Here is a 115,343-nt window from a genome sequence, read left to right as displayed (position 1 = left end):
CAAAAGCCTCGTGTCATTTTAAATTTTTTTAATTTGTTTTTAATGCTAAAATGCAGTCGCTAACGCTCGTGTCATTTTTTTTGTTTTTTAGTTTTAATATTGAAATTGAGGCTTATTTTCCGAAACTCTTTTCCAATTATTCACGATTATTTTGTGTTTGCGAATTTAAGGATTTATTTTAAAAAATAGTTCAAAAATTTATTTTTACCACTTAAGGTTTTGGTCTTTTCACAGAAATCTAATGAATTGTTAATTGTAAATTGTGAATTATGAACTGTATATTGAAATTTTGAAGATAAATCTGAAAAATGAAGTGTTTCCCAAAAAAAAAAGTCCAGGAACTTTGATAGTTCTTAGACTTTGCTCAGCGTAAAATTATTAATAATTGACCATTAACAATTCACCATTAAATTTTGACATGTCCCCAGTTTTCACCGCTGGCAATGCGTCTGATCTGCATTTCGCTTACACCAAATTGTTTGGCAATCATCTTAAGGCGTGTTTTTTGTTCAGGGCGGGCTAATATTTTTTTGATAAGCATTACTTTTGTAGTGGTTAACTTTCTACCGTCTGATTTTATATTGTGTTCGATCAGGTTCTTTTTTGCCTGAATGACATGCGGACTTTTACGGCTGTGTGCAATCATTTCTTCTCTTGTAGCCCAGCGAAGATTGTTAACATCGTCATTGTTTCGGATATAATCTAAATGAAGTACGTAAGTTTGCTCTTCGGATTGTTTCGGAATAAAATACTGGGCAACTAATTTGTAGAGAAAAAGGTATTTATTGACAATTTTATCATCTTGTCTGACTTTAAACCTAAAGGTAGGATATCCGTCACTCAGACCTCCTTTTAGCAGGCGTCCGTTTTGTATATCATCTGTAAAACTTATCAGTCTTCCTTTGTTTGAAATGGCATATCTAAATTGTAGGGATTCATTAATTTCTATTTCTTTAAATTCCTCATTTGGATAAAATCTAATCTGTTGCATGTTTCTTTTTCATTTGAAATTCTAATATCTCAAAGATACAATTTCAAAGAAAATAATACTATCTGCTTGATTATGAAGTGTGAATTTTATGATTATTATAACGCTATTTTAACTTTTGAAACATTTTTCATCACTTTAGATTCGTTGAAAGGCTCAAATTAACATTAATTCACCTCTTTAAAATTTTTTACTCAGACCTTTTTAGGTTAAAAAGGTTCTCAAGCTATTGGTCGAGCCAGTTTTTAAAATTATTTATCTCTTTTTTGCTAAGTATAATGGGATCATTTTCGACTGCCGGAACAGTAAGAATCAATTCGATTTTTTGAGTGGAGTGTTTTACGACCTCTTTTATACTATTTCGGTTTACAATGTATTTTCGGTTAATCTTGAAAAAAATAAACGGATCCAGATTATTTATAATATCGGTTAGTGTATTATTGTACAAATAGCTGCTTCCTGATTTGAGATAGATGAACAAATGTTTTCCGGATGCGGCAAAATAAGTGATTTCGGCTTCGTTTACTGATATTAGTTTATAGCCATAATTGACTAAAAAATGACGTTGTATTTTATTTGTTTCCGGATTTTCAAGCGCAACAAGTGATTGTAAAGTGTTGTCTGAATTAAAGCTATCCTTGATTTTTTTAAATTTGATTAAAGCTTCTAATAATTCTTGTTCTTCAAAAGGCTTTAAAAGATAATCAATCGTAAAATGTTTAAAAACTGATATAGCATAAGAATCATAAGCCGTAATGAATATGACAGGGCAGGAGACGTTTGCTTTTTCGAAAATTTCAAGACTTTTTCCGTCGCCAAGGTGAATGTCCATAAAAGCAAGGTCGACATTGTTTTGGGTAAAAAAGGCAACAGCTTCTTTTACAGATTTTAAAAGCGTAATTTCGGTAATCTGTAAAATATCCTGTTGTTCTAAAATAGATTTCAGATAACTCGAAGCAAGGTATTCGTCTTCAATAATGGCAATTTTCATTTTTCCTTTCAACTATAATAAAAAGTTTCATTTTTAGGAATGAATCTCTAATTTGATTTTGCAAATATAACGGACTCAGATTTTTTTACAATATGTTTTTTTAGGAGTTTAAAGAATTCTTAATTATTTAAATTTTGTTCAGTTTTAAAAATAAAAAAGACCCAGTTGAAAAACTGGGCCCTTTTACAAAAACAATAGGTATTATAGATTGGGATTGTTTAATCTCGCGTTTGCTGGGTAAGCAATGGTATATCGCGGATCGTTTTGGATTAATGTGAAATTTTCTCCATTGAAAGTGTGAACGATTTGTTTTTGGGAGGTTCTTCTCAAGTCAAACCAACGCTGTCCTTCAACAGCAAATTCACGTTGTCTTTCAGCATAGATGAAGTTTGTTAAATCTGCTGCATTCATAGCATTAACATCACTTTCAAGCTGTGTGTAAGCAGTAGCAGTATATCTGTTTTTGATAAAACTTAAAACTGTTGTTTTTGCATCAGCAATGTTGTTTAGTTTTAACGAAGCTTCAGCTTTTGTTACATACAATTCAGAAGTTCTGAATGAACATTTTTGTTCATCATTTCCTGCTTTTTGGATTCTGAAACGACTTCCGCTTGCTAAAAAGTAAAGAGGAAAACGTAAATCAGTTGTTTTATCATAAGCTGCAATTAATTCTGGCGAAGCATATGAAGCTCCTTTTAGTCCATTTATATAAGTAAGTTCAAGAGCTAAAATTGATTCTTTGGAGTCATATTTAGTTGCAAAAACAGGAGTCGCTTTTAAATCAACTAAGTTGCTGTTGATAGCTAAAGCATTATTTGCAGCATCTAAAGATTTTTGCCATTTTTGTTGGTATAAGTAAATACGGCTTTCTAAACTGTATAATGCCACTTTAGAGAAACGGTAGTTTTTACCTGTTACTTGAGAATCTACATTAATAAAACCTTTAGCTTTTTCAGTATCAGAAATAACCTGGTTGTAAATTACTTCAACACTTTGAGGAACGTAGGCTTGTTCTAAGTCTATTTCTAAAGCCAATGGAACTCCTTTGTCTGAACCGGCTGTTGCAACATTATAAGGTTTCCCGAAAAGGTTAACCAAATCAAAGTAAGCCATAGCTCTTAAAGCGTAAGCTTCTCCAATTAATTGATTTTTTTCCGGAGATTCAGCTAGTTTTTTAGACGCTTCGTTAATGATAACGTTTGTGTAAAAAATCACAGTATACAAATCCTGATATGGGAACGTAATTGTTATACGATCCGGATTAGTATCTTTCCAGGTATAAATATCTTTATAAACGTTGATCTCATCATTGAACTCATTCATTGTTAATTCGTCTGTACGAACTGCTGTCAATGATTTATGCTCTGGATAAACAGTATATCCTTGTGTTAAAACTGCACGAAATTGATCTAACGTTTCCGGAATAACTCGTCCAACCGGAGTAATGTCCAGATAATCATCACAGCTGCTTACTGCAATGGCTGCAACGAAAAGTACTATATATTTTGAGAATTTTTTCATCTTTAATGGTATTAGAAAGTTACATTACATCCTAAAGTAAATGACTTAGGAACTGGTTGTGCATAAATGTTTCCGAAAGTTTCCGGGTCAAAGTAGCCTTTGTAATCAGAACTAATTACGAATAAGTTTCTTGCCTCAATATTGAATCTGATACTCGTAATATTGATTTGATCTGTAAATGCTTTAGGGAATGTATAACCTAAGCGGACACTGCTTAATCTCATATAACTCATTTCACTAGCCCATGTATCTAAATAATTAACAATCGGAACTGCAGCTCCTCCTGTTGAAAAATATTGGTAAGCCATCCATGAATCACCAGAACCACTTGTCTCACTTGTAATTCCGGGTAAGTTAGATGATGTATTTGTTGGTGACCATGCATTCAAAATATCTCTACTGTAGTTTTGTCCTCTGTCAACCTGAGTTCCATTGTATGGAGGATTCTTTAAAACTGTTTGTTTAATGTTAAATGATGCAGCAATTGCAAGGTCAAAATTACTTACTTTAAAAGTATTTGTAATACCACCAGTAAACTTAGGGTCTTTGTCTCCTAAATAAACGAATAAATCTCTAAATTCAGCAGGAGTTAATCTTGTGTCTGAAATTACACCTGGAAAGAAATCAGCATAAGGATCGTATAATCCGAAGAAAGTTTGTGCATTAACAGTTTCTCCTTTTTTGTTTACGAATAATGGGTAACCATTTTCATCAATTCCATTTGTTTTAAATCCAAATACAGCGTTTACAGCATAACCTTCCTGATTTGGCAATAAGTTATTATCTCTTACTTCTAAACGGTCTACATTACTTTTGTTGTGAGAAAAGTTAATACTTGTATTCCATTTAAAGTTTGGATGGTCAATGTTTTTTGTAGATAAAGTGATTTCGTAACCTTTATTACTTACTTGTGCCCAGTTCATGTTAGTATATTCAAATCCATTTTCTAATGGAATAGATCTAAAGCCAATTAAGTCAGTACTTTTTCTTTTGTATAAATCAGTAACAATGCTGATACGGTTGTTAAATAATCCAATATCAGTACCAAGGTTGATATTTTCTGTTTTTTCCCAACGTAATTTATCGTTTGGAGGACTTTCAACAACAATTGTTGGTTCTGTCTGACCAGGAAGAATAATCGTTGTACTGTTTTTACCTACTACAAAAGGCGAAGTACCTTTGTCAATATTTCCTTGTAAACCGTAAGAAGCACGAAGTCTTAAGTTAGATAATGTTAAGTTGTCTTTTAAGAAATCTTCTTCAGAAACTGCCCATGAAGCAGATGTTGACCAAAGTGGTAAATATTTATATTTAGGATCTACACCAAATAAGTCAGAACCATCGTATCGAACACTTCCAAATACACTATATTTTCTATCATAAGTATAAGAAGCTGTAGCGAAGAAAGACGCAAAAGCATTTTCGTTCTCAGATTTTGTATATGTTCTGTAATTCGCTTCAGTTGCATCTGCAGGGTTAGGGAAAATAATTTGTTGTGTAGTTAAATTGTTTTTATCATAACCAAAACCTTTTGTTGAAATAATAGTATTGTAGTTTCTTCTTAACTCGTTACCAATCATTGCCTCAATTTCATGTTTCTCTCCTATTTTTTTAGAGTAATTCACCATTGTTTTTAGGTTATACTGGAAAAAGTCAGTGTTTGAGTTTTGGATTATACCACCTTCCGGAAGAAAATATTTATAAGATCCGTTTGAAAAATAACGTGATTTTTCTTTTTGCTTTCTAGTATAATAGGTGTCTTTATCAGCAAATTTTTCGCTTGATGTATTGTCTAACTGCAAACCTAACTGAGAAGTTACTTTTAAGTCTGTTGTAAGTTTATATTCAGCATCCAATAAAGCTTTTACAGCTCTGTTTTTTAATTCGTAAGAGGTGTTTGCTCTTTCTTCTAAAAAGTTGAAAGGAACATAACGATCTGAATAACCTGAAATATCCTGATCATATTTATAGCTTCCATCAGCATTATATGGAGTTAAATATGGATTTACGTTTCTTGAGTAATTTGCAGGATTTGTAAATGCATCTGTATCTGTTAAGTAAGAAATATTTTTACTTTCAGAACCAAAAATACCAACACCAACTTTGAATTTGTCCGTTATTTCAAAGTTATTTTTTAAGGTTAAGTTGTAACGTTTGAAACCAGTTCCAACCGTTGTTCCTTTTTCATCGTAGTATCCTAAAGAGAAATAGTAATCCGATTTTTCTCCACCGCCAGATAAGCTCAAACCATGCTGTGTATTCACCGCATTTTGGTATAATAAGTTACCCCAGTTTGTATTGTTATTTCTTAAATCATTGATAGATTGTTGTGTTGCAGGACTCAAAGAAGAGAATCCACCTGATCTGAAAGCTGCTAATTCATTTGATCCGTTTAAGATACGGGCAATTTCTCCTCCAGAGTTTCTGTATGTCAAATCAGAACGGCTCGCCATGTTAAGCTCTAAATCAACTTTTTCGTTTGCGTTCATTAAGTTTAATTTAGCAAAGTCAGGTCTTTGAGTAATAAATACGTTGGTATTAAAGCTAACCACCATTTTACCAGCTTTACCTTTTTTGGTAGTAACAACGATTACACCATTTGCAGCACGTGCACCATAAATAGCTGTTGCAGCGGCATCTTTTAAAATGGTAATATCTTTAATGTCATCAGGGTTTAAACCAGAAATAGAGTAGTTGCTTAATACATCGATGTTATCTTTGTCAAAATTTTTAGGAACTTCATTTCCTTCTAATGGCAATCCGTCAAGTACCCATAACGGATCTTGTGTACCGCTTAGAGAAGCTGTACCCCTGATTCTGATTCTGGCAGGTGCTCCAGGCGCTCCGGATGGTGTACTTACAGCAACACCGGCAATTTGCCCTACCAATAACTGGTCGATACTGGAAACACCTGTCTGCTGGATAGAAGCCATGTCAATCTTACTAACCGCTGCAGTAAGTTTTCTTTTCTCAATTTTTTGGTAACCGGTTACTACAACCTCCTGAAGTTTTGCTGTTTCAGACTTTAAATTGATAGTATAATCTTTCTGGGCAGAAAGATCTAAAGTGTAAGAAACATATCCCATAAAAGTTACTCTCAGGGAAGTGACATTTTTTGCTATTCTTAATTGAAATTTACCGTCAAAATCAGTAGTAGTTCCGATAGTGGAACTCTCGATAATTCCAGCCATTGAAGTTTTGTTGGAAATCGAATTGTTTTCGACAAAAATAGAAGCTCCCGGAATAGGGGACTTATCACTCTCGTCAAGTATTATTCCCGTAATGGTTCGGGTTTCCTGCGAGTATCCTGCGATGGCCAGGAACAGCAGTAAGGCATGTAAAATTTTTTTCATGTTTTTGAAATTGTGTTATGTATTAAAAGGTTGTGGTATTCAAAGCTTTGTCGATTCGTTGTATCAAATCGAGGTAATGGTTTTGGGTGGATAGATCTCCTGTACTCTTTTTTAGTTTTACTAACTGTAGCACTTTTGTTAATTCTCCTTTTTTATCTGAAGTTACTTCTGTAACTCTTTTTAAGAAAGAATTATTAATGTTTCTCGCCATATGTGCATCATTTAAAGAACATAAATGAGGCATTTGTAATGTTTCTTGTATTTGGATTGTTTTTTTAGCATCCGTTTTTTCAAATAATTTATTTGTCGAAACAATTAAAACATCTACATAATTCTTTTGTGTCATACGCTCCAGAATAGTAAGTGATTTGTTTTGGATAGTTCCTGCAAATACATTCTGATGCATTTTTTTAAACAACTCATTTACGGTAAAAACTTTCTCATTGGTTTTATTTCGCTGATATAATTCGTTTTCTGTCATTCGAAGCAAACGATCATCACTGAATAAACTATAGATAACATCATATTGTAATCCTCTTGACAGTGTGTATGGCGTGTACTCATAAGGCCCAAGAGGAGAATCTTTCAGAGGATTTGTTTTGTCTGTAATGTCATTGAAAAACAACCACTGCGGAATCGTAAGTACATTTTTAGCTAAATAATCGGCTGCTCTTTTTTGCATTGCTGCAGGAACCGGAACATAACTTTGTTTGTTATCGCCGTGAACAGTTGTGTTTAAGTAAATACCGCCAATATTGGTCAATACATGACCATTGTACGTTTGCCATTGTCCGATAGCTTCAATATATAGTTTACCGGTTTCGTAGTAAGACTGATCTTTATCGTAGGTCCAGTTTAAGATATTATCTACAACACGTTTTAAGTTTTTCAAACCGTATTCGCTTGCTTTTACAGCATCGTTTCCTAAATCTTCAGACTGTGAACGAGGGTCAATTGCAGCACCTTGCTGCTCACCATAAAAATAAATCGGGTCGTTTTGATGTTTTGTAATAGCTTCGTTTAGTCTTGCCGTTTCATTTTCGTTCGGACCGTACCATCTGTAACCCCATTCGATTGCGTATTTGTCGTACTCACCAATTTTTGGGGTAATTACAGTGACGTTATCTTCCGGCTGTGCTACATAATTGTATCGGGCATAATCCATGATAGAAGGAGCAGTGCCGCCCATTTTTGCCGTAAATTCTTTAGAACGTAAAGACTCAACATCATAAGCAAAAGAAGCACCCATATTGTGTTTTAAACCAAATGTGTGTCCAACTTCGTGAGACGATACAAAACGAATCGCTTCACCCATGTGTTCATCACTAAATTTGTTTCCTCTTGCTTTTGGGTCGATTGCCCCAGTCTGAATACGCATCCAGCTGTGAAGCGAAGTCATAACATTGTGCCACCAGATAATATCGGCCTCGATAATTTCACCGCTTCTTGGATCAACTACAGATGGTCCCATAGCATTCGCTTTTGGAGATGCAGCATAGGTAATAACTGAGTAACGTACATCATCAATATCAAAATCTAAATCTTCCTCAGTAGGTTCTTTTGCTATAATAGCATTTTTAAATCCTGCTCTTTCAAAGGCCACTTGCCAATCGTGAACACCGTCAATGATATATTTTCTCCATTGCTTGGGGGTCGATGGATCAATATAATACACGATTGGCTTTTTAGGGGCTACTAATTCACCTTTCAAATAACGTTCTTCATCTTCTTTCTTTGGTTCTAAACGCCAGCGGGTAATCAATTCTTTTTCAAGCATTGCCTGCTGTGCATCGGAAAAATACCAATGCTTTTCGGTAAAGAAGCCAATTCGGTTATCAGAAAAACGTGGTTTCATTGGAGTTTTATCCAATAAAATAATATTACTTGTCACACCAAGCGTAATCGGTAATGCCGGTCCGCCATCACTGATTGAAGTTGTAAGCTGCGATTTTACAACAATGTTTTTAGGAAAAGATTTTAATGCTTCGATATAGGAAAGTTCAGATTTAACAGAACTGCTAAGACCAATGTTGTTCAAAACATCGTTGAAACTTTTTTGTTTTCCGTCGAAAATCTTGTTTACTTTAATAACGACTGCGCTCGAATCGTTGTTTTTGGTTTCAATGTCAAAAACTTCGATTATAGATTCAGAGAAATTATCAATTACAGATGCTGTGATGGCATCTTCTTTAGGAGAAGAAACTTTAGGAACATACGATTTAACCCAAACTTTCTTTGCAATAGTATCTTTATAAAAGGAAATGACTTTATTTTCGTAATTCATTCCTTTGTTTAATCCGGATTCGTTGATTTGAAAAGGAACCTGAGATAATTTGTTTACAACCAGGAATTCTCTTTTAAATAAACTATCCTGAATTTCAAAATAGACATCGGTTTTAACCTGAATAATATTGAATAGTCCTTTTTTAATTGTACCCTTTTTTATAAGGTCACTGTATTTTTTTCCTTTTTTTGAGTCAGTAGAATCTTTTTTTATGAGTTCTGTCTCTGCGTCTTTTTTCTTTTTCTTTTGTGAAAGAACCGTCACAGGAATGAACAATAATAAAATTAATAAACAGAATAATTTTACATGATGCAGGAATGCCTTTTCCCTCATTTGTTGTTAATTTTAGGTTAATTTTAGCGCGAAAATATTTCTTTCGTACTCAAATAAAAAAGGAAAGGGAGTGAATGGCTTATTTTTCGGAGTGAATGGATATTAATGGCAGAATACATACGAAATTGCCGTCTTTTTCTGAGGTTTCAAAATTGGTTCTGGAATAAAATGTATAGACACTCGACAGGTATTTTAAGCCAAAATTAGCGCTGGGTTCACTGTGAACCTTTTTTTGAAGATTGTTACTAATAATAACCTGATCTTTCTGAATTAAAATATGTGTAGTCAAAGGATTTTCCTGTGTTGCCATATTATGCTTAATAGCATTTTCGACCACTACCTGAAAAGCCAGATACGGAATAAATTTTTCCAAAGCCGGTTCGTCTTCAATTTTTATAGAAAAAAACAATTCTTCTTTAAATCGGGTTTGCTGTAAAAAGATATATTTTTCGATAAATAATAATTCATCTTTTAACCTTACTATGTTTTTGGCAGGCGGGTCAATTAAGTAGCGGTAAATGCGGGATAAATTCAGGGTGAATTTCTGCGCAGTTTTAACATCGCTTACCATTAGCATATATAATGAATTGAGCGAATTAAACAAAAAATGCGGATTGATCTGCTCCTTTAATTGCTGAAGCTGGATCAGAGCTTTTTCTTTTACAATTTTTTCGTTCTCAACAAGCAGTCTGTTTTTTTCTTTAATGGCGATTCCTTTTTCCCTGTAGGCACGTCTGTTGGCATAAGAGAATAAATAAAATATTAGCAAAAGCATTACAGTTGTAATCGAATAAATCCAAGTAGAATATTTTTTTATCAGCGTCACATTTTCGTCAATAACATTTTTTGGAAAATTAACGCATATAAACCAATTTGAATTTTTAAGATCTAGTTTTTTTGTAAATCGTATAACATGCAGTCCTAAATATTCAGACATCGTAACTCTTTTTACAAAATCCTGCTTTTTATTAAAAATGGTGTCAATTGATCTGGTAGAAGAAATCTCATAAATATTTTTTCCTATAAAGTTAGATTCCGGGTGATAAATACATCTTCCTGATTTATCAAAAATGAAAGCATAATTTGTTGCCGACCTGGACTTGTCTACTTTAGAAAAATAATCGTGAAGTTTTTTTAAATTGATATCACAACCATAACGAACTACTTTGTTCTTGGAAGTGAGTTTAAAATAAATTCTCCAAACCCATTCTTTTCCCTGCAGAAAAACAGTATTAATATGATGAGTGTTTTTGTTGTTAAGGATAAAGTTTTCGACATCTTTTTTTTCAGTATCAGAAATAGAATCAGTTGCGAGCTGAATTTTTTCATTGTTAATCTGAAACCAGTTATTCACTATCAAAGAATTGGTCGTCTGTACCGAGGATAAAACCTTTAAGTTAGAAGATAAATTCTCCGGATTACTAATTTTTAAAACACGCTTTATTCGGTTTTCCTGCTCCAGCAGTTTTGAAAACTCCTGCGAAAAGAATTCCTGTTTTTTAAGGAAGTTACGCTGCGCTGTCTCTTCATTTGCTTTTTCGGTAAGATCAGTAATCAAATTACTCAATATATACACAGAAGAGACCGTAATAAGAATAGAGACGACTAAGTAAATTACGAAAGCACGTCTGGATGTTATTTTTTTTAATTTAAATTTCAAAAGAAGTATATATAGGAGTGTTCTAATTTGCAACCGAAAATTGCGAGTCGTACAGGTTTTTATAATAACCATTAGCTTTAGTTAATAACTCCTGATGTGTGCCTTGTTCTACAATCATCCCTTTGTCCATAACAACAATTTTATCTGCATTAACAATAGTTGCCAGACGGTGGGCAATAACAATAGAAGTCCGGCCTTTGGTAATGGTTTCTGTAGCGCGCTGAATCAATTCTTCAGAATAGGTGTCGATTGAAGAGGTAGCTTCATCCAAAATCAAAATACTCGGGTTACTCACATACGAACGCAAAAACGCAATTAGCTGCCTTTGTCCGGATGAAAGCATTACACCGCGTTCCTTTACATCAAAATCATAATTATCCGGCAGGCTCATAATAAAATCGTGAACGCCAATTTTTTTGGCAGCATCCAGAACCTGCTCACGGGTAATTTCCGGATTATGCAAAGTAATATTATTATAGATAGTATCAGCAAACAAAAATACATCCTGCAAAACCACAGCAATTTGTTTACGTAAAGATGCCAAGGTATAATTTTCAATATTTTCCCCATCAATAAAAATCGTTCCGCTATTAATTTCGTAAAAGCGATTCAACAGATTTATTATAGTTGATTTTCCGGCTCCGGTCGATCCTACAATGGCAACAGTTTGTCCGGAAGCTACAGACAAATCAATACCTTTTATAACTTCTTCTTCCGGAATATAGCTAAAACGAACTTTCTTAAATTCAATACTGCCTTCAAAAATAGGAGCTTCCAAAGTTCCTGTGTCCTGAATATGATCCTGCGTATCGATAATATCAAAAACACGATTGGCAGCAATCATTCCTAATTGCATCTCATTGAATTTATCCGCAATCTGACGTAACGGATTAAAAAGCATACCTATAAACATGGTATAAGAAAATAAATCTCCAAAAGTGGTAAAATGATCTCCGTTTAAAATTTTAAAACCCCCAAAAACCACAACGAGACCTAAAGCAATCGACGAAATAATATCGGCAATCGGAAAGAAGATTGAGTTGTACAAGATTGTTTTAATCCACGCAACTCTGTGTTTGTCATTTATAGCTCTGAAATTTTCCGCTTCAATTTTCTCCCGGTTAAATAGCTGAACGATTTTCATTCCCGTTACACGTTCCTGAACAAATGAATTCATGTTGGCAATCTGCGTTCTTACTTCCTCAAAAGCTACTTGCATTTTACGCTGAAAAATTCGGGTAACATACACCAGAATCGGCATAGCAACCACAACAATCCAAGTAAGTTTCCAGTTCATATAAAACATAAAAATCAGTACAACAAGCATTTTCATCAAATCACTTATAATCATAAATAATCCCTGACTGAAAATACGCGCAATTGATTCAATATCCGAAACAGATCTGGTAACCAGTTGACCCACAGGGACCAAATCAAAATATTTCATTCTAAAGCTTAAAATGTGTTTGAAAAGCTTATTTCGAATATCTTTTACAATATCCTGTCCCAGCCAATTAGCCCAAAAAACAAAATAAAACTGTGAAAAAACCTCCATCAAAAGTACAGCACCCATTAAAATTATGTATAGAAGCAAGCCCTGCTTATCATGCGTTTTGATATAGCCATCTACAGTTTGTTTCAGTAAATAGGGGCGAAGCGCCGCAAAAACCGACAGCGAAACCGCAAAAATAATAACGCCGTAATAACGCCATTTATAAGGTTTGGTATATTTTAAAATCCGTTTGAATAATCCGGTATCAAATGCTTTTGCTTTCATTTATTTTTAAGCTTTAGGCTTTAAGTTTTAGGTTTTAGGCATAAAGTTGAAGCTTATTGCCTAAAGCCTAAAGCTTAAAGCTATAGATAGTCGTAATAAATATCAGTTAAATATAATCCATGTGCCGGAACTGAAAAACCGGCTTTTTCTCTGCTTTTGCTGGCAATGATATTTTCAAAATCTGCCAGTGTAATTTTATGTAAACCTATATTAATTAAAGTTCCGACAATCGCCCGAACCATATTTCGTAAAAACCGATTCGCCGAAATGGTAAAAACCAGTTTGCTTTTTTCCTGCTTCCAGTACGCTTCAAAAACCGTGCAATCAAATGTGTTAACATCGGTATTTACTTTCGAAAAACACTGAAAATCGGTATGTTTCAGTAAAATCTGTGCAGCCTCATTCATTAAATCCACATCCAGTTTCTGATTTACATACCAGCTTAATCCTTCTAAAAATGGATTTTTAACCGTATTGATATGATATTCGTAGGTTCTTTTAGTGGCATCAAATCGGCAATGCGCATCATCATGCAGCAATATAATGTCAAAAATTGCAATATCCTTGGGTAAATACGAATTGAGTTTGTGCACCAAAAGCGGAACTTCAATAGGATTTTCAAAATCAAAATGGCCATACATTTCAGAAGCATGAACTCCCGTATCTGTTCTTCCGGCGCCCATTACATTTATTGTAGAATTCAGTAAAACAGAAAGCCCTTTGTTTAAAGTTTCCTGTACTGAAGGGGCATTGGGCTGAAACTGCCATCCATGATAATGGGTGCCGTTATAAGCAAATTGAATAAAATATCTCATTTTAAGGTAGAGGTTCTGAGGTGCAAAGGTACAAAGGTTTTTTCTTTTTAGAGGACAAAGATGCAAAGGTTCAGAGATGCAAAGGTTTTTCGTCTCGTTTATTTTGTAGAGGAGTACAGTAGTGTGTCTAACCCCAGATTAGAAAATCACACTTATATAGGTATAATATTTTGATATAAATGAAAAAATAGATTAATATCAATCAGAATCAAATCCAAAAACAAAAATGGATAGCCATAGTATTTTAGAATCTCAGAAACTTTGTTAAAATCCTTTAAAACCTAAAATGCAAATCATAGTTTGTTTGGCTAAAAATCGTGTCAGAAATTGACAATTCCAACGATATAATTAAAACCATTTTTTAACATTTTTAAGCATAAAACGCCAAATGTTAATTTTAAAATTTTTTAATTTTAACAGGAAATATTTCTGTTATGTTTGTAGTCTAAATAACTAATAATCATGAATGAAATTACTTCTTACTGGTGGATAATTTTAATTTTATTTGCCATTGTTTTTTACAAATTTATTTTGCGTGTTTTCTTCGGAATGGTTATCGTTCCAGAAGACAGAATTGGTTTAGTGACCAAAAAATTCGTTCTGTTTGGTGCAGACAAATCATTGCCGGATGGCCGTATAATTGCCACAAAAGGCGAAGCGGGTTATCAGGCACAAACATTGGCTCCGGGTTTGTACTGGGGAATGTGGATCTGGCAATATTCAATCGATATGACCGGATTTACACTTATTCCGGAAGGTAAAATCGGATTGGTTTTAAGTAAAGACGGAAAGGAAATTCCAACCGGACGAATCCTGGCCAGAAAAGTAGAAAGTGACAATTTTCAGGATGCTACAGCTTTCCTGAACAATGGAGGTCAAAAAGGGCGTCAGACGGCTTTTATTACCACAGGGTCATATCGTATTAATACTTTCCTGTTCGAAATTGTAATTGCAGATCAAATCAAGATTTACGAAAACATGATTGGTATCGTAACGGCACTTGATGGAGAGCCGATCCCGCAAGGGCAGATTGCGGGTAAATTTGTCGAAGGACATAATAACTTTCAGGATTTTGATAAGTTTCTTGAACATGGCGGAAATCGTGGTTTACAGCCTCAGGTTATGCTGGCAGGTTCTTATTACATCAATACCTGGGGAATTTTAATTGAGCAAAACCCAATGACTGATGTGCCGATTGGTTATGTTGGTGTAGTGATTTCATATATTGGTGAAGATGGTCAGGATGTTACCGGGGACACTTTCAAACACGGAAATATTGTTTCAAAAGGGCAGCGAGGTGTCTGGATGGAACCTTTTGGACCGGGAAAATATGCCTTGAATAAATATACCACAAAGCTGGAGCCGGTTCCGACAACAAATTTGGTTCTAAACTGGGCAAACGCACGAAGCGAATCGCATGATTTAGACAAAAATCTTTCTACAATTACGGTTCGTTCAAAAGACGGTTTCCCTTTTAATCTGGATGTAGCACAGATTATCCACGTTCCTGCAGCTGAAGCACCAAAAGTAATTGCGCGTTTTGGAAGCATGAATAATCTGGTTTCTCAGGTTCTGGAGCCTACTATTGGTAACTATTTTAGAAATTCGGCTCAGGACAGCGATGTGATTTCGTTCCTGACAACCAGAAAAGAGCGTCAGGAATCTGCTAAAAACCATATAAAATTAGTACTTGATGAATATAACGTAAATGCAGTTGATACTTTAATTGGAGACATAGTTCCGCCAGATTCGTTGATGAAGACTTTGACGGATAGAAAACTAGCCGAAGAAGAACAAAAAACGTATCAAACCCAAAAAATGGCACAGGAACAGCGTCAGGGTATGGAAAAAGAAACTGCGATTGCAGATATGCAGAAAGAGATTGTTCGTGCTTCTCAGAGTGTCGAAATCGCACAAAGAACTGCCGATGCAACCGTGAAAAAAGCAGAAGGGGATGCAACCAGTTTGAAACTGAATGTAAACGCTGAAGCCGAAGCTACAAAAATGCGTGCAAATGCTGAAGCCGAGGCTACAAAAGCCAGAGCAGGAGCACAGGCCGAAGCAACTAAACTAAATGCCAGTGCAGAAGCCGAAAGAATCTCAAAAACAGGTTTAGCTGAAGCCGAAAAGATTATGGCAATTGGTAAATCAACAGCTGAAGCGTATCAGCTTCAGGTGAGTGCAATGGGTGGAGATAACTTTACCCGTTATAAAGTGACCGAAGAAATTGGTAAAGGAAACATCAAAGTAATTCCAGACGTATTAATTTCCGGAAGCGGAGGATCTGATGGTTCTATCAGCGGTTTATTGGGTTTGAAACTAATGGAAATGATGGATACTAAAGACACGAAAGATCTGAAAGACGTTAAAAAGCCAAAGTCCTAAAAAGCAATAATTTATTTTAGGATATAATGTAGAGATGTAAAGCAGTAAGCCTAACTGAATCGTCCTAATAAATATAAAAATCCGATTGTAAAAGCAATCGGATTTTTTTGTTGAATAACATAGTATTGAAAATCTCAGTATCTTAGTACCCCAGAATCTTAGTTTCTCAGAATGAAAAAAATCCTCCTTCTTTCCGATACGCACAGTCATATTGATGATACTATTTTAAAATATGTCGCCCAAGCCGATGAAGTATGGCATGCGGGAGATATTGGTGATTTGCATGTTACAGATACCATAAAAAAAATAAAACCGCTGCGCTGCGTTTATGGTAATATCGATGATGCACAGGCACGGTTAGAATTTCCGCTCCACAATCGTTTTCTCTGCGAAGAAGTTTCGGTTTGGATTACGCACATAGGAGGATATCCCGGAAAATATAATCCTGCTATTAAGGAAGAAATGCAAAACAATCCTCCCAAATTATTCATTTGCGGGCATTCGCATATTTTAAAAGTAATGTTTGACAAAAAAAATAATCTGTTACACATGAATCCGGGAGCAGCTGGAAAAAGTGGTTTTCATCAGGTAAGAACGATGCTGCGCTTTGTAATTGAAGGAGACAAAATAAAAGATCTTGAAATTATAGAGATTGATAAGAGAGTTTAACTCAAAACACTAGTTTTTATTACTAATTAATGGGAATCGTTATTTTAATAGAGGTCCCTTCGTTTATTTTTGATTTTACATTAAAATGCCCATTCAGATTGTTTATTCTGGCTTTTATCTGATTAAGGCCAAATCCTTCAACAAAATTAAAATCCTTAATATCAAAACCTTTTCCGTTATCAGTAATTTTAATAACTAATTCATTAGGTTTTTCCGATAACGAAACTTCAGCCCTAGTAGCATCACTATGTTTGATAATATTATTGAGAAGTTCTGAAATGATAAAATAAAGTCTCGTTTCAAAAGTTTCGGTATATCTTTTTTTGTTTGAAATAGTATTCAGGTATTCAAAGTGCAAATTCGAATTTGAGTATTTTTCACATAAATCGTCCAAGGCATATAACAAACCGAAACGAACCAAAAGTGTAGGCAGGAGATCATGGGATAGGTCCCTTACCTTGTCATGTGTTTCGTCCAGGATAAACTTAGTTTTTATGATTTCATCAGGGACAACGCCATTTTGGGATAAAAACACATTTAAGTGCATTCCTGCTGATGATAAGGAGGCACTGATGGTGTCGTGCAAAAACAAGGCAATTTTTTTACGTTCACTTTCCTGTCCGTCTATACTGGCATTAATTATATTTTGGTGTATTTTATTTTGGATATTTTTTATCCTGTTTTTTTGTTTCAGTTTTGTATATTGATAAAAAAAGTAAAAAAGAACCGTTATAATAAGAAATAAAACAACAATTATGGTGAAAATTTTTTTATGACGGGACTGTTCTTCCTGCAATAATTTTTGTTTGTTTTTGTATTCTGTTTCTATTTTATCAACTTCTCGTTTAAATTCGTCTAATTCAAGGTTGACCCCAATCAATTTTGTTTTTTTCTGTTTTGCTAAATCAGTAATTTCATTGGTAAGACGATTAAACTCTAATATGTTTTCATAAGCTTTTTTGTAGTTTTTGTTTTTAAACAAAAAAGCAGCATATTTTTTATGTGTTATGGATAAATCAAATTTTTCATGATTCTTATTGCCTGATTCAATCCCTTTTAAAAAGTATGAATTTGCTTTTACAGTATCATTTATATGATCATTATATACGCCGTTTAGCATGTTTAACGTAACCTCTGTAGATTCATTCCCATATTGTTTAAATTGATTTAGGAATTTTAAATATTGAAATCCCCTGTTAAAATTATTAATCTCAAAGTAGGCCCAGGTAATATTAAGTTTTCTAAAATAAATTACAGATGTGTCAGATGAAATATTGCTGTGCTCAAGAGCTTTTTCATAATGGTATATACCTTTGCTGTATTGTTTTCTGTCGAAAAAATAAATATTCGCCAGATTATTGTTAATCTTAGCTTTATATATATTGTTGTCTGTTTTATTAATATAATATAACGCTTTAACGTAAAATCCTAATGCTTTATCAAGCATGAATAAATCATCAAAATTCGCTCCTATTAAATTGTAACTTCGTCCTATTAAATTATTATCATTGATTTTGATGGCATACTTTAATGCACTTCTCGATTTTGTCAAAGACTTCTCGTAGTTTTTAAGCTTAAAATTTTGGGTAGCATCGTTTAATAAGTTTTCAATACCATCTTTGGATAGCTGTTTATCTTGAGAATAAGTGCTGGTACTGAAACAAATTAGTATAATAATCAATGAAATAATTCGGGTAATATACATTTATGATAGTTTGAAGTGCATTTTTTTAACATTTGTTCAAATGTAATAATAAATTTATTCTTACTAAAAAAAAGTTGTTTTTGTGTAACTATTTAATATTATATTTGTTATAGAAAGTTTTGATTCAAGGTGTTTTTAAACTTTAAAAAAATGATTCAGAAGTATTACCTAAATTTAAACCAAAAATTATGTCAAAGAGATTTTTAGAAGTAGACGAAGTAAGTGATTCCTTCAAGTCAGAAGAAATAATTTTTCTTTTTGCAGATGAAGATGCTGAGGAAAAAAAGAATACAGAAGAAGAAAATGAAGAGGAAACAAAAATTGATAAAGGAGGAAAAGTTGATGTCTAAAATTATATCAGTTAATGTTCCTGCAAGGTCTCAAAAAAGATCTTGCAGGTATCTTATCATCAGTATTCATAACTACAAGGTTCAAAAATCCTTACAGGATATATAATAAATAACAAGTTATTGAATAATCGAACTCAGGTCGAAAAGTATTTTTTTTTTTAGTTTTTAAGAATGTGTAAAAATATGAATTCAGATTTTTGCCATTTCAACAATATATGAACCGGAAAAGAGATTCGTTTAAGCATTTACAGGAACATTAATCATAACAGAAGTTCCTTCATTGATTTTTGATTTTACATCAAATTGGCCATTCAAATTATTTATCCTTGCTTTAATTTGATTAAGACCAAATCCTTCAACAAAATTAAATTTGTTAATATCAAATCCTTTTCCGTTATCAGTAATTTCAATAATCATTTCATTATTATTCTCAATCAATGAAACCTTAGCTTTACTGGCCTCACTGTGTTTTATGATGTTATTTAAAAGTTCTGAAATGATAAAATAGAGTCTTGTTTCGAATTTTTCAGTATATCTTTTCTTTATTGGGATAGTATTGAGGTATTCAAAATGTAAAGTTGAATTTGAGTATTTTTCACATAAATCATCAAGAGCATATAATAATCCAAAACGTGCCAATAATGTAGGGATAAGATCATGTGAAAGGTCTCTGACTTTATCATGTGTTTCGTCTAAAATTAATTTTGTTTTAGTAATTTCAGGAGGAAGGCCGTTGTGTTGGGATAAAAAAACATTTAAGTGCATTCCTGCCGATGATAAAGAAGCACTAATGGTGTCATGTAAAAACAAAGCAATCTTTTTTCGTTCGTTTTCTTGTCCGTCGATACTGGCATTGATTATATTTTGATGTATTTTATTCTGAATATCCTTAATTCTGTTTTTTTGTTTAAGTTTTGTATTTTGATAAAAAAAGTAAAATAATATAAGACTGATTAGAAACAAGGATAAGATGATAGTTGTCATCTTGTTTTTACGGGCGCTTTCAGAATGGAATAATTTTTCTCTTTTTTTGCTTTCAATCCCCATCTTGTCAATTTCACGTTTATATTCATCGATTTCAAGATTAATTCCTGCAATTTTTGCTTTTCTGGCTTTTTCTTCAAGACTGATTTCTTCAGTTATTCGCTGATAAGAACTTAGATTTTTGTAGGCAGTTTCAAAATTTTTATTTTTGAATAAAAATTTTGAATATTCCTGATGTATAAAAGATAAGTCGGTTTTTTCATCATATTTTATGGCATTCTTTATCCCTTTTTTAAAATAGTAATCCGCTTTTAGATTATCTTTTTTATAAGAATAATACATCGCATTAAGCATATCAGTAACGGCAATAGTTGTTTTCATGCCGTATTTATTCTTGTACTTATTGATGTAATTTAGATAAGGATACCCCTGAGCGAAGCGCCCGATGTCAAAATAAGCCCAGGCAATATTAAGTTTGGTAAAAAAAACCTGTGAGGAATCCTTAATTGCCCTGCTGTAGTATAATGATCGTATGTAATAAGAAACTCCTTTTTCATATTTCTTTTTGTCAAAGCAATAAATATTACCAATATTATTGTAAAGCCAGTTTTGAAGTTCTAAATCATTAGATTTTTCTGCATATATTAGGCTTTTTTGATAATAAAACAAGGCTTTTTCAGGTTCGGATATCCCGTCAAAATTAGCGGCAATTATATTATACGCTTTTCCAATTAAATTGTTATCATGTGATAGAAGTGAATGATTTAAAAGTAATCTGGCTTGTATTAACGATTTTTCGTAATTTTCTTTATGAAGGTTGCTAGTAGCTTCGTTATAAAGTTTTAGTAGTTCAATTTTTGTAAAACTCTTTTTTTGGCTTGTAACAGGAATACAAAAAAGTAATATCAGGAAGGCAGTTATAAAATTGCGAAAAACCAACATATTAAAAAATTAGGGGATAAAAATACTGTTTATAAATTTTAAAATCAAGTTACCAAATAATTTAGTGAATTGCTTTCTGAATAATAAACTGATTTTTATTTTAATCTATAAAATTAACTGTGTTCTGATGAATTTTTTTGATTTTGTTATACCTTGAAAAGTGAAGGATTGTATGATTAAGAAATAATTTAAGACTTAATTAAATTATTTTTGATAGCATATTTAACCAGTCCAATAGTATTTTTTGTCTGTAGCTTTTTCATGATGTTTTTCCGATGTGTTTCTACAGTATTAGTGCTTATAAACAATTGTTCACTAATTTCCTTTCCGCTGTATTCAAGTGAAATTAGAGTTACAATTTCTAATTCACGCGATGTTAAAATGGAATTTTGAGTGATAAAAGTTTTGTTTAATTTAGGATTGTTTTCTGTAAAAGTGTTGAAGATTTTTTCTCGTACTGAATTGCAAAAATATTCTTCTCCCTGATTAACCACTTCAATGGCTTCAATTATATTTTCGCCTGCACATTTTTTTGTAAGATACCCGCTGGCACCTAAATTCATTACCTCCCTGATAATTTTTAAATCATCATAGCTGGATAAAATGATAACCTTGCAAGGGTATCCTTTTTGATGAAACTCTTTTAAGACTTCTATACCGTCTTTTTCGGGCATACTCAGATCCAGTACCAGGATGTGCGCATTATTAGCTGTTACTTCATCAAAAATATTCAACCCGTTAGAGGATGAGCCTACAATTTCGAATTCAGAAACAGTACTTAATAAATTTGTCAATCCATCAATAAGTACTAAATGGTCATCAGCTAAGTGTATTTTTATTTTATGTGTCATAAATAAATTGAAATAACAAATGCTAAATTATGAAAATTCTACTTATAATATCGAATTTCTGAAATTTATTTTCTTTGTTTGATAGTAAATGTAGCGAATTTTACACAAAAAAACCCGAATCATACAATTCGGGTTCTCTTCGCGCAATAAACTAAGTTTATAGGTTTATCTCAAACGGTCTACAGATTTTACAAGATCTTCGTCCTTTTTGATGGCCTTATTAGCTAGAACTAATAACACGATAGCAACAATAGGAAGAAACATCCCAATACCTTTCTCAGAAGCAGTAGCTGCTTCTCCAGATAAATTTAGTGAACGGTAAACAAATAATCCTAATAAAATTAAATTTAATATGATGTTCAGTCTGCCCATAACAAACTGATTTTGTCTTTTTTTGTATGATATAATACTGATAATGGTTAACATAGTACTTAGGCCTAATAATACAGTATAAACCTGATCCTGCATAAAATAAAATGGCTTCCCATTTATTGTCCAAAGAGGAACAAAAAAAAGTAAAACTCCGGTTACCAAAAAGGTGAGTAGTAAATATATGGTTTGAATTCGTTGTATCATGACCTAAAATTGTTTTACAAAAATATATTTTCTTTTTTATAAATACTATTGTATGATAAAATTTTATTCGTATTATTGCATCATAATACCGTAAGCACTTCATACTGCGGTCAATTCAAAATAATTATCTACCTATTCTTTATTACAGTATTTTCCTTTAAAATAATTAAATTCATAGAACATTCATGTTTGATATTTCTGCATTAAAAGAAATGAAGCTTTCTGAGCTTCAAGAAATAGCTAAGTTAGCTAAAACTATAAAGTTTAATGGTGTCAAAAAAGATACTTTGATCAGTCAGATTTTAGCGCATCAGGAAACGACTTCAGAGCCGCTTGTGCCAGCTGTTGCACATGCAGAAATAGTTGATGAAAAACCAAAGAGAGCAAGAATTGCCCCTGTTAAAAAGGCAGCATCCAGCAGAAATGCTCCTGTTTTAGAGTTTGATAAAGTGGAAGAACCACGTGAGGAGATACAACCTGAGGCTGTTTCAAAACCAAATACTAAAATTCAACCGAAACCAAAAGTTGAGGAAGTTGCTGAAAACAAAGAAGTAGAGAAAAAGGAACCAAAAATCGTTAAGTTTAATAAATCAGCATACGAGAAAAAGGTTGCTTTGCAGAAAGAGAAAGAAACAGTAAAAGAAGAAAGTACTGAAGAAGCTGGAGAAACAGAAATAACTGTTCAGGCTCCAACTCCCGAAGCTGAAAAAGCTGAAGGAACTGCTCCGATTAAAAAGATTAATCCTAATCAGAATAAAAAACAAAATCCGAACCAGAATCAGAATCCAAATCAAAACGGGAATGGTAATGGAAATAACGGAAACCAAAATCCAAATCATAAAAACAAAAAGAATAATAACTTCAGGGATTCAGACTTTGAATTTGACGGAATTATAGAAAGTGAAGGCGTTCTTGAAATGATGCCCGACGGATACGGATTCTTACGTTCATCAGATTATAATTATCTAGCTTCTCCTGACGATATTTATTTGTCAACTTCACAAATCCGATTATTCGGTCTTAAAACCGGAGATACCGTTAAAGGAGTGGTTCGTCCTCCAAAAGAAGGAGAGAAGTTTTTCCCTTTGGTTCGTGTACTTAAAATTAATGGTCACGATCCGCAGGTAGTTCGCGACAGAGTTTCGTTTGAACACCTGACACCGGTTTTCCCTTCAGAAAAATTTAAATTAGCCGAAAAAGGCAGTTCTATATCAACCCGAATTATCGATTTATTTTCTCCAATTGGAAAAGGGCAGCGTGGTATGATAGTCGCACAGCCAAAAACGGGTAAAACAATGTTGTTAAAAGACATTGCCAATGCGATTGCTGCGAATCATCCTGAAGTTTATCTAATCGTTCTTTTGATTGATGAGCGTCCGGAGGAGGTTACAGATATGCAAAGAAGTGTACGTGGAGAAGTTATCGCTTCTACTTTTGACAGAGAACCACAGGAACACGTAAAAATTGCCAATATCGTACTTGAAAAAGCTAAGCGTCTGGTAGAATGCGGACATGATGTCGTGATTCTTCTTGATTCGATTACACGTTTGGCGAGAGCTTATAATACTGTTCAGCCAGCGTCCGGAAAAGTATTAAGTGGAGGTGTTGATGCCAATGCGCTTCAAAAACCAAAACGTTTCTTCGGAGCAGCAAGAAATGTTGAAAACGGCGGTTCGTTGAGTATCATCGCGACAGCATTGACAGAAACCGGTTCTAAAATGGATGAGGTTATCTTTGAAGAATTTAAAGGTACCGGTAATATGGAACTTCAACTGGATCGTAAAATTGCCAACAAACGTATTTTCCCAGCCATCGATCTTACATCATCAAGTACGCGTCGCGACGATTTATTATTAGACGAGAAAACATTACAGAGAATGTGGATTATGCGTAAATATCTGTCAGATATGAATCCGGTAGAATCTATGGATTTTGTAAACGACCGTTTCAAGAAAACCAGAAATAACGAAGAGTTTTTGATTTCGATGAATGATTGATAAAGTTACTGAGGTTCTGAGATGCTAAGTTTCTAAGTTTTTTTAGCATTTGAGTAATTGGAATAAAAAATATAAAACAAAAAAAGATGAGTTTTACTCATCTTTTTTTGTAATCATTCCTAAGGGAAAAACTTAGAAACCTTAGCATCTCAGTTTCTTAGAATCTTTTTTTAAACTATCTCTTATCCACAACCGGTCTGTTTTCTCTATTGGCCAGTTCCCAGGCAACGACGAAAGCTAATTTTGTTCTTTTAGTTAAAGCATCGTATTCGATTTTTTCTGCTATGTCGTCTTTACCATGGTAATCTTCGTGAACGCCATTAAAGAAGAAAACCGCCGGAATACCATGTTTGGCAAAGTTATAATGGTCAGAACGCTCATAAAAGTGATTTGGGTCTTTTGGATCGTTGAATTTAAAATCTAAATCTATTTTGATGTATTTTTCATTTTGTGACACTACAGCATTATGTAAATCAGATGATAATCTGTTCGCTCCAATAACATACACATAATTGTTTGTTTTGGCGTGTTCAACATCACGACGACCAATCATATCAATATTAATGTCGGCAATTGTGCTGGCAATTGGAAACAAAGGATGTTCAGAATAATAGCGAGAACCGTGCAGGCCGTGCTCTTCGCCAGTTACATGCAGGAATAAAATAGAACGTTTTGGTCCATGTCCTTCTTTTTTGGCTTTTGCAAAAGCTTTCGCCATTTCCAATAAAGCTACCGTTCCGGAACCATCATCATCAGCACCATTATAAACTTCACCGTTTTGAATACCCACATGATCGTAATGAGCTGAGAGTACCAATATCTCATCTGGTTTTTCAGAGCCTTCAATGTATGCCCAGATGTTTTCTGAATCCTGTAAGTTTTCATTGCGTCTGGCATTCAAATAAGATGCCGGAATGTGCTGGTAATAATCTGTAGCACCTTTTGGAAAAGGGATTCCATTTTTTTTGTATTGCTCTATCATGTAAAGCCCTGCTTTCTTTTGTCCCTTCGAACCGGTTTCACGGCCTTCCATTTCATCAGAAGCAACAGTATAAAGCATTGTTTTTAAATCTTTTTCCGAAATTTTTCCAATGTATTTAGAAGGATCTGAATTGTCTTTGGAGGTAATATTCTGGGTGTTTTTACACGAAAATGCAGAAACAATTAATAATAGAAATGCAATTTTTTTCATTATTAGTTTTTAATGTATATTGATGAATGTATAGAGAACATAAACAGTTAGTAAAAATAGAATAAAAAGAGAGTTTATAATGAATAACAATACACTTTTAACAAAAGAAACTATTCTTGATTCGCCATAAAAGCGATGATGAGCTGGATAAAAATAATAACACATCCAGATTGTTCCAACAATGCTGGTAATTGTGGAAATAACATTCAGTGGACTATCTTCACCAAAAAGTCCGACAACACGGTCAATGATAAACATTACAAGGAAAATTAATAATAAAAATGAAAAATAGTGAAGTGTAAAAATGCCGTGATCAAAATAATACCATTTTTTTTTATTGTGAAAAAGCCATAAGAAAAAAGCAAAAAATGGCATGATAATAAATAAAATTTTAGGAAGGTTGTGAAAGAAAGATTCTGTAAATTTTATAAAAATTTCTTTTTTGGTGTATTTCTCACTAATATGTATTGCTTTTTCAGCGAACCAGTAGCTGGTAGCATTAAGTTTGTCTTCTTCTTTTCCATGTTTCTGAATAGAATCAATTTTCTTCATGTTTAAGAAATGGAAGTATTTATTGTCTTCTTTTTTAATATTCAATTCTTGTGTAGTTTTTGCGATTTCCTTATTTATTTCCTTTTCGCTTTTATTATTTTCGTTGACTTTAACTGGAAGCATAGCAATTAATAAGAACGTAATGAAACTTATGAAAATATATAAACGAACCGGAGCCAAATAGGAAAGTCTTTTTCCCGAAAGATATTCTTTGGTTAAAGTTGCCGGCTTAAAAAGCAGATTTCGTATCGTTTTCCAAAAAGCATTTTCATAATGTGTAAGATCTTCAAAAAAGTGGACAAACAAGTGATGAAATGTTTTTCTGCTGTCTGAATTCTCTTGTCCGCAATTGGGACAAAATTTCTGCTCTACTACGTGGCGGCAGTTGAGGCAGGTTTTATCTTCTCTGATTTTATTATGGGACATTGGTTTGGGTTTAGTTTTGGTTAATTAATTTGGTTACTTTTTAAGTACCTCGTTTAGAAAAAGCTTTAAATGTTCAAAAGAACGTTTTGCAGCAACAGCATTGTAGGCAGCTCCTTTTGAGTTGTCGTTTCCGGCTTCCGGGTTTGTGAATGAGTGTACCGAATTTGCATAATAAATCATTTGCCAGTCAGCTTTCGTATCACGCATTTCCTGCTGAAAAGCAGCTATTTCTTCCTTTGAAACAAATGGATCATCAGCACCATGACAGGCTAAGACTTTAGTTGTGATAGTTTCAGAAGGCCTTGCAGCATCTTTGCCTAAACCGCCATGAAAAGAAACGACACCTTTTACATTCAGATGTCCGCGGCCAGCTTCTAAAACCCCGGTTCCGCCAAAACAATACCCAATAGCAACAATATTATCGGCATTTGCACCGGATTTGATTAATTGATCTAACGCTAACTGAATACGTTTTTGATACGCTTCATAATTTTTTTTGTAGTATCCGGCCTGCTTACCTGCTTCTGAAGTGTTTGTTGGATAATTTCCTTCTCCATAAATATCAGCTATGAAAACCGTGTAGCCCAGTTTTGATAAGTTTTCGGCTATTTCTTTTGAGGCATTGTCAATTCCAAGCCAGGCTGGCAAAAGCAAAATACCTGGATTTTGACTGCTTTTTTTGGCAGCTTTTATGGATAATCCATTTAAAACCTGATCTCCGTCGTTGTATTTTACGGCTTTTAATTGGGCGTTCATAATGCTGAAAAATAAGAAAATAACTAAAATAAATAAGGCTGATTTTTTCATGATTTTTTATAATTTATAACAAATATCTGAAATATAATCGTACAAAAAAACCTCAAAAGCTTTTTCTTTTGAGGTTTTAGCAAAGAATTTAAAATATTGAAAATTATAAGTTTATAGATTATTTGTAAAGTTTTAAAGTGTAATATTTCTTTTAAAAGCGCAACCCAATTCTACAATAGAATCGGTTTTGGCAATCCCGGAAATTCGGTCTATTTTTTCGTAAAGAACATTTCGCATGTGTTCGTGGTTTTTGGCTATGATTTTTATGTAAAGGGTAAAGGAACCTGTAACATAATAACACTCCGTAATTTCCGGAATGGCTTTTAAAGCCTCAATAATTCTTTCTGAATCCGAATCTTTATTGAGCGTAATTCCGGTAAAGGAAGCCCAGTCGTAGCCAATTTTTTTTTCGTTAACCGAAGGTTTGATCCCTGAAATGATACCTTGCTCTGTTAAGCGATTCACTCGCTGATGTACCATTGTATTTGAGATTTTCAAATTTGCTGCGATTGTAGAAAAAGCCATTCTCCCATCTTTTTCCAGTTCCTTGATAATTTTGATGTCAAATTGGTCTAATGAGTCCATTTTTATATTGTTTAAAATTAATATTGACTTTTATTTTGGCTTTTTTTTTAATATTGACTTTTAATTGCTTTATTTAAGTCAAAAGTATTGATTTTTATTGTAAAATAAAATAATATAATTAATTTTGAAAAAGATAAAAAACTGAAAATCATGGAACAGACAAAACAAATTCTTTCGTCTAAATCAGAAGTTTTAATAGAGAAAGAAAACAAATACGGAGCTCATAATTATCATCCGCTTCCTGTAGTTTTAGACAGGGGAGAAGGTGTCTATGTCTGGGATGTGGACGGAAAGAAATATTATGATTTCCTTTCGGCTTATTCTGCCGTAAACCAAGGACATTGCCATCCTAAAATTGTTGGAGCAATGGTAGAGCAGGCGCAAAAGCTGACTTTGACTTCCCGTGCTTTTTACAATGATAAATTAGGGAATTACGAAGAATATGTAACCAATTATTTTGGTTTTGATAAGGTTCTTCCAATGAACACGGGTGCAGAAGCAGTAGAGACAGCTTTGAAATTGTGCAGAAAGTGGGCTTATGAAGTAAAAGGAATCCATGAAAATCTTGCCCAGATTATTGTTTGTGAGAATAATTTTCACGGAAGAACCACAACCATCATTTCGTTTTCGAATGATGAAAGTGCCCGTAAGAGTTTCGGTCCTTTTACAGAAGGCTTTATAAAAATTGAATATGACAATCTGGAGGCTTTGGAAAAAGTACTGGAATCATCAAAAAATATAGCCGGTTTTCTGGTGGAACCAATTCAGGGAGAAGCCGGAGTATATGTTCCGTCTGAAGGTTATTTAGCGAAAGCAAAAGCACTTTGCGAAAAACATAATGTATTGTTTATTGCAGATGAAGTTCAAACCGGAATTGCACGTACAGGGAAACTTTTAGCGGTTCATCACGAAGACGTGCAGCCTGATATTTTGATTTTAGGAAAGGCAATTTCAGGAGGTGTTTATCCTGTTTCGGCGGTTTTAGCAAATAACGAAATAATGAATGTAATAAAACCCGGACAACACGGATCTACTTTTGGAGGAAATCCGGTTGCGGCAGCTGTTGCAATTGCGGCTCTTGAAGTGGTAAAAGACGAAAAACTGGCTGAAAATGCAGAACGTTTAGGAATCATTTTAAGAAAAGGATTAAACGAAATTGCTGAACGTAAGGATTTGATTACACTGGTTCGCGGTAAAGGTTTACTTAACGCCATCGTAATTAATTGTGATGAAGAATCAGATTTGGCTTGGGAAATCTGCCTGAAATTCAGAGATAACGGATTATTGGCAAAACCAACTCACGGAAACAAAATTCGTCTGGCTCCGCCTTTGGTTATTACCGAAGATCAAATTAAACAATGCCTTGCTATTATTGAGAAATCATTGAATCATTTCAAAAATTAAAAATTTATTTTCTATCATAATAGGTTAAAAACAGCTGCGATTACTTTATTTTTCGCAGCTTTTTTATTTCATCAAATTGAAATTATATAATGTAACTGTAACAATTATATAAATTTTTAGACCGAGAAGCGGAGTAGTTTTGGAAGACTTTAAAACAAGACCTGAAAATTTGTTTAACCTTATAAAATTACTTCAGAATGGCTTACGCAAATAATGATTTAACACGCTTTTTAGATGCACAGAACAAACTTTATCTAACAGCTTACTCAGAACTAAAAAAAGGGAAGAAGGAAACGCATTGGATGTGGTTTATTTTTCCGCAGCTAAAAGGTTTGGGCAAAAGCACGCTAGCGAAATATTATGCTATTGCTGATCTTAAAGAAGCAGAAGATTTTCTAAATCATCCTATCTTAGCGAAACATTTAATTGAAATTTGCAAAGTTCTTTTAGAATATAAAACCAAATCAATAGAGGCTATTCTTGGGGAATTAGATGCGAGAAAACTTCGTTCTTCCATGACTCTTTTTACTCAGGTAGAAAATACAGATCCTGTATTTCAGGAAATACTGGATGTTTTTTTCTTAGGATATTCAGATCCGATTACTTTGTCAAACATAGCAGTGCCATTAGAAATTGCTATGGCATCCTGAATTTTACCTTTTTACTTTATTTATATAAATCAAAAAGCGATTGTCCGAAAACAATCGCTTTTTTTATTGCTTAAATGTCGTATGCAGTTTTAAACTCTTTTTCAAAAGAAAAAATCCGTAATAAAAGAAAATGATTTTGATTCAAATCGATGTATCTCTGCTATTTTTAGATCGGTTTTATGATTTTTAGATATACCCTTCAAAATCTCTTTTTTGTTCATTTTCTATATCTTTTTTCAACCATATTATTTTTTGCTCTAAATATTTTATGTGGTCTGTATAATCGAGGAGATTAGGTAATACTTTTACCATCGAAGCTATTTCACCACAAAAATCAATTTCTTTCTGAATATAGGGTACTCTGCTTCCAGTTGTAACACTAGATGTTTCTAACCATATATACTTAAAAAGTTCTATGTCTTTATTTAAAAAACCAAACCGATTTTCACAAAAACTTCTGTTGAAAGTGCAGAACGAAACCATTCCGGTAGTTTGAAGAAATTGCCAATTACAAGGCCAATAATCAAACTAAAAATTACGGCTTCTAAATTGAGTCCTTTTATAAAAGTATTTCCTGCTACAATCAAAGCCAAAATAGTTAACAGATAGATGATTGGGAAACCTAATAAAAAGTTTTTTACCGATTTACCAATTAAAAATGCGGCTATAGTTCCTATAACAGTCAAATAAATAAATTGAATTAACAGAATTTGTAAATTCCCGACAGCAAATACATCTGCCATTAAGTCGGAACCATTGGACCATTTGAATACCGGGACATCAGGAAGAAATACAAACAGCGAAATTCCGATGATTAAGAAACCTAAAAGTACGACTGTCCAGTCTTCATGAAGGCTAAGTTGTTTTGTTTTAATTGACATTGGTTTTAATGAATTGAATTGTTTTTTAAGATTTGGTTGAGTTGAGGCTTGTTTGGTTTTTTTTAAACAGGTAAAACGACTTTTTTGCATTTAAAGAGTATGCTTCTATGTATTTAAACTTTACAAATCGACAAAGTATTTTTGAGAGCCAAAATTGAATTCATAGTAAGTTAAATTAGGCCATAACGGTTTTATGAGTCCTTTTTCCCAGTCTTTTAAAGCTGTCTGAAGTTCTTTTACTTTTGCCGGATTTTTTTGTGCCAGATCAGTAGTTTCAGATTTGTCTTTTGATAAGTCATAAAGCCATTTTTCATGTGTTTTTCCACTGATGATCAGTTTCCAGTCTCCGCTTCTGATGGCTTTGGCATCACCGGAACGCCAGTATAAATTTTGGTGCGCAATTTTATTGTTATTGACTATGTTAATTAAATCAACCCCGTCATAAACCCTGTCTTTTGGCAAACCAGAATGCGTTACTGCTGCAATGGTACTGAAAATATCTAGTGAACTCACCGGTGTTTTGTAAACGGTATGTGGTTTTATTTTTCCTTTCCACGAAAGTGCAAACGGGACATTGATTCCGCCTTCAAAATGGGAGAATTTCCCTCCTTTAAGCGGTGCGTTGGTAGTAGCAAACGTATAATCGGCACCTCCATTGTCACTGGCAAAAATAATCAGGGTATTTTCTTCCAGACCTTCTTTTTTTATTTTGGCCCTGATTCTTCCAATGGCATCATCCAAAGCGCTGATCATGGCAAAATACACCCGTTTGTTTTCGTCTTTTACATTCGGAAAACGGTCGTAATATTTCTTGCGGACCTGAAAAGGGGTGTGTGGTGCATTAAACGGAACATACAGTAAAAATGGTTTTGTTTTATTTTTGTCAATGAAAGCTTCGGCTTCATCCGCAAATTTTTCAGTCAAATAGGCTTTTTCCTCAACAATGGTAGTATCCCTGCGAATTTTTCCAATTCCGACACGGCCCTTTCCCCAAATTACTTTATCTGTAAAATCCTTATGATGATGGTTGATAATATCCGGATTATCATCTTCGGGAGCAAAAAGCGAAAACGCCTGATAAAACCCGTAATGATAGTCGAAACCTCTGTCCAGTGGAAAAAAACCTTTGGTATGCCCCAAGTGCCATTTACCAATAATACCAGTATTGTAACCTTGTTTTTTAGCCAGATCGGCAAAGGTAATTTCAGACTGGGGCAAACCCTGGGTAGCGATTGAAGTATCATTTGGATATTCAATTTTTGGGTTTAATCTCCAGCTATCGGTATTAATCAGATATTTGAAGGCATAATATTCCAGATTGTTTTTTGGATATCGGTCTCCGGGTTGATATTCATGTCCAAATCGTTCCTGATAGCGGCCTGTAAGTAAACCTGCTCGCGAAGGAGAACAAATGGATGAGGAAACATAACCGTCTGTAAATGTCACTCCCGATGCAGCCAAAGAATCTATTTGAGGTGTTGGGGTTGATTTTCCTCCGTACAGCGAAATGTCATATTTGCCCAAATCATCAGCAAGGAGAATGATAATGTTTGGTTTTTTTTCTGAAGTTTTGGAAGTGTCTTTTTGATACAGAAATACAGTTTTTCCTTCAGCTAATTTTTCATCAGATTTAATCAGTGTTCCGTCTGTGTTGATGGGCCAAAACAAAAAAACGGAAGCAATAAGGAGTAGAATCAAAATGGTAAAAACGATTTTTTTAGTTTTTTTGGATATTGCCATATTATGGTATTTAAAAAGGGAATATTTTTTGGTATATAGCAGGTTTTAAAGTTTTAAATTGATAAACCTGCAAGGTTGGGACACCCTGCAGGATAGCAAAAAAACAAACAAACAAACTTCATTACCTTATGTTGTTAATGAATTAAAACAATTGTCAGGCTGACCGGAGTTGAATCTCTTTACAACTAAAAGGTTTCGACTCCGCCCAGGGTGATATTCATCTCTGATTTCTTTCTTTGTTAATTATTCTGAGCCAAAATGACATCAACATCTTTTTTCAAATCTGAGAATCCCTCTTTTTTGAAAATAATCTGACCGTTTTGATATAAAATCAGGGTAGGGAATACTTTTACAGTTTTCAGATCGGCAATTACCTGCGGACTTTCTTCCAGTTCGATTTCGACAATTTTTACCTTCTCTCCGTATTCAGCTTTGATGGTTTCCAGAACAGGTTTTACTTTTTTGCACGGAGCACAATATTTAGAACCAATATCTACCAAAACGGTATTATTATCAGCGATGATTTTATTGTATTCATCCAGTGTTAATTTGCTTTTGGAGTTGACATAAAAAGGCTTTCCGTTGCCAATCCAGTTGGCAATTCCACCCTCTAAACTATAGGCTTCCTTAAAACCTTTTTTTAATAAATCATCTGCCAGCCACACACTTCTTCCGGCTCCGATAGAATAGGTAAATACGGGTCTTGTTTTATCTAATTTTGCTATTTGCTTGGCATAATCTTTTGACTCCAGATTGAAATTTACCGCTCCGTTAATGTGGTTAAGGGCAAATTCTTCAGGCCCTCTAGCATCAATTATCTGTGGGTTTTTCTCATTTTGAATTTTACTGTAATAAAGATCCAGCGAGATTGTATTTGAACTTTTATTTTGTGCAAAACCAATAATTGTTACAAAAAGGGTTAGGGCAGAGATGCTGTTTTTAAATATTTTATTTTTCATGATATCAGGATTGAACGGTTTCTAGTACAGGCTGATTTTCAACAACCGGAGTTTGTTTTAAGGGTACAGAAAGAACTCCTTCTGCCAGTGCGCTTCCTTCTTTTTTAGATTTGAATATCGGCCAAAGAAACTGTGCGTACCATTCTTCCTGCTTGTAGGATTTGATTCCATATGATTTTGGAAATTGTCTGGTAATTAAACCTGTTCCGAAGATGACATCCCAGATAAAAAACATGTTTCCGAAGTTGCCTTTAAAATGACCAACACCGTCTCCGCTTGTATCTGCATGATGCGCGTGGTGTGTAGCCGGAGTCGAAATTAAACGTTCTAAAACCCATGCAATCGGATGTAAAACTTTGTATTTGTAAAACGGTTTGTCCCAGGCAATACTGGAGTGTGCCGTTAATGTGATGATGCTTTTTATAACCAATACAAACAAAGCAGGAAGCCCTAAACCTAAGAAGGTTAAAGTGGCTGTTAAGTAAATCTGAGAGAAAAAGATCGTGTAAATAAAGTTTTGTCTCGAAAGCATCGCCATTCCCATGTACGGAGCTGAATGATGCGTTCTGTGAAAACGCCATAAAAAGGGAACCTGATGGTGCAGACGATGGTACCAGTACTGTGTTAAATCATCCGCAACACCGATTAAGAAAAAGCCTCCCCAAAACGGCACCCACGAAAGTGCGTTTTCAAGATTCGGAATCAAAACCGGTAAAACCTTTAAGCTGAAAAAAGAAATAACTGCAGGTAAAATTAATTTTGGAGCCAGGAAACTTACGATGTCAATTTTGCGTTCTTCACCTGTCCATTCATCATCATATAAACCTGCCGTAAATTCGATAATTCCCAACACAATCATAAAAACGGTTAATCCCCAGGTTCTGATGTTTTCGAAAGCAGGTTTTGCAAATTCCAGAAAAGCCGGTAATGCAATGTGCGATTCACTTACAATGTTGTTACTCAATTTAAAATATAGGTAAATTGCCAACACAGGCAGCGTGTAAATAAAAAGACTGATACTTAAATCTCTTATCAGATTTTTGTTTGAATTTTGAACTGTTGCCATGATTTCTTATTTTAAAAATTGATTGATTAATGTTAAACCGCCTGCCAAAATCACAAGCGGAATCAAAAAAAGAATCGCCCCAACGACAATCTTTTTGCCTATAATTTGATAATCTACTAGTTTCATGTGTCTCAATTTTTTTGTTTAATACTTTATTTTGTTTTATAAATTGGGATTAATTTCCTTGAAAATCAGAATGATAAATTTAAAATTAAAACTAATAATTCTACAGATTTAGTAGAATTTTATTTTGTGGAATTTTTTAATGAAAGGCTTCGACTAAGTTTATCCGGAGCTAAGTCGAATGGACTCAGCCAGACAGCAGAATGTTTGTTTTACTTTTCTGTTATATCGAAAGTTTTTCATTGTTTACCTTTTGAAAATTCAGGTCTTTATTTTGTAGTAAAGACCTGAATCCAACTTTTTACTAATGCGAACTTCCGCTTCCACCTTTTGTTGCTTCTTTAATCAACTCCTGAAGGTTTTTGCCTTTGTCAGCTCCGCTATTGTGAATTTTTCTGCCCAGTACATCCTGCCAGTCAATTAACGGATATACATTATTTTCTTTGGCTTGTTCATCAAACAGTTTTTTAAGTTCTTCTAATTTTTCAGGATACTTTTTGGCCAGGTTATTACGTTCATTAAAATCTTCGTTTAAGTTATATAATTCCCAAACATCATTATCAAAACTGTTTGCTGCAGCAGTCTGATTTTTACCTGCAGTTTTCAATAAGGTAAAAGGATCCGGATGTGCTGCGGCTGCTTTCCATCCATCTTTGTATATGGCTCTGTTTCCAAAAATATAATAGTATTGTACTTTGTGTAATGACTCTGCTTTGGCATTATTTAAAGAAGTGTATAAAGAAGAACCTTGGATGATATCCTGCTTAATTCCTTTGATATATTCCGGAGCTTTAATTCCTGCAATATCAAGCGTAGTAGGCAGAATATCGTTTACATGGCTGTATTGATTTCTGATTCCGCCCTTATCTTTAATTCCGTTTGGATAGTGAATAATCAAAGGATTACGGGTTCCACCTTCTGACTGAGCATCCTGTTTCCAGTTTTTAAACGGTGCATTAGTTGCTTGTGCCCAGCCTAAAGGGTAATTGGTATTAAGTCCCTCAGGAGTTCCAATTTCGCCGATGTTGGCTAAATTATCCTGAAGATTTTTTTCGTCAGATGTTCCCTGAGCAAAAAGGCTTTGGTTGATAGTACCTACCAGACTGCCTTCTTTACTGGCTCCGTTATCTCCAATGGCAACAAAAATTACAGTGTTGTCAAATTGATTGGTTTCTTTAAGGTAATTAACCACTCTTCCAATTTCAGCATCGGTATACGTCAGAAATCCTGCGTACACTTCCATGAATCTGGCATATACCTTCTTTTGATCCGGAGTTAATTTTTTCCATTCCCCAATTAGCGGATTACGTTCTGGTAAAACGGCATTGGCAGGAATTACACCCAGTTTCTTTTGGTTTGCCAAAACTCTTTCACGATATACATCCCAGCCTTCATCGAATTTCCCTTTGTATTTATCGCTCCATTCTTTTGCAACCTGATGAGGTGCATGAGCTGCTCCGGGTGCATAATATAAAAAGAACGGTTTTCCTGGAGCCGCTTTTTGTTGTTTCTGAAGATAACTAATTGCCTTATCTGTAATTAATTCGTTCAGATGGCGTCCGTCTCCTTTTATATGCGTCTGATCTTCTACCAAATCAGGGTTGTACTGATCGGTTTGTGATCCTAAGAAGCCATAGAAATGATCGAAACCTTTTCCGGTTGGCCATCTGTGAAATGGACCTGCATCCGTAGCATCTTCATCCGGAGTTACACCATATTTCCCTACTGCAAAAGTGTTGTAACCGTTTTCACGTAAAATCTCAGCAACTGTTCCTTTATCAGATGGAATTCTACCATCCCAACCCGGGAAACCTGCAGATAAAATAGTGTGAGAAAAGCCGCTAACGTGAACTCTTCCTGAATTTCTTCCCGTCAATAAAGCGGCACGGGTAGGTGCGCAAATAGCGGTTGTATGAAAATTGGTATAACGTAATCCGTTATTTGCCAAAGCATCAAAAGTAGGGGTCTCTATTAATCCGCCAAAAGCACTTGAAGCACCAAATCCTACATCATCCAGTAAAATCCAGACTACATTGGGAGCGCCTTTTGGAGCTTTTACAGGCTCAGGCCAATATTCTTTTGAGTCCGCCAATGTTTTACCAACGACTCCTTTAAATTCTGCATTTTGCTGTTCCTGGGCAAAGCCAAACTGAGCAACAAGCAATGCTGTAATCAAAAGCCCTTTTTTAGGACTTTTGATGGTACTGTTATTTTTAAATTTTTTCATTTTTTTATATTTTAAGCGATTAATTGATAATTCATTATTTCTATGTATTTGGTATTGTTTATTGTTGTAGTTTTTTTAATAAAGTATAAAGTCAGGTATTAGGAATAACTGTTATTTATTTTATCGTATTCCAGTCTTTAACGCCAACTTTTGCTGACCATTGTCGATGTAATTCAATCAGATTTTGGAGGATTTTTGATTCTGATTTTGCCAGGTTCTTTGTTTCGGTTCGGTCTGCAGAAAGATTGTACAATTCCCAGGGCTGATTGTTTTCGGCTACTGCTTTCCATTGTCCTTTTCGTACTGCTTTACTGCCTTCATGTTCCCAAAATAAAGCTTCATGTGCATTAGATCGTTGCCCTTCAAATTCCTTTTTTAAACTAATACCTTCTAATGGTGTGAGTTTTTTTTCCTGAAAAGAATCCGGATATTGAAAACCGGCATACTCCAGAAAAGTTGGGAAAACATCAATCAAATGACTTACCCTATTGCTTAATGTGCCAGCCTTAATATGTTTTGGATAATAAGCAATAAAAGGAGAAGTAATACCGCCTTCGTGGGTGTTCTTTTTGAACAATTGAAAAGGCGTGTTGCTCACATTTCCCCACGGACTTTCGTAACTGTCAATGGAAGCAACTGAACCTGGTGTTCCATTTTTTTGTGTAACATAATTCCAGTTTTTTACATCATCGGCACTTCCGCCATTATCAGAAAGAAAAAGAATAAGTGTATTATCTTCTTCACCCAAAGACTTTACTTTCTGAAGGATTTCTCCAATTCCTGCATCCATTCGGTCGATCATGGCGGCGTAAATTGCCATGCGGGTGTCCCATTTGTCTTTTTCTTCAGTACTTAATTTTTCCCAATCCGGCACTTTTTCAAAACGATTGGATAAGTCCCAGTTTTTATCAATAATTCCTTGTTCTTTTAACTTTTTAAAACGGCTTGCTCTCAATTTATCCCAGCCTTCGAGGTATTTTCCTTTGTATTTTGCAATATCTTCCGGTAATGCCTGAATGGGCCAATGTGGCGCATTATAAGCAACATACAGAAAAAAAGGCTTTTGTTCATGGCGATGTTTTTCTAAAGAATTAATGGCAAAATTGGTTATTTCCTGAGTCAGATAAGTCGAAGTATCCGTGCGAATAATTTCTTTGTCTCCTTTCAAAAAAGTCACTGTTCTTCCGTCATTATACAAAGGTTGCGAGTTGAAATAACTGCTTCCATTGTTTTGTAACGTAAATGAATCATCAAATCCTCTATTAACCGCCCTGGCTGACGGAACCAAACCAACGTGCCATTTTCCGGAAACGATAGTGTTGTAACCTGCCTGTTTGAGTGCCTGTCCAATCGTGATGCAATGCTCGTTTAAATACCCCTGATAGGCAGGAAACCCTTTGTCCTGAACCATGTCCCCAACACCTGCCTGATGCGGATATAAACCTGTGAGCAATGAAGCGCGTGAAGGACAGCAACGCCCGGCATTGTAAAATTGCTTTAGAATAAGTCCGTTTTTAGCAAGCTTATCCAGGTTTGGAGTTTTAATTTCTGAGCCAAAAGCACCAATATCTGAGAAACCTAAATCATCCGCCAGAATGACGATGATGTTAGGTTGCTTTTTCTGCGCAGACAGCTGTAATTGTGCAAAAACCAATAGGACGATAATAAACAGTTTTTTAATCATTTTATATACTAATATGTAATCCTTTTATTAATAGCCTGGATTTTGCGGTAGTCCTACTGGGTCAATATTTCTTTCGCTTTGCGGAATTGGATACAGATTATTACGCTCTGAAACTGAGTTTTTTGCAGTTACCTTCTTGATTTCGGTAACCAAAGTTCCCCAACGAACCAAATCGAACCATCTTTGCCCTTCCTGAACAAACTCTTTTTTGCGCTCTTCCTGAATCGCAGCTCTAAAAGAGGTTTGGTTTAATCCAACTAAATCTACAGTTGCGTCTGGCGTTGTGATTGGTTTTCCAAAAGCTCTTCTTCTTACCTGATTAATCAATTCATAAGCTTCAGTAGTTGGCGCTCCCTGTTCATTTATGGCTTCTGCCAGGGACAATAAGATGTCTGCGTAGCGAATAACCGGAAAATTAATGGCTACGTTTGAAGGAGTAGCTAGATTGGTCAGGTCAAGATATTTGCTGAAAATTGGTTTTGGAAAAGTATAAAGTGTTCCGGTTGCCGGATTCAATAATTGTTTTTTATAACTAACATCTCTTCTTACATCTCCTTCTGCATAAATATCATAAAACAAAGCTACATCCGAAATAATATCTGCCGGTTCAGTAGCAGTAAATCCGGTAAATGAAGTTGCTTGAAAAGTACTTCCGCTAGAACCGTTTCCTGCCTGATTTGGCTCAAACTGAACAGAGAAAATATGCTCTTTTCCGTTCTTTTTTTCCTTTGCGAATATATCTCCAAAGTTTTCAAAAAGGGCGTATCCGTAACCACCATTAATAACTTCTTTAGCTTTAAGGATCGTATTTGGATAATCTTTTCTTGTAAGATATACTTTTGCTAAAATTGCTTTTGCAGCTCCTGATGTAGCACGTCCAAGGTTAGTTGAAGTATAAGCAGCAGGTAAACCTTCTGCATCTTTTAAGTCTGAAATAATTTGCGCATAGACTTCATCGACAGTTGCTCTTTTTGATTTTAAGCTTTCTATTTGAATAGAAGTCGGTTCATGTAAAACAATTGGAACACCGCCCCAAAGACGTACTGCCTGAAAGTATAATAATCCTCTGATGAATTTTGCTTCTAAAATCAATCGGTTTTTAATTTCATCTGTTCCAATGACTTTCGGAATATTATCAATGGCAACATTGGCTCTGTTAATTCCGGCATAAATTTGACGCCACGCAACCTGAACACGATCTGACGTCGCATCATGGGTTAAACTGCTCAAAGCTCTTACCTGTGGATTGGTTGCTGAAACTCCTGCTGCGGCATAATCAGTAGCCATATCTGTCAGGAAATAAAGATTTCTTCCAAATAAACTCTGCTCTCCCGGATCAAGACTCAAAGAAGCATAAACCGCAGTTACACTTGCAATAGCATCATCCTGAGTTTGAAAGTAATTTTCTTCGGTTACAAAAGAGGTTGGTGTTACCTCTAATTCTGTGCACGATACAAATAGTCCGGCACTTAATAATAATGTTATAATACTCTTTTTCATTTTATATTTTTTACTTAGAAAGTTATATTCAGACCCGAAATGAATGTTTTAGAGTTTGGATAAGAACCAAAATCAATTCCCGGATATAAGTTGTTTTGTTCGTATGAACTTACCTCAGGATCATATCCGGTGTATTTTGTCCATGTAATTAAGTTTTCGGCAGATACGTAAAATTTAACACTCTTTGTTCCCAATTTTTTAGAAATGCTTTTAGGTAGTGTATATCCTAAAGTGATTAATTTTAGTCTCAGGAAAGAAGCATCTTCTACATAACGTTCAGAAACTATTGCTACTGGAGAACTAGATGCTCTCGGAATTTCATTACTTGGATTTGTTGGTGTCCAACGATCATTAAGAGTTGCATTAGCATTTGTTCCCAGTGTTGAAATTTCTAATTGCTGATTTAAAGCATTGAATATTTTTCCGCCATATGATCCCTGGAAAGAGAAATTCAAATCAAAATCATTATAAGAAATTGTATTGCTGAAACTTCCAACAAATTTTGGCTGTGAAGTTCCAAGATTTCCTTTGTCAAGAGTTGTAATTACACCATCACCGTTGCTATCTACATATTTTCTGTCACCAACTTTTGTATTGGCAAGGCTGTTTATTTTTGGCTGTGTATTCACTTCTTCCTGAGTCTGGAAAATACCATCGGTTCTGTATCCCCAAAAAGTTCCTAAAGGCAAACCTACTTTTACCGTTACAGGCTGTTGCTGCAATAAAGCACCGTTTGGAACGATTGGAAAAAACTGGTCAACACCATTTCCAATTGCAACAACCTTGTTTCTGTTGGCAGAAAAAACGAAGTTAGAATTCCATGAAAAGTTTTCTGTTTTTATATTTTCTGTTATCAGCCCAATCTCAATACCTTTATTTTCAACACCTCCAATGTTTTGAAGTATTGTAGCATATCCTGAAGTAAGCGGCACAGGAACACTTATAAGCAAATCGTTTGTTTTTTTGTAGTAAACATCAAAAACAAAATTGATTTTTCTGTCTAATAATGATAAGTCTAAACCAATGTTATATTGGTTTGTTTTCTCCCATCTCAAATCCGGATTTGCCAATCGGGTAGGGGCAAGTCCTGTATATAATGTACCTCCAAAGGCGTAATTAACAGAACCCATCTGAGCCAGGGAAAGATAATTTCCAATTTCCTGATTCCCGGTAGTTCCGGCTGTTATTCTAAGTTTGGCTTCGGTTAGACCTTTAATGTTGTTGGCAAATTCTTCATCAGTAATATTCCATGAAAATCCAGCCGAAGGAAAGTAACCCCAAAGTGATTCTGAACCAAATCTTGAAGATCCGTCTGCACGTGCAGAGACCGTAAAGTTATATTTTCCTTTATAAGAATAATTTACTCTGGCTAACCACGATTTTAACACACTTTCGAATGCATCACTATAGGGCTTTATGGGAACACCATCTTGTAATGAATTGTAAGTATTTGCATCATTTATAAAAGTATTTGCACCCGCATTTACAGCTTCACCTTTTGTATATTGAAGTGTATATCCTCCTAAGGCCGAAAATTTATGGTCATCACCAAAGTTAGTATTGTAGTTCAGTGTATTTTCATTCAGTATAGAACTTACCAACCTGTTTCCGACTGATCCTAAGCCTTTTGTTCCGGCTCCCGTTGTTGTAGTTGCCGGAGCATAATAATTTTGTTTGGTATCAATAACGTCACCGCTTACGGCCACTTTTGCGGTCAGTTTTTTGGTTATTTTGTATTCACCAAATAAGCTGGTTAGAATTCTGTTGATTTTGGTTTCGTTTGTTGTGCTAACCAAATCATTAATTGGATTTGCAATAACGCCATTAACTGCAGTTGTATAAGGATTATTAGTTAAATTATAACTTCCGTCTGCATTTTTAATAGGAACAACTGGTGGCTGATACAGGGCAACAACCAATGGATTAGGCTGTCTTCCGGCAGAAGAACCTCCATTGGTTCCTATACCATTTGCGACAGAATTGCTATAATTCGCGTTCACACCAAATTTAAAATTTTGTGAATAATTCCTTTCGTAGTTGGCACGAAGCGAAATTCTTTTAAAATCCGATGAAATTACAATACCGTCTTGTTGAAAATAACCTGCTGAGATAGCATATCTTGAACGTTCATCTCCACCTGAAAAAGACAACTGGTGATTCTGAATTGGTGCTGCAGTTCTAAAAACAGCAGATTGCCAGTCGTAACCGCCTGAAGTTTTAAGTGCCTCTATTTGATCCGGTGTAAAAGATGGAGTCTGACCAATACTTGTCTGAATATCATTACGTAGACTTGCCCATTGACTTGCGTTTAACAAATCCAGTTTTTTCGAAACATTCTGGAATCCAAAGTAACCCTGGTATGAGATATTATCTTGTCCTTTGGTTCCTTTTTTAGTTGTAATAATTACAACTCCATTAGCGCCTCGTGATCCGTAAATTGCAGTTGCTGATGCGTCTTTCAAGACTTCTATAGATTCAATATCTCCCGGATTAATAGTAGAGAGAACATTCACAGTTGCACCTGCATAAGCTACTCCTGCAGTACTGTTATTGTTGTCATTATAAATTAAAACTCCGTCAACGACATAAAGAGGTTCATTACCTGCGGTGATAGAATTTCCTCCTCTGATACGAACACTTGAAGAAGCTCCCGGACGTCCTGAACTTTGTGTAACGACTACTCCGGGAATAGCACCTCTTAATAAATTATCTGCTGATGAGGTAACCTGAGAAAGATTTGCTTTTGGAACTGATGATACTGAGCCCGTAATGTCTTTTCTCTTTTGCGAACCATATCCAACAACCACCAATTCATCCAGTTCCTGACGTTCTTCTTTTAAATGGATAGTGACAGGGTTTTTGTCTACAATAATTTCAGTTTTTTTATATCCTATGTATGTTATTATTAAAGTATAAGGTAATTTCTGACCAGTTTGAAAATAAAATTTCCCTTCAGTATCCGTCTGAACTCCGTGTGTTGTTCCTTTAATAATGACTGAGGCTCCAATAATAGGCTGGTTTGTAATATCGTCTATTACTGTTCCGTCAAGTTTAGATTGTATGAGAGGTGTTGTGTTTTGTGCATTTATTCCTGATGTTAAAAACAGGAGAAATAATAATGTATATAAATTTATATTTTTTTTCATTTCTTTGTATTGGTTTTTAGTAATTACAAGGAGCCGTGAAAGTTGATTTTTCAACTCTCTCGTGTTTCCTTTATTTAGCGATAAATTTTCTTTAAGCCTCGCCATTTCTGTTGCCGCAGAAATGGCTTTTTTTTTTATTTACAGCAGCGGTTGTTCATTTTTTTCATTTTATTGTTTTAGTTTTTATTCATTTTCTTAGTTATAGGTATAGTTCAATAGTCTTTTCGATACAAATTTGCTGCATCAAATAGATTATAAAATATTCAGTAAGGTTTATTTATGTTTTTTTACAAGGTTTGTTTAAAGTCAATTTATTATGGAGAGTTGACCGTAAACAGAGAATTATTGCTGTGAGATTTAGCAACAGAAGCACATACAACAGCTAGTGTTATAAGTATATTTTTTTTGAGGATTGTAAAACGATATGCTTTCGGTTGTTTTCAAAATTTAGTGTTTTATGGTTTTAAATACTATTTAAAACTCTACTAATTCTATAGACAAAGTTAATTTTAATATAATAAAAACCAAAAAAATGGTGATTTTTTTTTGGCAATAATTAAATAAATATAATTTTAAGAAAGAATTTTTATTTAATTAATTGATTGTTAGTTGTTTGTTATTCTTGTTAATTTAAATAAATGTTAAAAATATATTTTAGGTGATATTAAAATGTAGTATTTTATACTTAATTTATTCTTTTTTATTTATTAATTTTAATAATACAAGACGTCAAATATGACTGAAAAGTATCTGCTGGTATTCAAAAAACAGAATTTTAAACCAAAAACTAGATTCAATTTAAACCATGATTTTAAATAAATTAGAGTAATTTTATAGGTAGAAAAATAAATTATTTTTTTTTAATCACACTAGTAAAAAATACTTATATTTGTGTTAAGTATTTTTACTTAGTTTTATATTTTATTAAATGATACAAGTAAATGAAGCTTTAACAATCGTAGCTGAAAACAGTTCAAAAATGCCATTTCAAAAAATAGCAGTGAAAAAAGCACTGGGATATGTTTTGGCAGAAACGGTTTATTCGCCAATTCCAATGCCGCCGTTTCGTCAGTCAGCAATGGATGGCTATGCTTTCATTCACAGCAGAAAACATCAATACGATGTAGTAAGCAGTTCACAAGCAGGGGATCATTCTAATATAAAACTGAAAGAAAATGAAGCAGTAAGGATTTTTACCGGAGCTTTTGTTCCGGACGATGCTGATACAGTGGTGATGCAGGAACATGTGATGGCGAATGAAAATTCGATTTTAATCGCCCAAATGCCGGAGCAGTTTGCAAATGTTCGCGCAAAAGGGGAGCAGATCAATAAAGGCGAAATAGTTTTTGAATCTAATATATTAATAACGCCCGCTGCAATTGGTTTTCTGGCTTGTTTGGGAATCACAGAAATTACCGTTTACAAAAAGCCAAAAGTTGCCATTTTGGTAACCGGAAATGAATTGGTAAAACCGGGTAAGAAATTACCCAAAGGTAAAATTTACGAAAGTAATTCAGCAATGCTGGAGGCTGCGCTTCAAACGATTGGTGTAAATAAAACAAAGGTTTTTAACGTAAAAGATAATCTAAAAGCAACGAAGGAAGCCTTAAAAGACATTCTGAAAAAATATGATGTGGTTTTAGTTTCGGGCGGAATTTCAGTTGGGGATTATGATTTTGTTAAAGAAGCATTACTGAAAAATGGAGTAGAAGAACTTTTTTATAAAATCAATCAGAAACCGGGAAAACCAATGTTTTTCGGCTCTAAAAAAGAAACTTTAGTTTTTGCTTTACCCGGAAATCCGGCTTCGTCACTGACTAATTTTTATGTGTATGTGTATCCGGCCATTAGAAACCGAATGGGATTTTCGGATATTCATTTACCAAAATTGGTTAGAAAATTAAATGATGGGATTTCTAATAATTCGGGAAAAACATTGTTCTTAAAAGCTTTGTATGATGAAACCCATGTAACGGTTTTAGACGGCCAGAGTTCAGCAATGCTTAACACTTTTGCAACAGCAAATTGTTTATTAATTGTACCGAATGATGTCGAAAACCTTAAAAAAGAGCAGCTGGTAACATTATTGCCGATTGATTAGAATAAAGAATAAAGAATAAAGAATAAAGAATAAAGAATAAAGAATAAAGAATAAAGAATAAAGAATAAAGAATAAAGAATAAAGAATAAAGAATTTCAGTTTTAAAACGCAGTGTGTAAAAAGAAACATATAGCGTAACGTGAAACAAAGAAAACCTGAAACAAAATGAATTTACTTACTTCCGAAAATATAATTTTATTCAGCTTCGCATTGATTGTGATTGCGTTTTTATACGCAAGTGTAGGACATGGCGGGGCATCGGGTTACTTGGCTTTAATGACCATTTTCGCTTTTCCGGTGGCGATTATGAAACCTTCTGCTTTGTTGCTGAATTTATTTGTTTCGAGTATTTCGTTCTTGTTTTATTACAGAATGAATTATTTCAAACCAAAACTCTTTTATCCGTTTGCGATAGCTTCTGTACCGGCAGCTTTTATTGGCGGATTTATTACGCTGGATAATACAATTTATAAAGTTATTTTAGGAATTGTTCTGGTATTTGCGGCTTTAAGACTGTTCGGAATATTTAATTTTAAGGAAAAAGAAGCCGTTAAGATTCAATTGCCTTTTGCATTAGCAATCGGATTCGTAATTGGATTGCTTTCAGGAATGCTGGGAATTGGCGGTGGTATTATTTTAAGTCCGATTTTATTGTTCCTGGGATGGGCTTCTGTAAAAGAATCGGCGGCTATTTCAAGTCTTTTCATATTTGTCAATTCATTTGCCGGAATGCTGGGATTTCTTTTGGGAGGAAAAATTATTCCGACAGAAAGTTTTTATCTGGTTCCGATTGCAGTGATAGGCGGAATGTTAGGCGGATTTTACGGAAGCGGTTATTTTTCGAACAAGACCTTAAAAATTGTATTAGGTACAGTGATTTTGATGGCAAGTATAAAATTGATTTTTCCGTAAAAAAAAGAATTAAACACTCAGAAACAAGGGTTTTCTATTTTTAGAAAAAAGAAAGATTGGCAAAACATGAAACTTTAAACCTGAAACCTGACTTGAGGCTGAAAGCCGAAAAGACGAAGTAAACAAAATAAATTAAAGATGGAAAAACTAACAGCATTTATTCTTTGCGGAGGGAAAAGTTCCCGAATGAAGTCTGAGAAAGGATTGGTTCTGTTTCAGGGAAAACCATTTATTGAACATATTATTCAGGCTGTTTTGCCTATTTCAGAAAAAATTGAGTTCATAACAAATACTAAGGAATACGATTATTTGCCATACAAGAAGTCTGTTGATATAGTAAAAGATAAAGGCCCTTTGGGTGGAATTTATACAGCACTGGAAAATTCTGAAACCGAATTCAACCTGATTCTAAGTTGTGATATTCCGTTAATTTCTTCGGAATTGTTAGCTGAATTAATTGCAAAACACAATCAGGAAGCCCAGATTACTGTTTTTGCAACAGAAAGCAGGATTCATCCTTTAATCGGAATTTATTCGAAAAAAATAGTTCCGGTTATAAAAGAAGCGATTGAAAATAATGAACTGAAAATGATGGATTTTCTCTCGAAAGTGCCGCATCAGATTATAAAAATAGAAGAAAGCGAAAACTTTCCTTTAACCAATATTAATTCGGCTGACGAGTTAAACGACCTGAATATCAATTTAAGTTAATAGATTATGCAAAACTCCAAAACACCAAAGTTAACAGTAGTAGGCGCAGGCCCGGGAGATGTTGAATTGATTACGCTAAAAGCAATTAAAGCGCTAGAAAATGCCGACGTAGTTTTGTATGATGCGCTTGTCAATGAAGAATTACTGCAATACGCAACGCAGGCAGAGATTGTTTTTGTTGGGAAACGTCTTGGGTGTCATGCTTACACACAAGATCAGATTAACGAATTGATTGTTTCGATGGCAAATCGTTACGGACATGTGGTTCGTTTGAAAGGCGGAGATCCGTTTGTTTTTGGGCGCGGAAGTGAAGAAATTGAATTTGCAGAAAAATTTGGTCTGGAAACTGCTGTAGTTCCCGGAATTTCATCAGCATTGGGTGTTCCTGCTTCAGTGGGAATCAGTCTGACACAACGAAAAGTAGCTGAAAGTTTTTGGGTAATTACTGGTACAACTTCCAGTCATGAATTGTCTAAAGATGTACATTTGGCATCCCAATCGGCTGCAACAGTGGTAATTTTGATGGGAATGCACAAGTTGGATGAAATCATTTCGATTTATCAGGAAAACAGAACTGACGATTTACCAATTGCCATTATCCAAAACGGAACTAAAAATTCAGAACAAAAAGTAGTAGGAAACATTAGTTCAATTGCTAATTTAGTTGCCGAAAAAAACATTTCATCACCGGCAATTATTGTGATTGGAGAAGTGGTAAAAAATACTTCAAAACTGACCTCTTATTTTCAGGAACATTTTGAAGACGAATTTATATTTCAGAATTTAAATTTATAATAATGATTGAAGTTAAATATTTTGGAGCTGTTGCCGAAAGAACACAATGCACTTTTGAAAATGTGTTTTCTTCGAATATTTCACTGCAGGATTTATTGCAGGATTTAGAAGCAAAATACAAATTCGAATCGCTTTCTTTCAGTGTTGCAGTCAATCAGAAAATAGTTTCAAAAACTACAGATTATACTTTAAAAACCAGCGATATTGTTGCTTTATTGCCTCCTTTTGCCGGAGGATAATTTACAAATTTATGAATGCATCTTCCCGTTATAACCGACAAATGATTCTTCCTGAAATAGGAGAAGAAGGCCAGCAGAAATTGTCCGGATCAAAAGTTCTGGTTATTGGTGCCGGAGGTTTGGGCGCTGCGATCCTGCCATACCTTGCAGCAGCAGGAGTTGGTGAAATTGGAATTGTTGATGATGATGTTATTGAGATTTCAAACCTGCACCGTCAGGTGATTTATAAAAGTTCGGCTGTCGGGAAATCCAAAGCAAAAGAAGCCAGAGAAATGCTTTTGGAATTGAATCCGCAGCTAAAAGTAAATGCGTTTTCTTTGAAATTATCAGGGGAAAATGTTCTTACTTTATTTGAAAACTACACTATTGTGGTCGATGCAACAGATAGTATTTCAATTAAATATCTCATAAATGATGCCTGTCTGATTACGAATAAACCAATGGTTTACGGATCAATTTTCAGGTTTCAGGGGCAGGTTTCGGTTTTTAATTATCAAAATGGTCCAACTTACAGATGTTTATATCCTGATGAAAACAGTTCGTCTGTGAATTGTACGGATGCGGGAGTTATCGGAATTTCGGTCGGAATTATTGGAATGCTGCAGGCCAATGAAGTCATAAAAATGATTTTGGAAACAGGAGAAGTTTTGAGCGGAAAAATATTGGTTTATAATGTTCTGAATAATGAACAGCAGAAATATGATTTTGAAAAAAATGATTCTTTTGTAATGGACAGAAATATTTTTGATGAAAAATATTCTCAGAAAGAAAATACTGTCGAAGAAATTTCAGCTGAAGCAGTTTTGAATCAAATAGATAATGAAGAAGTTCTATTTTTAGATGTTCGTAATACAGATGAACTTCCAAAAATAGCTTTTAAAAATAGCCTTCAGATTCCGTTAATGAATCTGGAAAATGAAATAGAAAAACTTGATTTAAATCAAACGATTTATGTTTTCTGCCAATCCGGAATTCGAAGCAAAATGGCTGCTGAATTGCTTCATAAAAAAGAGTTTAAAGATGTGAAAAGTGTTGAAGGCGGTGCGTTGGCAATGAAAGAATTATTAAAAAAAGAAATAAAAATATAGTCAAAGATTAAAAGACACAATTGTCTGCACAGTTTGTCATTCTGAGGAACGAAGAATCTTCACAAGTAACTCGGTATAGAATGGCGTCAATGTTTGTAAAGTTTCTTACGAGGATTTCTCCTCCGTCGAAATGACAATATCGCGATTATTCTTTTTGTAGAATTAAGTAGTGAAAATTCGTATAATTTGTGGCAAATAAAACTTTTAATCTGTGAAATCTTTGATATAAAAATAAAAAAAATGAGTAAAAATGTATTTGTAGAAGGACCAATTTCTCCGGAATTTATTGCGGAGTCGATTGCCAAGCATCAATCCAAACATACAATTGGGGCACACAATATTTTTCTAGGCCAGGTTCGCGCCGATGTGATTCACGATAATACGGTTGTTGCTATTGATTATTCAGCCTACACCGATATGGCAAACGAAGCCCTGCATGCGATTAGAGAAAAAGCATTTGCCAAATTCGATTTGACCTGCATGCATATTTATCACAGTTTAGGTGTAGTAAAAGCAGGCGAGATTTGTCTGTTTGTTTTTGTTTCTGCAACGAGACGTAAGCAGGTTTATGAAGCTACAGAAGCCATCGTAAACTGGATTAAAACGGATGTTCCGATTTTTGGCAAGGAAATGTTTGAAAACGATACATTCACCTGGAAACAAAACACCTAAAATGGTAGATATTACGCATAAAATAAACACCTTAAGAAAAGCAACCGCTACAGCAATTGTCAAAGTAAGCAAACAGGAAACAATTGATGCAGTGGTCAATAATCTGGTTCCAAAAGGGAATGTGCTAGAAATGGCCAAAACGGCCGGATTATTTGCGGTAAAAAACACGCATTTATCGATTCCGGATTGCCATCCGCTGCCAATTGAATATACCTCGGTTGAATATAAAATTGAAGGTTTAGATATTCAGATTATCTTTAAAGTAAAAACCGTTTACAAAACCGGAGTAGAGGTAGAGGCCATGCATGGAGCTTCAATTGTAGCGCTTACGATGTACGATATGCTGAAACCAATCGACAAGGAAATAGAAATTTCGACCATCAAATTAATCAATAAAGAAGGCGGAAAATCATCTTTCAAAAATAAATTTCCGTACGCGATAAAAGCAGCGGTTTTTGTTTGCTCCGACTCTATTTTTGCAGGTGATAAAGAAGACCGATCCGGAAAAATAATTGTAGAAAAGTTAGATTCTTACGGAGTTGAAACGTCTCATTACGAAGTTATTCCGGATGAGTTAGAAATTATTCAGGAAAAAACGAAGGCTTTTGCTAAAGAGAATCAACTGGTTATTTTTACAGGCGGAACCGGATTATCGCCAAGGGATGTGACACCTGAAGCGCTTTCACCGATATTAGAAAGCAGAATTCCGGGAATCGAAGAAACCATTCGCGATTACGGACAACAGCGTATGCCGTATGCGATGTTATCCAGAACAGTTGCAGGAATATTAGGAAAAAGTCTGGTTTTGGCGCTCCCGGGATCAACTAACGGAGCAAGAGAATCCATGGATGCTGTTTTTCCGCATGTGATGCACGTTTTTCATATTTTAAAAGGAAAAAATCATGACACCCTCTAAAACCATTTTAACGGATGATTTTGGGCGAAAACACAATTACTTGCGTATTTCGTTGCTGGAGAAATGTAATTTGCGTTGTACGTATTGCATGCCTGCTGACGGAATTACATTGTCTCCAAAAGCCAGTTTAATGACGGCCGATGAGATTTTTGCAATTGCCCAGACTTTCGTGGAAAATGGTGTCGATAAAATCAGGCTGACGGGAGGCGAACCCTTATTAAGAAAAGATTTTCCTGAAATTATTTCGAAATTATCAACTTTAGAAACTTCACTTTCAATCACTACAAACGGTATTTTAATCGACCGTCATATTGATGTTTTAAAACAGGCTGGTGTTAAAAAAATCAACCTGAGTTTAGATACTTTGGTAGCCTCAAAATTTCATTCGATAACACTTCGAAATCAGTTTGAGAAAGTGATTGATAATCTGCATTTACTGCTGAATAACAATTTTCAGGTGAAAGTAAATGTTGTTTTAATAAAAGGTTTTAATGATAACGAAATTGTAGATTTTATCAACTTAACGGAATCATTACCCATTTCGGTGCGTTTTATTGAATTTATGCCTTTTGCCGGAAATGAGTGGGACAGAATCAAAATGGTGTCACAAAATGAAATTTTATCGCAGGTTGAAACCTGTTTTACTTTGTATAAAATTCAAAAGTTGGAAGATGAAAAAAACTTCACGGCGAGAACCTATAAAATAAAAGGTTTTCAGGGCGATTTCGGAATCATAAGTTCGATTACGAATCCGTTTTGTGACAGCTGTAACCGAATACGCCTGACGGCAAACGGAAAAATCAAAAATTGCCTATTCTCTAATTCTGAAACTGATTTGCTAACGGCTTTCAGAAACGGAGAATCGATTACGGAATTGATTTCTCAATCTGTTCAAAATAAAAAGAAAGTTCGTGCCGGAATGGTGACCATTTCTGAAATGGATGATCCTGCTAAACATCTTGACAATCGAAGTATGATTGCGATTGGGGGGTGAATTTATGAAGATTTTAGTCATTGCGAGGAACGAAGCAATCACATTCAGAAGATCCACAATATATTTCTCAATGCTAATGAGGCTGCTTCGTTCCTCGCAATGACAAGTATGAGAACAAAAAAAAGGTTCAACTTTATTCAAGTCAAACCTTTCTTCTGAAATTATTTTTTCTTTTTAGCTTTTGCTTTCTTTTTAGACTTCGCTTTCTTTTTGGCTATTTTTTTAGCTTTCGCTTTTTCTTTCGCTTTTTTCGCTTTTTCTTTTTTCTTGGCTGCAGCTTTTAGTTTTGCTTTTTTAGCTTTTTCTTTCTTTTTGTCTTTTTTAGCATCCTCTTTTTTCTTCGCTAATTTCTTTTTTGCTTTGTCTTTTTCTTTGTCTTTCACTTTTTTCTTCTTTTTATCGGATTTATTTTTTGAAGGTTCTGCAACAGCAGTTTCATTTGTAATTTCAGTAACAGGAGTTTCAGCAGCAATTTCTGCTGGTTGTATAGTTGTTGGTACTGTATTTTTTGCAGGAGCTTTTTTTACTGCTGTTGGTTTAGCAGTTGCTGCAGGTTTTACCGGTGTTTTTGTTGTAGCCGTTTTTACTGTTGCAGCTGTAGCTGCCTTAACAGGTGCTCTGCGGACAGGCTTTTTTATTTCCGGTTGATTTTCGTTTTCTGCTGCCGGCTGAATATTTTCAGTTTTTGGAGAATCAATATTCTCGGGAGTAGTTTCTTCGGTCTTGTTTTCCATATTATTGATGCATTTATATGATGATTATCTTTGTATGTAACTAAATTGTTAACTCAGAGTTAAGTAAAGATAATTATAAAACAAGCTTTCTAATGTTAAGTTTTTAGTAAAAAAAAAGGGGTAAGTTGTTGGAAAAGAATTGTTTGAATTTTTGCTTAAAAATAAAAATCAAATTTTCTTAACAATTCTACATGAAAAATGAGGTAAATTACTTTGTAAATTACATTTCTAAAAATTTCTAAAATGTATTAGCAACGCAACACTAGCCCAGATGGGAACGGCATCCTTTTATGGTCTCGTTCCAAAACGAGACCATAAAAGATATAGTGTACAGCTGGAATAAGCTCCTGATTGTTAAAAGTAAAACTATTCTAATTCCTTAGGATCTTCATTATCATCCTCAATAAAATCGAGTTCCAGGGCACGAACGGTCTGAACTGCATTTCCGGCAATTCCACGAATTGAACCGTACATTCCTAAGGTATTGTGAACTACTTTTTCTATTTGTTTTTCACGCTGTTTCCAAATTCGCTGCATGGCTCTTTTTTCGGCATCCAGATCGCTTTGCATTTGGGTGAAACCTTCTACGATTCCTTCAATCTGTAAACGGAATTCGTTGCTGGTTAAGAAATCGTACAACATCGACATTTTATCACCTTTGTTTTCCTGCGCCTGAACGGCCTGACTAACCTGAATGATTGACTGACGCAGAACAGCACTCAAACCTTTAAACTCATCATACGTACAAATCCAGATGCCGTCTCGCATGCCCATTCGTTCCATTCCGGCTGGCATTACTTCGGTTACTAAAACACCGATATTGGCTCTTTTGGTTCGGATATCGTTTTTGAATTTTTCAATCCAGGATGGCTGGAAAGCTTTTGTACGTTTGCTTTCGTAATAAATAGAACCGCAGTTTTGCTGTTCTCTGGTGTTTACAATCTGAAGGCAATCTGCTCCGTTGGCGCCTTTTTTAACCTCGTCAATACTGTCCAGAGGAAAATTATTGGCAAGCCATTCCTCTATGGCTAATTCCATTACTTCGCCCTGCAATTGCATGGATCCTTGTTCCTGCTTGCGTTTCATTTCTTCAGTCAGCTTTTTTTGTTCTTCGAGCTGTTTCTGAAGTTCTTTGAATTTCAATTCGTTTTTATCGTCTTCCTGTTTTCTGATTTTTTCGCGCTCTAAGGCTAATTGCACATTCAATTGCTTTTCGGCTTCGGCCTGGATAGCATCTTTCATTTCCAGTTTTTCGCGTTGTAATTTGGCAATTTCACCCTCCATTTTATTCAATTCTCTGATTTTTTCAGACTTTTCAGAAAGTTCTTTTTCCATCAATAATAAACGGTCTTTGTTTTCTTCTTCAAGCTTGGTTTTCAGTTTTTCGCCAATTTCTTTTTCCGCTGCTTTTTTTTCACGCTCCAAACGCTCGGCAAAAAGTTCGTTTTCCTGCTTTTTCTTCGCTTCAAATTCGGCTTTGGCTTTTTCGAATTGTTCGTTTTTAAGCTCTAATTCACGGTTTTGAATATTTGCTTTTTGTTGAAATTCTTTACGGATGCTATCTTCCAATTGATGTTTCAAAATATCATTTACATCGATAGTGGTTCCGCAGTTTGGACACTGAATAGAAGATTGCTCAGCCATTTTTATTTGATTTTATTGAGTAGAATTATAATTTGCTAAGATATTTAAAAGTTATCTCTTAAGCGAGAAGTAAGGTGTGATAAATTGTAACGTTTTTTCGCTACGAATTATACGAATTTTTTCAAGCTTTGTTTTTAATTATCCTATTACGGATATTCAAATCCAAATTCATATTTTTCTAATTTATCTTTCCAAAGTTTATAACTCGCATAATATATCGGCATATTATTTTGTTCTAATAATTTTGTTTTGGTATCTTCTGGAGATTCAATTCTGTAATAAAGTTCAATATAACCATCGGTACTATCAATTGGAGCGTAGCAATTTCCAAGTTTTTGGAGTATTTGTTTTTTATTCATTCCTAACTTTATTCCTTTTTCTGATTTGAAAGAATCGAATTTTAATTGTCTGTATCCTAAAGATTCTTTACTAGACTTTTCTACTTTAAAAATTGAAACTTGGAATTTACCATCACCTGGATGCTGGGTTAAAGTTAAGGTTTCACTTTCAAAATTTGAATAATAGTGATAGTTATTGAATTGATCAATTTTGTCATTATTCCCAATAATTGAAATGGTGCTTTCTGAATTTCTTAATTGAATTCCACAAACTGAAACATCAGGATTTTCTAATATACAATTTGAATTTTTCAACTTTTGAATTTCTTCGTATTTTAATCTTTCATCTTCATCTGGCTCAGGAATCAATTCAATTCGGTTATTTTCTGATTTTTTTTTAGCTGAATTATTGCAACTGATTAAAAGTAAAATAGAGATAATTGGAACTAATATTTTTTTCATTTTATATTTGAATTTTAACTAAGATTTTATTTATTAGTAAGTTAAGTAATAATTTTGTCACGTTTTAAATTTCAATAAAAACTCAACCGCCGATTTTGTAATTTCAGAATCATCTTCTCTTAAAGTAATTAAGGAAACATCCGTGAACAGATTAACTTTTTTCAATTCAATAAAACCAATTTCTGTATTAGAATTATTCTTAGCAATATTGGATGGGACTATTGAAATCCCCAATCCATTTTTAACTAATTGGACAATAGAATTAATGTTGTTTGCTTCATGAATGATTTTCGGTGTAAAGCCATAAAAAGCACAAAGTTCCAGTAAAACTTCATGATAATGCGGTGCGTAATCTTTATTGAAAAACACAAATGTTTCGTCTTTCAGTTTTAAAATCTCGTTTTCTGATTTTATCTGAACGGTATTTTTATTGTAAACCAATGAAAATCCATCTTTAAACCATAAATGCGATTTTATTTTGGGCGAATGAATAGGTGATCGAATGATTCCCATCTCGATTTTTCCCTTTTCTAAAGCAGCGATTTGTTTGGTAGTTGATACTTCAAAAAGTTTGAAATTTACGTATGGAAATTGCGCTTTCAGATGTTTTATCAAATCGGAAATGACAGATGAATAAATCGAACTGATATAAGCGATTCTGAATTCGCCCGAAACGTTCTCTGCTATCTTTTTTGTTTTCATAGCAATTCGTTCCAGATGCTGAAAAAGTGCTGTTACTTCTTCCTTAAAATATTTTCCAGCTTCGGTCATTTCAACTTTTTTGTTGTTTCGAATAAAAAGTTTTGCCTGAAGTTCTTCTTCTAGTTCCGCTATTTGTCGGCTTAAAGGTGGCTGGGAAATAAACAGTTTTTCTGAGGCTTTGGTGAAGTTCAGTTCTTCGGCAACAGCCAGGAAATATTTTAGATGACGTAATTCCATGATACTTTTAAAGTATTGTTAATTGATAAAAATAGTATTTTTAAAGTATTTATGAAAGAGGTAGTTTTGAAAATGAAAAAATAACTCTCTTGTAGATTGGGCAGATATAGCAGATTATGAATTTAGATAAAATCATCTTAATCACAATATCCCGATCAATATTAGCAAAAAGATCCTCTTAATCTGCTTATTCTGCGAGAGATTAAAAAGTAAAAACTATGAAAAAATCAACTACACAAGAAATCAAAGAACGATTTGACAATGATGTCGAACGATTTTCAAATTTAGAAACAGGACAGGTTGCAACTATCGATGCTACGATTTCTTTGGAATTAATTACCGAAACTTCAAAACGTATTGTTCCTGATGCGAAGAATGTTTTGGATATTGGCTGTGGAGCAGGAAATTACACTTTAATGATGTTGTCTAAAGTGCCGAACTTAAACTGTACTTTGGTCGATTTGAGTTTACCGATGTTGGATCGTGCTTTTGAGAGGGTTTCGGCTGTAACAACCGGAAAAGTCGAAATTAAGCAAGGTGATATTCGCGAAGTAGATTTAGAGGAAAATAGTTTTGATATTATTTTGGCCGGTGCTGTTTTGCATCATTTACGCGATGATAATGATTGGGAGACAACTTTTACAAAATTATTTAGATTATTGAAATCAGGTGGATGTTTGATGATTTCTGACTTGATCACACAAGACACGGATTTGTTGAATGAATATACATGGCAGCGCTATGGAGATTATTTAGAAGGAATAGGAGGGGCAGAGTATCGTCAGAAAGTGTTGGATTATATTGAGAAAGAAGATTCTCCTAGATCTATGAATTACCAATTGGATTTGATGAAGAAAGTTGGTTTCTCAAAAGTTGAAATTTTACATAAGAATATGTGTTTTGGAGCTTTTGGTGGGATTAAATAAAAGTTTTCCTCCACGAATTGCTTCGCTTATTCGTGGAGGATAAAATTTATATTTCAACGGGCATCGGATATTTGTTTCTGAGGTCGAAAACTAATTCTGAGGGGCCATTTTTCTGAAGGTAATCTAATTTTTCTACGGCTTCTTCCATAGTTGGAATTTTACCTTTTGGAATCCACCACATGGCGGTGTGGGCTTTTCCGAATTTCTGAAACCATTCTTTTCTGCGTCTTAGAAATTCGCTGTGAAAAGTTTTGTACATATAATGCTCTAATGTCTCGATGCTTTCCCAAACTGATACGTTGATGATAATCTGTTCATCGTTGTACGGATTCAGACTTGTAGCATTGTAACTGTCTGTATCATCTTTTAATCTCCAGATAAAACCTTCGCTCTCTTCGGCTAAAGTGTTTACAGTGTCTAAATTATCTACAAATTCTTTCATTATCGGGTCGTTGATGTCGACTCCTTTCATTTTGGCAATATTAATTTCTGCAAGATGATAGTTACTCATGTTATCAAGTAGATTTTTCTGGTGCTATTTATTCTTTTATAAAATCTGGTTCGTTTTATAAACATGAATCGGATCTGAAACGAGATCTCTGATTTGAGAAATAAAATCGGCTAAATAGGGTTGTGAATTGTGAATATCAAGTCCAGGCTGGTCTTTCCATTCTTCCCAAATGATGAATACATTTTCGGTTTTATGTAAATCGTAGCGAACACAGGCTTCTTCTTTTCTGGTTTCGGTAACGAGATGGTGCAGCATCTTTTGTATTTGCTCGTTATGTTCCGGTTTACCTTTAAAGATGGCAGTAATTGAAATCATGATTATAAAGTTTTAAAAATTTCTTTTAAATGATTGGTGTAATTTTCTTTAAATATAAGAATATTTTCAGGTGTTGCGCCTTTTTCAACATCATGAAAATGAAATCCGTCTACGCGTTCCATTCCTGTGAATTTGTTCATTTTGTGGAAACCAAACATTACGCCATCATCAACAGAAGTTTCGTCGAAGAATTCCCCCGCAAGCGTAAAAGCTGTTGCAGGCGCGTTCCAGCTTGTGGTAAGCATGTATTTGCGTCCGTGTAAAAGTCCGCCGGTTCCGTAATTGATGTCGTGATTTACGCGGCTTCTTCCGTCGCTTTTGTAGATTCCGTTGCTGTGTCCCTGAGTGAAAACATCGTCGATGTATTTTTTGAAAAGGTTGGGAATTTGAAACCACCAAACCGGTGTGTGATAGATAACTAAATCAGCCCAGACGAATTTTTCTACTTCTTCCTGAAGATCGATTTCGTTTTCGATATGGGTTGTTTTGATTTCGTATGTACTGTTTTTTGAAAGAAATTCGACTGTCCAGTCCTGTACGGTCTGGTTGAATTGTCCTCCGGAATGAGCAAATTTTTGCCCGCCATTGATTATGAATATATTTTTCATTTTAAATTGTTACTTCTTTTGAAAATGGATGTGTGAGGGATAGAGGCGGTATCCTTTTGCGAAATGAAATGGAGCAAAAGATATAGCCGAAAGCCCGACCCGTAGGGACACACCCAAATTGTTTTAATTGTTTGTGAATTTGTTTTAACACATAGAGACATAGGTTTTCTTTCTGGAAAAGGAAATTGAAAGAAACTCGTTTCTAACACATAGCTCTGTGTATTTATGTAAGTGAAACGCCTTTATCGACAACGAAAAGCTATGTTTCTATGTGTTTAAATATTATTTGACTTTTGAAATCGCCTGATTAATGAATTCTAATTCGGAAGAAGAAAGGTCAAAATCCATTGCTTTTGCATTTGAAATGGCTTGCTCTGCGTTTCTGGCTCCGGCTAAAACTATTGAGATTCCTTTTTGTAAAGTGGTCCAGCGTAAAACCAACTGCGAAATTGAAATGTGTTTTGAATGTGCTAACGAGCTCAATTCCTCAATTAAGGTTTTTACTTGCTGAAGATCGAATTTTCCGAAATAACCGTTTCTGTGGTCGTTTTCTTTTAATTTGCTGTCTAAGAAATATTTTCCGGTCAATAAACCTCTTTCCATTGGGCTGTAAGCAATGATTCCGATGTTTTCTGAGATAGTGAATGGAATTAGTTCTTCTTCGATTTTACGGTTCAGCATACTGTATGCAACCTGATCAGAAACTACCTGAACTGTTTTTTGTGCTTCCTGAATTTGTGCAACATTATAATTACTTACTCCGAATGCTCTGATTTTTCCCTGCTGGATTAACGTTTCAACGGCTTCCATTGTTTCAGAAATTGGGGTTGTAACATTTGGCCAGTGAATTTGTAGTAAATCGATATAATCCGTCTGAAGACGTTTTAGGCTTTCTTCAACTTCTTTTATTACGCTTGCTTTGGATGAATATTTGTAGATCGGCACTTTTTTACCGTTGTCATCAGCGTCAAAAAAGTAATCGCCTTTTCCGTTGTTGCTGCCGTCCCAAACCAAACCGAATTTAGTCAATAACTGAACTTTTAAACGATCGTGGCTTTTGACAGCTTCTCCGACCATTTCTTCGCTTAAACCAAATCCGTAGAAAGGAGCGGTGTCAATCGTTGTAACACCGTGGTCGATTGAAGCATGAATGGAGTCAATTGAATCTTTTTTATCTGTTCCTGCCCACATGGTTCCGCCAATAGCAAAAGCACCGTAAGTGATGGTTGATAATTCAAGTTCAGAGCTGCCTAATTTTTTATATTCCATGATTGTGATTTTTTCTGTTTAAAATTGATTAGGCAAAATTATACTGTTTTTATGGTTCTTATTTGGTATAATTTTGTCTTTTTTAGGTATATTTGCACCTTCAAATAAATTGAATTATGAAAAAAGAAAATCTATACGAGCCTTTTACAGTTTCTTTTGAAACGCTGAGTGAATATCCGGATGTGGGAGATCGTCATAATTTTTTTGAGCTGGTATATATTTTGGAAGGAACAGGTTCGCAGTGCATCAACAAAAATATTTTTAGGTATGACCCGGGGCATTTGTTTTTATTGACGCCCGAAGACTGTCATAATTTCACAATCGAAACCGAAACGAAATTTTTCTTTTTGAGGTTTAATGATATTTATTTGAAAAATTCGAGTCTGCAAAATGAAAATATTCAGCGACTGGAATATATCCTTCAAAATGCGAATCATCAGCCGGGCTGTATTTTGAAAAATGATCCTGATAAATGTTTGGTAAAGGTTATGATCGAAGCCATTTGCCGGGAAAAGAAAGATAAGGATATTTACAATCAGGAGTTGATTCAGCAATTGGTTAATACGCTGATTATTATTGTAGCGAGAAACATTGCAAAATATCTTCCGGAGCAGGTAAATATTGATACAGAGGCAAAAGCGATGGATATTTTGCAATATATTCAGAACAATATTTACTATCCGGAGAAAATAAAAGCAGAATCTATAAGTGATTATTTCGGAATTTCGAATACCTATTTAGGGCGTTACTTTAAGAAACATGCCAGCGAAACGATGCAGCAATATATCAGTAATTATAAAACCAAATTAATTGAACATCGTCTGCAGTTCAGTGATAAGCGTATTAATGAAATTGCGTATGAATTTGGTTTTACGGATGAAAGCCACTTTAATAAGTTTTTTAGAAAACAAAAGGGGTATAGTCCTTCTGAGTTTAGAAAGACGATTCGATTGAGTGCGTAGTACATTTATAAAAGAAGGAACAAAAGTTAGATGGAAAGATTTGAAGCCAAAAAGATAATTGCAATTAATGAATTGAAACAAATGTCTGAGAAAGATAAATTGGACGTTTTGGAACATAATTATTGGTTTTTTGGAGATAAAGAAGGAATAAGAGAGGCTATAAAAGAGGGCTCTTATCCTGAAATCTCAGAAAATATGATCGGAGTAATTGATAAAACACCAAATCCTTTTCTTAATGATGAATCAGAAGTTTTGTTGGTTGATTATCAGTTGAACAGATTAAAATTTGTTACTAATTTATATATTCAAACTAAGTTAAAAGCTGTAGATCCGAATTTTAAAGATGAGGTTTTTGGAGAAGTAGAAAAAGCCGGTTTGTGCCCGTGTTGTGAATATTTTTCAATTGATTATGGAGAAGATGGTTTGTGGGATATTTGTTCTGTATGTTTTTGGGAAAATGGAGGAGAGGGACCAAATCATATATCTTTGGGAGAAGCTAAATTGAATTTCAAAAAATTTGGCGCGATGAACGAAAGATCGTTAAAATATATAGATATAGAGGGAGTAAAGAAATATTCTAAAAATAAATAAATCTGCTCCCGATAGTTGGCGAGACTGTGACAGAAAAAAAATCTGTATAAATAATATATGAAAAGGAGTATAAACAATAAAACCCGCTAAAATAGCGGGTTTTATTGCGAACGCTGAAACTTTCAGCAGATCCTTTTTATCGTATTTGTGATGTAAATACATTTATCATTTAAGTAAAAGCAAACTCAATATTTAAAAGTAATTTTGAAAAGGCATATTGCTTTTTAGATTCCAATATTCTAAATTATTAGCGTTTTGATTTTAAATTTATTTTACCTTTCTGAAGTCCTTGACCTGTTACTTCCAACTGGATGGCCCCTGCAGTTTCGATTGCTTTAACTAAAACAACCAATTTACCGCTGAAAAGCTTCATGTGATCCTGATGAAATACCTCTAATGATGTCGCATCACCGTTACATGCAGCTCTGTAAGTTGCAGCACCGGTTACTTTAAACTGTAATTCATTATCGGCTAAAGGACATGGAATTCCGTTTTTATCAACTACCGAAACCGTTACAAAAGAGATATCCTCACCATTTGCTTTAATTGTTTTGCGATCTGCATTCAGTACAATTTTATATGGATCTCCGGCTGTTTTAACCTCATTTTTGGAAGCTATTTTTCCATTGGAATCAAATGCTACAACTTTTACCGTTCCAGGCTCATATTTAACATCATTCCACATTAAACGATAGCGGTTTTGCGGAGTTGCATTATTTTTCTTCTGAACTCCCATGCTTTTTCCGTTTATAAAAAGCTCTGCACTTTCGTAATTCGTGTAAACGAAAACCGGAGTAATTTCTCCTTCTCTTCCTTTCCAGTTCCAATGTGGCAATATGTGAAGTGTTTTGTCTTCCTTATTCCATCTGCTTCTGTAAAGATAAAAACGGTCTTTAGGAAGTCCGGCTAAATCTGAAATTCCAAAATAAGAACTTCTTGAAGGCCATTTTTCATCATAAGGGGTAGGCTCTCCTAAATAATCGAAGCCTGTCCAGACAAATTCTCCAATAACCCAGGGTTTGTCGTCCTGCAATACAAAATCTTCGTCAGGAACATTGGACCAGCTACAGGCTTCAAGATCATAAGAAGAACTTTGAAAATCAGGGTATTGCTTATTCTTTTCCTGAACCACAGGGAATTTATAAATTCCTCTTGAACTTACTGTAGAAGCAGTTTCTGAACCTAATATAAATCCTTGCGGAAATGTTTTATACGCTTCTTCATAAAGATGAACTCTGTAATTTAATCCAGGAATATCCAGCAAAGCTCCAAAACCAGATTCCATAGTTGCTTTTACCTGATCCATACCAACAGTCACAGGTCTTGTAGGATCTTCACGATGAAAAATATCCTGCAGCCATTGGGCACGTTTTACCCCTTCAGCTCCCCATTGATCCGGAACTTCGTTTCCTGAACTCCACATTACGATACAAGGATGATTTCGTGTGGCTCTCACAAGATTCACAATGTCTTTTTCTGCATATTCTTTAAAAAAACGATTGTATCCGTTTTCTACTTTTGGCTTTGCCCATTCATCAAAGCTTTCGGCCAGGAACATAAATCCCATTTCGTCAGCCAATTCAAGCTGTTCAAAAGAAGGCATGTTGTGAGAACTACGGATGGCGTTACATCCCATGTCTTTTAGAATCGTAAGCTGTCTTCGAAGTGCTGCTTTGTTTACAGCCGCCCCAAGTGGTCCTAAATCATGGTGAAGACAAATACCTTTGAATTTTGTGACTTTACCATTCAGGCTAAATCCTATTTTAGGCTCGTATTTTATAAACCGGATACCAAACTTAATGTTTTGTTCGTCTTTTAAAGTTCCGTCGGCTGCGTATAATTTGGTTACTGCGGTGTATAAATAAGGTGTCTCAGGACTCCACAAATGAGGTTTTGCAACTTCCACTATCTGATGAAATTTCCCTTCTTTCGTTTCTGTACTTTTTTGTGTAGCAATAACCTTGTTATTAGCATCTTTTATTTGGGTTACCATTGACACATTACTGCCATGAAACTCAGCTTTAATATCAACAACAGCATTATTTGCTTTTATATCAGGAGTTGTGATAAAAGTTCCCCACTGTGCAAAACTTTCTTCCTCCTTTACTACAATACTAACTTTTCTGTAAAGACCTGCTCCGGGATACCATCTCGAAGAAAAAGGCTCATTGGTCAATTTTACAGCTAATGTGTTTTTTGCTCCTTCTATAATATCTTTTGAAATATCGATGAAAAAATAACTGTACCCATAGCCCCATTGTCCCACTTTTTTCCCGTTTAAATAAACCTGAGGTTCACTCATAGCGCCTTCAAAGATAAGAAGTGCTTTTTTTCCTTTTTTAAACTCCGGAATAGTAAATTTATTGCGGTACCAACCCGTTCCAATATGTGGCAATGCTCCGGTACGCCCTGTTTTTTCAGTTGCTTCTTTTTCACCGTTTTGTTCAATGATACCGGTCTGGATGTCCCATTTTTTATCAAAAGGACCGTAAATAGCCCAATCGTGAGGCACACTGACTTTCTCCCATTTCGAAGCGTCAAAATCTACAGCAAAGGCATCTTCTTTTACCTCTTTAGAAAAACTCCAATTGTCTTTTAAAACAAAAGTAGTGGATTGTGACCACATTTTTCCGGATGAAAAAACTAGCAGAAATAAGAATACTATTGATTTAAAAATTAATTTCATTTTCGTTTTGTTCGTTTACCATTAAGAAATTAAGCTTAACCCTAATGGTAAAACTTAATTGTTTATTTAATTTTTGAAAGCATCCAGTGCCGGTGAAGGTTTTCCGTTTTCCAGCCATGCATTTAGTTGATAACCGCTCCAGCTTTTTGCACCCTGAGGTTCCCAGTAAATAACGCCTAAACCTTTATTGTCAGGTACGTTTTTTACAGCTTTTATAGTGGCTTCAAGCATTTCTTTGGTGTTTTGTTCTAATGTGTAATCACCGCCAACTTCGACCACCATGACTTCTTTATTGTAGCGGGAAGCCATGTCTTTTAGATTATTTTCTAAATCGGCAATGTTTTCTTTATAATCCGTTTTTAGCCAAAACGGGTAGTACGAAAGACCAATTACGTCGTATTTTACATTCAGTTGTGTAGCTTTGTCAAAAAACCATCTGAATTTTTCGTTTTTATTGCCTTCGTCTAAGTGTACTATCACCTTAATTTTTGAATCTATTGCTTTTGTAGCCTCATATCCTTTATTAAGCAATTGTGCCAGTTGAGGAAAGTTGTCTGTATGCCCTTCTGGCCAAAGCATACCGCTTGGAATTTCATTTCCAACCTGAACCCATTCTGGTGTAACTCCGGCTTTTTTCAACAATTTTAATACACCATAGGTATGATTGTAAACATCGTTCAGTAATTCAGGAAAAGAATGTTGTGCCCAGGCTGCCGGTTTATTTTGTTTGCCGGGATCAGCCCACGAATCGCTGTAATGAAAATCGATCATGATACGCATTCCAATCTTTTGCGCGCGAACCGCCATGACAACTGTTTCTTGGGGGCTACAGTGCCCACTGGCTTTATCATTATTTGGGTTTACCCAAACGCGCAAACGAATGGAATTGATTCCTCTTTCTTTTAATAATTGTAGGCAGTCTTTTTCAGAACCGTCTGCATCATAAAATTTATAACCTGTGGCTTCCATCTGTGGCAGCCAACCCACATCGGCTCCTTTAGAAAAAGAACCTTCTTTACTTGCCATTTTTGTTTTACATGAAGTAAATACAAGTGCTATGACAAGCAAAAAAGGTACTATTTTAAAATGCTTTTTCATGCTTTATTATCTGGCGAAAGCCTGCATTACTGATAAAGCATTATTGTCAAAACTATATAAAGCCTGATTTTCATAAGTAGAACCGAATGCAGATTGTTTCCCTCTAAAAGCAACCCATTCGCCACCCCAGTAAGCAAATCCCTGTCCGTGTGCTGACGCTTCAACAGAAGCTCTGACAGCAAGAACGAAAGCCTTTTGCCCAGCCGGAGTTGCCGGATATGCCGGTATTAATTGGTCATTTGATCCTAGATTGTTGTTTGTGAAATCATTATACAACAATGTAAAAGCGTAAGATGTTTCTGCAATCACGACTTTTTTACCATATTTTTCTCCAAGGGCATTAATTGTAGAGGTTATTTCAGTCACTTCTTTTCCGTGATGCATAGGGTAGTACGATAATCCGATATAATCATAATCAATACTATTCATTTTGTTGAAAAACCAATCAGTTTTCTCACCATCTATACCTGCATAGTGGATCATGATTTTTGTATTTGATGATTTTGCACGAACTGCCTTGCTTGCAGCTGTCAATAAAGCAATGCATTGTTGTTCATTGTCGATTAAATTTCCTTTTGGAAAAAGTAATCCACTGTTGATTTCGTTTCCTATCTGAATAATATCAGGATTGATTTCTTTGATAATTGTTTCTGTGTAGGTAGTTACAGCTTTTCTCAGGTCCTCAAAAGATAATTTTTCCCATTCTTTAGGAGTTACCTGTTTTCCCGGATCTGCCCAGCTATCAGAATAATGAACCGTTAACCAAACTCTAAGGCCTGCTCTTCTTGACTTTTCTGCCAGTTCTTTTACTTCTGCCATACCTGAACGACCATTTGCGGGATTTTTCCATAAGCGGATTCGAACTGTATTACAACCTGCATTTTTAAGTGTTGTAAGCATGTTTTCTTCCTTGCCATTATTGTAGAACTTAGTTCCAATAGATTCCATTTCAGGAAGATATGAGATATCAGAACCTCTGATAAAAGTATCGTCTGCAGGTGGTTGAGGAACATTTGTTCCTTTGTCATCGTCGCCTGAACAAGCAAATTGAACTGCTGCTATTGCAAGCAATCCAAGAAATTTTATATGTTTTTTCATATATAAGTTTTTTATCGATCTATATGTAAAGTAGTTATTAAAAATTAAACCTTTTAAAGTAACACACCAGTACCTATAGTTTTTTGTTTTTTTAAATATAATTTTAAAAAAGAGGAATAAGAAGCCTCAAATAATAGGATTTGAGGCTTACTTCTTTTATTTATTATTGTACTTTGATAAAAGTATAACGACCATCTAAATCGTTGAACCAAATATCATATTTCCCTGCTTTAACAAATATGTTTCCACCATTATTTCCCCATTCTTTAGCCCATCCTGCAGTATGGAATTTCATATTTCCTTCTTTTAGAGTTTGACCTGAAACTTTCCAGATGTGAGGATCAAATGTTGATTTTGTCAAAGAAATGCTTTCGCTGCCCCAATTATTGTCATCTCCGCTTATAGTGCTACCTGAATAAAAAATTTCGCTATAGGTAGTTGTTGTTGATCCTGTGTACTCAGCAAGTTTATATGTTAAATCCTGAATATTAATTTCGAAAGTATAATAACCGTCAGTTGCAATTGGGAAACTGCTTGGATCAGTTTGATCAAAAGACGTTCTTTTTACCACTGTGGTTCCGTCATGACCATACGCAGGTAACCATGAATCAATATTTCCAAGTACTTTAAACCCGTCTACATGTGCTTTAAAATATCCAGTATAATAATGTTTTGTATTGTCATTAGGATCTGTAAAAAGTGGCATGTTGTTGTTGTTAACATTCCACCCTGCTGTAGTGGCGTCGCCTACTAAATACAAAGTAACAACTGGTACTTCTGTACTTCCGTATGGCGTTACTGAAATGGTAATAACATCGGAGAATTTTGGTTGCGCATTTGCTACTCCGGTAGTTGCTTTAATTCTTACATCAAGAGTACCTTCAACATTTGGTGCTAATCCAAGTTCCAAAGCTCTTGTATTAAGTTCCTTTACATCTATGGTAGAATAAGTCGAAGTTGAAGATGTAACATCAACGGGTGCTGCAAATTCAGTATCAGCAGCTGCAAGTTGAACGGTGTAAGTTACCACAGTTGGAGCTCCGTAACTTACTTTTTCCCAGGTTACAGTAAGGGCAGTATTGGCTGGCGTAGCTTCATTAAGAATAATTTCAGAACCGCCTTCTGGTGTAATGATTGAGAAAGCTGCTTCCTGTGGCTCTAAGATCATTAAATTTTCTTCGTTTTCACAAGACCATAATCCTGTAAGTATCGCTACAGCAATAAAAATTTTATAAATATTTTTCATTTTTTTATCTTTTATATTGTTAAAAAAGGATTGTTTAGTAACCTGTATTTTGAGTTAAGTTTTTATTAGCTCCCAATGTTGCCTGAGGAATTGGAAAGAGTCTTCTGAAAGAAGGAATTGAAATTCCTCTGGCAGCATTTCCTTTCCATGCCCAGTTGTAAGTTCCTCCGCTATATAAACCAAAACGGATTAAATCCTGTCTTCTGTGACCTTCCCAGTGTAGCTCACGTGCTCTTTCATCAATTATTAATTGTAGGTTTAATTCGCCTGCTGTAATATTTGAAGTTGTAGCGTTATTATTAGCTCTTTCTCTCAAATTATTTACATAAACAAGTGATTGGGCAATGGTACCATTTCCTCCTCTTAAGGTAGCTTCTGCGTACATTAGGTAAACATCTGCCAACCTAAACAAAGGAAAATCAGTATCTGCAAATTCACCATGTTTCCCATTAACTCCTGCAGAAGTTTTATTAGAGAATTTAGATAAAATATAGCCTTGTGAATTCACACTAATATCAGCAATATCTATTGTTCTTTGTTGCGTTGAAGTACCTGTTCCGATAGTATTTCTGCTATCCTGACTGAATTTTGCACCGTCAAATTTTTGTACAAATTGTTTTCTGATGCGAATTGCACCTCCCCAACCTTTAATTCCAAAGTCACCTCCATTATTTTCTAATAGTCCAATTTGACCATTAATTAAAAAGGTTGTACCTCCCCAGTTTTGAGTTGTAATTCCATCTGACTGAATAGTGAAAATCATTTCTTCAGAGGTATGGTTATCAGCCATAAAGTTTTCCAGATATTTTGGTTTAAGCGTATATCCTCCTGCAATTATTTCGTTACACATTGTAACACAATCATTAAATCGGTCAGTTTGTGTATATACCTGAGCATTCAAATATATTTTAGCCAGAATCATACGTGCAACAGCCTGATCTACTCTTCCGTATACATTGGTTCTTGCCGGTTTTAAGTCTGGTAAAACCTCTTTTAATTCGGCTTCAATAAATTCAAATAATTGCTTTCTGTCATATTCAGGACCCGAAAAATTTAACGGATCATTTTCTGTGTACATAGCCGCTTTTCCAAACAGATCCATCATGTTGTAATAAGCATATGCTCTTAAAACACGAACTTCTTTTCTGTAAAGTTCAATTTCAGCTACAGTTTCAGCATTTGTAATGTTTCTTCCTTTTAATTTTTCAGGTGTACTTTCGCGCAAAAAATCATTGGCATAGGCAACAGAAGCCATTGTACGGCTGTACATTCCTAAAATAACAGGATTTGCAGCTGTCCAAATATTTCGTTGTAATTCTGCAGTTCCTTCGTCATTTTCATAGCTCCAGATCATTTCGTCTGTTGTTAGCTCCTGTAGGTTTAACAAACATCTTACATACTGACTTGTTCCGGCTGCTAAACCTTCCAATGAAGAAAAAACAGGTCCTTGAGTACCTGTAAGAGTAAGGTTTCCGTATACTCCTGCCAGTGCTTTTTTATACCCTTCCGGAGAAGAAAACAAAGCATCAGCTGAAAGTACGTCATCATCTTCAGAAACTACATTCAGGTCATCTGTACAAGAATGAAAAACGGTGGTTAAAGCTATAACAGCTATTATTATATATTTTTTCATTTTATTAAAATTTAAGGTTGGCACCAAACAAGAAAGTGCGTTGTCTTGGATAAATCGTTTTATCAACACCGTTATTTGTAATTTCAGGATCTAAACCACTGTATTTTGTAATTACAAAAACGTTTTGAACCCCTGTTGATAATCTTAAAGACACTTTTTCATTTATGACTTTATCAAAAGTATATCCTAATGAAATATTGTCCATTTTTAAATAAGAAGCATTTTCTACATAAATATCAGACATTACAACATTAGAAGTTGTCTGAAAGTTAGTTTCTGTTACCTGAGTAGGAATATTACTTAAAATTCCATTATTAATCAAACCGTTATATTGTGCTCTTGAAGCATCCATTCCATTAAATATATTGTTACCAATACTTGCTCTTAAATTGAAAGAGAAATCGAATTTTTTGTAATTCATATTTGATGCAAATCCTAGAGTAACATCCGGATCAGGATTATTATAAATGTATTTGTCAGCATCATTCTTGATATTATCACCGTTCAAATCAGCAAAAGCACCATCAATTGGTTTTCCTGCAGTATCATATAATTGTTTGTAAACGTAGAAAGAATATGGAGTGTATCCTTCTCTGAAAATTTGTGAAGTACTTCCGTTTCCGGTAATATTGTCTCCTAAAAATATATCAGAGTTAAAAGCTAATTCACTAATTCTTCTTTCAAATTTAGCCGCATTGAAGTTAACATTCCAAGAGAAGTTTTCAGTTTTAATGGCACTTGCATTAACTGTAAATTCAACCCCTTTTGTAGTAAAGCTACCAATGTTTTGGTATACTCTGTTAGAAAAATTACTTCCGTCAGAAATCGCTACATTTGCTAATAAATCTTTAGAGTCTTTGTAATATGCATCCAAACTCGCCGTGATACGATTATCTAAAAATCCAAAATCTATACCGGCATTGTAAGTAGTTGTTTCTTCCCATTTCAAACCATTTGTTAGTTTGTATGGAAGTGCGATTGTAACCGGATCAGTTCCAAAATAATATTGTGAGTTTCCTGTTCCCAATTCGTATTTTTTAAGATAACCGTTAGGTTCCGGAATATCCTGCTGACCTGTAATACCATAACTCAATCTTAATTTTAAATCAGATAGCGTTTTGTTATCTTTAAATAAATCTTCTTTAAGTTTCCATGCAAAAGCCACAGAAGGGAAATTACCCCAACGATTTTCTTTATCAAATCTTGAAGAACCATCTCGTCTGTATGATAAAGTCAATAAATATTTATCTCTGAAGTTTAAGTTTGTTCGGGCAAAAAAACCAATTAAGACAGTTTCAGTATCTAAAGTAGTCTCAGGGAATGTTGACGGTAGATTTGGGTCTAAAATATTACCGGTCTCGAATTTTGAACTTTCAAATTTTTGATAAGAGTAACCTCCTGTTAATTCAAATACTAATGAGTCAAAAGTTTTATTATAAACTAAATAAGCGTCTAATAATTTATTTTGTCTTTTGGCATCAGTATATTCATTAGCACCGTAAGGTATGTTGTCGATACTTGGACCCGAACCTGCATTTGGGTTAACCTTTCTTGTTCTTTCTCCATTAGATTCATCAAAACCTACATTCACAACCGCTCTTACGTCTGGGAAAAAGTACAGCTTATAATCTACTTCGATATTTCCGAAAAATCGGTTGCTTTTTGCGATATCCCTGGTGTTAAGCAATTGCGAAACCGGGTTTCTGGCGGCATTTGGATCCAATCGGGGTTTTCCGTTACCGTCAACAGTACCATTAAGATATTCAAAAAAACCATCATATGGTGCGCCTTCTACTCGTATAGGCTGAGTAGGGTCAAAACCAATAGCAGTTCCTTCTACAGCATCTGTAAATCTGTTTCTTTCGTGAGCATAATTAGCAGATAATTTTACTTTTAAGCTGTTTTCAAAGAAGGTAGGATTCATTACCAATCCAACAGTATTTCTTTTAAACTCATTTGTGATACGTAAACCTTCCTGATTTGTATTTCCTAAAGTAAGACTCGTAGGGATAATATCAAACAAACTTCCTCTAACCGCTACACTCTGATCAAAAGATCCTGTGTTTCTGTAAATCGCTTTTTGCCAGTCTGTATTTGCTGTACCTAACTTACCTGAATCCTGAGGTCTTCTGTCTGCGATAAGTTTTCTGAACTCATCTGCACTAAAAACATCAACTGTTTTAGTAAGTTTTCCTGCAGCATATTGTGCATTATAATCAACTGATAATTTACTGCTTCCTTTTTTTGTTGTAATGATGATTACACCATTTGAAGCTCTTGAACCATAAATTGCAGTAGCAGATGCATCTTTTAAGACTGTCATCGATTCAACTGTAGCTGGGTTTAAAGAAGCCAAAAATGAGGCAGAACCAGTATTAGTTGTATTTTCTAATGGTAATCCGTCAACAACGATCAACGGGTTGTTGCTTGCAAAAAGAGAACTACCACCCCTGATTCTTATTTCAGATAAAGAACCCGGAGCTCCAGAAGAATTAATAGACAAACCAGCAACACGTCCGTTAAGAAGGTTTTCAGTGGTAATATTGTTACCTTTATTAAAGTCTTTTGTTGTAAGTGCCACTACAGAACCTGTTGCATCCTTCTTTTTTACAGAACCGTATCCGACCTGTACTACAACTTCCTGAAGCAGGTTAGGATCTTCCTCAAGGGTAACAGTGATATCTCTCTGTGTACCAACAGTAATAGTCTGAGTTGTGAAACCTGTAAATGAAAAAGTAATTTGAGTTTGTTCTTTCAGACCATTAAACTGGAATTTACCGTCAAAATCCGTAGTCATGCTTAAATTACCTTGTGATACTTTTATATTTACCCCTGGTATTGGTTGTCCGGTGATTTTGTCCAGAACAATCCCTTTTACTGTGCTCTGAGCGAAAACACAAAAAGGAAGCAGTAATAATAAAAGTAAAAATTTGTTGTAAATTTTTTTCATACTTTTTTAGTTTTTTTGTTTGAGTTGGGTTTTGTGATTAGTGTGCTTTAAACGAAAAATAAAACATAATTATTCAAACATTCTAGCTTATCAACTCACGGTGCAAAATTAAGGATACTGTATGCTCTAAAGACAGGGAAAAATTCGTTTATAAAGGGGGGCAATTTCGTAAAAACACCAATACAGCACTTCATGAAAAATATGGTTTTTGTTTTTTAGTCCTAAAAAAATGACAAAACAAGTAATTAATTATTTTAATAATATATTAATAATCAATAAGGTTGTGGTTTTTAATTGATAATTTCTAAATATTTGCTTAAAAGAACCTTAAATATTAATCTTTTATAGGAGAAAAACATATAAAACACAACTTATAAATAATCTAAAAAACAGGATGTATTTTATCAATATATAATAAATCCTTATTTTCGCAAAGTAGGCATATTTCGCCATAATCATATAAAAAATGATCCCGTTTTAGATCTCATTTCTTCTATTTTTCGTATATGAAAGAACAGCTTTTAAAAAAATCTATGAATAAACTAAAGTCTTTTCTTCTTCTTATTATTATACTTGTTACTCTAAATATATTTGGACAGAATTCCCCAATAAAGCATCTCAATATTTCATCAGGACTTTCTAATAATTCTGTTGCGTCAATATATCAGGATCAAAATGGCTATATGTGGTTTGGAACTTTTGACGGCCTTAACAGATATGATGGAAATGATTTTAAAATTTACCGCCATATCCATACCGATCCAAATTCTATTCAGGGAAATGCTATTAGCTGTATAGAAGGTGACTTTGAAAATAATTTATGGATAGGAACAACTGCAGGGCCTGTAATTTTTAATGCAGAACGATCTGCTTTTAGTCCGTTGCAATATTATGATACAGACAAAAAAATCAAACCTTTAAACGTTACGACCTACGAAATAATTGCTGTATATCCTCTGCATCTAATTCTTGTGGCTACAAAAGGGGCAATCGTACTTTTTAAGGAAGGAGAGAAAACCGGAACGGCCATACCTTTTAACGGAAAATTAAATTATATCGCAAGATCCATATCTTATAATGCAAAAAAACAAATTTTCTATGTTTTTATAACCGGAACCGGTCTTTGTAAGTACGATATTAAATCCAAAAAACTAACGCTTCTTACTAATTCAATTACAGGAGCAAATTGCATTAAACTGACTCATGAAGGACTCTGGATCGGATCAGACGAAGGTGCGTACTTATATAATGACAGGCTGAATACCTATTCTAAAAACTACTTTCAGAAAAAAACAGTCGTACGCGATTTTTTTCAGCAGGAAGACAGACTCTGGATCGCTACTGACGGAGCTGGTCTTTATACCATTACAAAAAATCAGACTACTCCTGTTTTATACCGTGCCAGCGGTCCTGTTTCATTACTAAACAGTAAATCGCTGTATGATATATTTCAAAGCAAAAACGGAGAAATGTGGTTCGGAACCCTTCGTGGGGGTGTAAGCATGATGGGGAAAAACCCGCTTGATTTTAATCATTTTAAAATCAAGGATCCGCTCACCAATAAAGAAGATGAAGATCCTGCAGCAAACTTCATGCAGTCTTTCTGTGAAGATGAAAATAAAAACATCTGGATTGGTACTGATGGTGCCGGAATGCGATATTGGAACAGAAAACAAAATACTTATGACGTTTACTCGACCACATCAGCTGCCGGCAGAAAAATCCAGAGCGATTTTGTGACCAGTATCGTAAGGGATTCTGATAATGCCATTTGGGTTGCGATGTGGAAAGGCGGTGTTTGTCGTATTGATCCTAAATCAAAAGCAATCCAGCATTTTTCAATTTACAATCAATTCACAAAAAAAACCGAACAGGAATCCTGGCTGTTGTATTTAGATTCGAAAAAAACGTTGTGGCTTGCTGTTACGAATAACGGAGCATTATATCAATTTGACAGAAAACAAAATAAATTTATCTGCTACAGTAATACCCTACGCGATGTTACTTGTCTCTACGAAACCAAAGACGGAAAAATTTGGGGCGGAACTTTTAATTCGTTTTTTGAAATAGAACCAAAAACAAAAAAAATAAAAAGCTATCACTCTGATTATACAATCAGATGCATCACGGAAGATCAAAACAAAAATCTTTGGATTGGGACTGTTGAAGGCGGTTTGCTTTTATACAACCGAAAAAAAGGCACTTTCAAAAACTTTACCACACAAAACGGTCTTTCAAGCAACACCATACTTCGCCTTTTAGAAGACAAAAAAGGAAATTTATGGATGAGTACATACCATGGGATTTCCAGATTGAATACTAAAAATAATACTTTTAGAAACTTTGGGGTCTCTGACGGACTTCAGGGCACTCAGTTTAGTTGGAATTCCGGCTCCAAACTTTCGACAGGAGAGTTTATTTTTGGCGGTATAAACGGATTCAATATTTTTAATCCTGATAATATAAAAGACAAAAAAAATACGGGCAAATTTTTATTAAATGATTTACTGGTAAACAATCAGTCCTTAAAACTCGATAGTCCTTATATCACAGAAAAGAAACTCGAAATGATAAGCGAAGCCGAACTTCCTTATGAAAAATCAGCATTGAGTTTTGATTTTGTTTATCTGGATTATGTTAATTCCGAAAAAATCAATACCGCTTATTTCCTCGAAGGATGGGACAAAGACTGGAACTATAACTCAAAGAACAACAGGGCAAATTATTCCAGACTGACAGAAGGAACCTATGTTTTTAAGGTAAAAACAACCGATGTTTTTGGAAACTGGACCAATGAGGTAAAACTCGCGACGGTAAAAATCCTTCCGCCATGGTACAGAACATGGTGGGCTTATATATTTTATCTAATCGCTGTTGCCGGGGCCATTTATGCCTATATAGAGTATCACAAAAATAAGGAAAGGCTTCGCTACGAAATTAAACTTACGCGTATGGAGCACAAAAAAGACAAGGAACATGCCGAAAAACAGTTTTCTATGTTTACCTATATAGCTCATGAATTGCGCACTCCACTGTCTTTAATTATAAATCCGTTAAAAAGTACCATTGACAGAAAAAATGCTCCTGAAGATGATTTTGACCTAAGGCTAGCCTATAAAAATGCCAAAAGGTTATTGAGTCTTACGGATCAGTTATTGCTATTCAGAAAAGCAGAAACGGATCTTGATGAACTCAAAATTTCCAAGATTAATTTAAACAGTCTGTGCCGTGATATCTATGAAAGTTTTACGCAGATGGCAGCTGTTAAAAGTTTAAATTATCAGTTTATCGAAGAAAAAACACCTGCTGAAATCTATGGTGATTATGAAAAAATAGAGATTACGCTGTTTAATTTAATATCAAATGCTTTCAAGTTTACACCCAATAAAGGAAGTATAAGTATTCAGATAATTGAAAAAACTGATGATGTTTCTATTATTATATCGGATACCGGCAGCGGAATTCATGAGAATGATATTGATACTATTTTTGAAAAGTTCAAGCAAATTCAGTCTAAAAGCAGCAATGGGTTTGGAATAGGTCTTTATGTGGTTAAATATTTTGTGAATAAACATCATGGACAAATAACATGTACAAGTAAAGTAGGGAAGGGTACTTCGTTTACTATTGTGTTGCCAAAAGGAAGAAGTCATTTTTCGGAAATTAGTATCAATGAGAATCATCCTCAAATGTCGCCTCTTGTAGGTGAACTTCTTGAAGGACTGCCGACAGATAACCAAAATACTCCTGAAAGCGACAATCAGCAATCAACCCCTGAAAACATAGAGTCAGCATTAATCAGTACAAAAAAAGTATTGCTAATTGTGGAAGACAATACCGCAATGAATCATTATCTGGTACAGCTTTTCTCTAAAAACTATATTGTTTATTCGGCAACAAATGGACTCGAAGGACTGAAACTTGTTCAAAAACACATGCCTGATATTGTACTGAGCGATATTTCTATGGAAGGTATGAACGGTTTGGATTTATGCAAAGAAATCAAACAAAATGATGGTTCAAGCCATATTCCGGTGATACTTCTCACAGCTACAACCAGCAATGACATTCATTTGCAGAGTATTACTGAAGGCGCAGATGATTATGTTACCAAACCTTTTGATAACAATATACTTTTAGCACGCGTTGATGCTGTTCTTCGAAACAGAGGGCAATTGCGCAGGTATTTCCTGGACAGCATAACACTTCGTGAAAATGTGAATAAGGTTCCACTTGAATACAAAGAATTTCTGGATAAATGTATCGAAATAGTAGAAGCTAATCTTGAAAACAGCGAATTTAATCTAAAGAGTTTCTCTACTGCCATGGGAATGAGTCATTCAAGTCTTTATAAAAAGATTAAAGCAATTTCAGGACAAACCGTAAATGGTTTTATCAGGTCTATCAGAATCCGAAGAGCCGCAGTAATTATGCTTACTGAAAACATTAATATCGCACAGGTTGGACCTCAGGTTGGTATAGAAGATCAGCGCTATTTTCGCCAACAGTTCGTAAAATTGTTTGGGATGAAACCTTCAGAGTATATCAAAAAATACAGAAATTCTTTTAATAAGGAATTGAATATCATTCAGAAGGGGGATATTTAATTAGAACCTTTAAAGAATAGAGATATTCAAAAGATCTAAATAAACATTGCCACAAGAGGTATTGCATTGATTCTAAATAATTAATTGCAAAATCATAGATTGATGCAAATATAAAAGGTGTAATCAAAAATGGTTACACCTTAAGTAAACTTAGAGTTAAGTAGCAATTCTTTTGAATTAATTACAGCGATTTAAAATACTTGTCAATATATCGATTTGAAAATACACAGTGACATCAACTGTAAGACTGTCTGTATTCCAATGGAGTTATATCCATTTTGCTTTTAAATAATTTACTGAAGGATTGAGGATACTCAAACCCTAGTTTAAAAGCGATCTCACTAACCGATAAATTGGTGGTGGCCAGATTTTCTTTTGCTTTCTCAATCAGTTTTTTATGAATATGATGTTGTGTATTTTGGCCTGTCAGGGTACGCAGCATATCACTCAGATAGCTCGATGAAATTCCCATTTCTGATGCCAGGCTGTAAACCGTCGGTAAGCCAGTAATTGCATCATCTTCAAAATGCTTATTTAAAGCCATCTCAAATCTGGTCAGCACATCGTTATTTGCCATTTTTCTGGTAATGAATTGTCGGCTGTAAAAACGGTTACAATAGTTTAAAAGCAATTCCAGATTTGAAACAATCACATCCGCACTGAGGTTGTCGATTCGAGACTCATATTCTGTAACGATATTACTAACCAGACCTTCGATCAGTTGTTCCTCATTATCTGATAAATGAAGCGCTTCATTGACCTCATAGGAAAAAAAACCGTAGTTCTTAATATTTTTTCCCAAAGGATAGTTCCTGATGAGATCCGGATGAAATAGTAAAGACCAGCCTTCATTATCCTTTTCGTCTCCCTGATCGACAGAAATAACCTGTTGAGGTGCAGAAAAGGTCATCGTCCCCTTGTCAAAATCATAATAATTTCGTCCGTATTTGAATTGGCCTTTGAAATTCCTTTTAATACAGATCTGGTAAAAATTCAAAACTAACCGCTCCACCGTTTGGTCTTGTGGTACTTCATCCTTATGATTAATCAGCGATATCAGTGTGTTCTTTGGGGGAGGCAACTTCAGCATTCGGTGCAGTTCTGATACTGAATTGATGATGGTCACCGATTTTTCTTCTTTAGCCATAATACATTATTTTTTTGAAATTACAAACTTACACACGATTTCTTTGTATACGATCAAAATGTTAAGTTAATCATTTATTTGTAACCACCGGAAACTTCCACCATCTGTCCGGTAATTACCGTAGATTCGTCAGATGCAAAAAACACGGCCATCTTACCTATATCTTCAGGCTTTGCCATCCGGCCTCATGCACTTCTGTTTATTGTTCCTTTTATTACTTCGGAATCACTATCTACTCCTAATTTTGCCACCCCTTCTGTTAGAACACCTCCAGGTCTGATAGAATTGACCCTGATGTTTTTAGATCCCAACTCCTGTGACATTGAAATGGTCAGTGCGTCTGCAGCAGCTTTTGACGATCCATACACGATAGAATAAGGATCAGGTCTTGTTCCTGCATAAGAAGTAATGTTTACAATACTTCCTCCCTGGTTACCAAAAGCTCTAACAGCTTCCTGGGAAGTGAGAAGTATCCCTAAAACGTTAATGTCGAACATTCGTCTGTATGATTCTTCAGTAATCGCTTCTAGTGGCGCAAATTCATATACTCCTGCGTTATTGATCACTGCGTCGACCTTGCTGTAAGTATCTTCTGCGGCTTTAAAAAGTTTCTGCACATCCTCTTTTTTAGACATATCACCCTGTACGCTAATAGCCTGACCTCCTTGGTTTGTGATTTCATCAACAACCGCATTAGCATCTTCTCTGCTGGATGCATAATTAACCACAACTTTAGCTCCTGCAGCTCCGGCTGCGCGAGCTATCCCGGCACCAATTCCTTTTGACGCACCTGTTACGATGACAACTTTATCTTTTAATATTTGACCCATTGTTATTATTTTAAATTTTATGATTACAAATTTCCAGGTTTTATAAATACAATACGTATCCAAAGCAAAGCAGGTTGTATCCAAAATGAGTGTGACCGCACCTAATAAATAAAAAAATGGAAAGCCTTGACGGATACAATCTTAAAAATAAGTTCGGGAGTAGGATAATGTTACTGTTGCTGTCTGAAAAATATGAATGTCACAGGGGGAATATCATAACAGTAGGAATAATTAGCCTCAAATAATTTATAAATGATTTATTTGAAGTGCTATTAGGTAAGTTACAAAACAGGTATATCTACTTAAGTATTTTTAATCCGGGAATGATATTTTTGATATAATTTTTGTGATTATGGTTTTCCGTAGTGATTACAAAATGTAAAGTTCAATATTTACACTTTATAAAAAATCTTTAAATCAAAATTATTGTTTATAATTGTAATAAATTACTTAATTATGAAAGATATCGATCAGGAATTATTAAAAGTATATACTGTAAAATCCCAAACAGATAAGGCTATTAGCTCTCTAAAAGGCTTTTTATTAGGTATTAAATTAGATGACGAAATCAATATTCAGGAAATAAATGAACTTCAGAAATGGGTTATTGATCATAGAGAGTTAATGAGTCGTAATCCTTTGAACGAATTCATGACTATTATTGAAGAGGCCATATCGAATAAAATTCCACCAAAAGAAACAATTGAGGATTTATATTGGTTATGTCAGAAATACGAAAACGATAATTATTATTATAATGCAGTAACTTCAGATCTTCAGATTTTGCAAGGTATTTGTCACGGTATTTTAGCAGATGGGATCATTACTGATAAAGAAATTTATGATCTTCAGAAATGGCTGGATGAAAATGAACATTTAAACACCTATTATCCTTACGATGAGATAAGGAGTCTGGTCCTTTCTGTTCTTTCAGATAATAAAATAGATGAAGAAGAAAAAGTTGTCTTAATGGCTTTTTTTAAGCAATTTGTACAAATTCAGGATGATGAAGTAAGACAAAAAATACAGGATACTACGATAGATGTAAATATTTCTGGTCTTTGTACAAGTGAGCCGGAAGTAATTTTTGAAGGAAAAACTTTTTGTATAACAGGTGTTTTACAAAGAGGAAACAGAGAGAAACTTCACAGAGATATTATTAAACTTGGCGGAATACCGACTGACAGCATTACAAAGAAGACTGATTATTTAATTGTTGGCGACAATGGTAATCCCGCCTGGGCTTTTTCATGTTACGGAAGAAAAGTTGAAAAAGCAATTAATTTAAGAAAAGAAGGACATACTATTATGCTAATACATGAATTCGATTTTTCGGATCTTATTGACGATTTATTATAGAAAAGTTTACATTTATAAATGTAATTATAATAGTAAATTTTTCGATTGTTTAATAAAATCAAATTCGCTAAGTATGGATAATTCAATTATTGATATTACAGGAGAATCTTATAGTATTTCAAATATTTCAAAAACTTCAAACGTACCTTTTTGGGGACATCAATATGTATATTCATATTCAGAAATAAATTCGGCGACAAACCAGCAGCGTGTTTTCTATAAGACTTTTAAATTTAACTTTTTAAATGGTATTTATACAGATCTTGATGGGAATGACAATTATGCGTTTGTTTTGCTTTTTGACCTTTTAAAAGAATTTGATACTCATAAAAATATTGCTCGTTTAGAGAAACAATTAAACGAATTAAAAATAAACTATCCTAAAACAAAAACGGACTGTGTTTCTCATTTTATTAAAAAATTAGAGCAACATGATTTAAGAAAAGATTCAGAGAGAATTCGTCGACAGGAAAATTATTATGATGATTATTCGGGATATGATCACTTAAAATTGGGATTTCAATTTAGAATCAAATTAAATCTAACTGATGAAGATGCAGTGCTTCTAAACAATATTTGGAATCCGGCTAATAATTTCTTTAATATTGAGTTTTGTGCTGTCGAAATCATGAAATTTTATCTGTCTGTCATTAAAAGATTAGATGAAAGATGTAAAAAAGACTCCTCTTCTTTACATGAAGAACTTACTACAGTAGCTGATATTATTGCACAAAAACACTATAACTATAAACCAGGAAGTAATAACTATAAGTACTCTATAGAAACGGTTATAAATGAACTTCATTCTAATATTTTCAAATACTGTGAAAATACTGTTCGTGAAATTTTTGGACACAAAAGAAAACTTAATGTAGATCTCTCTTATATATCGAATGCTGTAAAAGAAGAATATAACGAGCGAATAATAATACGATTAAATAAAATATTACAGATTTATGCGCCAACAATTAATGAGCCAGATGAAAAAACGGATTATGAATTGAATATTCAAAATACAACTCGTTGGAAAATTAAATTTGATGAATTAACCAGTAACTTCAATCAAGATTCAGACACATTCATAAATCAGATTATCAATCTTGGAAATTTAAATAGAGATAATCCATCAGTTGAAAATATTTTTTATGATGCATCAAAGTTTATCGCGGTTCATAATAAAGAGGCAGCACTTACCTTGTACGTTTATTATATTCATTATGATTTAAAATCGGTAAAATTTGATCAGAAACCACTAGGTGTAACAGTCCAGAAAACTTTGTTTAAAAATGGCGATCAGTTTGATGATTTTCAAACTATAATCAATGAGTTTATACAAGATAAAGATTTAGAAAAGGCTTTAAAAGCTGTAAAGAATGTTTATACCGCTAAACGAAAAAAAATTCAATTAGATAGAGATGCTATTCAGCAGGTTCATGAAAAACACTCGGGAACGGTTGAACTTCTTAATGAATATCTTAGAGATGAAGATGAACAGGAAGATTTAAAAACAGAGTTGGTAATTAATTCAGAACCAGAGAATCAGACTGTTTCAGAATACAGTACGATCGATACATCTGTTTATAACAGCTTACTCAGTTTTACAAAAATACAGCAAGATGTTCTTGATTCTTTTTCAAAGGCAAATTTTTCTGTTCTTCAGGTTGATTTTGAAATTTTTGCAAAATCAAAAGGAATGTTTAAAAACCAATTGATAGAAAGTATTAATGAAGTTTGCTATGAGACATTAGATGATGTTTTAATTGAAGAAGAAGATGATTTTTATATTATTAACGAAAACTACTATAACCGAATTTTAGCAAAATGACAGAAAACATAAAACCTAAAGAAGCCACAGCAATTATTAATTCATTAATTGGAGGTGTAGTTCCTAAAATTGGTGTTCAGCATATTACAGTTGGGCGCTCCGAAGAAATAGATGCAGTTGTAAGCGCATTAGAAGATGTAAAAAATGGACACAGTATGGTTAAATTTTGGATCGGAGATTTCGGATCCGGAAAATCATTCATGCTGCATTTACTAAATACGGTAGCGCTAAAACAAAAGTTTGTGGTGGCAAATGCAGATTTTACGCCAGATAATAGATTGTATTCAAATGACGGAAAAGGAGTAGCATTATATGCCGCTATTATGGACAATATTGCTATTCAGACTAAACCTGAAGGTGGAGCATTACCAACTTTAATGGAAAAATGGATAGAGCAAGTGGTTATGAAAACGGCAGAATCTAATAATATTCCATTAGAAAATATTAGGGAAGAACAATATTTGAGTCTTATTCAGAATAACATAATGAAAACCATCAACGAAATAACCGAAGTTGGAGGTTTTGATTTTGGAACAGTCGTGATGAAATATTATGAAGGTTATATTAAAGATGATGAGCAATTAAGAAGAAATGCCTTAAAATGGTTAAAAGGAGAATATAATACCAAAACCGAAGCCAAACAAGATTTAGGTGTTAGAGAAATAATCAATGACTTAAATTATTATGATATGCTTAAAAACTTTACCAAATTGTTTGTAAGCATGGGATATAGTGGTTTTATGATCAATCTTGATGAGGCTATAAATCTTTACAAAATATCAGTTTCTGCAACAAGAGAAAAAAATTATGAAAAGATTCTGGCTATATACAATGATTGTTTTCAAGGAAAAGTAAGTAATCTTTTTTTCAATTTTGCAGGAACTAAAGAAGTGCTGGAAAATGAAAGAAGAGGCCTGTTTAGCTATCATGCTTTAAAATCACGTTTAGAAACAAATAAGTTTGAGACTGCAGAAATTAGGGATTTTGCACAGCCTGTAATTAAATTATTGCCACTTGATCATAACGAAATTTTTGTGCTTTTAATAAAGCTTAAAGCAATCTTTGATTATAATTATAAAATAGCAACAAATGTTTCTGATGAGGATATACAAAACTTCATGGAGGAAATGTTTAATAAACCGGGAGCTTCAGAGTTTTTAACGCCACGAGAAGTTATTAGGGATTTTTTAAATATTCTAAATATACTAAGGCAGAATCCTAATTTAGATAAAGCGAAACTCTTTGGGGAGATTGAAATTTCTGATGAAAGGCCAGATACTGTTTTAATGGATAGCATAGAAGAATTGTAATGTCATTTGAATTATTATCAGAACCCATCCGAAAATATATTCGTGATAAACGATGGGAACAATTACGTCCCATACAAAATGCAGCAATTTCAAGAGTTTTAACAACAGATAATCATTATATTTTGGTATCCAGAACTGCTTCGGGAAAAACTGAAGCAGCTTTTCTGCCTATTTTGTCTCAGGTTAATTTTAATGAAAAAGGAGTACAGGTTCTGTATATTTCACCTCTTATTGCATTAATTAATGATCAGTTCTATCGTGTAGAAGAATTGTGTAAAAACTTAGAGGTGAATGTTGTAAAATGGCACGGAGAAGCAAATAGAACTTTAAAAGAGAAATTAATAAAAGATCCATCGGGAGTGGTTTTAATAACGCCCGAATCGCTGGAAGCTATGCTTTCAAACAAACCTTTTAACGTAAAGCATCTTTTCTCAAATCTTAAATTTGTTGTTATTGATGAAATCCATTCTTTTATTGGATCGGGAAGAGGCGTACAATTAAAGTCTATTTTATCAAGATTACAGGATTTAAATAAAAATCAATTCAGACTAATTGGACTTTCAGCAACGTTGGGAGATTATGATGAGGTCAAGAAATTTGCCGGTACCATCGTGCCAACAGTAGTTTTAAGAGATAGTGCATCAAAAGAAATTGAAGCTAAATTTAAATATTTTAAAAAAGACGGTGATGATTTACCCTTAAGTCTTTTTAAAGATTTGTATTTAGAAACTAAGGATAGTAAAGTTTTAATTTTTCCGAATAGCAGAGGACTTGCAGAAGTTGTAGCGGTTAAATTGAAAAAACTTTCTGAAAAGCTAAACGGTCACGTAAATTATTTCTCGCATCATTCATCTGTTGATAAAGAAGTGAGGGAATATGTAGAATATTTCGCAAAAAGCAACAACAGACAGAATTTTTGCATTTCCTGTACTTCAACTTTAGAACTCGGAATTGATATTGGTTCTGTTGATCAAGTGGTACAGATAGATGCAACGCACAGTATTGCATCATTAATACAACGTATAGGAAGAAGCGGCAGAAGAGATGGCGCAAAAAGTTTACTCTATTTGTATGCAACAGATAAATGGAGCTTATTGCAATCACTAGCTTGCTGGGAATTGTATAAAGAAGGTTTTATTGAGTCTAAAGACGCAATGACTTTAGCGTATGATCTTTTACTACATCAGGCATTATCAATAACAAAAGGAAATTCAGGCATTAATTTTAATGAGTTAGTTAAAGTATTAAAGCAAAACTTCGCATTTAATGATATTGAAAGTATAGATATTGAAGAGATTTTAAACCATTTAATTGCTATTGATTTATTCGAAAAATTAAGAGATGAAGTTATTGTAGGAATTGAAGGAGAAAAAATAGTCAATAACAGGGATTTTTACAGTGCATTTACTATTGAAGATAATTTTAAGGTTGTAAATGCAGGAATAAAAATAGGCGAAATTCCTTGGAGTACACAAATTATTGAGGATGAAAATATTTTATTAGCAGCTAAAATCTGGAAAATTATTTTTGTCGATTTTAAAGCAAAAAAAATCGAAGTTAAACCTGCAAATGATGGTAAAAAACCTAAGTTTTCAGGTGGAGGAGGTATTGTGCATCAAACTATTAGAAATAAAATGTTTGAAATTTTATATAATAATCAAGTTTTTACAGAACTTTATGAAGAAGCTTCAGATGAGTTAGATGAGATGCGAAGTGATTTTTCTGTTTTTGATATCAAGGATACAGAGTTGGAAAGACCATTGTTGACTTCAGAAAAAAAACTCATATTCTACACTTTTACAGGTACTAAAATAAATAGAACATTACAATTTCTTTTTAAATTTTCTGAAATAAAGAACTTATTAGACGATAGCACAAGTTCATTCGATATTTATGAATCTAAAGATGTTTTTTTGGATAAATTAAATTACATAGCTTCAAATGTGGATGTTATTGAGGAAATTATTACAGAAGAATTAGAAAAAAATCCAGATTCCTTAATTACATCAAAATGGGGTATTTATTTACCAGTAAAATATCAAATAGAATGGATGAAGCAAAACTATTTTGATATAAAACAAACTCAGGAATTTTTACTTAGTGTTACTAAAATTGTAGATAATTTGTAGTAGTTTACTTTAAACTAAATAAAGGGTCAGCAAAAGCAATTTATTATTTCCTTTAAAGAATGCAGGTTTTAACATTGATATATTGCAATTAGGGACTGTTCATGCACTTCAAGGGGCCGAAAGACCTATAATTTTATTTTCAATGGTTTACGGGAAAGGCGATTCAGCTACAATGTTTTTCGATAGGGACAATAAGCCAAATATGCTAAATGTAGCAGTTTCTAGAGCTAAAAACAATTTTATTGTTTTTGCAAATACAGAAATCTTGGATAAAAGAAGTAAAGCTCCATCGGGCATACTTTCAAACCATTTAACTTATGAAACGAAAAGTAATTTCTAATACACCATCAAAATCTATGATTATAAATTAAGATTACCTCTTAAAGCAAAACACCCTCAAACGAGTAGGCTAAAAGTTTCAAATCTTCAAGTAAAAGGTTTGTATTTGCTCCTTCTAAGTTCACATCAAAGGCCACTCAAAAACGAGTGGTCTGTTAAATCTGTAGAAGAAATAAATTAGAACAAAAAACTAAATCCCTTATTTGATTTAGATGAAAAACCTTCTTCAAATTTTTTGATTTCTTTCAAAAGATATTGCTCATATTGGTTTTTCATAAAGGTTCTAAAAAGCTCAATATTTTCATTTTCTCGTGTTTCAATTAACGCCTGAATATAATCCTGTTTATCTTCACTATTAACAATGGCAAGTGGAAGATTATAAAATGCCTGAATATAATTCATTAACAATCTGGAAGTTCTACCATTTCCATCATAAAATGGATGAATACTTACAAGATTAAAATGAGCGTCAAATGATAAATTTAATTTTTCATCAATTGAAAGATTATTATTCATACTTGTATTAATGAATTTTACTAATTCATTTGTCAATCTTTCAACTTTATCATAATTTGGAAAATAAGAAACGCCGGCTGTAACATTTCCTTTTCTAAACATTCCTTTACTGGCATCAACCTCGCCCAAAATAGTATTATAAATACCTCCTGTACTTTTCATTACAACTGCATTAATTTCTTTGATTAATTCAGTTGTAACTGGTATTTGATTCTTTGCTTTATCGATAATAAAATGAAGTGCTTTAAAATGATCCGTAACCATTAATGTATCATTTACAGGTTTACCTTTAGGTGTTAGACCATCATCCAACAGAATTTGAGTTTCTAATTCTGTCAAAGTTGATCCTTCAATTTTTGTAGAATGGTGGCTTATGGAAATTAGATTGAACTTCTCATAATGCAATACATCAGTAATTCCTAAACTATTAAATTTTGCTACCAAAGATTCCATTTTATACAATTTAGAATAATTGATTATAAAAATACGATTCTAAATCTATAAACGAGATAAGTTAGAAGAAAATCGCAAACAATAAATCAATCATGATTGTATATAACAAAAAAGCCACTCGATTTGAGTGGCTTTTTTTGTGATCCCAGAAGGATTCGAACCTTCGACCTACGCATTAGAAGTGCGTTGCTCTATCCAGCTGAGCTATGGAACCATTTGTTTTAAAACTTTATGGCAAAGTTTCTGTCGGGGTGGCAGGATTCGAACCTGCGGCCTCCTGCTCCCAAAGCAGGCGCGATAACCGGGCTACGCTACACCCCGAAGGCAAAATTTAAGCGGAGAGTAAGGGATTCGAACCCTTGGTACAGTTCCCCATACGCTTGTTTAGCAAACAAGTCCTTTCGGCCACTCAGGCAACTCTCCAAGCTCAAGGATATGTCCTATTTTGCGGTTGCAAATGTAAGACAACATTCGATATCTCACAACTATTTTTATGCTTTTTTCAATCTTTTTTCAATCTTTTTTTTAAAACACTTCACAATCAAACAAATAGAATTAATAAAAAAATGATCTTAAATTTAAAATTCATTCGAATTGATTCAAAATTTGAATTTGTATAAATAAAGATTAAATTTGCTAGAATAACTAATAATTACAGAACAATGAACAAAAGAGTTGTTATCGTTTCTGCCGTTAGAACACCTATCGGAAGTTTCATGGGAGGATTGTCTACTGTACCGGCACCAAAATTAGGTGCGGCTGCTATAAAAGGAGCACTCCAAAAAATTAATCTTGATCCAAAGTTTGTGGATGAAGTTTTCATGGGTAATGTTATTCAGGCCGGAGTTGGACAGGCTCCTGCACGTCAGGCAGCACTTTTTGCCGGATTATCGGAAGAAGTAGCCGCTACAACTGTAAATAAAGTTTGTGCTTCCGGAATGAAAGCCGTAATGTTAGCTGCTCAGGCAATTACCTGCGGAGATGCTGAAATTGTTGTGGCTGGTGGAATGGAAAGCATGAGTTTAATTCCGCACTACGTACAAATGCGTTCCGGAAATAAATTTGGTCCTGCGACTCTGCTGGACGGAATGCAAAAAGATGGTTTGACAGATGCTTACGATAATAACGCAATGGGAGTTTGCGCTGATTTATGTGCCACTGAATACAACATCAGCCGTGAAGAGCAGGATAATTTTGCTATTCAGTCGTACGAAAGAAGTGCAAAAGCATGGGACGCCGGAAAATTTGATAATGAAGTTGTGCCTGTAGAGGTTCCACAAAAACGTGGAGAACCTATTATCGTTTCAAAAGATGAAGAATATACGAATGTAAAACTAGACAAAATCCCTTCTTTAAGTGCTGTTTTTACCAAAGACGGAACTGTTACAGCAGCAAATGCCTCCACTATTAATGACGGAGCTGCAGCATTAATTTTAATGTCTGAAGAAAAAGCAACAGAATTAGGATTAAAACCTTTGGCCTATATAAAAGGTTATGCTGATGCCGCTCAGGAACCAAAATGGTTTACTACAAGTCCCGCAAAAGCACTGCCTAAAGCCTTGGAAAAAGCAGGAATCGGAATTGGGGATGTTGATTATTTCGAATTCAACGAAGCTTTTTCTGTAGTAGGTTTAGCTAATTCCAAAATCCTTAATTTAGATAACGATAAAGTAAACGTAAATGGCGGAGCAGTTTCTTTAGGACATCCTCTTGGAGCATCAGGAGCCCGAATTATTGTTACTTTGTTAAATGTTTTAGAACAAAACAATGCTAAAACAGGAGCTGCTGCAATTTGCAATGGCGGTGGTGGTGCTTCGGCTATTGTTATCGAAAAAGCTTAAATAAATATTCTATTTTAGGAGTTATTGAATTCAAATGCTCCTAATTTTAAACTTATAAATTACCTTAAATGTTCGGAATCTGCAATCTTGCCATAGTACCCGTTCGAGCTGAAGCTAGTGACAGAAGTGAAATTGTTACACAGCTTTTGTTTGGTGAACATATCGAAATATTAGAACGCCAAAATCAATGGGCGCGAATAAGAATTCAGTTCGATGATTATGAGGGCTGGGTAGATTCTAAACAATATCAGGTAATTTCTAAGGAGCATTTTAATCAATTAAGTAAAGAAGCTATTATTTTAAATGCTGATTTGATTGATTATATCAGTGCACCGGATAATTTATTACTTCCAATTCCGCTTGGCGCTTCATTGTCTTTTCTGAACAATAGTGAAATCAATACTTCAAACTTTGATTTTGAAGGCACAAAAACCAGCGGAATTAAACCTAAAAGTGCATTAATCAGTACAGCATTTATGTATTTAAATGCTCCTTACCTCTGGGGCGGAAAAACACCTTTTGGAATTGATTGTTCGGGTTTTACACAAATGGTTTATAAATTAAACGGTTACAGAATTCATCGTGATGCCTCTCAGCAGGCCCTCGAGGGCGAACCTTTAAGCTTTATCGAAGAAAGTGAAGTGGGTGATTTAGCCTTTTTTGATAATGACGAAGGAAACATTATTCACGTCGGAATTATAATGGAAAACAATTACATCATTCACGCAAGTGGAAAAGTACGCGTTGACCGTTTGGACCATTTAGGAATCTATAATCCTGAATTAAAAAAACACACTCATAAGCTTCGTGTGATTAAGAAGATTATATAATATTCAATAAATTATTTTGAATTAAATAAGCTTTTATATTAATGCCGTAAACATCGAATTCCCGATTATTATTATAGTTTTAAAACAAGCTTTTGTTGACTACAGATGTCTTTTTTTAAAGTATAATTATATTTAACCCGCTGGATGAAATTAAAAATAAGTGTCAGGTTGAGTCCATTCGTCTTCGCTCAGGATAAACTTAGTCGAAGCCCTTTCGTGTTCAAAAGCCTTCGACTCCGCTCAGGATGACATCAATTCTTTAAGTTATAAATGATTTTTAATCCCGATTTTATACTTTTTATAATCAAGTCAATTTTTTTAATCAATTTCACGCAACGGTTTGTATTTAATTATTTGATATTTAGTATGTTATGTTTAATTGCAATCTATGTAAACCAGTTTGGTGAAATTATTTCGGGCTAAATGATACAAATTAATATCGACGTCGATAAATAAATTAATATACATATCACACCAGGTTACAAACATATTTTAGAGCGTTAGATTTTTAAGTTTTTCTTACTAATCCTTCTGCATTCAAACTTAAGCCTCTTTTAGTTCGTTTTTTTTTTTTGTATTTCCACAAAACCTTTTGCAGTACTTTACAATCCTCCCAATCCACTTTTAAAAACGTTGTTGGTCGAAATAGTATGAAATAGAATATTGATTTACTGTAAATTTATATTTTAATTAGTCTTACTAACAAAAAATATTAATTTCTGACCCAATGAAGAACATATTTTTATTACTTATTCTTTTTTTAATAGGAACACCGGTTTTTTCTCAGGAATTGGTAAAATCTCCTGAGCCTTTTGGTCCGTTGCCAACACAAAAACAAATCGACTGGCAGGAAATGGAGTTTTATGCTTTTGTGCATTTTTCGTTAAATACTTTTACCAATAAAGAGTGGGGTTATGGCGATGAGTCACCGCAATTATTTAATCCAACGAATTTAGATGTTCGACAATGGGCGCGCATTGTAAAAGCTGCCGGAATGAAAGGAATTATTTTGGTGGCCAAGCATCACGATGGTTTTTGTTTGTGGCCGTCAGCGTATACAGAACGCTCTGTGAAAAATTCTCCATGGAAAAATGGAAAAGGAGATGTAGTAAAAGAATTGGCTGAAGCATGCAAAGAGTATAATTTAAAATTAGGATTGTATCTTTCTCCATGGGACAGAAACCACGCTGCATACGGCAAACCTGAATATATAACCTATTTCAGAAATCAGTTAAAAGAATTATTGACCAATTATGGCGATGTATTCGAAATGTGGTTTGATGGTGCTAATGGAGGAGACGGTTATTATGGTGGAGCCAACGAAATACGAAAAATTAATACACTGGAATATTACAATTGGGACGAAACTTATAAATTAATTTACAAAACTGCTCCTAAAACTTTGGTTTGGGGAGTCGGCCCGTCTGAAGCAAGATGGATTGGCAATGAAGAAGGACGTGCCGGAAAAACCAATTGGTCGCTTTTACGCCAAAAAGATGAATTGGCAGGCAAAGTTCATTATTCCGAATTTATGTCGGGGCATGAAGATGGAGAGAAATGGGTTCCTGGCGAAGCCGATGTTTCCATCAGACCGGGATGGTTTTATCATAAAGTTGAAGACGATAAAGTACGATCACTGGACGAGATGGTTGATATTTATTATGAATCAATTGGCCGTAATGCTACTTTATTATTGAATCTTCCGGTTGACAGAAGAGGTTTGGTTCATGAAAATGATGAAGCCCGATTAAAAGAGTTAGTTTCGACTATAAAATCCGATTTTAAAACCGAATTATTAGCAGGAACAAAAGTTTCTGCTGATAATATAAGAGTAAACAGCACTTTATTTTCGGCAAAAAATGTAACAGACGGAGATAAAAATACCTACTGGGCAACAGACGACAATGTAAAAACAGCTTCAATTACTTTTGAATTTGATAAACCAACTGATGTTAATCGTATTCTGTTACAAGAAAACATAGCACTTGGACAACGTGTAAAATCTTTTAATGTTGAAGTTAAAGTGGATGGAAACTGGAAAGCGGTAGCTAATGAAACAACTATTGGCTATAAAAGAATTCTAAGAATCGAAAGAGTTAAAGCATCGGCATTAAGAATTAATATAACCGATTCAAAAGCCAATATTGTTATTTCAAATATTCAGGCTTATAATGCACCAACTTATGTACGTATGCCAGAAATCATCCGTGATAAAAATGGCAATGTAACCATAAAATCTGAAGACGGAAATCCTGTTTATTATTCGATTGACGGAAAAAATCCAACAAGAAAAAGTATTTTGTATAAAGGAACATTTCAGTATAAGAATGCAGGTCAGATAAAAGCTGTTGCTATAAATACACAAGAGAATGTAAGCAGTGCTGTAAAAACAGCAAAATTCGGTGTATCAAAAGAAAACTGGAAAATTGTTACCGCTTCAAGTGGCGATTTAAAACAGGCCGACAGAATTATAGATGGAAATCCAAATACAGACTGGAGTTTTGGAAATGATTCTAATAAACTGCCTCAGGAAATCACAATCGATATGGGAGGTGTTTTAAGTCTAAAAGGGTTCACTTATCTGCCACAACAGGTTGGAAATAATCTCAATTTGATTTCGAACTATGAATTCTATTCCAGTATGGATAATGTAAAATGGACGTTACAGTCACAAGGCGAATTTTCGAACATAAAACACAATCCGATTGAGCAGATTAAGACATTTAAGAAAACCAAAGCCCGATATATTCGTTTCGTTGCTAAGTCGGCAGTAGGAAAAGGGGAAACTGTTTCTATTGCAGAAATAAATATCATTGAACAGTAATTGTCCTTTAATTTGTTTAAAGTTTCAAACTATGTTTTCTAACGAAGTTAACAGGTTATTAGTCGAATTTTTGATTTATTAGATTATGTAATACTTAATTTTATACTAATAAATTAGAACATCAGGGAAATGATTAAAGAAAGTATAAATTTCAAAGAAGCGGGAAAGTTTGAAGAAACTCGTTTTGAGAAGATTCATAATGTAATTTTCGATTCATCTCACGAGGCATCTGTATTGGTAGCACAGGAGATAGCGAATATAATTCAGAGAAAAGAAGAGTTAAACGAACCTTGCGTTTTAGGATTAGCAACCGGATCATCACCAATAAAAGTATACGAAGAATTAGTAAGGCTTCATAAAGAAGAGGGCTTAAGTTTTGAAAATGTAGTAACTTTTAACTTAGATGAATATTATCCGATGGATAAAAACAATATTCAGAGTTACTGGTACTTTATGCATGAGCATCTTTTTAATCATGTGAACATTTTGCCTCAAAATATTAATATTCCTGACGGAAACATCAGCAATGAAGATCTGCAGCAATATTGTATTGATTACGAAATGAAAATTAAATCATACGGCGGATTGGATTTTCAGCTTTTAGGAATTGGAAGGACAGGTCATATTGGTTTTAACGAACCGGGATCTCATGTTAATTCAGGTACAAGAAGTATTACACTGGATCACTTAACGAGAGTAGATGCGGCATCATCATTTTTAGGAATTGACAATGTACCTAAAAAAGCGATTACAATGGGAATTGGTACCGTAAAAAATGCCAAAAGAATTGTACTTCTTGGATGGGGAATCAGCAAAGCAGAAATTATTAAGAAAACCATTGAAGGTGAAATTTCATCTCGTGTTCCGGCTACGTATTTGCAGCAGCACAGCAACACAACATTTGTTTTAGACACAGAAGCTTCATCAGAATTAACGAGAGTAAAAACCCCCTGGTTGGTAAAATCGGTAATCTGGACAGAAGAATTAAAACTGAAAGCAGTGGTTTGGTTAAGTGAGTTGACTAAAAAACCTTTCCTTAAACTGACAGACAAAGATTATAATGATAACGGAATGTCAAGCGTGTTGTCTGAAGAAGGAACTGCCTACGATTTGAATATTAAAATGTTCAACAAAATGCAGCAAACCATCACAGGATGGCCGGGCGGAAAACCAAATGCCGATGACACGTACAGACCGGAACGTGCAACTCCGGAGAAAAAAAGAATTATCATTTTTAGTCCACACCCGGACGACGACGTTATCTCGATGGGAGGTACTTTTGACAGATTGGTAGAGCAGGGGCATGAAGTGCATATTGCGTATCAGACTTCAGGAAATATTGCCGTTTCAAACGAAGAGGCATTGAAATTTGCTGAAATTACAAAAGCATTAAATCCTGATTCTGCTGAAGCTGAAACTATTATCAACTTTTTAAAAAATAAAAACAGCAACGATATTGATTTAGTCGAAGTGAGAAAACTGAAAGGTTTGATCAGAAGAAGTGAATCTTTAGGAGCAACCAGATATTTAAGTGTCCCGGATTCTAATGTAAACTTCCTTGACCTTCCATTTTATGAAACAGGAACGGTAAAGAAAAATAATTTAGGTGAAGCAGATATACAGATTATGTGCGATATCATCGAAAGAATCAAACCACACCAAATTTACGCAGCCGGAGATTTAGCAGATCCGCACGGGACGCACAAAGTTTGTCTGGATAGTTTATTCGAAGCTTTGAAGAGATTAAAACACAAAAGTTTCATGGATGACTGTTGGGTTTGGTTGTACAGAGGTGCATGGCACGAATGGGAATCGTATCAAATTGAAATGGCGGTTCCAATGAGTCCGGATCAGGTGCTTAAAAAGCGTCATGCTATTTTCTTCCACCAGTCTCAAAAAGATGGTGTGATGTTTCAGGGTGATGACAGTAGAGAATTCTGGATCAGAGCAGAAGACAGAAACAGATTAACTGCAGAAAAATATCATGCTTTAGGATTGGCAGATTATTCAGCAATCGAAGCTTTCAAGAGGTATTTCTTTTAAGAAAATCTTTAAAATAGAATAAACTATTTCATGTAGTTTATTTTGGTTAGTTAGTTACCAAATTTTGAAAATGCAGCCCTGGTTAGGCTGCATTTTTTATTTTCTGATTTCTCCTTACGCCGAAATGACAAACTGAACCTTAATTAAAAAGAAAAAACCTTTCTCAATTTCCATTTGACAAAGGTTTCATTTTATATAAAAGTTTTCGACTCAGACGGACAATTAAATCGAAGAATTCAAAATCCGCTGTTTCACATGATCGATGTATGATCTTCCAATAACATATCTCAGTCCTTCGATCTCGATACTATTTCCTTCAACGGCATCAATTTTGTCAATTGCAATCGTGTATGATCGGTGTATTCTCAGGAAATTTTTTTCGGGTAATAAATCGGTAAAATCAGACAAGGTACTGTGAATTATGTATTTGCCTGTTAAAGTGTTTATTTTTAGATAGTCTTTAAGGCTTTCGATCACCAGAATTTCGTTAAAGAAAATTTTCTTCATTCTCTTTTTGTCAATTTTAACGAATATAAAAGGGCTGTCCGGATGGCTGTCCGGACTTGAATTGTCCTTTTTCTCAATCCTCCTGCTTATTTTATTTAACGTTTTCATCAATCTTGGAAACTCAATGGGTTTCACTAAATAATCTAAAACGTCAAGTTCATAAGTTTCTATTGCAAACTGGCTATAGGCACTTGTGATTACAATTAAAGGAGGGTTTTCGAGACTTTTTATAAAATTAATTCCATCGAGAACGGGCATGTTTATGTCCAGAAAAATAACATCGACATTATTATTTTTAATAAAATTCAGGCCTTCAATCGGATTACTGAAAGTATTTGTTACCTCAAAATTTTCAAGTGGCTCTAAGTAATTTTTAATAATATTAATTGCCAATGGCTCATCGTCTATAATCAAACAATTTATTTTCATTTCTATAATCTTAGTTATTTGAGCGAAATAATTTTGCAGGTGAAATCAATAAGGGGAGTATTTGTTTTAGGTGACTTTAATCACAAGCTTTACGACAAAAATATTCTTTTTATTTTTAAAAGAAAGCTTGTAGTCATTTTTATTATAGCCTAATTCAAGTCTTTTTTTGACATTTTCAATTCCTATACCACTTGACTTGTTAAAATTGTCTTCATGCCCTGTAATTTGGGGCTTTGGATTTGAAATTGTAAAATGAAGAAAGTCTTCTTTAACTTTAAAATTTATATCAATTTTGACCTTTCCTGTGTTTTTATTTACACCATGTTTAAAGGCATTTTCAATAAAAGTAAGTAATATCACCGGAGAAATTTCTTTATCGTGTATATCACCGGAAACAGCCATGTTTATTTCCAGTCTTTCATCATTTCTAATTCGCTCCAGATCAAGGTAATTTTGGATGCATAAAATTTCATTTTCTAAAGATTGTTTTTTACCCTTCGTATCGTAAAGCATATACCGCATCAGTTCAGAAAGTTTAAGTACAATTTTTGGGGTTTTGTTTGATTTTTCTACAGATAACGAATAAATATTATTCAGTGTATTAAAAAAGAAATGAGGCGAAATTTGAGATTTAAGAAAAAGCAATTCTGTTTCCAGTTGTGATTTCTCTAAATCGGTTACTCTTTTTTGTTCTTTCTTGAAATCTAAAGTTATTTTAATTGCAGTTACAAAAGTCATCACATACAATTCGCCCATCATCATGTCAATGGTATAATTGAGGGTGAGTTTTTGAATAGTTTCAGGGCCTTCAGGCCACACTTGGTGCGTAATTAATAAATAGGTAAGATTGAATTTAATAACGACCATTAAAAAAATGGTTGCTAATACAGACAATACATACAGAATATATTTTTTTCGATAAACCAAAAAAGGCATAAAAACCAGTATATTCAGATAACACAAAGTCATATGAATAGGAAAACCTAATAAATTTGTTTTTAATGAATAGCTGTAATTGTTAAAATAACTTCCCCATCTAAAAGTATTAAACAAGAAATAAGTCAGCCAGAAAAACACATGATAACGCAATGGTATCCGATATAATTTGTTAGAATTGAAATTCATAATAAAAGTGCATTTTGTGACTTTTTTTGATGTTTATCTAAGTTTATGTGTTGTCCGTCTAAATTAGTTTTAACAAAAGTCAAATTTATTTAAATTTAAAGTTAAATTAAGGTTGTATTATATGAAGAATTTTTTACTATGTCTTTTATTTGTAATTCTGGTTGCAAGTTGTAAAATAAATGTAAACAAAAATAATAATCCGAAAGATATTTTTGTAAGCCAGGTTGATCCTTTCATAGGCACTGGAGGACATGGACATACGTATCCGGGAGCGACTGTTCCTTTTGGAATGCTTCAGGTAAGTCCTGACAACGGTATTTCGGGCTGGGACTGGTGTTCCGGATATCATTATTCAGATTCTGTTGTGGCTGGTTTCAGTCATTTGCACTTAAGCGGAACCGGAATTGGAGATTTGGCAGACATCTTATTCATGCCAACCAATAAAAAAGTCGATTTAACACTCAAAACAACTTCACGAGATCAATTACCTTATAAATCAGCTTACAGTCATGTTAACGAAAAAGCAACACCGGGTTCTTACCAGGTTTTTCTTGAGGATCCTAAGATTAATGTAGTATTAACGTCTTCACAAAGAACAGCTTATCATAAATATACATTTGCTAAAAACGACAAGCAATCCGTAGTTGTCGATTTAGGATTTGCCATAAATTGGGATAAAGCCCTAAAAACCGGAATTACAATTGAAGACGATTATACTATAAGCGGTTACCGTTACAGTAAAGGCTGGGCATTAAACCAGAAAGTGTTTTTTGTAGCAAAGTTTTCAAAACCTATTTCAGAATCAGTTTTAACGGCTGATAAACAAATTGTTAATGCTAAAAAAGCAGAAGGAGAAAATACTTCGTTACAATTGTTTTTCGACCCGAAAAACACAACTGAATTGTTTGTAAAAGTAGCGCTCTCATCTGTAAGTGTAGCAAATGCAAAAGACAATTTAGACGATCCAAAAGTTAATTTCGATGAAACGAAAGCAAATGCATCTTCAATTTGGAATGTAGCTTTAGGCAAAATAAAAGTTGAAACACCGGTAGATTCATTAAAAACAATTTTTTATACCGCAATGTATCACGCACAAGTTGCGCCTGTAACCTATAGTGATAAAAATGGGCAGTATAGGAGAGAGGACGATCAGATTGTTACGGCAAAAGATCATACTGCCTATTCAACTTTATCACTATGGGATACTTTTAGAGCCGAAAATCCTTTATTGACTTTATTAGCGCCTGAGAAAGCTTCGGACATTGTAAATTCAATGTTAGCGTATTACGATACCAAAAAAATATTACCGGTCTGGACACTTTACGCCAACGAAACCAATACGATGACAGGCTATCATTCTATTCCTGTAATTGTCGATGCGTATTTAAAAGGTATAAAAGGTTTTGATGCCGAAAAAGCATTCGAGGCAATGAAAACCACCATGATGCAGGATGAAAGAGGACTGAATTTCTACAAAAAATACGGTTACATTCCTTATAATTTATTAGACGAATCGGTTACAATTACTCTCGAATATGCTTATGATGACTGGTGTGTGGCACAGATGGCGAAAGCTTTGGGAAAAAATGAAGATTACCAGTTTTTCTTAAAACGTTCTCAGGCGTATCGATATTTATTTGATCCGAAAACGGGTTTCATGAGAGGAAAATCCGAAGATGGAAAATCATGGAACGAACCTTTCGATCCAAAACATTCGAACCACAGGGAACATACAGATTATACCGAAGGAAATGCATGGCAGCACAGTTGGTTCGTACCTCATAATTTGAAGGATGTTATTTCGCTTCACGGAAGTAACGAAATCTTCACCAAACGTTTAGAGCAATTGTTTACAGAGAGCTCAGAGATTACAGGAAACAATGTTTCGGCAGATATATCTGGATTAATTGGCCAGTATGCACACGGAAACGAACCAAGCCACCACATTGCTTATATGTTTAATGCGGCAGGTCAGCCATGGAGAACGCAATATTGGGTTCGTCATATTTTAGATACGCAATACAACACAACACCAAACGGATTAAGCGGTAACGAAGACTGCGGACAAATGTCGGCCTGGTACGTTTTCAGTTCAATGGGATTGTATCCAATGAACCCTGCTTCAGGCGAATATGAAATTGGAAGCCCGATTTTCGAAAAAGCAACCATCAATCTTGAAGGAGGCAAAACGTTCGTAATTGAAGCCGAAAATGTTTCAGATAAAAATTTTTACATCCAGTCAGCAACTTTAAACGGAGTTGAATTCAATCAAACAGCAATCAAACATCAACAGATTTTAAAAGGAGGGACTTTACATTTTGTAATGGGAGCACAGCCAAATACAAACTGGGGAATCCAAAAATAAATACATAAAACAAAACTAACCTAACAACACAAAATTAATGGATATTATTGACGTATCAATCATCGTAGCTTATATTCTGCTCTCGGTAGGTATAGGAATTTGGATTTCAAGAAAAGCATCAAAAGGATTAGACGATTATTTCCTCGGAGGTAAAACAATCAAATGGTACTTTCTGGGTCTTAGTAATGGATCCGGAATGTTTGATGTTTCGGGAACCTCATGGATGATTGGAGTTTTATTTCTGTACGGCGTAAAAAGCTTTATGTTTATGTGGCTGTGGCCGATATGGAACCAGATTTTCGTCATGATGTTCCTTGCCGTCTGGATCAGAAGATCAAAAGTTATGACGGGTTCTGAATGGATTCTGACTCGTTTTGGAAGCGACAGAGCCGGAAAAGCATCTCATATTATTGTAGCTATTTTTGCCATTATCTCAACAATTGGTTTCATTGCGTATTTCTTCGAAGGAATCGGAAAATTTGTAACCATCATCCTTCCTTGGGATTTGACGCTTCACTACGGTGATATGATTTTATTGACATCAGAGCGTTCTTATGCCTTGTTAATCATTTTTTTAACGACAATTTATACCGTAAAAGGCGGAATGTTCTCAGTAGTCGCAACAGAAGTTGTACAATATTTAATTATGATTATAGCCGGAGTTTTAATCGCAGGTTATGCCTTCATTAATTATACAGATATTCAGATTAATGCAGTTATTACAGAGGAATGGAAAAATGTCTTTTTCGGATGGCAGTTTGAAACCCAATGGACAGATAAATTTCAAACCTTCAATAATTTAATTGATTCAGAGGGGTACAAAATGTTTGGCGCTTTCATCGGAATGACCTTATTCAAAGGTTTCTTTGCGAGTGTTGCAGGGCCAACGCCTAGTTATGATTTACAAAGGGTTCTTTCAACCAAATCAGTCAAAGAAGCCGCTTATATGAGTGGTTTTACCAACCTGATTTTATTCATCCCGAGATATTTATTAATCACCGGAATCGTGGTAATCGCTTTGGTAAACTTAGCACCTGAATTAAATGCAAACACAGGATTAACCGGAGCCGATTTAGAATTATTGATGCCAAAAGTCGTTAATTTATATATTCCCGTTGGAATCAAAGGTATTTTACTGGCAGGTTTATTAGCCGCTTTTATGTCAGGATTCTCTGCATTCGTAAATGCAGGACCAGCGTATATCGTAAATGATATTTACAAAAAATACTTCAAACCGGTAGCAACAAATGCACATTATATCAAAGTAAGTCAGATTTCGTCTTTCCTTGTTGTTGGTTTAGGCGTTTTTATGGGATTCTTTGCAGATTCAATCAATTCATTGACTTTATGGATTACAAGTGCATTATACGGAGGTTACGTAGCGGCAAACTTTCTGAAATGGATTTGGTGGCGTTTTAACGGCTGGGGTTATTTCTGGGGAATGTTCGCCGGATTAATCGTAGCTTCTTTGCAATTTGCTTTAGGTCAGGCTAAAGGAGGCTTGTCAGAAGGATCATTTTTATATGATTTAGCACAAGTACAAGCTATTTACCTGTTCCCATTAATATTTGGATTCTCAATTTTAGGTTGTCTCTTAGGAACATATTTGAGCAAACCAACAGATATGGAAGTTTTAAAATCCTTTTATTCAAACGTAAGACCGTGGGGATTCTGGAGTCCGGTTTATAAATTGTTAAAAGCCGAAGATCTGGCTTTCGAAAAAAACAATGATTTCTGGAGAGATATGATGAATTGTGCTATCGGAATTGTATGGCAGTCGAGTATGATTTTGCTTCCGATATTTTTTATCATCAGAGATTATCCAAAAGCGATTACAGCATTAGTGGTATTTTTAGTGACAACAACGATATTGAAATTTACATGGTTGGATAAAGTTCGTAGAATAGAAGATTAGAGAATTAGATAATTAGAAAATAGGATAATTAGTCAATTAGAAAATATAAAACACAGGACAGCTTTGTCAAAGTTTTAAACGTCTAATTTGTCATTTCGACAGAGGAGAAATCACACGCCTAACTCGACAAAGATTGGCGAATAATTATGAGGAGCTTCTTCGTTCCTCGCAATGATAGGATTGTGAATGACTGATAAAGCTTAAAAATAAAAAAACAACTATAATAATAAAGAAAGAGAGCATGAGCACAATTCCATGGCAAGACAGACCCGAAAACAGTAAAGATGTAATGTGGAGATATTCTGAAAATCCAATTATCGACAGATATGCGATTCCATCATCAAACAGTATTTTTAATAGTGCCGTTGTTCCTTTTGGAGATGGATTTGCGGGAGTTTTCAGATGTGATAACAAAGCGGTTCAAATGAATATTTTTGCCGGATTTAGTAAAAACGGAATCGATTGGGATATTAATCATGAACCAATTGTAATGCAGTCCGGTAATACGGAAATGATCGAATCTGCTTATAAATACGATCCGCGTGTTGTTTTTATAGAAGATCGTTACTGGATTACCTGGTGTAATGGCTATAATGGCCCAACAATCGGAATTGGATATACTTTTGATTTTAAAGAATTTTTTCAGTGCGAAAATGCCTTTCTGCCATTCAACAGAAACGGTGTTTTATTTCCACAAAAAATAAACGGAAAATACGCCATGTTAAGCCGACCGAGTGATAACGGACATACGCCTTTTGGAGATATCTGGATTAGCTACAGTCCGGATATGAAATACTGGGGTGAGCACAGATTAGTTATGAAACCAACTCCTTTTGAAGACAGTGCCTGGCAGTGTACAAAAGTTGGGGCAGGGCCAATCCCTATTTTAACCAACGAAGGATGGTTGATGATTTATCACGGCGTTATCAATACCTGCAACGGTTTTCGTTATGCAATGGGATCAGCACTTTTAGATGTAGATTCACCGGATCAGGTAAAATACAGAACACAGCCCTATTTATTAGGACCGGCAGAGATTTATGAAATGGTTGGAGATGTTCCAAATGTAGTTTTCCCATGTGCAGCTTTGCATGATACTGAAGAGGATAAATTAACCGTTTATTATGGTGCAGCAGATACGGCAGTAGCAATAGCTTTTGGAAAATTGAGCGAAGTGATTCAGTTTACAAAAGATAATAGTTTATAAAAAAATAAGCATGTTTTTAAAAAATCAATGGTTAACAATTGTTTTAGTTTTTTCTTCGATTGCTGTGTTATCACAATCGAAGAAAAATACTATTGTGCCTAAAACCTATACAGCGAATAAAATTGCAAACCCAATTCTGATTGACGGAGATGAATCAGATCCGGCTTGGAAAAATGCAGACTGGACAGCTCTTTTCGAAGATATCGAAAACAATATTAAACCAAAATATGCAACAAAAGTTAAAATGCTCTGGGATGAAACCAATTTTTATATTTTAGCAAAAATTGATGAACCGAATGTTTGGGCAAATTTAAAACAACGTGATACCATTATTTTTTACAACAACGATTTTGAAGTTTTTATTGATCCCGACGGCGACACTTTTAATTATTATGAATTAGAGATAAATGCATTAAATACAGCCTGGGACCTGTTTTTATCAAAACCTTACAGAGAAAATGATAATGTTGTTTTAAACGACTGGAATATTCCGGGTCTGAAATCAGCGGTAAAAATCAGCGGAACGCTTAATAACCCAAATGATACTGATGAAGGATGGGTTTTAGAAATGGCAATTCCCTGGGCATCTTATAAAAAATCTTACAACGAAAATAATGTGCCGGCAGATAAATTCTGGCGCGTTAATTTTTCAAGAGTAAACTGGCAGCATTCACTTGTTGATGGTAAATACGAACGCAAAAAAGATGCTGACGGAAAATTTCTGCCTGAGTACAACTGGGTCTGGTCGCCAATGGGCGTAATTAATATGCATGAACCTGAAAAATGGGGATATGTTTATTTTTCTTCGAAAGAGGAAAAAGACACTTTTACAATTCCGCAGGACGAAAAAGTAAAATGGGAGCTCTATTATTTATATCGGACTCAAAAAGAATATTATCAAAAAAATAAAGTCTGGGCAAAAACATTAACGGATTTAACGAAAGAAACAATCAAAGTCGATGGTAAAGTTTTAAAACCTATCTTAGAAAATCATTCTTCGGGATATAATATTTTGGTAAAAAGTCCTTTTTCAAACCAAACATTTACCATAAAAGAAGACGGTCAGTTTTTAAAGTAAAAATAATTAGGCAATTTATCAGTAATGATTCATTTTAAACAACATAATATGGTAATTAAATCCCTTTTTTCAGTCCTGATTATCAGTGTGTTTTTTGCTTGTTCTTCATTAGAAAGAAAACAAAATCAACCCAAAGAGGATTTTAAAATAATTGGATACGTTGCCGGGTATGAGAATTTTGATCCCGCAAAAATTGATGCGCGCAAGTTGACTCACCTTAATTATGCCTTTGCTAATATTGTTGATGGTAATGTTCAGTTTGAGCTGGCTACTGATAAAGCGAAAATAGAAAGCGTAATGGCACTTAAAAAGCAAAATCCCGGTTTAAAAATAGTGTATTCTATTGGCGGCTGGGTTTGGTCAGATCAGTTTTCAAATATAGCAGCTTATGCCCAATCAAGAGAAAAATTTGCTAAAAGCGCTGTAAAACTAATGAAATCTTACAACTTTGACGGAATTGATATCGACTGGGAATTTCCCGGACAACGCGCAGAGGATAATATTTTCAGACCTTCAGACAAAGAAAATTTTACGTTATTATTGGGCGAATTGCGCAAGCAATTAGAAATTCAGACTAAAATAGATAATCAGCATTATTTGCTCACTATTGCAGCAGCAGCGGATCAGGAATATGTTAACCATACTGATTTGAAAGAAGCACATCAATATCTTGATTTTATAAATCTGATGTGTTACGATTTTTACAATGGCTGGTTTTATCAAACAGGACATCACGCTAATTTATATCCTTCAAAAGAAGAAAAATTTGGAGGGAACAGTATTAGTGAGTCGGTAGATGCATTCTTAAAAGAAGGGGTGCCTGCTCACAAGCTTATTTTAGGAATCCCTTTTTATGGAAGAAAGTGGGAAAAAGTAACACCCGAAAATAATGGGTTATACCAGTCAGCCTTAACAGGAAGTGCTATTGTGGCATCCTGGGAAATTGCGGCAGCATTAAAATCAGGAAAATTTCAGGAATTATATGATGATTCGGCAAAAGCATCTTATTTATGGAATGCCCAGGACAATATTTTTATTTCTTATGAAACTCCAAAAGAAATTGCTTTAAAGACAGCATTTATTAAACAGAAAAAATTAGGCGGTGCTATGTTTTGGGAATATAGTTTAGACAATAATCAGGAATTATTAAACAAACTGTACCAAAGTGCAAGTCTAACAAAACAAAGAAATTAAGTATGAAACTACCAAAACTATTACTTTTTTTATTGGCACTTAGTATTTTTTCATGTGCAAAAAAAGAAGAACAAACCACTTTTAAATTTGGAGTCTGGACAACGGCAGATGCTAAAAAATCTGATGCAGACTATACAAAAGAATTTAAAAAATATAAAGATGGAGGAATTGATGAAGTATTAATCAATACGGGAACTGATCCAAAACTTTTAAAAAGAATAGTACCTTTAGCTACAAAAGAAGGTCTAAAAGTTCACGCCTGGATTATGGCGATGAACAGACCCGGAGATTCAGTTGCATTGCAGCATCCGGAATGGTATCAGGTGAGCAAAGAAGGTAAATCCTGTTTTGATAACCGCCCTTATGTCGATTACTACCAATGGCTTTGTCCTACAAGAAAAGAATCTAGAAACCACGTTTTACATTTAGTCGAAGAACTGGCAAAAGTTGAAGGAATAGAAAGTGTTCACTTAGATTATATCCGCTTTCCGGATATCTTTTTACCAATTAGTTTATTGCCAAAATACAATCTGGTTCAGGATGTAGAGTTACCTCAATTTGACTTTTGTTATTGTGATGAATGTGTAAAAGCATTTGAAAAAATACATCATAAAAATCCAAAAGAGAGCCATAATACTTCCATTGATATGGAGTGGAAAAACTTCAGACTCAATGCTATAAAAAACGTTGTTGACGATGCGTATAAAATTGCACACCAACACAACAAACAATTAACTGCTGCCGTTTTTCCTTATCCGGAAATGGCAGATCACATGGTACGCCAGCGTTGGGATAAATGGAATATCGATGAGGTTTATCCTATGATTTATCATAGTTTTTATGATGAAGAAATTGACTGGGTAGGTTACGCTACAAAACAGGGCGTTACTGATTTAGAGCATAAAAAAACAAAAATTAATACAGGAATTTATATTCCGGGATTGAAAAATGATAAGGAACTTAAAGAAGCTATTTTACTGGCAAAAGAAAACGGAGCCATTGGAGTTACTTTCTTCGACGGAAATGCATTGTCTGATAGTTATTTAAAGACCATTAAAGAAACAAAAGCAAGTTTAAAATAATATTTTCAGGATTTCAATAAAAATAAAAAGCATGTCAAATAGAAGAGATTTTATCAAAAAAGCAGCTTTAGGTGCAGCAGCCGTAAGTTCTGTTATTGGCCTTAGCGGATTTGCAGAGAATGAAGATGAAAAAGAAGGTGCGTTAGAATTTCCTTCAAAAAAACAAAAAAAGCCAATTGTAATTTCGACATGGAATCATGGTTTACCGGCAAACAAAGAAACCTGGAAACAATTAAAAGACGGAAAACCAGCCTTAGATGCTATTGAGGCCGGAATGAAAATTCCTGAAGCCGATCCGACTGTACGCAGTGTTGGTTATGGAGGATATCCGGATCGGGAAGGAAAAGTGACGCTGGATGCCTGTATTATGGATCACAACAGCAATTGCGGTTCTGTGTGTTTTTTACAAGGAATCATGCATCCAATTTCTGTAGCAAAAAGAGTATTGCAAAATACACCACACGTAATGCTGGCCGGACAAGGTGCTTTACAATTTGCTCTTTCAGAAGGATTTAAAGAAGAAAATCTTTTAACTCCCGAATCTGAAAAAGACTGGAAAAAATGGCTGGAAGATTCTAAATATAAACCCGTTATCAATATAGAAAATCACGATACCATAAGCATGCTAATGTTAGATCAGGATGGAAATCTTGCCGGAGGCTGTACAACAAGCGGCGCCGCCTGGAAAATGCACGGCCGCGTCGGTGACTCCCCAATAATCGGCGCGGGGCTTTTTCTGGATAATGAAGTAGGAGCGGCTGCAGCAACGGGTTTAGGGGAAGCCGTTATCAGAACTGCCGGAAGCGCAATGGTGGTCGAATTAATGCGTCAGGGAAAATCGCCTTACGATGCCTGTAAAGAAATTACAGAGCGTATTTACAACAAACATAAAAACCACAAAGACATGGAATACCTGCAGGTTGGTTTTATTGCTTTGAATAAAAATGGTGAATACGCAGGTTACAGTTTAAGATCAGGATTTAATTTCGCCGTTTCAGATGATGAAAAAGGTCACAGAATGGAGGATGCAAAATTTAAAATGTCGTGGGATAAATAATTGTGACAAAGTTTTGTTATTCCGAGGAACGAGGAATCATACTCGGGATTCGACACAGATTGGAATATACGCAATATTTGTCATTTCGACGAAGGAGAAATCTCCGCAAGAAACTCTACAAAGATTGACGAGTTACGTTGAGGAGCTACTAACGAAGATTTACTTCGTCTGTTCGATATCGCTCGGGTCTCCTTCGTCGAAATGACAAACTGAAGTCAAAAACTTCAAAACATAAAAATAAAACCAGTTTCTATGTGCATTCATGCATAGTGTAACGCCTTTCTAAGCTTTAAAAAACTATGTCTATATGTGTTTAAGAAATAATAGCATAGAGAACCCAAAAAACAAAGAATGAAAAAAGTACTATTCCTATTAACCCTAATCACTTCAATTTTCTCGGCTAACGCGCAGAAAGTTTACACGGAAAATGATATTCGTATCATTCCAAAACCGAGTCAGACTCTTATTAAAACTGGTGTTTTTGAATTTACAAAAGATACAAAATTTGTAGTAAACGGTGATTTCCAAAAAGATGCCGCAAATGCTTTGGCTTCTAAATTTGAAGTTGCTGCAGGATGGAAACCAGAAACGACAACAAAAGCGCCAGTAAGCAATTTTGTTCAGTTTAAAGTTGATCCGAACTTAAAAAATGAAGCTTACGTTTTAGATGTAAATCCGACGAGCATTGTTATTGCTGCTAAAGGAAATGTAGGTTTTATGTATGGTTTAGAAAGTATAAGACAATTACTTCCTGAAGCAATTGAAAGTAAATTTGCGATTTCTACTGCAAAATGGGAAATTCCAAGTTTGACCATAACAGACGAACCTCGTTTTAAATGGAGAGGTTTAATGCTGGATTTATCACGTCATTTCTTTGATAAAAATTACATTCTGGCTACAATCGATCGTTTGGCAATGCACAAAATGAATGTTTTGCATTTGCATTTAGTTGATGATCAAGGCTGGAGAATCGAAATTAAAAAATATCCAAAACTAACTGAAGTTGGCGCTTGGAGAGTAGATCAGGAAAACTTATCCTGGAATGCAAGACTTCCGGTAACAGCAGATCAAAAAGGAACGTACGGAGGCTTTTTTACTCAGGAAGAGTTAAAAGAAATTGTAAAATATGCCGAATCAAAAAACATTGAAGTAATCCCGGAAATCGAAATGCCGGCACACGTAAGCAGTGCTATTGCCTCGTATCCTGAACTGGCATGTTTTGATCAGAAAATTGGTGTTCCGTCAGGCGGATTATGGCCAATTACAGATATTTATTGTGCAGGAAAAGAAACGACGTTTGAGTTTTTAAAAAATGTAATTGACGAAGTAATTACGATTTTCCCTTCAAAGTATATTCATATTGGCGGAGACGAAGCTACTAAAACCAATTGGGCAAAATGTCCGCACTGCCAGAAAAGAATCAAAGACAATAACCTTAAAAGCGTAGAAGAATTACAAAGTTATTTTGTAAAACGAATGGAAAAATACATCAATTCAAAAGGAAAAAGAGTAATTGGCTGGGATGAAATTTTAGAAGGTGGTTTGGCTCCAGATGCAACGGTAATGAGCTGGAGAGGAATGAAAGGCGGCATCGAAGCAGCAGATCAAGGTCACGATGTGATTATGACTCCAGAAACACCTTGTTATTTCAACTTTTACCAAGGACCGCAAAACGAAGAACCTTTAGCTTTTGATGCTTATAATCCGTTAAGCGAAGTGTATAAATTTGATCCTGTAGTTGCAACAATGACACCTCAGGAAGCAGCACATGTTTTAGGAGGACAAGCGAATTTATGGGCAGAACATTTAGCATTACCAAAAGATTCTGAATACATGATTTTCCCGAGATTGGCAGCTTTATCAGAAACTTTATGGAGTCCGAAAGAGAAACGCAATTGGAATGATTTTACAACGAGATTATTTTCATTATTCAAACGTTACGATTATTTAGGAATAAATTATGCGAAAAGTGCTTATTTGGTTACTGCTTCTTCTACAGCAGATTTGGCTAATAAACAAATCAAAGTAGAATTGAAAAACGAGTTTCCTAATCCAGATATCCGTTACGTTTTAGGAGATAAAAGCATCGATCATCATGCTGTAAAATATACTGCTCCAATTGAAATCAAAGAAACGACTGTTTTAAAAGCTTCTTTATTTCAAGATGACAAACCAGTAGGAAAAACGTATACTGATACCCTTGTTTTTCATAAAGGATTTGCGAAAAAAGTGAAATACTTAACACCTTACAATTCGAATTACAAAGGAGATGCGAACACAATGGTCAACACGATTCGCGGAAGCAAAAATTTCCATGACGGACAATGGCAAGCTTGGTTGGTTAACGATATGGAATTGGTAATTGACCTTGAAAAAGTTGAAAGTATAGAGCAGGTAAGTGTTGGTGCTTTAGAAAGTCAAGGCGCAGGAGTTAATTTCCCAATTGAAGTAAAAGTATTCATTTCTGACGACGGATTTAATTACAGACAAGTTGGAAAAATAACACGTCCGTATGCTGTAAATGCAGTTCCGGAATTGAAGGATTTTAAAATCAACTTTCAAAAACAAAATGCACGCTTTGTAAAAGTTATCGCTGGCAACTTAAAGAAAAGTCCAAAAGGAGAAAGTTCTTGGCTGTTTGTAGATGAGATTGTGGTGAATTAATCTTTAACTATTGCCTCAATAGTTTTATAAAGTAGAATTATTAAAGAATAACTCTCTGTAGTATTTGATTATTTAAGTCGTTTACTACTTTAAGATTGCAATTTTTTAAGTTTATAAATTTATAATCTGAAAAAAAAAATGAATAAGATATTATTTAAGCTCGGAGTATTATTGATTTGCTTGATGCCGTTTTTTACTACGGCGCAAACCAAAGGATTTTCTATATCTAATGGAGAATTTCAAAAAGATGGGAAAATTATAAAAATACATTCAGGAGAAATGCACTATGAGCGTATTCCTAAAGAGTATTGGAGACATCGATTGCAAATGCTTAAAGCTATGGGATTGAATACCGTGGCGACTTATGTGTTTTGGAATTACCACGAAATAGAGCCAGGTGTATGGGATTTTAAAACAGGAAATAAAGATTTAGCTGAGTTTTTACGTATCGCTAAAAGTGAAGGATTATATGTGATTCTTAGGCCAGGTCCGTATGCATGTGGGGAATGGGAATTTGGAGGCTACCCTTGGTGGTTGCAAAATAATCCAGATTTAGTAATTCGTACCAATAACAAAGCATTTTTGGAAGCTTGCAAAACGTATCTGGAACATTTGTATGCAGTGGTAAAAGGAAATTTTGCTAATCAGGGAGGACCAATTATTATGGTTCAGGCAGAAAATGAATTTGGTTCTTATGTTTCTCAAAGAACCGATATTAGTGCTGAAGATCATAAAGCATACAAAACTGCAATTTACAATATGCTTAAAGAAACTGGGTTTCCAGAGCCTTTTTTTACTTCTGACGGTACTTGGTTGTTTGAAGGCGGTGCTGTTGAAGGCGTATTACCGACTGCAAATGGAGAATCAAATATAGAGAATTTAAAAAAACAAGTTGATAAATACCATAAAGGGCAGGGACCTTACATGGTTGCAGAGTTTTATTCTGGCTGGCTGGATCATTGGGCAGAACCATTTATTAAAATTGGATCTGAGGAGATTGCAAGTCAAACTAAAAACTACCTTGATGCAGGTGTTTCTTTTAATTATTATATGGTGCACGGTGGTACTAATTTCGGATTTACCTCTGGAGCAAATTATAATGAAGAAAGTGATATTCAGCCGGACATTACAAGCTATGATTATGATGCTCCTATTAGCGAAGCAGGTTGGGCAACACTAAAATTCATGGCTATTCGTGAAGTAATGCAAAAGTATTCTAAGACAAAATTAGCACCGATTCCAGAGAAAATACCAGTTACAAAATATCCTAATCAGCTTATCAAATCGAGTATGGATGTTTTAAGCTGGATCAAAAAAGAAAAAGCTGTTGTCAATGACCAGCCATTAACATTTGAAAAATTAGGTCAGGGAAATGGATATGTTTTATATCGTAAACGATTTACACAGCCAATTTCAGGCAAATTAAAAATAGAGGGATTGAGAGACTTTGCTACAGTTTATGTAAACGGAGTTAAAGCGGGTGAATTGAATAGAGTTTTCAAAAATTACGAGTTGACAGTTTCTATTCCTTTTAACGGTATTTTAGAAATTTTAGTTGAAAATATGGGGCGTATTAATTACGGAGCCGAAATAGTACATAATACGAAAGGTATTATTTCTCCGGTTTTCATTAATGAATATGAAATTAGCGGTGGATGGGAAATGTATAAAATGCCGATGAGCGAAGTTCCAGTTCTTAAAAATGAAACGATAAAACCTGGACGTCCAGTTTTATATGAATCTACAGTAAACATAGACAAACCAGCCGATACTTTTCTTGATATGACCAATTGGGGAAAAGGAATTGTATTTGTCAACGGACACAATCTTGGACGCTACTGGAAAGTAGGACCGCAGCAAACGCTTTATGTGCCAGGCTGTTGGTTGAAAACTGGTGCAAATAATTTTGTTGTATTCGAGCAGCTTAATGAAAATACCCAAAAAGAATTAATTTTTACAGATCAACCTATACTTGATAAACTAAACGAAAAAACAAAAGAATAAATAAAACGCAATAAACAGATAAAGATGAAAAAAGGAATATTCATAATCGCCCTTTTATTTTCAGCTCAGATTTTCGCTCAGGCTATTTATGAAGATGAAAGATACGTACCGGAAACAGATCCGTTAGTGTTGAAGAACTTAGACGAATGGCAAGGCAAAAAATTTGGTCTGCTAATGCACTGGGGGACTTACAGCCAATGGGGAATTGTAGAGTCTTGGTCTATCTGCCCTGAAGATTACGGCTGGTGTGAACGTAAAAAAGGAAGTAATCCGTCTAATTATAATGATTATATTAAAGATTATGAAGGATTAAGAAAAACATTTAATCCTGTGAAATTCGATCCTGCAAAATGGGCTAAAGCAGCTAAATATGCGGGAATGAAGTACATGGTTTTCACTACAAAACACCATGACGGATTTAATATGTATGATACTAAATACTCTGATTACAAGATAACTAGTAAAGACGTTCCTTTTCATACCAACCCAAAAGCAGATGTTTTAAAAGAAATTTTCAACTCTTTTAGAGGTGAAGGTATTTCAACTGGAGCTTATTTTTCTAAACCAGACTGGCACAACGAAAACTATTGGGATCCTTATTTCCCTCCTTTCGACAGAAACGTAAACTACGATCCGTCTTTATACCCTGAAAAATGGCAAAAATATGTTGATTTCACGCACAACCAAATCTTAGAAATTTTAACCAACTATGGAAAAGTAGACATTTTATGGCTTGACGGAGGTTGGGTTAGAAAAAGAGATCAGGTGAACATCAAAGAAAACTATGACGAGAAGTTTACAGAAAACGAATCTAAAAATGGTTTCATCAAACACAGAGTAGTAAATCAGGATCCAAAAATGGATGAATTGGTTGTAAAAGCGCGTGCAAAACAACCGGGATTAATTGTTGTTGACAGAGCAGTTCATGGTAAAAACCAAAACTACTTAACTCCGGAAGGACGTGTTCCTGCTAAAACGCTGCCTTACCCTTGGGAGTCTTGTATTCCCGCGGGTGGCGGGTGGTCTTATTCGCCAGGTGCTGAATACATGACCGGAAGACAAGGAATTCATATGTTAGTCGATATTGTAGCAAAAGGCGGTAACTTATTATTGAATATTGCTCCTGGTCCGGAAGGAGAATGGGACAAAGGGGCTTACGATTTATTACAAGCCTACGGAGATTGGATGAAAGTAAACAGCACAGCGATTTACAACACCAAACCAATCGAGCCTTACAAAGAAGATAACATTTGTTTTACACAAAATAAGGCAGGAAATGTATTTGCATTTTACTTAGCAAAAGAAGGAGAAGATAAAATTCCTGCTCAAGTTACAGTAAAATCTATCAGCCCTAAAAAAGGAACAAAAATTACAATGTTAGGTTCTAAAACTTCTTTAAAATGGACAAAAGAAGGAAACGGATTTAAAGTAGTTATTCCGGAAAACTTAAGAAATAATTTACCATGTAAAGAAGCCTGGACTTTAAAAATGGAAGCTATTTAACAGATAAAAGTATGTTTTCAATATCAAAAAAAATAATATCAAAAACAGCATGTATTTTGTATATGCTGTTTTTTAGCATCCTTATTTTTGCACAGAAAGAACCCGCAGATTTTGTAAATCCATTTATCGGAACTTCAAACTATGGAGCCACTTTTCCCGGACCAATTGCACCACGAGGGGTGGCGAGTATTAGTCCGTTTAATGTTGCGGGAAAACAAAATAAATTAGAAAAAGACAGTCAGTGGCTTTCTAATCCGTATGTAAACGAAAATACTTTTTTAACCGGATTTAGTCAGGTTAATATAAGCGGTGTGGGCTGTCCTGAATTAGGCGTTTTAATATTAATGCCAACAACGGGAGCTGTCGAAACCAATCATTTAAAATACGGTTCAACTTATAAAAATGAAGTAGCAAAAGCGGCGTATTATAGCGTAGACATTGACAAATACAATATAAAAGCAGAGTTTACGGCATCAAAAAGAGTGGGGGTCAGCAAATTTACTTTTCCAAAAGGACAATCTAATATTTTACTGAATCTTGGCTTAGGTTTAACCAATGAAGAAGGCGCGATGGTAAAAGTGGTTTCGCCAACAGAAATTGAAGGAATGCGAAGCGTTGGTTCATTTTGTTATAACAGTCCGGAAGATGCCTACCCAGTTTATTTTGTGGCAAAATTTTCGAAACCCGCACACAAATTCGGTGTTTGGAAAAAGCCATCAAAATACGAAGGCACAGAAGCACAATGGATGACGTATAATGGCAAAACCAGAATGATGGATAATAGCATCAAAACGGTTGTTGGTGACAGCATTGGAACTTATTTTACGTATAAATTTGATAAGCAGGAAACCGTTGAGGTTAAAATTGGAATTTCGTATGTAAGCATTGCAAATGCCCGTGAGAACTTAGAAAAAGAAACCGGAAATAAATCGTTCGAAACCGTTTATAATGACACTTATAAGGAGTGGAATGATGAGCTTTCTAAAATTTTGGTTGAAGGAGGTTCAAAAGATGAGAATACGATTTTTTATACGGCATTGTACCATACTTTAATTCATCCAAATACTTTAAACGATGTCAATGGAGAATATCCGGTGATAAAAAGAAGTAAGATTGCAAAAACCGAAGGCACTCGTTATACCACGTTTTCATTGTGGGATACCTATCGAAATATGCATCCGTTAACATCTTTGGTTTATCCTAAGCAACAATCGGATATGATAAAAAGTATGTTGGAAATGTATGATGAAAACGGCTGGCTGCCAAAATGGGAATTAAATTCTACAGAAACATTCACCATGGTAGGAGATCCCGCAAGTATAGTGATAGTTGACGCGTGTTTAAAAGGAATTCAGGATTTTGATTTTTACAAAGCCTACTATGCCATGTTAAAAGGTGCTGATCAAATTGAAAAGAATCCGTTGCGTCCTGGACTTAAAGAATATATCGAAAAAGGATATGTATCAACAAATTATCGCGGTCCCGTTTCTACAACACTGGAATATAATACTTCAGATTATGCGATTTCACTTTTAGCAAAAGCTTTAGGCGAAAAAGAAGATTATAAGCGTTTTACGAAGCGTTCATTATCCTACCGAAAATTATATGATAAAGATTTAAAATTACTTAGGCCAATAACAGCTAACGGAAAATGGTATGAACCTTTTGATCCTGAATCGGGATCTAATTTTCAGGAAAATGTTGGTTTTATTGAAGGCAATGCATGGCAATATGCTTTTATGGTGCCACATGATATTAGAGGATTAATCAAACTTATGGGCGGTGATAAACCTTTTTCAGATCAGTTGCAAAAGGTTTTTGACACCAAACAATTTGATATGGCAAACGAGCCGGATATTGCTTATCCTTATTTATTCAATTATATAAAAGGAGAAGAATGGAAAAGTCAGGAAATGGTAAAAAAATTGGTGAAAGAATATTTCCAAAACAAACCAAAAGGATTACCCGGAAATGATGATACAGGAACAATGTCTGCCTGGCTGGTATATTCGATGATGGGAATTTATCCAATTTCTCCGGGTGACCCAATTTATACCATCACAGCACCATTGTTTCATAGAATAACGATCAAATTAGATCCAAGATATTATAAAAAAGAAAGCATTGTAATTGAAAGACAAATCAATAATGACGGAAAAATCAATTCGATTGAACTAAACGGAAAATCACTTAACAGCTTTTTTATTTCGCATGACGATTTTGTGAATGGAACAATGCTAAAAGTGATTCAAAATTAAAAACACACCACTATGTTACAAGTAAGAATTAAAAAGACAGCCATTATTCTCGTAATGGCTGTAGGTTTTTTTAACCAGAACTATGCACAGAAAAAATACCCGTATCAGGATGCAAAAATGCCGGTAGAAGACAGGGTAAAAGACTTGTTAAGCAGAATGACACTTGAAGAGAAGGTACGCCAAATGGATATGTACAAAGGCGAATTTTTTAAAGATGAAGAGAATTTTTCTAAATCTAAATCGACTGCTAAAATCGGTAAATTAGGAATTGGAGCTATTCATGACATTTATCCGCGTTCGGCAAAAATGATTAACGATCTTCAATCTGAGATTATTAAAGGAAACCGTTGGGGAATTCCTGCTTTAATTATGTGCGAGATGCTTCATGGTTATTTGGATGAAGGAAGTACGGCTTTTCCAATGAATATTGGACTTGGAGCTACTTGGGACACAAAAATAATAGATAAGGTTGGAAAAGTAATCGCTACAGAAGCAAGAGCACACGGTGTACATTTTGGCTTAGGCCCGAATTTAGATTTAGGACGTGAACCACGCTGGGGAAGAGTTGCAGAAACTTTCGGAGAAGATGCTTTCTTAAACAGCGAAATCGGTTTGGCATTCATCAAAGGATTACAAGGAGATGATTTAAAATCGGATCGTTCTATTATTGCAGAACCAAAACACTTTGCTGTTCACGGTATTCCACAAGCGGGAGGAAATTCTTCTCCAATTTTAGTGGGAGAACGTTCAGCGAGAGAAGATCATTTACCTTCTTTCCAAAAAGCATTTATGAAAGGCGGTGCTTTAGGAACCATGTGTGCCTATTCTGAGTTAGATGGAATTCCTTGTGCTGCAAATCACTGGTTATTGACAGATGTTTTAAGAAAGGAATGGGGTTTCAGAGGAATTGTAGTTTCAGATTTAGGAGCTATTAAATACATTCAAACCACTCATAAAGTTTCTGATTCTCCAAAAGAAAGTATCAGAGAAGCAGTTTCTGCAGGAGTTGATATGCAGTTTTACGATTTCACAAACGAATTTTGGCAAAATACTATTGTAGAATTAGTAAATGAAAAGAAACTGACAATGGAGCAGATTGACCGCGCTGCCGGAGCAGTTTTAAGATTGAAATTTTTATTAGGATTATTTGAAAATCCGTACACCGATAAAAATCTGATTAAAGAGCGTTTTCATACCAAAGAAAACCAGGCTGTTGCTTTAGAAGCGGCTCAGAAATCGATGGTTTTATTGAAAAATGACAATACTATTTTGCCATTAAGCAAAAATCTTACAAATATTGCCGTTATCGGACCCAATGCAAATGCTTCAAGACTTGGAGGT

The 115,343-nt window shown here is 34.5% G+C and carries 82 protein-coding genes, 3 tRNA genes and 1 pseudogene (1 of these 86 cut by a window edge); 40 read left to right on the top strand and 46 right to left on the bottom strand.

All coding sequences use genetic code 11. The annotated features are described in order from the left end of the window. Nucleotides 1–406 precede the first annotated feature (406 nt). The 8 genes from FLACHUCJ7_RS14085 to truA all read right to left on the bottom strand — a co-directional run bounded on the left by FLACHUCJ7_RS14085 (nt 407) and on the right by truA (nt 13,722). A complete protein-coding gene (locus FLACHUCJ7_RS14085; protein WP_180909311.1) occupies nt 407–991 on the bottom strand; it encodes an NUMOD4 domain-containing protein in 585 nt (194 codons plus the stop codon). Nucleotides 992–1,214: 223 nt separating this feature from the next. Next, nucleotides 1,215–1,979: a LytR/AlgR family response regulator transcription factor gene (locus FLACHUCJ7_RS14080; RefSeq protein WP_180909310.1), complete on the bottom strand. Its 765-nt coding sequence runs from the start codon at nt 1,977–1,979 to the stop codon at nt 1,215–1,217. Nucleotides 1,980–2,180: 201 nt separating this feature from the next. After that, the gene (locus FLACHUCJ7_RS14075; protein ID WP_180909309.1) at nt 2,181–3,500 is read right to left on the bottom strand and encodes a RagB/SusD family nutrient uptake outer membrane protein; all 1,320 of its coding nucleotides are present in this window, start codon (nt 3,498–3,500) and stop codon (nt 2,181–2,183) included. Between the two features lie 11 nt (nt 3,501–3,511). Beyond that, nucleotides 3,512–6,853, bottom strand: a complete 3,342-nt coding sequence (locus tag FLACHUCJ7_RS14070; RefSeq protein ID WP_180909308.1) for a SusC/RagA family TonB-linked outer membrane protein — start codon at nt 6,851–6,853, stop codon at nt 3,512–3,514. Nucleotides 6,854–6,875: 22 nt separating this feature from the next. Continuing rightward, the gene (locus FLACHUCJ7_RS14065) at nt 6,876–9,470 is read right to left on the bottom strand and encodes a zinc-dependent metalloprotease (protein WP_180909307.1); all 2,595 of its coding nucleotides are present in this window, start codon (nt 9,468–9,470) and stop codon (nt 6,876–6,878) included. A 79-nt stretch (nt 9,471–9,549) separates the two neighbouring features. Further along, complete coding sequence (locus tag FLACHUCJ7_RS14060) at nt 9,550–11,130, bottom strand: histidine kinase (protein WP_180909306.1); 1,581 nt, start codon at nt 11,128–11,130, stop codon at nt 9,550–9,552. Nucleotides 11,131–11,152: 22 nt separating this feature from the next. After that, on the bottom strand, nt 11,153–12,907 hold the full coding sequence (locus FLACHUCJ7_RS14055; protein WP_078226617.1) for an ABC transporter ATP-binding protein: 1,755 nt from the start codon (nt 12,905–12,907) through the stop codon (nt 11,153–11,155). Between the two features lie 80 nt (nt 12,908–12,987). Next, nucleotides 12,988–13,722 (bottom strand): tRNA pseudouridine(38-40) synthase TruA, encoded by a 735-nt coding sequence (gene truA / locus FLACHUCJ7_RS14050; RefSeq protein WP_180909305.1) that lies wholly within the window; start codon nt 13,720–13,722, stop codon nt 12,988–12,990. 462 nt (nt 13,723–14,184) lie between these two features. Between truA and FLACHUCJ7_RS14045 the strand changes: the two genes are divergently transcribed. Continuing rightward, the gene (locus FLACHUCJ7_RS14045; protein WP_078226619.1) at nt 14,185–16,107 is read left to right on the top strand and encodes an SPFH domain-containing protein; all 1,923 of its coding nucleotides are present in this window, start codon (nt 14,185–14,187) and stop codon (nt 16,105–16,107) included. A gap of 171 nt (nt 16,108–16,278) precedes the next feature. Next, entirely contained in the window at nt 16,279–16,776 is a 498-nt protein-coding gene (locus FLACHUCJ7_RS14040; protein ID WP_031455748.1) for a metallophosphoesterase family protein, read from the top strand. A 22-nt stretch (nt 16,777–16,798) separates the two neighbouring features. Here the strand turns inward: FLACHUCJ7_RS14040 and FLACHUCJ7_RS14035 are convergent, their stop codons facing one another. After that, on the bottom strand, nt 16,799–18,481 hold the full coding sequence (locus tag FLACHUCJ7_RS14035; protein ID WP_078226620.1) for a tetratricopeptide repeat-containing sensor histidine kinase: 1,683 nt from the start codon (nt 18,479–18,481) through the stop codon (nt 16,799–16,801). A gap of 188 nt (nt 18,482–18,669) precedes the next feature. Between FLACHUCJ7_RS14035 and FLACHUCJ7_RS14030 the strand changes: the two genes are divergently transcribed. Continuing rightward, on the top strand, nt 18,670–18,831 hold the full coding sequence (locus FLACHUCJ7_RS14030; RefSeq protein ID WP_180909304.1) for a hypothetical protein: 162 nt from the start codon (nt 18,670–18,672) through the stop codon (nt 18,829–18,831). 237 nt (nt 18,832–19,068) lie between these two features. Here FLACHUCJ7_RS14030 and FLACHUCJ7_RS14025 read toward each other — a convergent pair whose 3' ends face one another. The 3 genes from FLACHUCJ7_RS14025 to FLACHUCJ7_RS14015 all read right to left on the bottom strand — a co-directional run bounded on the left by FLACHUCJ7_RS14025 (nt 19,069) and on the right by FLACHUCJ7_RS14015 (nt 22,184). After that, nucleotides 19,069–20,757 (bottom strand): tetratricopeptide repeat-containing sensor histidine kinase, encoded by a 1,689-nt coding sequence (locus FLACHUCJ7_RS14025; RefSeq protein WP_078226622.1) that lies wholly within the window; start codon nt 20,755–20,757, stop codon nt 19,069–19,071. 188 nt (nt 20,758–20,945) lie between these two features. Further along, a complete protein-coding gene (locus FLACHUCJ7_RS14020; protein WP_031455751.1) occupies nt 20,946–21,608 on the bottom strand; it encodes a response regulator in 663 nt (220 codons plus the stop codon). A gap of 165 nt (nt 21,609–21,773) precedes the next feature. After that, complete coding sequence (locus tag FLACHUCJ7_RS14015) at nt 21,774–22,184, bottom strand: DUF4293 domain-containing protein (RefSeq protein ID WP_031455752.1); 411 nt, start codon at nt 22,182–22,184, stop codon at nt 21,774–21,776. A 185-nt stretch (nt 22,185–22,369) separates the two neighbouring features. Here FLACHUCJ7_RS14015 and rho point away from each other — a divergent pair, with 185 nt between their 5' ends. Next, nucleotides 22,370–24,181, top strand: coding sequence for a transcription termination factor Rho (gene rho / locus FLACHUCJ7_RS14010; RefSeq protein WP_180909303.1), 1,812 nt, complete (start codon nt 22,370–22,372; stop codon nt 24,179–24,181). A 175-nt stretch (nt 24,182–24,356) separates the two neighbouring features. On the opposite strand, the gene FLACHUCJ7_RS14005 is transcribed toward rho, so the two are convergent. The 4 genes from FLACHUCJ7_RS14005 to FLACHUCJ7_RS13990 all read right to left on the bottom strand — a co-directional run bounded on the left by FLACHUCJ7_RS14005 (nt 24,357) and on the right by FLACHUCJ7_RS13990 (nt 27,743). Further along, nucleotides 24,357–25,373, bottom strand: a complete 1,017-nt coding sequence (locus tag FLACHUCJ7_RS14005) for a M28 family peptidase (RefSeq protein WP_078226624.1) — start codon at nt 25,371–25,373, stop codon at nt 24,357–24,359. Nucleotides 25,374–25,382: 9 nt separating this feature from the next. Further along, nucleotides 25,383–26,351 carry a DUF3667 domain-containing protein gene (locus FLACHUCJ7_RS14000; RefSeq protein ID WP_180909302.1) on the bottom strand — a complete coding sequence of 323 codons (969 nt, stop codon included), beginning with the start codon at nt 26,349–26,351 and terminating at the stop codon, nt 25,383–25,385. A gap of 33 nt (nt 26,352–26,384) precedes the next feature. Continuing rightward, nucleotides 26,385–27,158: a dienelactone hydrolase family protein gene (locus FLACHUCJ7_RS13995; RefSeq protein WP_078226626.1), complete on the bottom strand. Its 774-nt coding sequence runs from the start codon at nt 27,156–27,158 to the stop codon at nt 26,385–26,387. Nucleotides 27,159–27,290: 132 nt separating this feature from the next. Beyond that, nucleotides 27,291–27,743 (bottom strand): Lrp/AsnC family transcriptional regulator, encoded by a 453-nt coding sequence (locus tag FLACHUCJ7_RS13990; RefSeq protein ID WP_078226627.1) that lies wholly within the window; start codon nt 27,741–27,743, stop codon nt 27,291–27,293. 150 nt (nt 27,744–27,893) lie between these two features. Here FLACHUCJ7_RS13990 and rocD point away from each other — a divergent pair, with 150 nt between their 5' ends. After that, nucleotides 27,894–29,147: an ornithine--oxo-acid transaminase gene (rocD, locus tag FLACHUCJ7_RS13985; RefSeq protein WP_180909301.1), complete on the top strand. Its 1,254-nt coding sequence runs from the start codon at nt 27,894–27,896 to the stop codon at nt 29,145–29,147. Nucleotides 29,148–29,344: 197 nt separating this feature from the next. After that, a complete protein-coding gene (locus FLACHUCJ7_RS13980; RefSeq protein ID WP_180909300.1) occupies nt 29,345–29,797 on the top strand; it encodes a DUF1810 domain-containing protein in 453 nt (150 codons plus the stop codon). Between the two features lie 425 nt (nt 29,798–30,222). On the opposite strand, the gene FLACHUCJ7_RS13975 is transcribed toward FLACHUCJ7_RS13980, so the two are convergent. The 8 genes from FLACHUCJ7_RS13975 to FLACHUCJ7_RS13940 all read right to left on the bottom strand — a co-directional run bounded on the left by FLACHUCJ7_RS13975 (nt 30,223) and on the right by FLACHUCJ7_RS13940 (nt 43,123). Further along, complete coding sequence (locus tag FLACHUCJ7_RS13975) at nt 30,223–30,678, bottom strand: hypothetical protein (RefSeq protein ID WP_230408829.1); 456 nt, start codon at nt 30,676–30,678, stop codon at nt 30,223–30,225. Nucleotides 30,679–30,798: 120 nt separating this feature from the next. After that, a complete protein-coding gene (locus FLACHUCJ7_RS13970) occupies nt 30,799–32,418 on the bottom strand; it encodes a sulfatase-like hydrolase/transferase (protein WP_180909299.1) in 1,620 nt (539 codons plus the stop codon). A 239-nt stretch (nt 32,419–32,657) separates the two neighbouring features. Beyond that, nucleotides 32,658–33,377 carry a thioredoxin domain-containing protein gene (locus FLACHUCJ7_RS13965; protein WP_180909298.1) on the bottom strand — a complete coding sequence of 240 codons (720 nt, stop codon included), beginning with the start codon at nt 33,375–33,377 and terminating at the stop codon, nt 32,658–32,660. A gap of 4 nt (nt 33,378–33,381) precedes the next feature. Next, nucleotides 33,382–34,443: a sterol desaturase family protein gene (locus tag FLACHUCJ7_RS13960; protein WP_180909297.1), complete on the bottom strand. Its 1,062-nt coding sequence runs from the start codon at nt 34,441–34,443 to the stop codon at nt 33,382–33,384. Nucleotides 34,444–34,870: 427 nt separating this feature from the next. Further along, entirely contained in the window at nt 34,871–36,793 is a 1,923-nt protein-coding gene (locus tag FLACHUCJ7_RS13955) for an arylsulfatase (RefSeq protein ID WP_180909296.1), read from the bottom strand. 115 nt (nt 36,794–36,908) lie between these two features. After that, entirely contained in the window at nt 36,909–38,477 is a 1,569-nt protein-coding gene (locus FLACHUCJ7_RS13950; RefSeq protein WP_180909295.1) for an arylsulfatase, read from the bottom strand. 27 nt (nt 38,478–38,504) lie between these two features. Further along, nucleotides 38,505–39,977, bottom strand: coding sequence for a RagB/SusD family nutrient uptake outer membrane protein (locus tag FLACHUCJ7_RS13945; protein WP_180909294.1), 1,473 nt, complete (start codon nt 39,975–39,977; stop codon nt 38,505–38,507). Between the two features lie 14 nt (nt 39,978–39,991). Beyond that, nucleotides 39,992–43,123, bottom strand: a complete 3,132-nt coding sequence (locus FLACHUCJ7_RS13940; protein WP_180909293.1) for a SusC/RagA family TonB-linked outer membrane protein — start codon at nt 43,121–43,123, stop codon at nt 39,992–39,994. 928 nt (nt 43,124–44,051) lie between these two features. Here FLACHUCJ7_RS13940 and FLACHUCJ7_RS13935 point away from each other — a divergent pair. From FLACHUCJ7_RS13935 to moaA, 9 genes are all read left to right on the top strand, one after another. After that, entirely contained in the window at nt 44,052–45,224 is a 1,173-nt protein-coding gene (locus FLACHUCJ7_RS13935) for a molybdopterin molybdotransferase MoeA (protein ID WP_180909292.1), read from the top strand. 165 nt (nt 45,225–45,389) lie between these two features. Beyond that, on the top strand, nt 45,390–46,136 hold the full coding sequence (locus FLACHUCJ7_RS13930; protein ID WP_078226637.1) for a sulfite exporter TauE/SafE family protein: 747 nt from the start codon (nt 45,390–45,392) through the stop codon (nt 46,134–46,136). A 138-nt stretch (nt 46,137–46,274) separates the two neighbouring features. Then, nucleotides 46,275–46,847 (top strand): molybdenum cofactor guanylyltransferase, encoded by a 573-nt coding sequence (locus FLACHUCJ7_RS13925; protein ID WP_180909291.1) that lies wholly within the window; start codon nt 46,275–46,277, stop codon nt 46,845–46,847. Between the two features lie 6 nt (nt 46,848–46,853). Then, on the top strand, nt 46,854–47,642 hold the full coding sequence (gene cobA, locus FLACHUCJ7_RS13920) for a uroporphyrinogen-III C-methyltransferase (protein WP_180909290.1): 789 nt from the start codon (nt 46,854–46,856) through the stop codon (nt 47,640–47,642). A 2-nt stretch (nt 47,643–47,644) separates the two neighbouring features. Continuing rightward, nucleotides 47,645–47,881 (top strand): MoaD/ThiS family protein, encoded by a 237-nt coding sequence (locus FLACHUCJ7_RS13915; RefSeq protein ID WP_180909289.1) that lies wholly within the window; start codon nt 47,645–47,647, stop codon nt 47,879–47,881. A gap of 11 nt (nt 47,882–47,892) precedes the next feature. Beyond that, nucleotides 47,893–48,969, top strand: coding sequence for a HesA/MoeB/ThiF family protein (gene moeB / locus FLACHUCJ7_RS13910; protein ID WP_180909288.1), 1,077 nt, complete (start codon nt 47,893–47,895; stop codon nt 48,967–48,969). A 240-nt stretch (nt 48,970–49,209) separates the two neighbouring features. Then, nucleotides 49,210–49,641 (top strand): molybdenum cofactor biosynthesis protein MoaE, encoded by a 432-nt coding sequence (locus FLACHUCJ7_RS13905; protein ID WP_180909287.1) that lies wholly within the window; start codon nt 49,210–49,212, stop codon nt 49,639–49,641. Nucleotide 49,642: 1 nt separating this feature from the next. Next, nucleotides 49,643–50,557, top strand: a complete 915-nt coding sequence (gene moaCB / locus FLACHUCJ7_RS13900; protein ID WP_180909286.1) for a bifunctional molybdenum cofactor biosynthesis protein MoaC/MoaB — start codon at nt 49,643–49,645, stop codon at nt 50,555–50,557. Then, nucleotides 50,544–51,551 carry a GTP 3',8-cyclase MoaA gene (moaA, locus tag FLACHUCJ7_RS13895; protein ID WP_078226643.1) on the top strand — a complete coding sequence of 336 codons (1,008 nt, stop codon included), beginning with the start codon at nt 50,544–50,546 and terminating at the stop codon, nt 51,549–51,551. The genes moaCB and moaA overlap by 14 nt, the downstream gene beginning before the upstream one ends. A 161-nt stretch (nt 51,552–51,712) precedes the next feature. Here the strand turns inward: moaA and FLACHUCJ7_RS13890 are convergent, their stop codons facing one another. From FLACHUCJ7_RS13890 to FLACHUCJ7_RS13875, 4 genes are all read right to left on the bottom strand, one after another. Continuing rightward, entirely contained in the window at nt 51,713–52,285 is a 573-nt protein-coding gene (locus tag FLACHUCJ7_RS13890; RefSeq protein ID WP_180909285.1) for a hypothetical protein, read from the bottom strand. A gap of 366 nt (nt 52,286–52,651) precedes the next feature. Continuing rightward, nucleotides 52,652–53,929, bottom strand: coding sequence for a DUF2130 domain-containing protein (locus FLACHUCJ7_RS13885; RefSeq protein WP_180909284.1), 1,278 nt, complete (start codon nt 53,927–53,929; stop codon nt 52,652–52,654). Nucleotides 53,930–54,075: 146 nt separating this feature from the next. Further along, a complete protein-coding gene (locus tag FLACHUCJ7_RS13880) occupies nt 54,076–54,729 on the bottom strand; it encodes a hypothetical protein (protein ID WP_078226646.1) in 654 nt (217 codons plus the stop codon). 57 nt (nt 54,730–54,786) lie between these two features. Continuing rightward, nucleotides 54,787–55,668, bottom strand: coding sequence for a LysR family transcriptional regulator (locus FLACHUCJ7_RS13875; protein ID WP_180909283.1), 882 nt, complete (start codon nt 55,666–55,668; stop codon nt 54,787–54,789). A gap of 218 nt (nt 55,669–55,886) precedes the next feature. On the opposite strand from FLACHUCJ7_RS13875, the gene FLACHUCJ7_RS13870 reads away from it, so the two are divergent. Beyond that, nucleotides 55,887–56,594 carry a class I SAM-dependent methyltransferase gene (locus tag FLACHUCJ7_RS13870; protein ID WP_180909282.1) on the top strand — a complete coding sequence of 236 codons (708 nt, stop codon included), beginning with the start codon at nt 55,887–55,889 and terminating at the stop codon, nt 56,592–56,594. Nucleotides 56,595–56,640: 46 nt separating this feature from the next. Here the strand turns inward: FLACHUCJ7_RS13870 and FLACHUCJ7_RS13865 are convergent, their stop codons facing one another. The 4 genes from FLACHUCJ7_RS13865 to FLACHUCJ7_RS13850 all read right to left on the bottom strand — a co-directional run bounded on the left by FLACHUCJ7_RS13865 (nt 56,641) and on the right by FLACHUCJ7_RS13850 (nt 59,297). After that, nucleotides 56,641–57,105, bottom strand: coding sequence for a DUF3291 domain-containing protein (locus FLACHUCJ7_RS13865; protein WP_180909281.1), 465 nt, complete (start codon nt 57,103–57,105; stop codon nt 56,641–56,643). Between the two features lie 36 nt (nt 57,106–57,141). After that, nucleotides 57,142–57,420 (bottom strand): putative quinol monooxygenase, encoded by a 279-nt coding sequence (locus FLACHUCJ7_RS13860; protein ID WP_180909280.1) that lies wholly within the window; start codon nt 57,418–57,420, stop codon nt 57,142–57,144. A gap of 2 nt (nt 57,421–57,422) precedes the next feature. After that, on the bottom strand, nt 57,423–58,028 hold the full coding sequence (locus FLACHUCJ7_RS13855) for an NAD(P)H-dependent oxidoreductase (RefSeq protein ID WP_180909279.1): 606 nt from the start codon (nt 58,026–58,028) through the stop codon (nt 57,423–57,425). Nucleotides 58,029–58,310: 282 nt separating this feature from the next. Then, nucleotides 58,311–59,297 (bottom strand): aldo/keto reductase, encoded by a 987-nt coding sequence (locus tag FLACHUCJ7_RS13850; RefSeq protein WP_180909278.1) that lies wholly within the window; start codon nt 59,295–59,297, stop codon nt 58,311–58,313. A 116-nt stretch (nt 59,298–59,413) separates the two neighbouring features. Between FLACHUCJ7_RS13850 and FLACHUCJ7_RS13845 the strand changes: the two genes are divergently transcribed. Further along, complete coding sequence (locus FLACHUCJ7_RS13845; protein WP_078226653.1) at nt 59,414–60,259, top strand: AraC family transcriptional regulator; 846 nt, start codon at nt 59,414–59,416, stop codon at nt 60,257–60,259. A gap of 30 nt (nt 60,260–60,289) precedes the next feature. Next, the gene (locus tag FLACHUCJ7_RS13840; protein ID WP_219634106.1) at nt 60,290–60,850 is read left to right on the top strand and encodes a CPCC family cysteine-rich protein; all 561 of its coding nucleotides are present in this window, start codon (nt 60,290–60,292) and stop codon (nt 60,848–60,850) included. A 247-nt stretch (nt 60,851–61,097) separates the two neighbouring features. On the opposite strand, the gene FLACHUCJ7_RS13835 is transcribed toward FLACHUCJ7_RS13840, so the two are convergent. The 6 genes from FLACHUCJ7_RS13835 to FLACHUCJ7_RS13810 form a co-directional block, all read right to left on the bottom strand. Beyond that, complete coding sequence (locus FLACHUCJ7_RS13835; protein WP_180909277.1) at nt 61,098–63,536, bottom strand: DUF4982 domain-containing protein; 2,439 nt, start codon at nt 63,534–63,536, stop codon at nt 61,098–61,100. Between the two features lie 66 nt (nt 63,537–63,602). Continuing rightward, on the bottom strand, nt 63,603–64,562 hold the full coding sequence (locus FLACHUCJ7_RS13830; RefSeq protein ID WP_180909276.1) for a glycoside hydrolase family 53 protein: 960 nt from the start codon (nt 64,560–64,562) through the stop codon (nt 63,603–63,605). Nucleotides 64,563–64,640: 78 nt separating this feature from the next. Further along, nucleotides 64,641–65,732, bottom strand: a complete 1,092-nt coding sequence (locus FLACHUCJ7_RS13825; RefSeq protein ID WP_180909275.1) for a glycoside hydrolase family 53 protein — start codon at nt 65,730–65,732, stop codon at nt 64,641–64,643. Between the two features lie 163 nt (nt 65,733–65,895). Then, nucleotides 65,896–66,978, bottom strand: coding sequence for a SusE domain-containing protein (locus tag FLACHUCJ7_RS13820; RefSeq protein ID WP_180909274.1), 1,083 nt, complete (start codon nt 66,976–66,978; stop codon nt 65,896–65,898). A 34-nt stretch (nt 66,979–67,012) separates the two neighbouring features. Next, nucleotides 67,013–68,611: a RagB/SusD family nutrient uptake outer membrane protein gene (locus FLACHUCJ7_RS13815; protein ID WP_180909273.1), complete on the bottom strand. Its 1,599-nt coding sequence runs from the start codon at nt 68,609–68,611 to the stop codon at nt 67,013–67,015. A 4-nt stretch (nt 68,612–68,615) separates the two neighbouring features. Then, nucleotides 68,616–71,561 carry a SusC/RagA family TonB-linked outer membrane protein gene (locus FLACHUCJ7_RS13810; protein ID WP_180909272.1) on the bottom strand — a complete coding sequence of 982 codons (2,946 nt, stop codon included), beginning with the start codon at nt 71,559–71,561 and terminating at the stop codon, nt 68,616–68,618. A 533-nt stretch (nt 71,562–72,094) separates the two neighbouring features. Between FLACHUCJ7_RS13810 and FLACHUCJ7_RS13805 the strand changes: the two genes are divergently transcribed. Further along, nucleotides 72,095–76,168, top strand: a complete 4,074-nt coding sequence (locus tag FLACHUCJ7_RS13805) for a hybrid sensor histidine kinase/response regulator transcription factor (protein ID WP_180909271.1) — start codon at nt 72,095–72,097, stop codon at nt 76,166–76,168. A 235-nt stretch (nt 76,169–76,403) separates the two neighbouring features. Here FLACHUCJ7_RS13805 and FLACHUCJ7_RS13800 read toward each other — a convergent pair whose 3' ends face one another. Next, nucleotides 76,404–77,294 (bottom strand): helix-turn-helix domain-containing protein, encoded by an 891-nt coding sequence (locus FLACHUCJ7_RS13800; RefSeq protein WP_317170918.1) that lies wholly within the window; start codon nt 77,292–77,294, stop codon nt 76,404–76,406. A gap of 95 nt (nt 77,295–77,389) precedes the next feature. Next, nucleotides 77,390–78,145, bottom strand: a pseudogene (locus FLACHUCJ7_RS13790) (SDR family NAD(P)-dependent oxidoreductase). 456 nt (nt 78,146–78,601) lie between these two features. Between FLACHUCJ7_RS13790 and FLACHUCJ7_RS13785 the strand changes: the two are divergent. The 5 genes from FLACHUCJ7_RS13785 (at nt 78,602) to FLACHUCJ7_RS13765 (ending at nt 85,108) form a co-directional block, all read left to right on the top strand. Next, entirely contained in the window at nt 78,602–79,504 is a 903-nt protein-coding gene (locus tag FLACHUCJ7_RS13785) for a BRCT domain-containing protein (protein ID WP_180909269.1), read from the top strand. A 73-nt stretch (nt 79,505–79,577) separates the two neighbouring features. Continuing rightward, a complete protein-coding gene (locus FLACHUCJ7_RS13780) occupies nt 79,578–81,329 on the top strand; it encodes a tellurite resistance TerB C-terminal domain-containing protein (protein WP_180909268.1) in 1,752 nt (583 codons plus the stop codon). After that, nucleotides 81,326–82,639, top strand: coding sequence for an ATP-binding protein (locus FLACHUCJ7_RS13775; RefSeq protein WP_180909267.1), 1,314 nt, complete (start codon nt 81,326–81,328; stop codon nt 82,637–82,639). The genes FLACHUCJ7_RS13780 and FLACHUCJ7_RS13775 overlap by 4 nt, the downstream gene beginning before the upstream one ends. Next, entirely contained in the window at nt 82,639–84,768 is a 2,130-nt protein-coding gene (locus FLACHUCJ7_RS13770; RefSeq protein ID WP_180909266.1) for a DEAD/DEAH box helicase, read from the top strand. The genes FLACHUCJ7_RS13775 and FLACHUCJ7_RS13770 overlap by 1 nt, the downstream gene beginning before the upstream one ends. An 82-nt stretch (nt 84,769–84,850) precedes the next feature. Continuing rightward, the gene (locus FLACHUCJ7_RS13765; RefSeq protein ID WP_262891026.1) at nt 84,851–85,108 is read left to right on the top strand and encodes an AAA domain-containing protein; all 258 of its coding nucleotides are present in this window, start codon (nt 84,851–84,853) and stop codon (nt 85,106–85,108) included. Nucleotides 85,109–85,284: 176 nt separating this feature from the next. Here FLACHUCJ7_RS13765 and FLACHUCJ7_RS13760 read toward each other — a convergent pair whose 3' ends face one another. The 4 genes from FLACHUCJ7_RS13760 to FLACHUCJ7_RS13745 all read right to left on the bottom strand — a co-directional run bounded on the left by FLACHUCJ7_RS13760 (nt 85,285) and on the right by FLACHUCJ7_RS13745 (nt 86,499). After that, the gene (locus FLACHUCJ7_RS13760) at nt 85,285–86,076 is read right to left on the bottom strand and encodes a Fic family protein (RefSeq protein WP_180909265.1); all 792 of its coding nucleotides are present in this window, start codon (nt 86,074–86,076) and stop codon (nt 85,285–85,287) included. A 140-nt stretch (nt 86,077–86,216) separates the two neighbouring features. Then, a tRNA-Arg gene (locus tag FLACHUCJ7_RS13755) sits at nt 86,217–86,290 on the bottom strand. Between the two features lie 32 nt (nt 86,291–86,322). Continuing rightward, nucleotides 86,323–86,397, bottom strand: a tRNA-Pro gene (locus FLACHUCJ7_RS13750). Between the two features lie 15 nt (nt 86,398–86,412). Further along, a tRNA-Ser gene (locus FLACHUCJ7_RS13745) sits at nt 86,413–86,499 on the bottom strand. A 239-nt stretch (nt 86,500–86,738) separates the two neighbouring features. On the opposite strand from FLACHUCJ7_RS13745, the gene FLACHUCJ7_RS13740 reads away from it, so the two are divergent. The 4 genes from FLACHUCJ7_RS13740 to nagB all read left to right on the top strand — a co-directional run bounded on the left by FLACHUCJ7_RS13740 (nt 86,739) and on the right by nagB (nt 93,614). Next, nucleotides 86,739–87,917 carry an acetyl-CoA C-acyltransferase gene (locus tag FLACHUCJ7_RS13740; RefSeq protein ID WP_180909264.1) on the top strand — a complete coding sequence of 393 codons (1,179 nt, stop codon included), beginning with the start codon at nt 86,739–86,741 and terminating at the stop codon, nt 87,915–87,917. Between the two features lie 68 nt (nt 87,918–87,985). Beyond that, entirely contained in the window at nt 87,986–88,747 is a 762-nt protein-coding gene (locus FLACHUCJ7_RS13735) for a C40 family peptidase (RefSeq protein WP_031455804.1), read from the top strand. 727 nt (nt 88,748–89,474) lie between these two features. Further along, nucleotides 89,475–91,571, top strand: a complete 2,097-nt coding sequence (locus FLACHUCJ7_RS13730) for an alpha-L-fucosidase (protein ID WP_180909263.1) — start codon at nt 89,475–89,477, stop codon at nt 91,569–91,571. Between the two features lie 129 nt (nt 91,572–91,700). Further along, nucleotides 91,701–93,614: a glucosamine-6-phosphate deaminase gene (nagB, locus tag FLACHUCJ7_RS13725; protein ID WP_180909262.1), complete on the top strand. Its 1,914-nt coding sequence runs from the start codon at nt 91,701–91,703 to the stop codon at nt 93,612–93,614. Nucleotides 93,615–93,836: 222 nt separating this feature from the next. Here the strand turns inward: nagB and FLACHUCJ7_RS13720 are convergent, their stop codons facing one another. Then, nucleotides 93,837–94,550: a LytR/AlgR family response regulator transcription factor gene (locus tag FLACHUCJ7_RS13720; protein WP_031455809.1), complete on the bottom strand. Its 714-nt coding sequence runs from the start codon at nt 94,548–94,550 to the stop codon at nt 93,837–93,839. Nucleotides 94,551–94,616: 66 nt separating this feature from the next. Next, nucleotides 94,617–95,675, bottom strand: coding sequence for a sensor histidine kinase (locus FLACHUCJ7_RS13715; protein ID WP_180909261.1), 1,059 nt, complete (start codon nt 95,673–95,675; stop codon nt 94,617–94,619). Nucleotides 95,676–95,796: 121 nt separating this feature from the next. On the opposite strand from FLACHUCJ7_RS13715, the gene FLACHUCJ7_RS13710 reads away from it, so the two are divergent. The 12 genes from FLACHUCJ7_RS13710 to FLACHUCJ7_RS13655 form a co-directional block, all read left to right on the top strand. Further along, on the top strand, nt 95,797–98,040 hold the full coding sequence (locus tag FLACHUCJ7_RS13710; RefSeq protein ID WP_180909260.1) for a GH92 family glycosyl hydrolase: 2,244 nt from the start codon (nt 95,797–95,799) through the stop codon (nt 98,038–98,040). 37 nt (nt 98,041–98,077) lie between these two features. Further along, entirely contained in the window at nt 98,078–99,955 is a 1,878-nt protein-coding gene (locus tag FLACHUCJ7_RS13705; RefSeq protein ID WP_180909259.1) for a sodium:solute symporter family protein, read from the top strand. Nucleotides 99,956–100,196: 241 nt separating this feature from the next. Then, nucleotides 100,197–101,162: a glycoside hydrolase family 130 protein gene (locus FLACHUCJ7_RS13700; RefSeq protein ID WP_180909258.1), complete on the top strand. Its 966-nt coding sequence runs from the start codon at nt 100,197–100,199 to the stop codon at nt 101,160–101,162. Nucleotides 101,163–101,172: 10 nt separating this feature from the next. Further along, complete coding sequence (locus FLACHUCJ7_RS13695; protein WP_180909257.1) at nt 101,173–102,240, top strand: carbohydrate-binding family 9-like protein; 1,068 nt, start codon at nt 101,173–101,175, stop codon at nt 102,238–102,240. Nucleotides 102,241–102,288: 48 nt separating this feature from the next. After that, the gene (locus tag FLACHUCJ7_RS13690; protein ID WP_230408828.1) at nt 102,289–103,434 is read left to right on the top strand and encodes a glycoside hydrolase family 18 protein; all 1,146 of its coding nucleotides are present in this window, start codon (nt 102,289–102,291) and stop codon (nt 103,432–103,434) included. A gap of 2 nt (nt 103,435–103,436) precedes the next feature. Then, nucleotides 103,437–104,516 carry a putative glycoside hydrolase gene (locus FLACHUCJ7_RS13685; RefSeq protein ID WP_180909255.1) on the top strand — a complete coding sequence of 360 codons (1,080 nt, stop codon included), beginning with the start codon at nt 103,437–103,439 and terminating at the stop codon, nt 104,514–104,516. 31 nt (nt 104,517–104,547) lie between these two features. Next, on the top strand, nt 104,548–105,573 hold the full coding sequence (locus tag FLACHUCJ7_RS13680) for an isoaspartyl peptidase/L-asparaginase family protein (protein WP_180909254.1): 1,026 nt from the start codon (nt 104,548–104,550) through the stop codon (nt 105,571–105,573). Between the two features lie 351 nt (nt 105,574–105,924). Continuing rightward, nucleotides 105,925–108,237 (top strand): beta-N-acetylhexosaminidase, encoded by a 2,313-nt coding sequence (locus FLACHUCJ7_RS13675; RefSeq protein WP_180909253.1) that lies wholly within the window; start codon nt 105,925–105,927, stop codon nt 108,235–108,237. A 138-nt stretch (nt 108,238–108,375) separates the two neighbouring features. Further along, a complete protein-coding gene (locus tag FLACHUCJ7_RS13670; RefSeq protein ID WP_180909252.1) occupies nt 108,376–110,241 on the top strand; it encodes a beta-galactosidase in 1,866 nt (621 codons plus the stop codon). 24 nt (nt 110,242–110,265) lie between these two features. After that, nucleotides 110,266–111,744 carry an alpha-L-fucosidase gene (locus FLACHUCJ7_RS13665; RefSeq protein ID WP_180909251.1) on the top strand — a complete coding sequence of 493 codons (1,479 nt, stop codon included), beginning with the start codon at nt 110,266–110,268 and terminating at the stop codon, nt 111,742–111,744. Nucleotides 111,745–111,755: 11 nt separating this feature from the next. Beyond that, nucleotides 111,756–114,002 (top strand): GH92 family glycosyl hydrolase, encoded by a 2,247-nt coding sequence (locus FLACHUCJ7_RS13660; protein WP_180909250.1) that lies wholly within the window; start codon nt 111,756–111,758, stop codon nt 114,000–114,002. 12 nt (nt 114,003–114,014) lie between these two features. After that, on the top strand, nt 114,015–115,343 hold the start of the coding sequence (locus FLACHUCJ7_RS13655) for a glycoside hydrolase family 3 N-terminal domain-containing protein (protein WP_180909249.1). 1,329 nt of this gene lie beyond the right edge of the window; only the first 1,329 of its 2,658 coding nucleotides appear in the window; it begins with the start codon at nt 114,015–114,017; its stop codon lies beyond the right edge, outside the window.

It is taken from the genome of Flavobacterium salmonis (assembly GCF_903819435.1).
Lineage (GTDB): Bacteria > Bacteroidota > Bacteroidia > Flavobacteriales > Flavobacteriaceae > Flavobacterium > Flavobacterium chungangense.
This window is presented reverse-complemented; position numbering and strand designations above follow the sequence as displayed.

Excerpts from the sequence above, each read along its gene's own strand:
- FLACHUCJ7_RS14085 (WP_180909311.1), bottom strand. The coding sequence starts at position 991 with ATGCAACAGATTAGATTTTATCCAAATGAGGAATTTAAAGAAATAGAA.
- FLACHUCJ7_RS14080 (WP_180909310.1), bottom strand. The coding sequence starts at position 1,979 with ATGAAAATTGCCATTATTGAAGACGAATACCTTGCTTCGAGTTATCTG.
- FLACHUCJ7_RS14075 (WP_180909309.1), bottom strand. The coding sequence starts at position 3,500 with ATGAAAAAATTCTCAAAATATATAGTACTTTTCGTTGCAGCCATTGCA.
- FLACHUCJ7_RS14070 (WP_180909308.1), bottom strand. The coding sequence starts at position 6,853 with ATGAAAAAAATTTTACATGCCTTACTGCTGTTCCTGGCCATCGCAGGA.
- FLACHUCJ7_RS14065 (WP_180909307.1), bottom strand. The coding sequence starts at position 9,470 with ATGAGGGAAAAGGCATTCCTGCATCATGTAAAATTATTCTGTTTATTA.
- FLACHUCJ7_RS14055 (WP_078226617.1), bottom strand. The coding sequence starts at position 12,907 with ATGAAAGCAAAAGCATTTGATACCGGATTATTCAAACGGATTTTAAAA.
- truA (WP_180909305.1), bottom strand. The coding sequence starts at position 13,722 with ATGAGATATTTTATTCAATTTGCTTATAACGGCACCCATTATCATGGA.
- FLACHUCJ7_RS14045 (WP_078226619.1), top strand. The coding sequence starts at position 14,185 with ATGAATGAAATTACTTCTTACTGGTGGATAATTTTAATTTTATTTGCC.
- FLACHUCJ7_RS14040 (WP_031455748.1), top strand. The coding sequence starts at position 16,279 with ATGAAAAAAATCCTCCTTCTTTCCGATACGCACAGTCATATTGATGAT.
- FLACHUCJ7_RS14035 (WP_078226620.1), bottom strand. The coding sequence starts at position 18,481 with ATGTATATTACCCGAATTATTTCATTGATTATTATACTAATTTGTTTC.
- FLACHUCJ7_RS14030 (WP_180909304.1), top strand. The coding sequence starts at position 18,670 with ATGTCAAAGAGATTTTTAGAAGTAGACGAAGTAAGTGATTCCTTCAAG.
- FLACHUCJ7_RS14025 (WP_078226622.1), bottom strand. The coding sequence starts at position 20,757 with ATGTTGGTTTTTCGCAATTTTATAACTGCCTTCCTGATATTACTTTTT.
- FLACHUCJ7_RS14020 (WP_031455751.1), bottom strand. The coding sequence starts at position 21,608 with ATGACACATAAAATAAAAATACACTTAGCTGATGACCATTTAGTACTT.
- FLACHUCJ7_RS14015 (WP_031455752.1), bottom strand. The coding sequence starts at position 22,184 with ATGATACAACGAATTCAAACCATATATTTACTACTCACCTTTTTGGTA.
- rho (WP_180909303.1), top strand. The coding sequence starts at position 22,370 with ATGTTTGATATTTCTGCATTAAAAGAAATGAAGCTTTCTGAGCTTCAA.
- FLACHUCJ7_RS14005 (WP_078226624.1), bottom strand. The coding sequence starts at position 25,373 with ATGAAAAAAATTGCATTTCTATTATTAATTGTTTCTGCATTTTCGTGT.
- FLACHUCJ7_RS14000 (WP_180909302.1), bottom strand. The coding sequence starts at position 26,351 with ATGTCCCATAATAAAATCAGAGAAGATAAAACCTGCCTCAACTGCCGC.
- FLACHUCJ7_RS13995 (WP_078226626.1), bottom strand. The coding sequence starts at position 27,158 with ATGAAAAAATCAGCCTTATTTATTTTAGTTATTTTCTTATTTTTCAGC.
- FLACHUCJ7_RS13990 (WP_078226627.1), bottom strand. The coding sequence starts at position 27,743 with ATGGACTCATTAGACCAATTTGACATCAAAATTATCAAGGAACTGGAA.
- rocD (WP_180909301.1), top strand. The coding sequence starts at position 27,894 with ATGGAACAGACAAAACAAATTCTTTCGTCTAAATCAGAAGTTTTAATA.
- FLACHUCJ7_RS13980 (WP_180909300.1), top strand. The coding sequence starts at position 29,345 with ATGGCTTACGCAAATAATGATTTAACACGCTTTTTAGATGCACAGAAC.
- FLACHUCJ7_RS13975 (WP_230408829.1), bottom strand. The coding sequence starts at position 30,678 with ATGTCAATTAAAACAAAACAACTTAGCCTTCATGAAGACTGGACAGTC.
- FLACHUCJ7_RS13970 (WP_180909299.1), bottom strand. The coding sequence starts at position 32,418 with ATGGCAATATCCAAAAAAACTAAAAAAATCGTTTTTACCATTTTGATT.
- FLACHUCJ7_RS13965 (WP_180909298.1), bottom strand. The coding sequence starts at position 33,377 with ATGAAAAATAAAATATTTAAAAACAGCATCTCTGCCCTAACCCTTTTT.
- FLACHUCJ7_RS13960 (WP_180909297.1), bottom strand. The coding sequence starts at position 34,443 with ATGGCAACAGTTCAAAATTCAAACAAAAATCTGATAAGAGATTTAAGT.
- FLACHUCJ7_RS13955 (WP_180909296.1), bottom strand. The coding sequence starts at position 36,793 with ATGAAAAAATTTAAAAATAACAGTACCATCAAAAGTCCTAAAAAAGGG.
- FLACHUCJ7_RS13950 (WP_180909295.1), bottom strand. The coding sequence starts at position 38,477 with ATGATTAAAAAACTGTTTATTATCGTCCTATTGGTTTTTGCACAATTA.
- FLACHUCJ7_RS13945 (WP_180909294.1), bottom strand. The coding sequence starts at position 39,977 with ATGAAAAAGAGTATTATAACATTATTATTAAGTGCCGGACTATTTGTA.
- FLACHUCJ7_RS13940 (WP_180909293.1), bottom strand. The coding sequence starts at position 43,123 with ATGAAAAAAAATATAAATTTATATACATTATTATTTCTCCTGTTTTTA.
- FLACHUCJ7_RS13935 (WP_180909292.1), top strand. The coding sequence starts at position 44,052 with ATGATACAAGTAAATGAAGCTTTAACAATCGTAGCTGAAAACAGTTCA.
- FLACHUCJ7_RS13930 (WP_078226637.1), top strand. The coding sequence starts at position 45,390 with ATGAATTTACTTACTTCCGAAAATATAATTTTATTCAGCTTCGCATTG.
- FLACHUCJ7_RS13925 (WP_180909291.1), top strand. The coding sequence starts at position 46,275 with ATGGAAAAACTAACAGCATTTATTCTTTGCGGAGGGAAAAGTTCCCGA.
- cobA (WP_180909290.1), top strand. The coding sequence starts at position 46,854 with ATGCAAAACTCCAAAACACCAAAGTTAACAGTAGTAGGCGCAGGCCCG.
- FLACHUCJ7_RS13915 (WP_180909289.1), top strand. The coding sequence starts at position 47,645 with ATGATTGAAGTTAAATATTTTGGAGCTGTTGCCGAAAGAACACAATGC.
- moeB (WP_180909288.1), top strand. The coding sequence starts at position 47,893 with ATGAATGCATCTTCCCGTTATAACCGACAAATGATTCTTCCTGAAATA.
- FLACHUCJ7_RS13905 (WP_180909287.1), top strand. The coding sequence starts at position 49,210 with ATGAGTAAAAATGTATTTGTAGAAGGACCAATTTCTCCGGAATTTATT.
- moaCB (WP_180909286.1), top strand. The coding sequence starts at position 49,643 with ATGGTAGATATTACGCATAAAATAAACACCTTAAGAAAAGCAACCGCT.
- moaA (WP_078226643.1), top strand. The coding sequence starts at position 50,544 with ATGACACCCTCTAAAACCATTTTAACGGATGATTTTGGGCGAAAACAC.
- FLACHUCJ7_RS13890 (WP_180909285.1), bottom strand. The coding sequence starts at position 52,285 with ATGGAAAACAAGACCGAAGAAACTACTCCCGAGAATATTGATTCTCCA.
- FLACHUCJ7_RS13885 (WP_180909284.1), bottom strand. The coding sequence starts at position 53,929 with ATGGCTGAGCAATCTTCTATTCAGTGTCCAAACTGCGGAACCACTATC.
- FLACHUCJ7_RS13880 (WP_078226646.1), bottom strand. The coding sequence starts at position 54,729 with ATGAAAAAAATATTAGTTCCAATTATCTCTATTTTACTTTTAATCAGT.
- FLACHUCJ7_RS13875 (WP_180909283.1), bottom strand. The coding sequence starts at position 55,668 with ATGGAATTACGTCATCTAAAATATTTCCTGGCTGTTGCCGAAGAACTG.
- FLACHUCJ7_RS13870 (WP_180909282.1), top strand. The coding sequence starts at position 55,887 with ATGAAAAAATCAACTACACAAGAAATCAAAGAACGATTTGACAATGAT.
- FLACHUCJ7_RS13865 (WP_180909281.1), bottom strand. The coding sequence starts at position 57,105 with ATGAGTAACTATCATCTTGCAGAAATTAATATTGCCAAAATGAAAGGA.
- FLACHUCJ7_RS13860 (WP_180909280.1), bottom strand. The coding sequence starts at position 57,420 with ATGATTTCAATTACTGCCATCTTTAAAGGTAAACCGGAACATAACGAG.
- FLACHUCJ7_RS13855 (WP_180909279.1), bottom strand. The coding sequence starts at position 58,028 with ATGAAAAATATATTCATAATCAATGGCGGGCAAAAATTTGCTCATTCC.
- FLACHUCJ7_RS13850 (WP_180909278.1), bottom strand. The coding sequence starts at position 59,297 with ATGGAATATAAAAAATTAGGCAGCTCTGAACTTGAATTATCAACCATC.
- FLACHUCJ7_RS13845 (WP_078226653.1), top strand. The coding sequence starts at position 59,414 with ATGAAAAAAGAAAATCTATACGAGCCTTTTACAGTTTCTTTTGAAACG.
- FLACHUCJ7_RS13840 (WP_219634106.1), top strand. The coding sequence starts at position 60,290 with ATGGAAAGATTTGAAGCCAAAAAGATAATTGCAATTAATGAATTGAAA.
- FLACHUCJ7_RS13835 (WP_180909277.1), bottom strand. The coding sequence starts at position 63,536 with ATGAAATTAATTTTTAAATCAATAGTATTCTTATTTCTGCTAGTTTTT.
- FLACHUCJ7_RS13830 (WP_180909276.1), bottom strand. The coding sequence starts at position 64,562 with ATGGCAAGTAAAGAAGGTTCTTTTTCTAAAGGAGCCGATGTGGGTTGG.
- FLACHUCJ7_RS13825 (WP_180909275.1), bottom strand. The coding sequence starts at position 65,732 with ATGAAAAAACATATAAAATTTCTTGGATTGCTTGCAATAGCAGCAGTT.
- FLACHUCJ7_RS13820 (WP_180909274.1), bottom strand. The coding sequence starts at position 66,978 with ATGAAAAATATTTATAAAATTTTTATTGCTGTAGCGATACTTACAGGA.
- FLACHUCJ7_RS13815 (WP_180909273.1), bottom strand. The coding sequence starts at position 68,611 with ATGAAAAAATATATAATAATAGCTGTTATAGCTTTAACCACCGTTTTT.
- FLACHUCJ7_RS13810 (WP_180909272.1), bottom strand. The coding sequence starts at position 71,561 with ATGAAAAAAATTTACAACAAATTTTTACTTTTATTATTACTGCTTCCT.
- FLACHUCJ7_RS13805 (WP_180909271.1), top strand. The coding sequence starts at position 72,095 with ATGAATAAACTAAAGTCTTTTCTTCTTCTTATTATTATACTTGTTACT.
- FLACHUCJ7_RS13785 (WP_180909269.1), top strand. The coding sequence starts at position 78,602 with ATGAAAGATATCGATCAGGAATTATTAAAAGTATATACTGTAAAATCC.
- FLACHUCJ7_RS13780 (WP_180909268.1), top strand. The coding sequence starts at position 79,578 with ATGGATAATTCAATTATTGATATTACAGGAGAATCTTATAGTATTTCA.
- FLACHUCJ7_RS13775 (WP_180909267.1), top strand. The coding sequence starts at position 81,326 with ATGACAGAAAACATAAAACCTAAAGAAGCCACAGCAATTATTAATTCA.
- FLACHUCJ7_RS13770 (WP_180909266.1), top strand. The coding sequence starts at position 82,639 with ATGTCATTTGAATTATTATCAGAACCCATCCGAAAATATATTCGTGAT.
- FLACHUCJ7_RS13760 (WP_180909265.1), bottom strand. The coding sequence starts at position 86,076 with ATGGAATCTTTGGTAGCAAAATTTAATAGTTTAGGAATTACTGATGTA.
- FLACHUCJ7_RS13740 (WP_180909264.1), top strand. The coding sequence starts at position 86,739 with ATGAACAAAAGAGTTGTTATCGTTTCTGCCGTTAGAACACCTATCGGA.
- FLACHUCJ7_RS13735 (WP_031455804.1), top strand. The coding sequence starts at position 87,986 with ATGTTCGGAATCTGCAATCTTGCCATAGTACCCGTTCGAGCTGAAGCT.
- FLACHUCJ7_RS13730 (WP_180909263.1), top strand. The coding sequence starts at position 89,475 with ATGAAGAACATATTTTTATTACTTATTCTTTTTTTAATAGGAACACCG.
- nagB (WP_180909262.1), top strand. The coding sequence starts at position 91,701 with ATGATTAAAGAAAGTATAAATTTCAAAGAAGCGGGAAAGTTTGAAGAA.
- FLACHUCJ7_RS13720 (WP_031455809.1), bottom strand. The coding sequence starts at position 94,550 with ATGAAAATAAATTGTTTGATTATAGACGATGAGCCATTGGCAATTAAT.
- FLACHUCJ7_RS13715 (WP_180909261.1), bottom strand. The coding sequence starts at position 95,675 with ATGAATTTCAATTCTAACAAATTATATCGGATACCATTGCGTTATCAT.
- FLACHUCJ7_RS13710 (WP_180909260.1), top strand. The coding sequence starts at position 95,797 with ATGAAGAATTTTTTACTATGTCTTTTATTTGTAATTCTGGTTGCAAGT.
- FLACHUCJ7_RS13705 (WP_180909259.1), top strand. The coding sequence starts at position 98,078 with ATGGATATTATTGACGTATCAATCATCGTAGCTTATATTCTGCTCTCG.
- FLACHUCJ7_RS13700 (WP_180909258.1), top strand. The coding sequence starts at position 100,197 with ATGAGCACAATTCCATGGCAAGACAGACCCGAAAACAGTAAAGATGTA.
- FLACHUCJ7_RS13695 (WP_180909257.1), top strand. The coding sequence starts at position 101,173 with ATGTTTTTAAAAAATCAATGGTTAACAATTGTTTTAGTTTTTTCTTCG.
- FLACHUCJ7_RS13690 (WP_230408828.1), top strand. The coding sequence starts at position 102,289 with ATGGTAATTAAATCCCTTTTTTCAGTCCTGATTATCAGTGTGTTTTTT.
- FLACHUCJ7_RS13685 (WP_180909255.1), top strand. The coding sequence starts at position 103,437 with ATGAAACTACCAAAACTATTACTTTTTTTATTGGCACTTAGTATTTTT.
- FLACHUCJ7_RS13680 (WP_180909254.1), top strand. The coding sequence starts at position 104,548 with ATGTCAAATAGAAGAGATTTTATCAAAAAAGCAGCTTTAGGTGCAGCA.
- FLACHUCJ7_RS13675 (WP_180909253.1), top strand. The coding sequence starts at position 105,925 with ATGAAAAAAGTACTATTCCTATTAACCCTAATCACTTCAATTTTCTCG.
- FLACHUCJ7_RS13670 (WP_180909252.1), top strand. The coding sequence starts at position 108,376 with ATGAATAAGATATTATTTAAGCTCGGAGTATTATTGATTTGCTTGATG.
- FLACHUCJ7_RS13665 (WP_180909251.1), top strand. The coding sequence starts at position 110,266 with ATGAAAAAAGGAATATTCATAATCGCCCTTTTATTTTCAGCTCAGATT.
- FLACHUCJ7_RS13660 (WP_180909250.1), top strand. The coding sequence starts at position 111,756 with ATGTTTTCAATATCAAAAAAAATAATATCAAAAACAGCATGTATTTTG.